Annotated in this window: 108 protein-coding genes and 4 tRNA genes (1 of these 112 running past the window's edge); 82 read left to right on the forward strand and 30 right to left on the reverse strand. The window is 67.4% G+C overall.

From position 1 onward, the window contains the following. The 3 genes from N4R40_RS00005 to N4R40_RS00015 all read right to left on the reverse strand — a co-directional run. On the reverse strand, window positions 1-695 hold a 695-nt coding region (locus tag N4R40_RS00005), incomplete at its 3' end, for a biotin/lipoyl-containing protein (protein ID WP_315902477.1). A gap of 64 nt (window positions 696-759) precedes the next feature. Beyond that, window positions 760-2130: a dihydrolipoyl dehydrogenase gene (lpdA, locus tag N4R40_RS00010; protein ID WP_261605316.1), complete on the reverse strand. Its 1371-nt coding sequence runs from the start codon at window positions 2128-2130 to the stop codon at window positions 760-762. Continuing rightward, window positions 2127-3629: a leucyl aminopeptidase gene (locus N4R40_RS00015; protein ID WP_261605317.1), complete on the reverse strand. Its 1503-nt coding sequence runs from the start codon at window positions 3627-3629 to the stop codon at window positions 2127-2129. The genes lpdA and N4R40_RS00015 overlap by 4 nt, the downstream gene beginning before the upstream one ends. A gap of 116 nt (window positions 3630-3745) precedes the next feature. Here N4R40_RS00015 and N4R40_RS00020 point away from each other — a divergent pair, with 116 nt between their 5' ends. The 3 genes from N4R40_RS00020 (at window position 3746) to N4R40_RS00030 (ending at window position 6970) form a co-directional block, all read left to right on the forward strand. Then, a complete protein-coding gene (locus N4R40_RS00020) occupies window positions 3746-4669 on the forward strand; it encodes a proteasome assembly chaperone family protein (RefSeq protein ID WP_261605318.1) in 924 nt (307 codons plus the stop codon). A 211-nt stretch (window positions 4670-4880) separates the two neighbouring features. Further along, on the forward strand, window positions 4881-6272 hold the full coding sequence (locus N4R40_RS00025) for an RNA polymerase sigma factor (RefSeq protein WP_261605319.1): 1392 nt from the start codon (window positions 4881-4883) through the stop codon (window positions 6270-6272). Then, window positions 6269-6970, forward strand: coding sequence for a coenzyme F420-0:L-glutamate ligase (locus N4R40_RS00030; protein ID WP_261605320.1), 702 nt, complete (start codon window positions 6269-6271; stop codon window positions 6968-6970). The genes N4R40_RS00025 and N4R40_RS00030 overlap by 4 nt, the downstream gene beginning before the upstream one ends. A 146-nt stretch (window positions 6971-7116) precedes the next feature. Here N4R40_RS00030 and N4R40_RS00035 read toward each other — a convergent pair whose 3' ends face one another. Together N4R40_RS00035 and N4R40_RS00040 are read right to left on the reverse strand one after the other, a co-directional pair. Beyond that, complete coding sequence (locus N4R40_RS00035; RefSeq protein WP_261605321.1) at window positions 7117-8142, reverse strand: sugar-transfer associated ATP-grasp domain-containing protein; 1026 nt, start codon at window positions 8140-8142, stop codon at window positions 7117-7119. A gap of 55 nt (window positions 8143-8197) precedes the next feature. Next, window positions 8198-8419 carry a DUF7455 domain-containing protein gene (locus N4R40_RS00040; RefSeq protein WP_261605322.1) on the reverse strand — a complete coding sequence of 74 codons (222 nt, stop codon included), beginning with the start codon at window positions 8417-8419 and terminating at the stop codon, window positions 8198-8200. Window positions 8420-8621: 202 nt separating this feature from the next. Between N4R40_RS00040 and N4R40_RS00045 the strand changes: the two genes are divergently transcribed. Next, window positions 8622-10709, forward strand: coding sequence for a DNA gyrase/topoisomerase IV subunit B (locus N4R40_RS00045; protein ID WP_407665795.1), 2088 nt, complete (start codon window positions 8622-8624; stop codon window positions 10707-10709). 288 nt (window positions 10710-10997) lie between these two features. On the opposite strand, the gene N4R40_RS00050 is transcribed toward N4R40_RS00045, so the two are convergent. Then, window positions 10998-12086 carry a sensor histidine kinase gene (locus N4R40_RS00050; RefSeq protein ID WP_261605323.1) on the reverse strand — a complete coding sequence of 363 codons (1089 nt, stop codon included), beginning with the start codon at window positions 12084-12086 and terminating at the stop codon, window positions 10998-11000. Between the two features lie 297 nt (window positions 12087-12383). Between N4R40_RS00050 and N4R40_RS00055 the strand changes: the two genes are divergently transcribed. Further along, on the forward strand, window positions 12384-13046 hold the full coding sequence (locus tag N4R40_RS00055) for a response regulator (RefSeq protein ID WP_261605324.1): 663 nt from the start codon (window positions 12384-12386) through the stop codon (window positions 13044-13046). 15 nt (window positions 13047-13061) lie between these two features. Here N4R40_RS00055 and N4R40_RS00060 read toward each other — a convergent pair whose 3' ends face one another. Then, on the reverse strand, window positions 13062-15518 hold the full coding sequence (locus N4R40_RS00060; RefSeq protein ID WP_261605325.1) for a DNA gyrase/topoisomerase IV subunit A: 2457 nt from the start codon (window positions 15516-15518) through the stop codon (window positions 13062-13064). 62 nt (window positions 15519-15580) lie between these two features. Between N4R40_RS00060 and N4R40_RS00065 the strand changes: the two genes are divergently transcribed. Continuing rightward, window positions 15581-16714 (forward strand): alkaline phosphatase family protein, encoded by a 1134-nt coding sequence (locus N4R40_RS00065; RefSeq protein WP_261605326.1) that lies wholly within the window; start codon window positions 15581-15583, stop codon window positions 16712-16714. 29 nt (window positions 16715-16743) lie between these two features. On the opposite strand, the gene sepH is transcribed toward N4R40_RS00065, so the two are convergent. Then, entirely contained in the window at window positions 16744-17769 is a 1026-nt protein-coding gene (gene sepH / locus N4R40_RS00070; RefSeq protein WP_261605327.1) for a septation protein SepH, read from the reverse strand. A gap of 252 nt (window positions 17770-18021) precedes the next feature. Here sepH and N4R40_RS00075 point away from each other — a divergent pair, with 252 nt between their 5' ends. Beyond that, entirely contained in the window at window positions 18022-18315 is a 294-nt protein-coding gene (locus N4R40_RS00075; RefSeq protein ID WP_261605328.1) for a DUF4193 domain-containing protein, read from the forward strand. Window positions 18316-18333: 18 nt separating this feature from the next. Here N4R40_RS00075 and N4R40_RS00080 read toward each other — a convergent pair whose 3' ends face one another. Next, entirely contained in the window at window positions 18334-18819 is a 486-nt protein-coding gene (locus N4R40_RS00080) for a DUF3093 domain-containing protein (RefSeq protein WP_261605329.1), read from the reverse strand. A 12-nt stretch (window positions 18820-18831) separates the two neighbouring features. Between N4R40_RS00080 and dut the strand changes: the two genes are divergently transcribed. The 8 genes from dut to pepN all read left to right on the forward strand — a co-directional run bounded on the left by dut (window position 18832) and on the right by pepN (window position 29546). After that, window positions 18832-19281, forward strand: coding sequence for a dUTP diphosphatase (dut, locus tag N4R40_RS00085; RefSeq protein ID WP_261605330.1), 450 nt, complete (start codon window positions 18832-18834; stop codon window positions 19279-19281). After that, window positions 19278-19862 (forward strand): DUF3710 domain-containing protein, encoded by a 585-nt coding sequence (locus tag N4R40_RS00090; RefSeq protein WP_261605331.1) that lies wholly within the window; start codon window positions 19278-19280, stop codon window positions 19860-19862. Before dut ends, N4R40_RS00090 begins: the two co-directional genes overlap by 4 nt. After that, window positions 19859-20584: a DUF3159 domain-containing protein gene (locus N4R40_RS00095; RefSeq protein WP_261605332.1), complete on the forward strand. Its 726-nt coding sequence runs from the start codon at window positions 19859-19861 to the stop codon at window positions 20582-20584. The genes N4R40_RS00090 and N4R40_RS00095 overlap by 4 nt, the downstream gene beginning before the upstream one ends. A 139-nt stretch (window positions 20585-20723) precedes the next feature. Then, complete coding sequence (locus tag N4R40_RS00100) at window positions 20724-23561, forward strand: aconitate hydratase (protein ID WP_261605333.1); 2838 nt, start codon at window positions 20724-20726, stop codon at window positions 23559-23561. 90 nt (window positions 23562-23651) lie between these two features. Further along, a complete protein-coding gene (locus N4R40_RS00105; RefSeq protein WP_261605334.1) occupies window positions 23652-24155 on the forward strand; it encodes a hypothetical protein in 504 nt (167 codons plus the stop codon). Window positions 24156-24426: 271 nt separating this feature from the next. Then, window positions 24427-24990 carry a hypothetical protein gene (locus N4R40_RS00110; protein WP_261605335.1) on the forward strand — a complete coding sequence of 188 codons (564 nt, stop codon included), beginning with the start codon at window positions 24427-24429 and terminating at the stop codon, window positions 24988-24990. Window positions 24991-25073: 83 nt separating this feature from the next. Continuing rightward, the gene (gene dxs / locus N4R40_RS00115) at window positions 25074-27020 is read left to right on the forward strand and encodes a 1-deoxy-D-xylulose-5-phosphate synthase (protein ID WP_261605336.1); all 1947 of its coding nucleotides are present in this window, start codon (window positions 25074-25076) and stop codon (window positions 27018-27020) included. Between the two features lie 27 nt (window positions 27021-27047). After that, window positions 27048-29546, forward strand: coding sequence for an aminopeptidase N (pepN, locus tag N4R40_RS00120; RefSeq protein ID WP_261605337.1), 2499 nt, complete (start codon window positions 27048-27050; stop codon window positions 29544-29546). 310 nt (window positions 29547-29856) lie between these two features. Here the strand turns inward: pepN and N4R40_RS00125 are convergent, their stop codons facing one another. The 5 genes from N4R40_RS00125 to N4R40_RS00145 all read right to left on the reverse strand — a co-directional run bounded on the left by N4R40_RS00125 (window position 29857) and on the right by N4R40_RS00145 (window position 35974). After that, window positions 29857-30567: an SPFH domain-containing protein gene (locus N4R40_RS00125; RefSeq protein ID WP_261605338.1), complete on the reverse strand. Its 711-nt coding sequence runs from the start codon at window positions 30565-30567 to the stop codon at window positions 29857-29859. 190 nt (window positions 30568-30757) lie between these two features. After that, window positions 30758-32896 (reverse strand): 3-hydroxyacyl-CoA dehydrogenase NAD-binding domain-containing protein, encoded by a 2139-nt coding sequence (locus N4R40_RS00130; protein WP_261605493.1) that lies wholly within the window; start codon window positions 32894-32896, stop codon window positions 30758-30760. 5 nt (window positions 32897-32901) lie between these two features. Continuing rightward, window positions 32902-34104, reverse strand: a complete 1203-nt coding sequence (locus tag N4R40_RS00135) for a thiolase family protein (protein WP_261605339.1) — start codon at window positions 34102-34104, stop codon at window positions 32902-32904. Window positions 34105-34176: 72 nt separating this feature from the next. Beyond that, window positions 34177-35373 carry a ribonuclease D gene (locus tag N4R40_RS00140; protein ID WP_261605340.1) on the reverse strand — a complete coding sequence of 399 codons (1197 nt, stop codon included), beginning with the start codon at window positions 35371-35373 and terminating at the stop codon, window positions 34177-34179. Further along, a complete protein-coding gene (locus tag N4R40_RS00145; protein ID WP_261605341.1) occupies window positions 35366-35974 on the reverse strand; it encodes a DUF3000 domain-containing protein in 609 nt (202 codons plus the stop codon). Before N4R40_RS00145 ends, N4R40_RS00140 begins: the two co-directional genes overlap by 8 nt. A gap of 25 nt (window positions 35975-35999) precedes the next feature. Here N4R40_RS00145 and N4R40_RS00150 point away from each other — a divergent pair, with 25 nt between their 5' ends. From N4R40_RS00150 to N4R40_RS00170, 5 genes are all read left to right on the forward strand, one after another. Next, complete coding sequence (locus tag N4R40_RS00150; protein WP_261605342.1) at window positions 36000-37229, forward strand: alpha/beta hydrolase family protein; 1230 nt, start codon at window positions 36000-36002, stop codon at window positions 37227-37229. Then, a complete protein-coding gene (gene zapE / locus N4R40_RS00155) occupies window positions 37226-38254 on the forward strand; it encodes a cell division protein ZapE (protein WP_261605343.1) in 1029 nt (342 codons plus the stop codon). Before N4R40_RS00150 ends, zapE begins: the two co-directional genes overlap by 4 nt. Before the next feature lie 195 nt (window positions 38255-38449). Continuing rightward, window positions 38450-39688, forward strand: coding sequence for an ammonium transporter (locus N4R40_RS00160; RefSeq protein ID WP_261605344.1), 1239 nt, complete (start codon window positions 38450-38452; stop codon window positions 39686-39688). Between the two features lie 75 nt (window positions 39689-39763). Continuing rightward, entirely contained in the window at window positions 39764-40315 is a 552-nt protein-coding gene (locus N4R40_RS00165; RefSeq protein ID WP_261605345.1) for a type II toxin-antitoxin system PemK/MazF family toxin, read from the forward strand. Then, window positions 40308-40544 (forward strand): hypothetical protein, encoded by a 237-nt coding sequence (locus N4R40_RS00170; RefSeq protein WP_261605346.1) that lies wholly within the window; start codon window positions 40308-40310, stop codon window positions 40542-40544. The genes N4R40_RS00165 and N4R40_RS00170 overlap by 8 nt, the downstream gene beginning before the upstream one ends. Before the next feature lie 13 nt (window positions 40545-40557). Here the strand turns inward: N4R40_RS00170 and N4R40_RS00175 are convergent, their stop codons facing one another. Continuing rightward, window positions 40558-40908, reverse strand: coding sequence for a YnfA family protein (locus N4R40_RS00175; protein WP_261605347.1), 351 nt, complete (start codon window positions 40906-40908; stop codon window positions 40558-40560). A 59-nt stretch (window positions 40909-40967) separates the two neighbouring features. Further along, window positions 40968-41040, reverse strand: a tRNA-Val gene (locus tag N4R40_RS00180). 147 nt (window positions 41041-41187) lie between these two features. Between N4R40_RS00180 and N4R40_RS00185 the strand changes: the two genes are divergently transcribed. The 5 genes from N4R40_RS00185 to N4R40_RS00205 all read left to right on the forward strand — a co-directional run bounded on the left by N4R40_RS00185 (window position 41188) and on the right by N4R40_RS00205 (window position 42767). Then, window positions 41188-41259: transfer RNA gene (locus tag N4R40_RS00185), tRNA-Gly, on the forward strand. Window positions 41260-41314: 55 nt separating this feature from the next. Continuing rightward, a tRNA-Cys gene (locus tag N4R40_RS00190) sits at window positions 41315-41388 on the forward strand. Between the two features lie 23 nt (window positions 41389-41411). Continuing rightward, window positions 41412-41483: transfer RNA gene (locus tag N4R40_RS00195), tRNA-Val, on the forward strand. A gap of 196 nt (window positions 41484-41679) precedes the next feature. Beyond that, window positions 41680-42591: an HIRAN domain-containing protein gene (locus N4R40_RS00200; RefSeq protein ID WP_261605348.1), complete on the forward strand. Its 912-nt coding sequence runs from the start codon at window positions 41680-41682 to the stop codon at window positions 42589-42591. A gap of 29 nt (window positions 42592-42620) precedes the next feature. Further along, on the forward strand, window positions 42621-42767 hold the full coding sequence (locus tag N4R40_RS00205; protein ID WP_261605349.1) for a hypothetical protein: 147 nt from the start codon (window positions 42621-42623) through the stop codon (window positions 42765-42767). Window positions 42768-42817: 50 nt separating this feature from the next. Here N4R40_RS00205 and N4R40_RS00210 read toward each other — a convergent pair whose 3' ends face one another. From N4R40_RS00210 to N4R40_RS00240, 7 genes are all read right to left on the reverse strand, one after another. After that, window positions 42818-43510 carry a hypothetical protein gene (locus tag N4R40_RS00210; protein WP_261605350.1) on the reverse strand — a complete coding sequence of 231 codons (693 nt, stop codon included), beginning with the start codon at window positions 43508-43510 and terminating at the stop codon, window positions 42818-42820. 92 nt (window positions 43511-43602) lie between these two features. Further along, window positions 43603-44118, reverse strand: a complete 516-nt coding sequence (locus N4R40_RS00215; protein WP_261605351.1) for a helix-turn-helix domain-containing protein — start codon at window positions 44116-44118, stop codon at window positions 43603-43605. After that, window positions 44115-44390, reverse strand: a complete 276-nt coding sequence (locus tag N4R40_RS00220) for a hypothetical protein (protein WP_261605352.1) — start codon at window positions 44388-44390, stop codon at window positions 44115-44117. Before N4R40_RS00220 ends, N4R40_RS00215 begins: the two co-directional genes overlap by 4 nt. Next, window positions 44387-44743: a hypothetical protein gene (locus N4R40_RS00225; protein ID WP_261605353.1), complete on the reverse strand. Its 357-nt coding sequence runs from the start codon at window positions 44741-44743 to the stop codon at window positions 44387-44389. The genes N4R40_RS00220 and N4R40_RS00225 overlap by 4 nt, the downstream gene beginning before the upstream one ends. A 482-nt stretch (window positions 44744-45225) precedes the next feature. After that, window positions 45226-45375 carry a hypothetical protein gene (locus N4R40_RS00230; protein WP_261605354.1) on the reverse strand — a complete coding sequence of 50 codons (150 nt, stop codon included), beginning with the start codon at window positions 45373-45375 and terminating at the stop codon, window positions 45226-45228. Between the two features lie 32 nt (window positions 45376-45407). Continuing rightward, window positions 45408-45596: a helix-turn-helix transcriptional regulator gene (locus N4R40_RS00235; protein WP_261605355.1), complete on the reverse strand. Its 189-nt coding sequence runs from the start codon at window positions 45594-45596 to the stop codon at window positions 45408-45410. A 228-nt stretch (window positions 45597-45824) separates the two neighbouring features. Then, the gene (locus tag N4R40_RS00240; protein WP_261605356.1) at window positions 45825-46988 is read right to left on the reverse strand and encodes a tyrosine-type recombinase/integrase; all 1164 of its coding nucleotides are present in this window, start codon (window positions 46986-46988) and stop codon (window positions 45825-45827) included. A 307-nt stretch (window positions 46989-47295) separates the two neighbouring features. Between N4R40_RS00240 and N4R40_RS00245 the strand changes: the two genes are divergently transcribed. From N4R40_RS00245 to N4R40_RS00265, 5 genes are all read left to right on the forward strand, one after another. Then, window positions 47296-47805 (forward strand): glycine cleavage system protein R, encoded by a 510-nt coding sequence (locus tag N4R40_RS00245; RefSeq protein ID WP_261605357.1) that lies wholly within the window; start codon window positions 47296-47298, stop codon window positions 47803-47805. Window positions 47806-47816: 11 nt separating this feature from the next. Beyond that, window positions 47817-48485 carry a DNA alkylation repair protein gene (locus N4R40_RS00250; protein ID WP_261605358.1) on the forward strand — a complete coding sequence of 223 codons (669 nt, stop codon included), beginning with the start codon at window positions 47817-47819 and terminating at the stop codon, window positions 48483-48485. A 175-nt stretch (window positions 48486-48660) separates the two neighbouring features. Continuing rightward, a complete protein-coding gene (gene thrS / locus N4R40_RS00255; protein ID WP_261605359.1) occupies window positions 48661-50679 on the forward strand; it encodes a threonine--tRNA ligase in 2019 nt (672 codons plus the stop codon). Between the two features lie 13 nt (window positions 50680-50692). Next, window positions 50693-51256: an HIT family protein gene (locus N4R40_RS00260; protein ID WP_261605360.1), complete on the forward strand. Its 564-nt coding sequence runs from the start codon at window positions 50693-50695 to the stop codon at window positions 51254-51256. Between the two features lie 82 nt (window positions 51257-51338). Then, the gene (locus N4R40_RS00265; protein ID WP_261605361.1) at window positions 51339-51908 is read left to right on the forward strand and encodes a hypothetical protein; all 570 of its coding nucleotides are present in this window, start codon (window positions 51339-51341) and stop codon (window positions 51906-51908) included. On the opposite strand, the gene pdxY is transcribed toward N4R40_RS00265, so the two are convergent. Next, complete coding sequence (gene pdxY / locus N4R40_RS00270) at window positions 51905-52756, reverse strand: pyridoxal kinase PdxY (RefSeq protein WP_261605494.1); 852 nt, start codon at window positions 52754-52756, stop codon at window positions 51905-51907. The two genes, N4R40_RS00265 and pdxY, sit on opposite strands and share 4 nt — an antisense overlap. A gap of 2 nt (window positions 52757-52758) precedes the next feature. Continuing rightward, window positions 52759-54108, reverse strand: a complete 1350-nt coding sequence (locus N4R40_RS00275) for an aminotransferase class I/II-fold pyridoxal phosphate-dependent enzyme (protein ID WP_261605362.1) — start codon at window positions 54106-54108, stop codon at window positions 52759-52761. A 91-nt stretch (window positions 54109-54199) separates the two neighbouring features. On the opposite strand from N4R40_RS00275, the gene pdxS reads away from it, so the two are divergent. The 10 genes from pdxS to N4R40_RS00325 all read left to right on the forward strand — a co-directional run bounded on the left by pdxS (window position 54200) and on the right by N4R40_RS00325 (window position 64537). Next, window positions 54200-55090 (forward strand): pyridoxal 5'-phosphate synthase lyase subunit PdxS, encoded by an 891-nt coding sequence (gene pdxS, locus N4R40_RS00280; RefSeq protein ID WP_261605363.1) that lies wholly within the window; start codon window positions 54200-54202, stop codon window positions 55088-55090. A 145-nt stretch (window positions 55091-55235) separates the two neighbouring features. Beyond that, on the forward strand, window positions 55236-55823 hold the full coding sequence (gene pdxT, locus N4R40_RS00285; protein ID WP_261605364.1) for a pyridoxal 5'-phosphate synthase glutaminase subunit PdxT: 588 nt from the start codon (window positions 55236-55238) through the stop codon (window positions 55821-55823). A gap of 46 nt (window positions 55824-55869) precedes the next feature. Further along, window positions 55870-56634, forward strand: coding sequence for a YebC/PmpR family DNA-binding transcriptional regulator (locus tag N4R40_RS00290; protein WP_261605365.1), 765 nt, complete (start codon window positions 55870-55872; stop codon window positions 56632-56634). Window positions 56635-56683: 49 nt separating this feature from the next. Continuing rightward, window positions 56684-57250: a crossover junction endodeoxyribonuclease RuvC gene (gene ruvC, locus N4R40_RS00295; RefSeq protein ID WP_261605366.1), complete on the forward strand. Its 567-nt coding sequence runs from the start codon at window positions 56684-56686 to the stop codon at window positions 57248-57250. 56 nt (window positions 57251-57306) lie between these two features. Further along, window positions 57307-57924 carry a Holliday junction branch migration protein RuvA gene (gene ruvA, locus N4R40_RS00300; protein WP_261605367.1) on the forward strand — a complete coding sequence of 206 codons (618 nt, stop codon included), beginning with the start codon at window positions 57307-57309 and terminating at the stop codon, window positions 57922-57924. Beyond that, entirely contained in the window at window positions 57917-58972 is a 1056-nt protein-coding gene (gene ruvB, locus N4R40_RS00305) for a Holliday junction branch migration DNA helicase RuvB (RefSeq protein WP_261605368.1), read from the forward strand. The genes ruvA and ruvB overlap by 8 nt, the downstream gene beginning before the upstream one ends. A 76-nt stretch (window positions 58973-59048) precedes the next feature. Further along, window positions 59049-59456, forward strand: coding sequence for a preprotein translocase subunit YajC (locus N4R40_RS00310; protein WP_261605369.1), 408 nt, complete (start codon window positions 59049-59051; stop codon window positions 59454-59456). Between the two features lie 49 nt (window positions 59457-59505). After that, entirely contained in the window at window positions 59506-61221 is a 1716-nt protein-coding gene (gene secD / locus N4R40_RS00315) for a protein translocase subunit SecD (RefSeq protein ID WP_261605370.1), read from the forward strand. Further along, complete coding sequence (gene secF / locus N4R40_RS00320; RefSeq protein ID WP_261605371.1) at window positions 61221-62210, forward strand: protein translocase subunit SecF; 990 nt, start codon at window positions 61221-61223, stop codon at window positions 62208-62210. The genes secD and secF overlap by 1 nt, the downstream gene beginning before the upstream one ends. A gap of 59 nt (window positions 62211-62269) precedes the next feature. Next, entirely contained in the window at window positions 62270-64537 is a 2268-nt protein-coding gene (locus N4R40_RS00325; RefSeq protein ID WP_261605372.1) for a RelA/SpoT family protein, read from the forward strand. On the opposite strand, the gene N4R40_RS00330 is transcribed toward N4R40_RS00325, so the two are convergent. From N4R40_RS00330 to N4R40_RS00340, 3 genes are all read right to left on the reverse strand, one after another. After that, the gene (locus N4R40_RS00330; protein WP_261605373.1) at window positions 64516-65088 is read right to left on the reverse strand and encodes an SAM-dependent methyltransferase; all 573 of its coding nucleotides are present in this window, start codon (window positions 65086-65088) and stop codon (window positions 64516-64518) included. The genes N4R40_RS00325 and N4R40_RS00330 overlap by 22 nt on opposite strands. Before the next feature lie 91 nt (window positions 65089-65179). Continuing rightward, window positions 65180-66781, reverse strand: coding sequence for a DUF349 domain-containing protein (locus N4R40_RS00335; protein WP_261605374.1), 1602 nt, complete (start codon window positions 66779-66781; stop codon window positions 65180-65182). 71 nt (window positions 66782-66852) lie between these two features. Beyond that, on the reverse strand, window positions 66853-67128 hold the full coding sequence (locus N4R40_RS00340) for a dioxygenase (RefSeq protein ID WP_261605375.1): 276 nt from the start codon (window positions 67126-67128) through the stop codon (window positions 66853-66855). Between the two features lie 168 nt (window positions 67129-67296). Between N4R40_RS00340 and N4R40_RS00345 the strand changes: the two genes are divergently transcribed. From N4R40_RS00345 to N4R40_RS00435, 19 genes are all read left to right on the forward strand, one after another. Beyond that, window positions 67297-68589 carry a replication-associated recombination protein A gene (locus tag N4R40_RS00345; protein WP_407665802.1) on the forward strand — a complete coding sequence of 431 codons (1293 nt, stop codon included), beginning with the start codon at window positions 67297-67299 and terminating at the stop codon, window positions 68587-68589. A 44-nt stretch (window positions 68590-68633) separates the two neighbouring features. Then, a complete protein-coding gene (locus N4R40_RS00350; RefSeq protein ID WP_261605377.1) occupies window positions 68634-69173 on the forward strand; it encodes a PadR family transcriptional regulator in 540 nt (179 codons plus the stop codon). After that, entirely contained in the window at window positions 69170-69469 is a 300-nt protein-coding gene (locus N4R40_RS00355) for a hypothetical protein (RefSeq protein WP_261605378.1), read from the forward strand. The genes N4R40_RS00350 and N4R40_RS00355 overlap by 4 nt, the downstream gene beginning before the upstream one ends. Beyond that, window positions 69460-69828: a hypothetical protein gene (locus tag N4R40_RS00360; protein WP_261605379.1), complete on the forward strand. Its 369-nt coding sequence runs from the start codon at window positions 69460-69462 to the stop codon at window positions 69826-69828. The genes N4R40_RS00355 and N4R40_RS00360 overlap by 10 nt, the downstream gene beginning before the upstream one ends. 295 nt (window positions 69829-70123) lie before the next feature. After that, window positions 70124-70753, forward strand: a complete 630-nt coding sequence (gene rpsD, locus N4R40_RS00365) for a 30S ribosomal protein S4 (protein ID WP_261605380.1) — start codon at window positions 70124-70126, stop codon at window positions 70751-70753. 76 nt (window positions 70754-70829) lie between these two features. Further along, a complete protein-coding gene (locus tag N4R40_RS00370; RefSeq protein WP_261605381.1) occupies window positions 70830-71147 on the forward strand; it encodes an ATPase in 318 nt (105 codons plus the stop codon). Between the two features lie 60 nt (window positions 71148-71207). After that, the gene (gene alaS, locus N4R40_RS00375; RefSeq protein WP_261605382.1) at window positions 71208-73874 is read left to right on the forward strand and encodes an alanine--tRNA ligase; all 2667 of its coding nucleotides are present in this window, start codon (window positions 71208-71210) and stop codon (window positions 73872-73874) included. Then, window positions 73871-74344, forward strand: coding sequence for a Holliday junction resolvase RuvX (gene ruvX / locus N4R40_RS00380; RefSeq protein WP_261605383.1), 474 nt, complete (start codon window positions 73871-73873; stop codon window positions 74342-74344). Before alaS ends, ruvX begins: the two co-directional genes overlap by 4 nt. Then, entirely contained in the window at window positions 74344-75756 is a 1413-nt protein-coding gene (mltG, locus tag N4R40_RS00385) for an endolytic transglycosylase MltG (RefSeq protein ID WP_261605384.1), read from the forward strand. The genes ruvX and mltG overlap by 1 nt, the downstream gene beginning before the upstream one ends. Further along, entirely contained in the window at window positions 75749-76603 is an 855-nt protein-coding gene (locus tag N4R40_RS00390) for a shikimate dehydrogenase family protein (RefSeq protein ID WP_261605385.1), read from the forward strand. Before mltG ends, N4R40_RS00390 begins: the two co-directional genes overlap by 8 nt. Window positions 76604-76607: 4 nt before the next feature. Continuing rightward, window positions 76608-77819 carry a chorismate synthase gene (gene aroC, locus N4R40_RS00395; protein ID WP_261605386.1) on the forward strand — a complete coding sequence of 404 codons (1212 nt, stop codon included), beginning with the start codon at window positions 76608-76610 and terminating at the stop codon, window positions 77817-77819. Next, on the forward strand, window positions 77816-78355 hold the full coding sequence (locus tag N4R40_RS00400) for a shikimate kinase (protein ID WP_261605387.1): 540 nt from the start codon (window positions 77816-77818) through the stop codon (window positions 78353-78355). Before aroC ends, N4R40_RS00400 begins: the two co-directional genes overlap by 4 nt. Next, entirely contained in the window at window positions 78352-79434 is a 1083-nt protein-coding gene (gene aroB, locus N4R40_RS00405) for a 3-dehydroquinate synthase (RefSeq protein WP_261605388.1), read from the forward strand. Before N4R40_RS00400 ends, aroB begins: the two co-directional genes overlap by 4 nt. Then, entirely contained in the window at window positions 79431-79970 is a 540-nt protein-coding gene (locus N4R40_RS00410; RefSeq protein ID WP_261605389.1) for a GNAT family N-acetyltransferase, read from the forward strand. The genes aroB and N4R40_RS00410 overlap by 4 nt, the downstream gene beginning before the upstream one ends. Window position 79971: 1 nt before the next feature. Further along, window positions 79972-80430, forward strand: a complete 459-nt coding sequence (locus N4R40_RS00415; protein ID WP_261605390.1) for a type II 3-dehydroquinate dehydratase — start codon at window positions 79972-79974, stop codon at window positions 80428-80430. Between the two features lie 114 nt (window positions 80431-80544). After that, window positions 80545-81105, forward strand: a complete 561-nt coding sequence (gene efp / locus N4R40_RS00420) for an elongation factor P (protein ID WP_261605391.1) — start codon at window positions 80545-80547, stop codon at window positions 81103-81105. Window position 81106: 1 nt separating this feature from the next. Next, on the forward strand, window positions 81107-81517 hold the full coding sequence (gene nusB / locus N4R40_RS00425) for a transcription antitermination factor NusB (protein WP_261605392.1): 411 nt from the start codon (window positions 81107-81109) through the stop codon (window positions 81515-81517). A gap of 37 nt (window positions 81518-81554) precedes the next feature. Further along, window positions 81555-84860, forward strand: coding sequence for a DEAD/DEAH box helicase (locus tag N4R40_RS00430; RefSeq protein ID WP_261605393.1), 3306 nt, complete (start codon window positions 81555-81557; stop codon window positions 84858-84860). 83 nt (window positions 84861-84943) lie between these two features. After that, window positions 84944-86506: a Rieske 2Fe-2S domain-containing protein gene (locus N4R40_RS00435; RefSeq protein WP_261605394.1), complete on the forward strand. Its 1563-nt coding sequence runs from the start codon at window positions 84944-84946 to the stop codon at window positions 86504-86506. A gap of 91 nt (window positions 86507-86597) precedes the next feature. On the opposite strand, the gene N4R40_RS00440 is transcribed toward N4R40_RS00435, so the two are convergent. Next, the gene (locus N4R40_RS00440) at window positions 86598-88016 is read right to left on the reverse strand and encodes an HNH endonuclease signature motif containing protein (RefSeq protein ID WP_261605395.1); all 1419 of its coding nucleotides are present in this window, start codon (window positions 88014-88016) and stop codon (window positions 86598-86600) included. Between the two features lie 151 nt (window positions 88017-88167). Here N4R40_RS00440 and N4R40_RS00445 point away from each other — a divergent pair, with 151 nt between their 5' ends. From N4R40_RS00445 to rpe, 20 genes are all read left to right on the forward strand, one after another. Beyond that, window positions 88168-90129, forward strand: coding sequence for a type I restriction-modification system subunit M (locus N4R40_RS00445; RefSeq protein WP_261605396.1), 1962 nt, complete (start codon window positions 88168-88170; stop codon window positions 90127-90129). Next, window positions 90126-91367 carry a restriction endonuclease subunit S gene (locus N4R40_RS00450; RefSeq protein ID WP_261605397.1) on the forward strand — a complete coding sequence of 414 codons (1242 nt, stop codon included), beginning with the start codon at window positions 90126-90128 and terminating at the stop codon, window positions 91365-91367. The genes N4R40_RS00445 and N4R40_RS00450 overlap by 4 nt, the downstream gene beginning before the upstream one ends. Before the next feature lie 44 nt (window positions 91368-91411). Beyond that, complete coding sequence (locus N4R40_RS00455) at window positions 91412-92089, forward strand: DUF433 domain-containing protein (RefSeq protein ID WP_261605398.1); 678 nt, start codon at window positions 91412-91414, stop codon at window positions 92087-92089. Between the two features lies 1 nt (window position 92090). Next, window positions 92091-92498 carry a PIN-like domain-containing protein gene (locus N4R40_RS00460; protein ID WP_261605399.1) on the forward strand — a complete coding sequence of 136 codons (408 nt, stop codon included), beginning with the start codon at window positions 92091-92093 and terminating at the stop codon, window positions 92496-92498. A 94-nt stretch (window positions 92499-92592) separates the two neighbouring features. Then, window positions 92593-95712, forward strand: a complete 3120-nt coding sequence (locus tag N4R40_RS00465) for a type I restriction endonuclease subunit R (RefSeq protein WP_261605400.1) — start codon at window positions 92593-92595, stop codon at window positions 95710-95712. Between the two features lie 8 nt (window positions 95713-95720). Then, the gene (locus N4R40_RS00470) at window positions 95721-96116 is read left to right on the forward strand and encodes a hypothetical protein (RefSeq protein ID WP_261605401.1); all 396 of its coding nucleotides are present in this window, start codon (window positions 95721-95723) and stop codon (window positions 96114-96116) included. 63 nt (window positions 96117-96179) lie between these two features. Then, window positions 96180-96722, forward strand: coding sequence for a bifunctional pyr operon transcriptional regulator/uracil phosphoribosyltransferase PyrR (gene pyrR / locus N4R40_RS00475; protein WP_261605402.1), 543 nt, complete (start codon window positions 96180-96182; stop codon window positions 96720-96722). Then, entirely contained in the window at window positions 96719-97690 is a 972-nt protein-coding gene (locus N4R40_RS00480) for an aspartate carbamoyltransferase catalytic subunit (RefSeq protein WP_261605403.1), read from the forward strand. The genes pyrR and N4R40_RS00480 overlap by 4 nt, the downstream gene beginning before the upstream one ends. Next, window positions 97687-98985: a dihydroorotase gene (locus N4R40_RS00485; RefSeq protein WP_261605404.1), complete on the forward strand. Its 1299-nt coding sequence runs from the start codon at window positions 97687-97689 to the stop codon at window positions 98983-98985. The genes N4R40_RS00480 and N4R40_RS00485 overlap by 4 nt, the downstream gene beginning before the upstream one ends. Further along, window positions 98982-99512 (forward strand): PH-like domain-containing protein, encoded by a 531-nt coding sequence (locus N4R40_RS00490; protein ID WP_261605405.1) that lies wholly within the window; start codon window positions 98982-98984, stop codon window positions 99510-99512. Before N4R40_RS00485 ends, N4R40_RS00490 begins: the two co-directional genes overlap by 4 nt. After that, complete coding sequence (carA, locus tag N4R40_RS00495; RefSeq protein ID WP_261605406.1) at window positions 99509-100669, forward strand: glutamine-hydrolyzing carbamoyl-phosphate synthase small subunit; 1161 nt, start codon at window positions 99509-99511, stop codon at window positions 100667-100669. The genes N4R40_RS00490 and carA overlap by 4 nt, the downstream gene beginning before the upstream one ends. Further along, the gene (gene carB, locus N4R40_RS00500) at window positions 100669-103956 is read left to right on the forward strand and encodes a carbamoyl-phosphate synthase large subunit (RefSeq protein ID WP_261605407.1); all 3288 of its coding nucleotides are present in this window, start codon (window positions 100669-100671) and stop codon (window positions 103954-103956) included. The genes carA and carB overlap by 1 nt, the downstream gene beginning before the upstream one ends. Next, the gene (gene pyrF / locus N4R40_RS00505; RefSeq protein WP_261605408.1) at window positions 103953-104792 is read left to right on the forward strand and encodes an orotidine-5'-phosphate decarboxylase; all 840 of its coding nucleotides are present in this window, start codon (window positions 103953-103955) and stop codon (window positions 104790-104792) included. Before carB ends, pyrF begins: the two co-directional genes overlap by 4 nt. Continuing rightward, complete coding sequence (gene gmk, locus N4R40_RS00510; protein WP_261605409.1) at window positions 104785-105681, forward strand: guanylate kinase; 897 nt, start codon at window positions 104785-104787, stop codon at window positions 105679-105681. The genes pyrF and gmk overlap by 8 nt, the downstream gene beginning before the upstream one ends. A 118-nt stretch (window positions 105682-105799) precedes the next feature. After that, window positions 105800-106054 (forward strand): DNA-directed RNA polymerase subunit omega, encoded by a 255-nt coding sequence (gene rpoZ, locus N4R40_RS00515; protein ID WP_261605410.1) that lies wholly within the window; start codon window positions 105800-105802, stop codon window positions 106052-106054. A 96-nt stretch (window positions 106055-106150) separates the two neighbouring features. Next, the gene (metK, locus tag N4R40_RS00520) at window positions 106151-107344 is read left to right on the forward strand and encodes a methionine adenosyltransferase (RefSeq protein WP_261605411.1); all 1194 of its coding nucleotides are present in this window, start codon (window positions 106151-106153) and stop codon (window positions 107342-107344) included. 6 nt (window positions 107345-107350) lie between these two features. Then, window positions 107351-109309 (forward strand): primosomal protein N' family DNA-binding protein, encoded by a 1959-nt coding sequence (locus N4R40_RS00525; RefSeq protein WP_261605412.1) that lies wholly within the window; start codon window positions 107351-107353, stop codon window positions 109307-109309. Window positions 109310-109317: 8 nt separating this feature from the next. Further along, window positions 109318-110253, forward strand: a complete 936-nt coding sequence (fmt, locus tag N4R40_RS00530; RefSeq protein ID WP_261605413.1) for a methionyl-tRNA formyltransferase — start codon at window positions 109318-109320, stop codon at window positions 110251-110253. Continuing rightward, window positions 110250-111611, forward strand: a complete 1362-nt coding sequence (locus N4R40_RS00535) for an RsmB/NOP family class I SAM-dependent RNA methyltransferase (protein ID WP_261605414.1) — start codon at window positions 110250-110252, stop codon at window positions 111609-111611. Before fmt ends, N4R40_RS00535 begins: the two co-directional genes overlap by 4 nt. A gap of 122 nt (window positions 111612-111733) precedes the next feature. Next, the gene (rpe, locus tag N4R40_RS00540; protein ID WP_261605415.1) at window positions 111734-112405 is read left to right on the forward strand and encodes a ribulose-phosphate 3-epimerase; all 672 of its coding nucleotides are present in this window, start codon (window positions 111734-111736) and stop codon (window positions 112403-112405) included. Between the two features lie 7 nt (window positions 112406-112412). Here the strand turns inward: rpe and glsA are convergent, their stop codons facing one another. Beyond that, complete coding sequence (glsA, locus tag N4R40_RS00545; RefSeq protein ID WP_261605416.1) at window positions 112413-113585, reverse strand: glutaminase A; 1173 nt, start codon at window positions 113583-113585, stop codon at window positions 112413-112415. Between the two features lie 52 nt (window positions 113586-113637). Between glsA and N4R40_RS00550 the strand changes: the two genes are divergently transcribed. The 3 genes in view from N4R40_RS00550 to hisF are tightly spaced (at most 43 nt apart) and all read left to right on the forward strand, a layout consistent with a single transcriptional unit that may run on beyond the window. Next, on the forward strand, window positions 113638-113901 hold the full coding sequence (locus tag N4R40_RS00550) for a phosphoribosyl-ATP diphosphatase (protein WP_261605417.1): 264 nt from the start codon (window positions 113638-113640) through the stop codon (window positions 113899-113901). 43 nt (window positions 113902-113944) lie between these two features. Then, window positions 113945-114787, forward strand: coding sequence for an ATP phosphoribosyltransferase (hisG, locus tag N4R40_RS00555; protein ID WP_261605418.1), 843 nt, complete (start codon window positions 113945-113947; stop codon window positions 114785-114787). Then, window positions 114787-115343 carry the 5' portion of an imidazole glycerol phosphate synthase subunit HisF gene (gene hisF, locus N4R40_RS00560; protein WP_261605419.1) on the forward strand. 208 nt of this gene lie beyond the right edge of the window, so the window shows 557 of its 765 coding nt (coding positions 1-557); its start codon is at window positions 114787-114789; the stop codon falls past the right edge of the window. Before hisG ends, hisF begins: the two co-directional genes overlap by 1 nt.

The raw sequence follows: 115343 nt of genomic DNA on the forward strand, positions 1-115343 counted from the left end.
GCGGGAGCGGGCGCGGCGGGGGCCTCGGCGGCGGGCGTCTCGGCGGGCGCGGGTGCCTCGGCGGCGGGCGCGCCCGAACCGATGCGAGCGAGCGTCGCACCGACGGCGACGGTCTCATCTTCGGAGACCAACACCTCCAGGAGCGTGCCGGCAACCGGGGAGGGAATCTCCGTGTCGACCTTGTCGGTTGAGATCTCCAGAAGCGGCTCATCGACCGCGACATCGTCGCCGACCTGCTTGAGCCAGCGCGTCACCGTGCCTTCGGTGACGCTCTCACCGAGTTCGGGGAGGAGGACATCCTTCGCGTCGCCACCGGCGGCGGGTGCGGCCGGCTGCTCGGCAGCGGGAGCCGCTGCGGCAGGCGCCTCAGCTGCGGGTGCGGGCTCAGCGGCGGGGGCCTCTGCCGCGGGCGTGGGTTGCTCAGCGGCGGCCGCGGCAGGCGCTTCGCCCGAACCGGATCCATCGCCGATCGTCGCGAGGACCGCGCCGACCTCAACGGTCTCATCTTCCTGGAAGAAGATCTCTTCGATCACACCGCTCACCGGGGAGGGGATTTCGGTATCCACCTTGTCGGTGGAGATCTCGAGCAGGCCCTCATCGGCCTCGATCGAGTCTCCGACCTTCTTGAGCCAGCGGGTGACCGTTCCCTCGGTAACGCTCTCGCCGAGCGCGGGGAGGACCACGGATGTGCTCATGACTGTGTCTCCTTCAGAAAGTCGATGTCGTGTCTAGCTTAGTGAACAGCGCGCCCACGGGATGTCAGAGCGCGTGCAAGGGCTTGCCCGCGAGAGCGAGGAACGCCTCGCCCAGGGCTTCGCTCTGCGTCGGATGCGCGTGGATCAGGGGCGCGAGGTCTTCCGGATGTGCCTCCCACGCGACAGCCAACTGGCCTTCCGTGATGAGTTCGCCGACGCGTTCGCCGACGAGGTGCACGCCGAGGACCGGGCCTTCGGTCGCGCGGACGATCTTGACGATGCCGGCCGTACCGATGATCTCGCTCTTCGCGTTTCCGGCCAGGTTGTACTCGTAGGTCTGCACGCGGTCACCGTGTTCGGCCCGGGCCTGCGCCTCGGTCAGTCCGACGGATGCGACCTCGGGCCGGCTGTACGTGACCCGGGGAATCGTGTGTTCGGGCACAGCGACCGGCGCGAGACCGGCGATCTGCTCGGCGACGTAGATACCCTGCTGGAATCCCCGGTGTGCCAATTGCAGACCGGGCACGATGTCACCGACCGCCCACACATGGGGGACGCTCGTGCGGAGCTGCTCATCGACCGTCACGAAGCCACGATCGAGCGTCACACCCGCATCCTCAAAACCGAGTTCGGCCGTCGCAGGTCCGCGCCCGACAGCGACGAGCACGTAGTCCGCCGTCAGAGTCGAGCCGTCCTCCAGTGTGAGCGTGACGTCGTCGTCTGTCTGGCTCACCGAGGCGAATCGGGTGCCGAGCCGGGTCGCGATCCCGCGCTTGCGGTAGGCCCGCTCGAGCGCCTTACTGAGCGTCACGTCCTCGTTCGGCACGAGGTGATCCAGGGCCTCGACGATCGTGACCTCGGCCCCGAAGGAGCGCCAGACGCTGGCGAACTCGACGCCGATGACACCGCCGCCGAGGATGATGACCCGTCCGGGCACCTCGTCGAGTGCGAGTGCCTCTTCGCTGCGAAGGACGCGTCCGCCGGCTTCGAGGCCGGGGAGGAGGCGACTGTACGAACCCGTGGCCAGGACGATGTCGGTCCCTCGGTACACATCGTCGCCGACCGTCACGGCGGGTCCGGACACCAGTCGCCCGTGGCCCGTGACGACCGTGATGCCCCGCGCGGCGACGAGTCCTTCCAGGCCCTTGTACTTCTTCGCCACGATGTTCTCGCGGTACGCGGTGACCCCCGCGACGTCGATGCCCTCCCACGTCGCCCTCACCCCCACGGCGGTGGACTCGCGCACGTGATCGGCGACTTCTGCCGAGTGCAGCAGCGCCTTGGTGGGGACGCATCCGCGATGCAGGCAGGTCCCGCCGATCTTGTCCTTCTCGATGATGATGACGGAGCGGCCGAGCTCCGCGGCGCGGAGGGCCGCCGCGTAGCCGCCGGATCCGCCGCCCAGGATGACCAGGTCTGCCGTGTGCTCGGTCATCGTCCGGCCTCCTCGAGGGCATCGATGTGGGTGAGGAAATCGATGAGGCTGCGCACCGTCGCTGCGGTCGGTCCCTTGTCGGTTGCCCCGAACGCGGTCTTGGCCGAGCCGGAGCCCGCGATGTCCAGGTGGACCCAGGGGATGCGCGGCGCATCGGGATCATCCGAGACGCGCCCGATGAACCGCTGCAGGAAAAGCCCTGCGAACAGTGCCCCGCCGGAGGGGTCGCCGATTTTCGCGTTCTGCAGGTCGGCGATGGGGGAGTCCAACTCGTCCTCCATGTGCGCCGGGAGGGGCATGTGCCATGCGGGCTCCGCCGAGCGGGTGGCCGCGGCGAGGTACGCCGCGACGGCGGCATCCTGACCCATCACGCCGGTGTGACGGTTGCCGAGGGCCACCGTGATCGCGCCGGTCAACGTCGCGATGTCGACGATGACGTCCGGCTGTTCGCGGCTCGCCGCGACGAGGCCGTCGGCCAGGACGAGGCGACCTTCGGCGTCGGTGTTCAGAACTTCGACCGTCGTGCCGTCGAGGATCCGCAGGACGTCTCCGGGGCGGATGGCGCGCCCGGACGGCATGTTGTCGGCGACGCACAGCCATCCGGAGACATGGATGGGGAGGGCCAGTGCAGCGGCGGCACGCACGACGGCGAGCACCGTGGCGGCGCCGGCCATGTCGTACTTCATGCCGACCATGCCGGTCGGCGGCTTCAACGACAGTCCGCCGGTGTCGAACGTGATGCCTTTGCCGACGAGGGCGACGTGGCGCTCGGCACCCTCCGGCGCGTAGTCCAGCCGGATCATGCGCGGCGGACGGTCGGACCCCCGTCCAACGCCCAAGATGCCGCCGAATCCTTCCGCGGCCAGACGCTCCTCGTCGTAGATCTCGACGTCGACGGGGAGGTCGATGACGGACTCCACGGCGCGCTCGGCGAAGTCCTGGGGGCCCAGCCATTCGGCGGGGACGTGGACGAGGTCCTTCACCAGAGCGGCGGCGGCCGCGGTGGCCTGCACGGTGGATTGCTCCGCGCCCGAGACGTCGCCGGTGGCGTACACCGTGACGCGCGTCGCGCGCTCCGGGCCAGGGGTGCTCTTATACCCGGCGAAGTGATATCCACCGAGCAAGGCGCCTTCCGCCGCGGCCTGCCATAGGTCGGCCGGCGCCAGTGGGGCGGCGACCGCCAGGTGTGCGAAACCGGTCGTCGTGCGCACGGCGACTCCGACCGCATCGCGAAGTGTGGCGGCATCCACGTCGTCACCGGTCCCCACGATGAACAGCGGCAGGGTCGTCGACTGCGGCACGTGGACGCGCAGGATCGAGCCCGCGGCGCCGGTGAAGCCCAGCGCGCCGAGGGTCTCGATCAGGCCGGGCCACGCCGCGACAAAGCCCTCGTCGTCCGACAGGGCAGACAGTGGGGGGAGGGCCACCACGATCGCGTCGACGTCGAGCGACGAGTCGGGAAAGGAGGCGGTGGACAGCGTCAGCTCCGGAAACGGCATGTCTCCCATCCTAGGTTTGCCCGCGCTGCCGAGGCGGGATCGCCCCTGTTCGACGTGTTCGCTGTCAGCGGGATGCCCGCGGCGCCGAGGTCCGGAGGTGCTCGTACAGTGGAACCATGCCACTGTCCGGACCCCTGTACGAGCGCGTCGCGTCGGCACCGCCCGTGCCCTCGGGCCTTCCTCTCGTGATCGCGTTGACCGGCTTCACGGATGCCGGCGGCGCCATCGGGCGCATGATCGAGCTGTTCCGGGACGATCTGGAACCGACCCCGATCGTGTCCTTCTCCGCCGACGTCCTGCTCGACTACCGTGCGCGGCGCCCCACGATCACGTTCGACGAGGACCACTTGGTCGACTATCGTCCCCCGCGCCTCGAGTTGTCGTTGGCCCACGATGCGGTCGGCCAACCGTTCGTTCTGCTGTCCGGCTTCGAGCCGGACTTCGCGTGGGATGCCTTCACGGAAACCGTCGTCGGACTCGCCGAAGGGCTCGAAGTCGCGCACGTGACCTGGGTCCATGCGATCCCGATGCCGGTGCCGCACACCCGACCCCTCGGCACCACGGTCAGTGGAACGCGCACCGACCTGACGCAGGCGCATTCGGTGTGGAAGCCGCACACCCAGGTTCCCGCGACCGTGGGCCACCTGCTTGAGCACCGCTTCGCCGTTGCCGGCGCCGCGGTGTCGGGCTTCGTTCTGCTCGTGCCGCATTACCTCGCCGAGACCGAGTATCCCGCTGCGGCCCTCGCGGGGCTCGACAGTCTATCGGTCGCGACGGGTCTGGTCTTCGATGCCGATGCTGTGCGCGAAGAGAACCGTGACTACCTCGCGAAGGTCGAGGACCAGGTGTCGGGGAGCGACGAACTCACCTCGATGCTGCACGCTCTCGAGGAACGCTACGACTCCTATATGGCGGGATCGAACCTCGGTCAGCCCATCATCCACGCCGGCGACCTTCCGAGTGCGGATGAATTGGCGGCGGAACTCGAGCGATTCCTGGCTGACCGGCGCAGCGACGACGACAAGCGCGGGCGTCGCTGACGGAATGCCGGATGTCGTCCCCGTGTTGTGTCTGGGGGCGGGGGTTGGGCGCTCAGCGACCCGCGTCACCCCCGCGATGATGTATGCGACAATAGACACTTGACCCGTTGTCACCAGTGGTGATGTTCCGCGTGCGGAACGTCCCGAGGACTTGACAAGGGTCTTACTAGTGTCCGAAAGCCCGGCGGTCCCCGTCGGTGAAAGGCGAGACGTGACCTCGAGCACGAAGACCCCCCGCACCCCCACGGCCGACGACACCGATGCAGCAGAGGCTCCGGTGAAGGTCGCCGCAAAGGCAAAGGCCCCGGCGAAGACGGCCGCGGCCAAGGCCGCCGCCACGAAGACCACCGCCGCGAAGACTGCGGCAACCAAGGCGCCGGCGAAGACCACTGCCGCCAAGGCCGCGCCGGCCAAGAGTCGCGCAAAGGCCAAGGCCGCCGATCAGGACCTCGATGACGAGGCCGACGGCGAGATCGTGGTCGCAGAGGACGACCTCGACGAGACCGCGACGGGTGCCGCGACCACGGTCGACCCGAAGAAGGCGGCCGCCGCAGACGACGACGAAGACGACGAGGACGAAGAAGAGTCGACCAAGCCGGCCTTCAGCGAGCCGCTGCCGACCGGCGCGATCGTCATCTCGTCCAGCGATGAAGACGACGCCCCCGTCTACTCGACCATGATCACAGGCGCCACGGCCGACCCGGTCAAGGACTACCTCAAGCAGATCGGTAAAGTCCCGCTGCTGAACGCGGCGGAAGAGGTCGAACTCGCGATGCGCATCGAGGCGGGCCTGTTCGCCGAAGAGAAGCTGTCGCACATGTCGACTGCGGAGAAGTCCAAGCAGCTCGGGCTCGATCTGCAGTGGGTCGCCCGCGACGGTCAGCGCGCGAAGAGCCACCTGCTCGGAGCCAACCTGCGTCTCGTGGTCTCGCTCGCCAAGCGCTACACCGGCCGCGGCATGCAGTTCCTCGACCTCATCCAGGAGGGGAACCTGGGCCTCATCCGTGCCGTCGAGAAGTTCGACTACACCAAGGGCTTCAAGTTCTCCACCTACGCGACGTGGTGGATCCGCCAGGCGATCACGCGCGCCATGGCCGACCAGGCGCGCACCATCCGCATCCCCGTGCACATGGTCGAGGTCATCAACAAGCTTGCTCGCGTCCAGCGGCAGATGCTGCAAGACCTCGGTCGCGAACCCACGCCCGAAGAGCTCAGCCGCGAACTCGACATGACCCCCGAGAAAGTCGTCGAAGTTCAGAAGTACGGTCGTGAGCCCATTTCCTTGCACACGCCGCTCGGTGAGGACGGCGACAGCGAGTTCGGTGACCTGATCGAAGACACCGAAGCGGTCGTCCCGGCCGACGCGGTGGGCTTCACGATGCTGCAGCGTCAGCTCGAGTCGCTCCTGGACTCCCTGTCCGAGCGTGAAGCCGGTGTGATCCGCATGCGCTTCGGTCTCGGCGACGGTCAGCCCAAGACGCTCGATCAGATCGGCGACACGTTCGGCGTCACGCGCGAGCGCATCCGCCAGATCGAGTCGAAGACGATGGCCAAGCTCCGGCATCCGTCCCGTTCGCAGTCGCTGCGGGACTACCTCGAATGAGCGCGGACGTTCCCAACGACGGCAAGGCGCTCACGGTCACGGTCGAAGGGACGGCGTTCGCGCGCATTCCGATCCGTACCCGCGTCGTCATGCCGGGCGATGACCTCGATGCGTTCATTACGGAGTACGCCGCAGACGTCGTTCGCGCCGGCGACCTCCTGTTCGTGACCGAGAAGATCGTCGCCATCACGCAGGGACGCTCGTTCACTCTCGACGAAATCACACCGCGTCCGCTCGCCCGGTTCCTCTCGAAGTACGTGACCCGTACCTCGTATGGGATCGGACTCGGCATGCCCGAGACCATGGAGATGGCGCTCCGCGAGTGCGGAACCCCGCGCATCCTCTTCGCCGCCGGCGTCAGCGCCATCACGAAACTCTTCGGCCGACGCGGTGACTTCTACCGCATCGCGGGCGACAAGGCCCGTGCGATCGACGGCCCCACCCCTGGGACGATCCCGCCGTACAACAAGGCCGTCGTCTTGGGACCCACTGACCCCGATGCCGTCGCCGCACACCTGAAGGCGCTCCTCGGCGACATCGCGGATGTTGCGGTCGTCGACATCAACGACATCGGCGGCAACATCCTCGGCTCGACGCTGGACAAGGCGGCGGAGCAGCGTCTCGTCCGCATCCTCGGTGACAACCCGCTGGGGCAGGGACACCAGTCCACGCCGCTCGGCATCATCCGTCCCGCCTGAGGCACACGCCTTGGACACCGATCCGCGGCGTGACAACGCGCAGCGCGTTCCGTATTCAGTCTCCCCGGAGAGCAATCGCGCCGATCCCCGATGATTCGGCGGTGTCCGCGCCGGCCAGACTGAATACGGACCCGTAGATCGCGCCGTCAGATTCCCATGGCGGCGCGGTAGCGGGGCAGGTGGCCGCGGCGGATGCCGGTGGCCGATGGCTTGTTCTCGAACACGCCGGCGCCCCAGTTCCCTTCGACGAGGACCGGGCCGGAGGCGGTCGCGACGATGTCCCATCCGACGTAGCGGACCTGCGGGACGACCAGGGCGACCTCGGTGATGAGAGCGCGGACCTCCTCCATCATCGGCAGGCGGAAGTCGGCGATGCGCGCGCCGGTGTCGGGGTGGGTCTCGTAAAGCTCGCCATGGATGTCGTAGCCCATGCCCATCGCGCGGCCGTCCTCGTGGAGAGCCGTGTAGAAACCGCCGAATGCGCCCTGATCGCTCACGTTGCCGCGACCGAACTTCTGCGCCATGTTGATGATCTCCACGGTGCCGTCGTCTTTCACGAACGTTGTGACGCGAGTGGTGTTGGCGGTTCCCGGAGCGATCGCCTCGAGTGCCTCATGCTGCGTGATGCGCTCCTCGACGAGAAGTTCGCCCTTCGCGACCAGCTCAGCGTGGAACGCAGGCCAGTCGGTGACCGTCGTGGTGTCGTAGCGGCTGACACCGAAGCCGGACTTGCTCACCGGCATCTTCCCGATCACGACAGGATGACGCTGCGCGAACTCGCGGAGTTCATCCGCACCCGCCTCCTCCAAGTCCAGCCACTCGCGACCGAGGAATCGGTCGAAGAGTCGATTGAACTCGATCTTGTGGTGGAAGTGGTGGACGAACGCAGGGTCGTCGAAGGTCTTCGACAGCTCGAGCGCGAGAGGGCTCGTCACCCAGGTCGCACGCTCCGCTCTGTTCAGAATCGCGAAGTCGAACTCGATGTAGTCGTTGAATCCGACGCGCTTCACACCGGCGGACCAGAGCATGTCGACCAGCACGACCGGGTACTTCTTCCCGTGGATGCGGGCGGTCTTTCGGGCGCGATCCGTCACGGATCTCACGTCGAAGCCGCGCGCACGCTCCCACAGGAAGCGCAGTCGGTCGATGGGCGCGAGGGCGCTCGAAGGCATGGGGCGTCCTCCCGGACTGGTGGAGACTGTGTCCCCCCAGTCTACGAGGGAGCGCTCAGCGAGCGTCGATCAGCCGAGCAGTCTCGTCGTGCCAGTTGGTCGCGATCGTGCGCAACTTCTCTTCATACTTCCGGCCGTGGTGGGCGCAGAACAGCAACTCGCTACCGTTGACTTCGGCGGAGATATAAGCCTGAGCGCCGCAGGAATCGCAACGGTCTCCTGTGGTCAAACGGTACTCGAGGACGGCGGTGGTCTCAGCGGTGTCAGTCATGCTCATTTCGGGGCCTCCTCGATCGGTGGGATGATGCATCCCCGTCGGTGCGGATGTCTCACATACAACCACGCGAATCCATGATTCATGCCGAGATCCGGTCACATTTCGCTGTACGCGTACGAGGCTGGCCCGAGATGCGGCCAGACCTCGCGTGCTGAGTGTGTCCTGCGGCCCGTGTCGTCGGGGCTGGATACGCTTGAGGATTGTGACCGCCGAGTATTCCGCCCACCACCTTCAGGTGCTCGAAGGGCTCGAGGCCGTCCGCAAGCGCCCGGGTATGTACATCGGGTCCACCGACTCACGCGGGCTCATGCATTGCGTGTGGGAGATCATCGACAACTCCGTCGATGAGGCCCTCGGCGGATTCGGCACGCGCATCGACATCCGTCTGCACCCCGACGGGAGCGTCGAGGTGTGCGACCGTGCCCGTGGCATCCCCGTGGACGTCGAGCCACGCACCGGCCTCACCGGGGTCGAGGTCGTGTTCACGAAGCTGCATGCCGGCGGCAAGTTCGGCGGTGGCTCGTACGCCGCCTCCGGCGGTCTGCACGGCGTGGGTGCCTCCGTCGTCAACGCCCTCTCCGAACGACTCGATGTGGAAGTCGACCGCAACGGCAAGACGTACGCGATGTCGTTCCACCGCGGTGAGCCGGGTCAATTCGCGGGGCCGTCCCCGGATTCACCCTTCACCCCGTTCGAGCGGTCGTCTGAGCTGCGCGTCGTCGGCAAGGTCGCCAAGGGCGTCACCGGCACCCGCATCCGCTATTGGGCGGACCGGCAGATCTTCACGAAGGATGCCGCCTTCCATCTCGATGAGCTCGAGCAGCGCGCACGCCAGACCGCGTTCCTGGTCCCGGGTCTCGAAATCGTCATCGACGACGAACGGCCGCAGGCTGTCTCGGGGACCGAGCCCAGCTCGACGAGCTATCGGTTCGACGGGGGCATCTCGGAATTCGCCGACTTCCTTGCCCCCGACACACCTATCACGGATACCTGGCGGCTGAGCGGCGAGGGCACTTTCACCGAGACGGTGCCCGTGCTGCAGGCCACGGGTGCGATGGTGCCGACCGAGGTCGAACGCACGTGTCAGGTCGACCTCGCGCTGCGGTGGGGGACCGGGTACGAGACGGTGGGACGGTCGTTCGTGAACATCATCGCGACGCCCAAGGGCGGCACCCACCAGGCCGGTTTCGAACAGGGCTTGATGAAAGTCGTCCGCGATCAGATCCAGCAGAATGCCCGGCGGCTGAAAGTCGGAACGGGCGAGAAGATCGAGAAGGACGACATCCTCGCCGGGCTCACTTCAGTGCTCACCGTGCGCCTGCCCGAGCCCCAGTTCGAAGGCCAGACGAAGGAAATCCTCGGTACGCCGGCCGTTCGCAACATCGTGACGAGTGTCGTGACGCGCGAGCTCGCCGCGCGGTTCGCCTCGACCAAACGCGACGACAAGGCCCAGACGTCGTTGCTCCTGGACAAAGTCGTCTCCGAGATGAAAGCGCGCATCTCCGCGCGCACGCACAAAGAGACCCAACGACGCAAGAACGCGCTGGAGAGCTCTTCACTCCCGGTGAAGCTCGCTGACTGTCGCACGAACGACATCGCGCAGTCGGAGCTGTTCATCGTCGAGGGTGATTCGGCCCTCGGCACAGCGAAGAACGCGCGCAACAGCGAGTATCAGGCACTCCTGCCGATTCGGGGAAAGATCCTCAACGTGCAGAAGGCGTCGATCAGCGACATGCTGTCCAACGCCGAGTGCGCCGCGATCATCCAGGTGATCGGCGCCGGGTCTGGGCGGTCCTTCGACCTCGACGCGGCGCGTTACGGCAAGGTGATCCTGATGAGCGACGCCGACGTCGACGGGGCACACATCCGCACCCTGCTGCTCACACTTTTCTTCCGATACATGCGTCCGCTCATCGAGGACGGGCGGGTCTATGCGGCCGTGCCACCACTGCACCGTGTCATCGTGCCGAATCCGGGCGCGAAGCCCAACGACATGATCTACACGTACTCGGAGAAGGAACTCCACACTCTCCTGGCAGGCCTCCAGAAGTCCGGAAAGCGCTGGCAGGAACCGGTGCAGCGGTACAAGGGGCTCGGCGAGATGGATGCCGATCAACTCGCCACGACGACGATGGATCGCGCCGGCCGCACCCTCCGCCGCGTGCGCGTGCAAGACGCCGAAGCGGCGTCGCGAGTCTTCGAGCTGCTGATGGGGAGCGATGTCGCGCCCCGTCGCGACTTCATCATCGGATCGAGTGATCGGCTGTCGCGCGAAGCGATCGACGCCTGATCGGCGTGAGAATGCCCGTCGACTCCGGGCACACGGAGGGCCCGGGATCGATCTGGGGGGTCGATCCCGGGCAGTGCCGTGCGTCTGGGCACCAGTTTCCGGCCGACGAAGGCGCATAGCGACTCTTCATCCCCGAATGACCGGGCTCACAGGTGCCGTTCGCAAGTGAAAAACCGCTGGGGGAGCGGTACTTCGGCTGAACCCAGATTACGGATGGCTCTCGGCGAGGGCCGTCGACCTTCGCCTAGTACGCCTACGACTTTCGTCTAGCTTCTGCCGCGCGGATTCTCACGCGGCAAGGGGGAGCGATGCGCTCACGACCCATCCCTGGCGACGTCGTGCGGCGTCGAACGTTCCGCCGAAGACCCGGAAACGCTCGCGCAGGCGCATGATCCCATAGCCCGAGGAGGGGAGACCGGCGGTGCTGGCGGCGGGGGAGTCGTCGGAGAACTCCAGGTGAACCCAGCCGTGCTGCACGGTGAGGGCGATGCGCACGTGCCGCGCACCCGTCGCGTGCTTGAGGACATTGGTGGAGCTTTCCCGGATCACGCGGATGAGGGCGAGCAGCGAGGCATTGGGGAGTCGGACCTCATCCGGCATCTCGACGCTGACCGCGATGCCGGCCATCTCGAGTTCCTTGACGACCGCTCCGATCGTCGCGTCGAGGGTGTCCGGTGAGGGTAGGCGTTCGGGAGTCAGGTTCTCTTCGCCGCGCACCATGCCGAGAACTCGACGGATATCCGTGAGCGCTTGGACGGCTGCTTCCCGGATCGCTGTCTGGGAAAGGTGGCGTGTGTCGGCGTCCTGCGTCCGTTCCAGTACCGCGGCATGCAGGGCGACGATCGTGATCTCATGGGCGACGATGTCGTGCAGTTCGTCCGCGATCAGGTCACGCTCGCGGCGCAATTGGTCGGCGAGCTCGCGTTCGTTCTCTTCGACCTGTTGGGACAGCTGGAGCCACCGGCTGTACTGCTGACGGATGGACAACCCGATGAAGAAGCTCACGAGCCCCAGGATCAGGATGATGAACACGCCGCCCGGTTCGATCACACGTGTCGGACGAACGGCTTCGGCGATCGCCCATGCGGTGACGGTCAAGGCGTACAGCGCCGTGAGAGGGGGACTGCACGTCGCCGAGACCAGCCCGACGACCAGAGCCATGCCGATCAGGTACTCCGTGGAGACACCGAACACGGCAGCGATGACCATGACGCCGATGAGAGCCGCCGCGGCAAGGGGGGGACGCCAAGCGAAGAGCGCGATCGTGATGATCAGCGCGGTTCCCACGATCGCGCCGATGAGGGTCGCCGGCAATGTACTCGTCGCCCGCACGAGCGAGTCGACGATCAGAACGACGGCGATGAGGACCAGCAACACCCGACGCGCTCCTGCGCGGAGGGGTTGAAAGGTCCAAAATGGAGCGCGTACGCGTGTCCATAATGTCGATCGGTGAGCGGTCACCCTCCGATTATCCCGTGTTGCGGGATCAGCGGAAAATGCCGATCATCTTGCCAAAAATGTAGAAGATACCCATGAGATTCACCTCCTGCAACGTCTCGAATCGATTCTTCAAACAGACGTCCTCGGGTGCGACCGACTAATAGCTAGATCGCTTACGACTTTCGTCGTAGTTCCGCGTCTCGGCGATGGTTCAGGGGTTCGTATGATGGCCACGTGACTGATGTGATTCGGGTGATCGTCGTGGACGATGAGTCCCTGGTGCGTGCTGCCCTGCGAGTGTTCCTCGAATCCGCCGACGGCTTCGAGGTCGCGGGTGAAGCGGCCAACGGTGCGGATGCGGTTGCCCTCGTGCGTGCCGTGCACCCGGACGTCGTGCTGATGGACGTGCAGATGCCGATAATGGACGGTATCGAAGCGACGCGCCGTCTGACGCGCGAGTTTCCCGGGATCAAGATCGTCGCGCTGACGACGTTCTCCACCGAACGCGTCGTAGTTCCGATGCTGAGCGCCGGCGCCTCGGGATTCCTCGTGAAGGACACGTCGCCGGAGCGGATTCTGGATGCCGCCCGCTTGGCGTTCGACGGCGGGTACGTGCTGTCACCGCGCGTCGCGGAAAACCTGGTGAACTCGATCCAGGCGAACGAACCGCCCGCGCCTCGTCAGCTCGGCCGGGACGAAGCCCTCACCGACCGTGAGCTCGAGGTCGTCGCACTCCTCGCCAAGGGCATGTCGAATGCCGAGATCGCTCAGGAACTGTTCGTGTCCGAAGCGACGGTGAAGTCACACCTCGGCCGCATCACGACCAAATGGGGAGTGCGCGACCGCATCCAGGTTCTCATCCGCGCGGCGCAGCTGCGGCTGGTCATGCTCACCTGAGCGAAGCGCGCGCCCTCAGGAGATCGCGGTACCGATCGCGCCGATCACGGCGTCGAACGGCGTTCCGGATGCGTCGCGCTTCGCGCCGGCATCCGGAAGCTGGCGCACGGCTCCGTCGGCGCCCACCGCGCGGGGCTCGCTCCCGACCCACGCGAGCGTCAGGGTGTCTTCGCCCTTCAGGAAGCGGTGGGCTCGTACGCCGCCGGTCGCGCGCCCCTTCGCGGGGAACTCATCGAACGTCGACACCTTCCCGCTGCCGGCGTCTGTGCCCGCCAGAGCGCCGGTGGCGCCCGCCACCGTCACGACGACGGCATCCGTGGGATCGGTGACGACACGGAACGAGACGACGCGCTCACCGGGTGTGAGGCGGATACCGGCCATTCCGCCGGCGGACTTGCCCTGGGGCCTGACCGCATCGGCACTGAAACGCAGGAGTTGCGCGTCGCTGGACACGAAGACCAACTCGGCATCGTCTCCGGCCGGTGCCGCGCCGACGACACGGTCTCCGGGCTTGAGAGCGATGATCTCGACCTCCGGCTTACCCGGGGCCAGCTCCGTGGTCGAAACTCGCTTGACGACGCCCTGGAGGGTTCCCAGGGCCACCGGCTCCGTCGCGTCGAGCGCCACGATCGTCACGACGTGCTCGGGGCCACTCAGCCCCAGGTACTGATCGGCTTTCGTTCCGGCTGCCACCTGGACGGAGTTCGCGGGCACGGAGGGGAGATCGACGGGGGAGAAGCGCACAAGACGCCCCGCGCTCGTCACCGCGCCGAGGGATCCCCTCGTGGTCGAATCGACCGCGGCGAGGATCGCATCGTGCTTGGACCGCCGTGTCGGCGGCACGAGGCCCCCGCCCAGGATGTCGACCGCCAGCTCGGCGCGCACCATCCGCCCCGTGGCGGACAGGAAGACACGGCAGGGCGCGTCGGCGATCTGGAGATCCGCGGGTGCCGCCGAGCGGGAGCGCGGCGCGACGGGGCCGCCGTTGAGGAGCAGCGTGCGGCGCGGCGTCCCGTACGCCTCGGCCGCGGCATCCAGTTCGCGCGCCACCTGCGACCGCAGCAGCGCATCGCTGCCGAGGAGCTCCTCCAACTGCGCGATTTCGGCGAGGAGGGTGGCCCGCTCACTTTCGAGCTCGATGCGCGAGAACTTCGTGAGGCGCCGCAGGCGGAGTTCGAGAATGTACTCGGCTTGGAGCTGGGTCAATTCGAAGACATCGATCAGCCGCGTCCGCGCTTGCTCCCCGTCATCCGAGCCGCGGATGACCTGAATGACCTCATCGATGTCGAGGATCGCGATCAGCAGACCCTCCACGAGGTGGAGCCGCTCTTGGCGCCGCGCCAGCCGATACCGACTGCGGCGCGTCACGACCTGCAGGCGATGATCGAGATAGACCCGGAGCATCTCTTTGAGGCCGAGCGTCTGGGGTTGACCGTCGACGAGGGCGACGTTGTTGATGCCGAAGGAGTCCTCGAGCGGCGTCAAGCGGTACAGCTGCTCGAGCACGGCGTTCGGATCGAAACCGGTCTTGATGCCGATCACGAGTCGAAGGCCGTGGTTGCGGTCCGTGAGATCGACGACGTCGGCGATGCCGGTCAGCTTCTTCGCGTTGACGGCATCCTTGATCTTCTCGATCACTCGCTCCGGCCCGACCATGTACGGCAGCTCGGTGACCACGAGGCCGGTTCGGCGGGGTCCCAGCGACTCGATCGAGACCTTCCCGCGCGTCCGGAACGTGCCGCGACCGGACGCGTAGGCGTCCTTGATCCCGTCGAGCCCGACGATGACTCCGCCGCCCGGAAGGTCCGGCCCCGGGACGAACTCCATGAGCTCGGGCAACGTCGCGTCCGGGTGTTCGAGCAGGTGGATGGCCGCCGCGACGACCTCGATGAGGTTGTGCGGCGCCATGTTCGTGGCCATACCCACCGCGATGCCGGTCGCGCCATTGACGAGGAGATTGGGGAACGCGGCCGGGAGGACGTCCGGCTGCTGGAACTGACCGTCGTAGTTCGGGACGAAGTTGACGACGTCCTCGTCGAGATTCTCGGTCAACGCCATCGCCGCCGGCGCGAGTCGCGCCTCGGTGTAGCGCGCCGCCGCAGGTCCGTCGTCGAGAGAGCCGAAGTTGCCGTGGCCGTCGACGAGCGGGACGCGCAGAGCGAAGTCCTGGGCGAGGCGCACGAGGGTGTCGTAGATGGCGGTGTCGCCGTGCGGATGGAGCTTTCCCATCACCTCACCGACGACGCGGGCGCTCTTGACGTGCCCCCGATCGGGTCGGAGTCCCATATCGGCCATCTGGTACAGGATCCGACGCTGGACCGGTTTGAGACCATCGCGCGCGTCGGGGAGTGCGCGCGAGTAGATGACCGAATACGCGTACTCGAGGAACGACTCCTCCATCTCGGCCGAGACGTCGACATCTTCGATGCGGCCGTGGTCTGCAGGGATCGATTCGGTGCGCGAAGCTGCCATGGATCTTCGGGTTCCTCCGGTGACGGGAAGGGGGCCGTCCGCCATATGCGAGACTGGCCCCGATGTCACTCAGCCTACCCGCGGACCCGCTGTCAGCCCGGAGCCTCACCGGTGTCCTGCCGCAGTTGCTGGGCTCGATGACCGGTACGCCGGGCTGGTTTCCCGAGGCGCGGTCGGCGATCGTGGTGATGGTCGACGGTCTCGGTCGGGCCAACCTGTCCGCGCGAGCCGGGCACGCCCGGTTCCTCACCACGCGGATGGCGAAGAAGGATGCCGCCCGCACTGTTTTCCCGTCGACCACGGCGTCGGCGCTCACCAGCCTCCTCACCGGTGAGAGCCCCGGTATCCATGGGATCGTCGGCTACAGCGTGCGGGTGCCGGGCGCCGGGCGCGCCGTCAACCAGCTGCAGGGGTGGGAGACCGATGGGCTCGACCCCGAGAGCTGGCAACGCAGCGAGCCGCTGTTGGCACGCGAAGCGGCCGCCGGTCGCCCCTGCTTCGTCGTGTCGAAGCCCTCGTACGCCGCGACCGGCTTCACCCGGGCGATTCAGCGGGGTGCCACCTTCGTCGGCGTCACGGCGCCGGCAGAGCGCCTTTCGGAAGCCGCGCGCATCGCCGCGCGACACCCGGGTGCGCTGATCTACGTCTATCTGTCCGAGATGGATGCCACCGGCCACACCTACGGGTGGGAGAGTGACCGCTGGCTGTCGAAGTTGGAGACGTTGGATGGGGACGTCCAGAGGTTCGACGAGGCGCTGCAGAACGGAGTGGGGGCTGTTCTCACGGCCGACCACGGCATGATCGATGTCCCGGCCCACCGTCAGGTGCTTCTCGGCGCTGACGATCCGTTGCTCACCGATGTCGCCGTGATCGCGGGGGAACCGCGCATGCTGCATCTGTACGCCGCCGAGGGAGGCGCCGACGGCGTCCTGGAGCGGTGGCGCGTGGCCGAGGGAGAACGCGCGTGGGTCATGTCACGCGATGAGGCCATCAGCGCGGGGTTGTTCGGCCCGGATGTGGCGCTAGACGTCGCACCTCGAATCGGCGACGTCCTCGTCGCGGCACGGTCCGGGGTCGCGTACTACGACGACCGTGTGGCGGACAAGAGGCCGCAACGGATGATCGGGCAACACGGCTCGCTCACCGATCAGGAGCGCATCGTGCCGTTGATCCGCTTGGGTGCCTTCGCGCGCTGAGACCGCTCAGGAATCGCCCGGCGTGGGGTTCAGGAACCGTCTTCGGTGCGCGCACCGAAGACGATCTCATCCCAAGAGGGCATCGACGTGCGACCCTTGCGGCGGGAGTTGTCGCTGATGACCGTGTCGTCGATGTCGGACACGTCATCGTTCTCACGTCGCGCGTCGTCGTACCCGGGCTCCAATGCGTCGAACAAGGCGACCGGGCTCTGCGTCGGACGTGCGTCCGGCTCGTCCCCGGGCATCGACTCGCGCTGACCGCGACGTCGGCGCAGCGCCTCGAGGAGGTCGGCGGTCTCGGCGGAGGTCACGGCGCCGTCGGGCGCTCGCTTGATGGCGGCTTCTTGAACGGCCGCGGTGACGGGCACGCGCACCTCGGGCGAGGCGATGTCGGCGTCGGGCTCGACGCGCCTCGGGCCGAATGCTCCGCTGTCGAAGCGCGATGCATCCTTCAACGGCGACGAGTCGAGAGCGCGCAGACGCGGAATCAATCCTTCGGGGAGAGAGCCCTGTCGGGACAGTTGGGTCGCATCGGCGTTCAGGGGAGCAAGCGCGCTGCGACGCGGATCGAAACTCCAGCGGGCATCATGGCCGACCTCGTTCGACGTGAACTCCAGCTTGACGATCCAACCGGTCTCTTCGCGCCAGCTGGTCCACCGCTCACCGACGGCGCCTGCCTCAGCGAGCTTCGCGCGCACGGCGGTGCCGAACGTGGGCTGCGCGTCGGGGTCGAGTTCGCCACCGATCAGCACGGGAACAGCCAGGGCCTGGCCGACGATGTGCTCACGCTCCGCCAAGACGGGACGTTCGTACCGCTGGACGTCATCCAGGCGCGCACCGAGAAGCTCGGCAACCTCTTCGGCCGACAGGCCGGAGCGGATGTGGGCTTGGATCTCGCGGGGATTCGCGCGGACGGCGCGCGGCTCTGCATCGCGCTGCAGGCGGCGCAAGTGCGCGCGCAACGTCTCGTCCGCGGGCAACGCGAACCGTTCACCCGACTCGGTCGCGAGAACGAGAACGCCCTCTTCGGTCCCGATGAGTTTGAGCTGCTCCATGCGAAACACACCTCCAGTTCCGTGCGTGTGGGCCCATGGTGTCACAGGGCTCAGCCGCATCCGGGAATATCGTGGGCGCGCCGCGAGTTCCTGCTTTCGCACCCGCCGGATGACGGCGGTCGCCTCCTGGCATTTGCGAAAAGCTGGGAGGTCGTGCAAACTATCGCCGCCCGACTGGGTCGAGAACTCTCATCGACTCTGGACCCAGTGGACCGGCAACAGGCACCTTCTGGAAGTTGAGACGTTTCGAGCATGGCTACCGATTACGACGCCCCCCGCAAGACCGACGACGACAGCGAGTCGATCGAGGCCCTCAAGGAGCGCGTGCCGGACAAGCTCTCCGGCACAGTCGGCGATGAAGACGCCGACAACCCCTCGGGCTTCGAGCTACCCGGTGCAGACCTGTCCGATCTGGAGCTGGATGTCGTCGTGCTCCCGCCCCAGGAAGACGAGTTCACCTGCAGCGAATGCTTCCTCGTGAAGCACCGCACCCAGATCGACCACGATTCGGCTCACGGCGCCGTCTGTCTCGAGTGCGCGGCCTGACACGCCGCTGAACGCGCGTCAGGCGCGCTGAGCGCGTCGGATCGCCGCGACGACCCGGTCCGGTGTGCGAGTGGAGAACACCCATTCGGACGCCGGATCACGGTCATCGCGGATCTCCGCCCGAACGATCCCGTCGACACCGGGCCGCAGAAGATGCCAGGCATCGCGGTGGAGTCCCGGCCCGCGCGCCTCTTTGGCCTCCTCGCCGGTCAGCGCAACCAGATCACCGAGGAGTGCCACGGGGATGTGCGCGCGTCCGACCCGGAGTTCACCGTCCCGGACCGCGACCACGGGGGACGACGCGACGAGCGTGACGATCAACACCGTGGCCACGCCGAGGCCCGCCAGAAGCGCCACGGTGGCATCGAGTGGCACGAATACGAGGCCGACCATCGGAGCGGCGACGGCGGCGCTGAGCAGTGCCCACAGAGATGGGCTGAGTCGCTCGCGGTAATCGCCGGACAGGGCGCGCGAACGGGCGGCGGTGGCAGTCGAGTTGTGCATTACCCTCGTGGAGTGATCGATTCCGTGGACGTACCCATTATCGCTTCGCACATCCCCGCTTACGCCCACCCCGGTGATGCGGGCGCCGATCTTGTGGCTGCGGAGGCTGTGCGTCTCGAGCCCGGGCAGCGCGCTCTCGTCGGTACGGGCGTGCGGCTGGCGCTTCCCGACGGCTATGTCGCCTTCGTCGTTCCGCGCAGCGGCCTGGCCGCCAAGCACGGCATCACGATCGTCAACGCGCCGGGGACGGTCGATTCCGGCTATCGAGGCGAAATCAAGGTCTCCCTGCTGAATACCGACAGCTCCGAGGCCTACGATGTCGCGGTGGGTGACCGAATCGCGCAGGTGATCATCATGCCCGTTCCGCGCACCCGCTTCGTCCCGGTGGACGAGCTGCCCGACAGTACGCGCGGCGACGCCGGGTTCGGATCCACGGGCTATCAGACAGGAGCGACGTCATGAGCGACGAGCTGCAGAACATCGCTGCGCGGGAAGACCGCGCCACGACCGGACCGTTCGACGAGTCCGAAGCCAACCCCGTTCGGCCCTACATCGACTTGGGCGGGATCAAGGTTCTGCCGCGGGAAGGTCTGAATCTTCGACTCGAGGTCGAAGAACAGACCAAGCGCATCGTCGCGGTCGGCTTGGACTTCGCCGATTCGACCCTCCAGGTGCAGCCGTTCGCGGCTCCGCGCACGACCGGGCTGTGGCAGGAGACGCGACAGCAGATCCGCGAGCAGATCCGCCAGCAGGGCGGTCGTGTCGAAGAGCGCGAAGGGCCGTTGGGTCCCGAGCTTCTCGCGGAGGTGCCGGTGGCCGGCGTCGACGGCGCAGCGGGGAAGCGTCTCGCACGTTTCATCGGCGTCGACGGACCCCGCTGGTTCCTGCGCGGAGTCGTCGGCGGTGCCGCGACGAGTGATGTGGATGCCGCGGCCGCCGTCGAGGACCTCTTCCGCTCGATCGTCGTCGTGCGAGGCGGGTCGCCTATGCCTCCGCGCGACCTCATCCCGTTGAAGATGCCTGCGGCACCCGGAACGGCATGACCTCTCCCGGCCTCACTCCGCCCGAACCGAACGACGCCACCCAGCCGACGGCATCCGAGCTGATCGGCCAAGCGTTGGGATCGGCTGCGCTCAAGGCCGGCCTCGACCCGGCGAAGGAAGCATCGACCGGGCACGTCGTGTGGCACGCGATGGGGGGTTGGCGTGGCGTCGCCGAGTCCGTCCTGCCGAGCCTCGCCTTCCTGCTGCTCTACACGACAACGTCGGAGCTTCCCCTCGCCCTCGCGGTCTCCGTCGGCATCGCCGCCGTCTTCACTGTCGTCCGCCTGGTGCAACGCTCTCCGGTGAGCGCGGCGCTCGGCGGCCTCATCGCGACCGGCCTCGCGGCAGCCCTCGCCCTATTCACGGGACGTGGCGAGGACAACTTCGTTCCGGGACTCATCACCAACGCCGTCTACGGGACGGGTCTCCTCGTCTCGGCACTCATCGGCTGGTCGCTGATCGGGCTCGCCGTCGGCTTCCTGATGAATGAGGGCACCGCATGGCGGGCGGATCCACGTAAGCGCCGCGTGTTCTTCTGGCTGGCGACCGCGTGGTCAGCGCTGTTCTTCGTCCGCCTGGCGGTGCAGTTGCCGCTCTACTTCGCGGGGGATGTCGCCACACTCGGCACGCTCAAGCTCGTGATGGGACTGCCGCTGTTCGCGCCGCTGCTCGCGGTGACGTGGCTCACCTCGCGCGCGCTCTACAAGCCGGCGGCAGAGTGATAGATTTATCTTGATATCAAGATAAATCTTCCTCGTTCATCGCGGTTAGGCACGCCTCACTAGCCCATCCCGACGAGGGCGGGGAAGATGGGAGAGCAGGGCCACGCGCTTCTGCATCCGCGGACGAAGGAGAACAGACGTGTCCACTGTTGACAGCTTCGGAGCCAAGAGCACCCTCACCGTCGGGGGAACCGACTACGAGATCTATCGAGTCGACACGGTCGCCGGCTACGAGAAGCTTCCGTTCAGCCTCAAGGTTCTGCTCGAGAACCTCCTGCGCACAGAAGACGGCGCCAACGTCACGAAGGCGCAGATCGAGGCGCTCGGTAGCTGGGATGCCGACGCAGAGCCCGACACCGAGATCCAGTTCACGCCCGCGCGCGTCGTGATGCAGGACTTCACCGGCGTTCCCTGCATCGTCGACCTCGCCACGATGCGCGAGGCCGTGACCGCCCTCGGCGGTGACCCGAACAAGATCAACCCCCTCTCGCCCGCCGAGATGGTGATCGACCACTCCGTCATCGCCGACCTGTTCGGCTCCGAGAACGCGCTCGAGCGCAACGTCGAGATCGAGTACGAGCGCAACGGCGAGCGCTACCAGTTCCTCCGCTGGGGTCAGACGGCATTCGACGACTTCAAGGTCGTCCCGCCCGGAACCGGCATCGTCCACCAGGTCAACATCGAGCACCTGGCGAAGGTTATCTACGACCGCACCGGCCGCGACGGCGTGCTGCGCGCCTACCCCGACACGTGCGTCGGCACCGACTCCCACACCACCATGGTCAACGGCCTCGGCGTGCTCGGCTGGGGCGTCGGCGGGATCGAGGCCGAAGCTGCGATGCTCGGTCAGCCCGTTTCGATGTTGATTCCCCGCGTCGTCGGCTTCAAGCTGACCGGCGAGATTCCCGCGGGTGTCACGGCGACCGACGTCGTCCTCACGATCACCGACCTGCTCCGCAAGCACGGCGTGGTGGGGAAGTTCGTCGAGTTCTACGGCGCCGGAGTCAGCTCCGTCCCGCTGGCAAACCGTGCCACGATCGGCAACATGAGCCCCGAATTCGGCTCGACGGCGGCGATGTTCCCGATCGACGACGTGACGATCGACTACCTGCGTCTGACTGGCCGCGACGAGCAGGCGATCGCGCTCGTCGAGGCCTATGCCAAGGAGCAGAAGCTCTGGCACGACCCGTCGCTCGAGCCGACGTTCAGCGAGTACATGGAGCTCGACCTCTCCACGGTCGTCCCCTCCATCGCGGGCCCCAAGCGCCCGCAGGACCGCATCCTGCTGTCGGAATCGAAGTCGCAGTTCGAGAAGGACATCCTCAACTACGCGAGCGCGACGGTGTCGAACGACATCGTCGACCTCGAGTCGAAGCACTCGTTCCCGGCTTCCGACCCCGGCTCGGCGCCGGGCGAAGAAGAGCCCGAGACGCGTGAGGTCCACATCTCCAGCGGGTCGCCGGCCTCGGCATCCAATCCGGTGAATGTGACGACTCCCGACGGCACCACCTACATCCTCGACAACGGCGCGGTCACGCTCGCGGCGATCACGTCATGCACGAACACGTCGAACCCATCGGTCATGCTGGCTGCGGGCCTGCTCGCGAAGAAGGCCGTCGACAAGGGGCTCAAGCAGAAGCCGTGGGTCAAGACCACGCTCGGCCCGGGGTCGAAGGTCGTCACCGACTACTACGAGAAGTCCGGCCTGGACAAGTCTCTCGAGGACCTCGGCTTCTTCACCGTCGGCTATGGCTGCACGATTTGCATCGGCAACTCCGGCCCCCTGATCGAAGAGGTCTCGGCGGCGATCAACGAGAACGACCTCGCCGTGACCGCGGTGCTCTCCGGAAACCGCAACTTCGAGGGTCGCATCAGCCCCGACGTGAAGATGAACTACCTGGCGTCGCCCCCGCTCGTCGTCGCCTACGCCCTCGCCGGGTCGATGCACTTCGACTTCGAGACCGACGCGCTGGGCAAGGACCACGACGGCAACGATGTGTTCCTCAAGGACATCTGGCCGACGCCCGATGAGGTGCAGGAGGTCATCGACTCGTCGATCTCCCGTGAGCAGTTCATCAAGCAGTACGCCACGGTCTTCGACGGTGACGAGCGCTGGACGAGCCTGCCGACGCCGACCGGCCCCATCTTCGAATGGGATGCCGACTCGACCTATGTGCGCAAGGCACCGTACTTCGAGGGCATGTCGATGGATCTGACTCCGGTCAGCGACATCTCCGGCGCCCGCGTCATGGCGACCCTGGGCGACTCGGTCACCACCGACCACATCTCGCCGGCCGGAAACATCAAGATCGGCACGCCGGCCGCGAAGTACCTCGAAGAGCACGGCGTTCGTCAGAAGGACTTCAACTCGTACGGCTCGCGTCGTGGCAACCACGAGATCATGATCCGCGGAACGTTCGCGAACATCCGCCTGAAGAACGAGCTGGTCGCAGCGGTCAACGACGGACAGGTCGTCGAGGGCGGCTACACCCGTGACTTCACCAAGCCCGAAGGCCCGCAGTCGTACATCTACGACGCCTGCGAGAACTACCAGGCAGCCGGCACTCCGCTCGTCGTCTTCGGCGGCAAGGAGTACGGTTCGGGATCGTCGCGTGACTGGGCGGCGAAGGGAACGTCCCTCCTCGGGGTGAAGGCTGTCATCACGGAGAGCTTCGAGCGCATCCACCGTTCCAACCTGATCGGAATGGGCGTCGTTCCGCTCCAGTTCCCGGATGGCCAGTCGTGGAAGTCGTTGGGCCTGGACGGCACCGAGATCGTCTCGATCGAAGGCCTCGAGCAGCTCAACGAGGGTGTCACCCCGAAGACCGTGAAGGTCACCGCGACGCCGAGCGAGTTCTCCGCCGAGGGCAAGCAGACCGTCGTCTTCGACGCGAAGGTCCGCATCGACACGCCGGGTGAAGCCGACTACTACCGCAACGGCGGCATCCTGCAGTACGTGCTGCGTTCGCTCGTATAAGTTCCGACGCGAAAGCGCCCCGTCCGGCATCTGCCAGGCGGGGCGCTTCGTCGTTGTCTTGGTGTCGCCGAGGCGAGATACGTTCGAAGTATGAACACCACTTCCAAGTTTCTGTTCACCCTCGGCGGCATCGCACTCGCGGCGGGTTTGGTCGGTTGCGCGGCGGCGGTCAGCTCCGATGCTCTCCCAGCACCGAACGCGACCTCGACCTCGACCTCGAGCGCACCGGATGCAACTACTCCTCCCGAGCGCATAGATGAGCGGGCTGTTCCAGCGTCCGCCGCGCCCGCGCAGCCGAAGTGCAGCAACCCCGGACGATTTTCCATTTCTCAGGTCGAAGGCGGACCTGTGACGTCAGCCCTTGAGGGCACGCCCCGAGACTACGGCCCGCGCGAGGCGGCTAACGGCACGGTCGAGACGGACGGGGCAGGCACACCCGTCGCCTACATTGTTGCTCCTGATGATGCGGCTTCGGCGATCGAGGCTCGGCTGTGCTTTGACCTGATCATCCTGCACAACGGCATCGACTACGCCGAGTTGCAGCCGGGGATGCGGCTGTCGCTCCTCGCCGAGGACTTTAAGGCAAAGAACTGACCGCGGGCCGCAACGGCGGCATCCTGCAGTACGTGCTGCGTTCACTCGTATAAGTTCCGACGCGAAAGCGCCCCGTCCGGCATCTGCCCGGCGGGGCGCTTCGTCGTGCGCGCTGGGCGTAGCGTCGGGCTATGACGCGCAGCCGGCGCGAGCCCCGCCGTGGGGCCGCGACCGACGAGGGGACCCTCCATGCGCACAACACCGAGACCTGGTGGCTGGCGGGCGGCCGTCGGCTGGCCTTCCGGCCGTCCAGCCAAGTAGCGTCGCAGGCATGAACCGCACCCAGAAGGTCACCGCGGGAGCCGTCGTCGCCGTCCTCGCGGGCCTCGTCGCGCTTGCCGTCCCTGCCTTCGCGGGTGGCTTCGCTGGCGCCGCCGACGCCGAGCCGGTCGCCACCGCCGGGGCCGTCCAACCTTCGTCCGCGCTCGTCACGGGAGACGACAAAGCGGTGTGGGATGCGATGCCGTACGGCCACTCCGACCACGCCGAGCTTGAGAAGGCGTGGACGCGGGCAATCGCCGCCTGGCCGCTCCCGGTGCCCGAGTCATACCCGTTCCCCGCCGCCATCCCGCTCCATGCGCTCAACGAGTACGACTACTACAGCGGCCGCCTCGCCGCCCAGTACGCGAACTTCTGGTGGATGTGTGGCGCGAGCCAGGCCGTGGTGGACGCCCGCACCGCTGGCGACGCCGCCGCCGAGCAGTACTGGGTGGACGCCCTCGACTGGTGGGGCAAGAGCGAGACCCGCGCGATCACGTTTGGCGACAGCGGCGGGGGAGTCTCCGGCCGCGCGGCCGAGACTGCCGCGTCCTCCGACTGCACCAGCATCGTCTGAGGCGCATAACGCCCCGGCACCGTCTCCCGCAAGGGGGCGCGGATGCCGGGGCGTTTCGCATGCGTGCCGCATACAATCGGAGAATGAGTGTGCTCGCATCGATCACCGGTCCCCGCGACCTCGACGCCCTCTCCGCCGAGCAGTTGATCGAGCTCGCCCAGGAGGTCCGGGACTTCCTCGTCGAGAATGTGTCGCGCACGGGCGGGCATCTCGGCCCGAACCTGGGCGTCGTCGAACTGACGATCGCGTTGCACCGCGTCTTCGACTCCCCGAATGATCCGATCGTGTTCGACACCGGTCACCAGTCGTACGTGCACAAGCTGCTCACGGGGCGGCAGGACTTCACCGATCTTCGCTCACGAGGCGGCCTCGCCGGTTACCCGCAGCGTTCCGAAAGCGGACACGACGTCGTCGAGTCCTCGCACGCCTCGAGCTCGTTGAGCTGGGCCGACGGCATCTCCCGCGCGTTCACCCGCACGGGGCGCACGGATCGCCATGTTGTGGCGGTCGTCGGAGACGGCGCCCTCACCGGGGGAATGACGTGGGAAGCACTCAACAACATCTCCGACGACAATGAGCGCAATCTCGTCATCGTCGTCAATGACAACGGCCGCTCCTACGCGCCGACGATCGGCGGTATGGCGCGCTACCTCAACCGTGTGCGGACGACCGACGGCTATGAGAATCTTCGACGCGGATCGGCCACCTTCTTCCGCCGACTCGGCCCTGCGGGGCGTGCCGTCTACCGCGGTCTGCGCGGCGGCACGCACGGATTCCTCTCCCGCTTCACGAACAACGAAGCTCTGTACTCCAATCTCGACATCAAGTACCTCGGCCCGATCGATGGCCATGACCTCAACGCGTTGCTGGAGACCCTCGCCCTGGCGAAGGCCCATGATGCGCCGGTCATCGTGCACGTCATCACCGAAAAGGGGCGCGGCTACGAGCCGGCGCGCAATGACGAGGCCGACCAGTTCCACGCGGTCGGCAAGATCGATCCGCTCACGGGTGAGCCGCTCGGATCGTCCTCCTCGATCGCGTGGACGGATGTCTTCGCTGACGCGCTCGTGGATGCCGGGGAGCGCCGCGACGATGTGATCGCGATCACGGCCGCGATGCTCCGCCCGACGGGCCTGCAGCGCTTCGCGCAGCATTTCCCGGACCGCGTCTACGACGTCGGGATCGCCGAGCAGCACGCGGCCGCATCCGCCGCCGGAATGGCTTTCGGCGGCTTGCACCCGGTCGTCGCGATCTATGCGACCTTCATGAACCGCGCGTTCGATCAGGTGATGATGGATGTAGCCCTGCACAAGGCGGGCGTCACGTTCGTCCTCGACCGGGCGGGGGTGACGGGTCCCGACGGGCCCAGCCACCATGGGATCTGGGATCTGGCGATGCTGCAGCTCGTCCCCGGCATCCGCATCGCCGTCCCGCGTGACGCGGCGCGACTGCGTGAAGAATTCGACGAAGCGATCGAGGTCGCGGACGGGCCCACGGTCGTGCGCTTCCCGAAGGGCACGGTGGGCGCGGAGCTGCCGGCGATCGAGCGCCGCGCCGACGGGACCGACGTCCTCTACCGCGACGGCGCCGAGGATGTGCTCCTGGTGGGGATCGGGCCGATGGCGCACCTGGCGATGGATGTCGCGGCTCGGCTGCGCGCGCAGGGTATCGGGTCGACGGTCGTCGATCCTCGGTGGGCAATTCCGGTGCAGCCGTCGATCGTGGAGCTGGCCGCATCCCATCGTCTGGTGATCACGATCGAAGACGGCATCCGAGTCGGTGGGGTCGGCACGCGAGTGCGGCAAGTGCTGCGCGAAGCGGGTGTCGATACGGCGGTCGACGAGCTCGGCTTGCCGGATGAGTTCATCGACCACGCCACACGTGAGCAGATCCTCGCGGATGCCGGACTGTCGGCCGCGAAGATCGCGCAGGATGTCGTCTCTCAGGTCCTGGGCACCCGCATCCCGGTTGCGCGCCCCTCTGCGGACACCGGCGCCATCTGGACGGTGAACGAGCCGCAGGATCGCTGAGCGGATTCTGCGTGACAGCATGGAGTGATGAGCTCTGCCAATCTGACCCGCGAACAGACCGCGGCGCGCGCCGCCGGCATCCGCCTCGACACCGTCGACGTCGACCTCGATCTGCGCGACGCGCCGAAGACGGATGCGGCGACTTTCGGGGCAGCATCCACGCTCGTCTTCGCGGCAACCGTTGCCGAGACGTGGGTTGATTTCATCGGCGCGTCCGTCGACGAAGTGATTCTCAATGGCGTGTCGCAGGCGGTCGAGTGGGACGGAGCGCGCATCCGTGTCTCCGGCTTGGTCGAGCAGAACACTGTCGTCGTCCGCGGCCAGGGTCGGTACAGCACGTCGGGTGAGGGGCTGCACCGTTTCCGGGATCCGGTGGATGACCAGGTTTATCTGTACACCCAGTACGAACCCGCGGACTGTCGGCGCGTCTATCCGTGCCTGGAGCAGCCGGACCTGAAGGCGCGATGGCGGTTCACGGTCACCGCACCGGTCGGCTGGGAGGTCCTGTCGAACGGCGCCGAGTCGGCGCGCACGCCGATCGACGGGGGAGTGCGCGTCGCCTTCGCCGAGACGCTGCCACTGTCGAGCTATATCACCGCGGTCGCCGCAGGCCCCTATCACCGCGTCGACGGGACATGGGCGAGTGACGGACAGTCGGTCGCGCTCGGCGTCCTGTGCCGCGCGTCGCTCGCACCCCACCTCGACGCCGACGAGATCCTGGACGTGACCCGGCGCGGCCTCGACTATTACGGCACCGCGTTCGCGTACGCGTATCCGTGGGGGAAGTACGACCAGATCTTCGTCCCCGAGTACAACCTCGGGGCCATGGAGAATCCGGGTCTCGTGACCTTCACCGAGAGTTACGTCTTCCGCGGCAAAGCGACCGCCGCGCAGCGTGAGGCCCGCGCGAACACGATCCTGCACGAGATGGCGCACATGTGGTTCGGCGATCTCGTCACGATGCGGTGGTGGGACGATCTCTGGCTCAAGGAGTCGTTCGCCGACTTCATGGGTGCGCACGCGAACGTCGCGACCGGCGCGTTCCCAGAGGCGTGGGTCAGCTTCGCGAGCCGACGCAAAAGCTGGGCGTACGAGCAGGATCAGCTGCCCACGACGCATCCGATCGTCGCGGACATCACCGACCTCGAAGCGGCGAAGCTGAACTTCGACGGCATCACGTATGCGAAGGGCGCGTCGGTGCTGAAGCAGCTCGTCGCCTTCGTCGGCGAGGAGGCGTTCTTCCGCGGCGCGCAGGGGTACTTCGCCGCGCACGCGTATGGCAACACGACGCTCGCCGACCTCCTCGCCGCACTGGAGGGGGCCTCGGGCCGCGACCTGACCGCATGGAGCGATGCCTGGTTGCAGACGACGGGTATGTCGGAGATCCGGGTCGAACGGGGGGACGCGCTGACGCTCGTCCAGACCGACCCGCGTCCGCACCGACTCACGGTCGGTCTCTACGCGTTCGAGGGCGACCGGCTGGTCCGCCGTGCACGGGTAGAGCTGGATATCGACTCCGCGCGCACGCCGCTGTCGGCGCCCGTGCTGCCGGATGCGGATCTGATCGTCCCGAACGACGATGACCGCACCTACGCCAAAGTGCGTCTTGACGAGCGCTCAACGGATGCCGTCACCCGCGCCCTGTCGTCGATCGATGATGCCGTCACCCGTGCCGTCATCTGGGCGGCCCTCTGGAATGCCGTTCGTGATGGCGAACTACCGGTGGCGCGCTATGTCGACATCGTCTGCCGACACGCACCCGGCGAACCGAACGTCGCGCTTCTCGCCGACGCGATCGCCCACACCGGCTTCGCGATCTCCCGCTACGCGCGCGAGGAGGACCGAGCGGCTCTGGCCGCCGCGTGGCTCGAGGCCACCTGGAACGCGCTACAGGCGGCCGCGCCCGGCAGTGATGCGCAGCTCGCATGGGCGCGCGGCGTCGGTGCGGTGGCGGCCGTCGCGGGCGATCGTGCTGCGGAGATCGGTGCGATCTTGCGGGGCGACACGGCGCCGCCCCTCGGCCTCGCCCTCGACCCCGATCTGCGCTGGAGCTGGCTGATCTCGCTGGCGGCAACAGGACATGCCGGCTCCGCCGAGGCCGATGCGGAACTGCTGCGCGACCCCAGCGCGAGCGGCCGGTCGCGCCACCGTACGGTCCTCGCGGCGCGCCCGGATGCCGGCATCCGCGCCGAGGCGTGGCACGCGGCGTGGACAGATGAGTCGCTCTCGAACGATCACCTCGATGCGACGATCGCCGGTGTGCGCGCGGGCGGTCGCCGCGACCTCATCGCCGCTCATGATGCCGACTACTTCGCGCGGATCCGACCGGTGTGGGCCGCGCGAAGCATCGAAATCGCGCGACGGCTCGTCGTCGGGCTGTTCCCGGCCTCCGATTCGCTCGCGGATGTGGACGCCTGGCTCGCGGCGAACGCCGACGCGCCCGCGTCGCTGCGTCGCTTGGTCATCGAGCAGCGCGACGGGCTCGCCCGCGCGCTCCATGTGCGGTCGGAGCAGCCGACCGGGTGATGGCCCGCGTGTCCGCTTTGCGCGCGGACGTTCGCGTCTTCGGCGACCGCGTCGGGATCGTGTGTGCGCGCGCCCGAGCCCGAGCACGCGGCGCGCTGTGATGCGCCCTCCCAGGGCGATCGACGGCGCCGAATGCCGCGAAGGCGGCGAGGTGCACGTCGATCCGCCGCTCATGGCGAAGCGCTCGACCCAGCCACAAGGCCGGCGCCAGAAGGACGACGAGTGCGGCGACGGATGCCGGCAGCCATCGGTTCCTCGGCCGTCCGCGATGAGGGCGCGGGCGAAGTCATGCTCCCACGCTGTCGCGGGGTCACGCGGTGCGTGTGAGGTGCGCCGACAGGACGGCGGCGGCGCGTGCAGCGGTGAGATCGTCAGCGGCGGGTGCGGCCGACAGGGCGGTCGAGAGGAGGTAGCCGTCGGTGAGGGCATCGCCCGTGATCACGACCGACAACAGCTCGATGCCGCAGGCGCGACGGACGTGGTGCGCACACGCATCCAGCACGGCGGCGGAGAGATCGGCGTTCATCGGCAGCTCGAGGCGTCCATCACTGCGGACGAGATCGCGCAACGCCGCACCGACGATGTTCCCGGTGCGCTCGGTGACATGGACGACTTCCAGCTCGAACACGCGCAGGTCCGTCCCCGTGACGACCGGGCGCCAGTCGAAGGATGCATGCACCAGGTGCTGGTGCCCTGCGCTCCCGGTGAGCTGTCGCGCCGGGAGGTCGGTCGACCGCACGCGCGTGTCGACGCGGCGGTACCAGGCGAGGATCGGGAAGACCGCATGAGATCCGGGCCGGAGCACGAGGACTTCGCCGGCCTCGTGGCCGGCGCGCGACCGCTTCCGGATGATCGGGCGACCGTTGCGGGTGCGGATGGCTGCCTCGCCCTCGTCGATCGTCACGATCAGGAGCTTGAACAGAGCCGGCACGACGAGCAGCACGGTCAGCACCGCGCCGCCCGTCTTGATCAGCGAGTTCATGCTGCCGGTACCGAACACGGAGGTGATGGTTTCGATCACAGAGCCAGGATGCCGCGCCCGCCGCCCCCATCGGTACACATCCGGCCCGGGGCACCGATCCTTCCCCGAGTCGTCATCGAGTGTTCGCCCCCGGGGAGCGGATTCGTCTCCCGCACGCAGAATCGGATGCCGGCGAGCCGCGGCATCCGATTCTGGTGTCCCGATCCGTTTCTGCGAACCGTTCTTCGGGCTAGTGGATGCCGCGGATCGGTGGCGTGTGGAACGTGGCGCCGAACGTGCGCTCGGAGGCGCCCTCCCGGTCGAGGTAGGGCGAGGCGCCACCGTCGATGAACGGCCAACCGGCGCCCAGGATCAGGCAGAGGTCGATGTCTTCGACCTCCGGGACGACCCCCTCGTCGAGCATGAGCTTGATCTCGTGTGCGAGACCGTCCTGCACGCGACGCAGAATCGTCTCGGCGGATGCCGGGGACGAGCCGACCCCGGCCAGAGCCTTCTGCGCAGCCTTCGTGAAGCCGGTGACCCGTCCGCCCTTGTCCTTCTCGACGACCTCGGGCAGTTCCGCGAGGACGTGGAAGTTCTCGTTCGCGTAGAAACGATCCGGGAACGCGCGCACCATAGTGTCCTGCACGTGCGCGGCGACCTTCCAGCCCACCAGGTCGATCAGCTGGAACGGCCCCATCGGCAGCCCGAGCGGGCCGAAAGCCTTCTCGACGTCGGCGACCGGCGTGCCCTCGTACACGGCACGGGCAGCCTCGCCCATGACCTTGGCCAGGAGACGGTTGACCACGAATCCGGGAGCGTCGGCAGTGAGCACCGCGTTCTTCCCGAGCCCGCGAGCGACCACGAACGCAGTCGACAGCGCGGCATCCGTCGTCTGCGGTGTCTTCACGATCTCGATCAACGGCATGACCGCCACCGGGTTGAAGAAGTGGAAGCCCACGAGTCGCTCCGGATGAGCGAGTTTCGCGCCGATCTCCTCGACCGACAGCGACGAGGTGTTGGTGGCGAGCACGGCGTCCTCGGCGACGATCTTCTCGATCTCGCCGAACACGGCCTGCTTCACGCCGACCTCTTCGAAGACGGCCTCGATGACGAAGTCGCAGTCGGCGAACAGGCTCTTGTCGGTCGTGCCGGTCACGAGCGCGCGCAGGCGGTTCGCGGCGTCGCCGTCGAGCCGGCCCTTGGCCTCGAGCTTCCCGATCTCGTCGTGGATGTAGGCGACACCCTTGTCGACGCGTGCCTGGTCGAGGTCGGTGATCAGGACGGGCACCTGGAGCTTCCGCACGAACAGCAGTGCGAACTGGCTCGCCATCAGGCCGGCGCCGATGATGCCGACCTTGGTGACCTTCTTGGCCAGGGCCTTGTCCGGTGCGCCGACGGGTCGCTTCGCGCGCCTCTGCACGAGGTCGAACGCGTACATGGATGCCGCGAACTGGTCACCCGTGACGAGATCCGCAAGCGCGTCGTCTTCGCGGGCGAAGCCTTCCGCTTTGGTGCCGCTCTTGGCCTTCTCGAGCAGGTCGAGGGCGACATAAGGCGAGCGGGGGACAGTTCCGATCTTGGATTCGAGCATGCCGCGCGCCATCTTGATCGCGACGGGCCACTTGACGGCGCGCTCGATCTTTCCGGGTTCGTTCTTCCGATCGACCTTGACCGTGCCGGTGAGGACGCGATCGGCCCACGCGAGGGAGCTCTCGAGATAGGTCGCGGCCGGGAAGATGGCGTCGAAGATGCCGTAGTCGAACGCCTGCTGAGGCTTCAGCATCCGGTTCTGCTTGAGCGGGTTGCTGATGACGACCTCGAGGGCATTCTCGATGCCGATGAGGTTCGGCAGCAGGTACGCGCCGCCCCAGCCGGGGATGATGCCGAGGAAGACTTCGGGGAGTGCGATCGCCGCGGCGGACGCATCCACCGTGCGATAGGTCGAGTTCAGTGCGATCTCGAGCCCGCCGCCGAGTGCGAGTCCGTTCACGAACGCGAACGAGGGGACGCCGAGCTCACCGAGTGTGCCGAGGACCTTGTGTCCGAGTTGGGCGATGAGCTTGGCGTTATCCCGCGACCCGATCTTCGAGATGTCGGAGAGGTCTGCACCGGCGGCCATGATGTACTGCTTGCCGGTGATTGCGACTGCCTGGATCTCGCCGCCGGCGGCGCGCGCCTGGAGCGTCGCGAGGGTCGCGCCGAGCTCGGTGAGGGTCGCCGGTCCCAGCGTGTTCGGACGCGTGTGATCCCGACCGTTGTCGAGAGTGATCAGGGCGAGAACCTTGCCGCTGGGCAAGGTGATGTCACGCACGGGCGAGTGCGTGATCACCTCGTCGTCGGTGAGCGCCTGGATGGGCGTGAAGTCGATGTCGTCGTAGGTCGTCATCGCGGTCACCGCTTCTTTCCGTTGTAGTGCGGGTTTTCCCAGATGACCGAGCCGCCCTGGCCGAGGCCGACGCACATCGCGGTGAGTCCGTAGCGGACGTCGGGCCGCTCGGCGAACTGAGCCGCGAGCTGGATCATGAGGCGGACACCACTGGCGGCGAGCGGGTGGCCGAGTGCGATCGCCCCACCCCACTGGTTGACGCGCGGGTCGTCATCGGCGATGCCGAAGTGATCGAGCAGGGAGATGACCTGCACCGCGAATGCTTCGTTGAGCTCGAACAGACCGATGTCGGAGATCGTGAGGCCGGCCTTGCGGAGAGCCTTCTCCGTCGACGGGATCGGGCCGATGCCCATGATCTCGGGCTGGACGCCGGCGAACGCGAACGAGACCATCCGCATCTTCGGCTTCAGGCCCAGCTCCTTCACGACACCACCGCTGGCCAGCAGCGACATCGTCGCGCCGTCGGTCAGAGGAGACGAGGTGCCGGCCGTGACCCGGCCGTGCGGACGGAAGGGGGTCTTCAGCGCCGCGAGGTCGTCCATCGTGGTCTGGGGACGACGCCCTTCGTCCTCGGTCGCCAGGCCCCACGCGCCGTCGGCGCTCTTGATCGCGACCGATACGAGGTCGGGTTGGAACTTGCCGGCGTCGTACGCAGCTTGAGCCTTGTGCTGGCTGAGCATTCCGAAGCGGTCGCTGCGCTCCTTGGTCAGGTGGGGATAGCGGTCGAAGATGCGCTCGGCCGTCACGCCCATGTTGAGCGCGCCCGGGTCGACCATCTTCTCCGAGACGAAGCGCGGGTTGGGATCGGCGTTGCCGCCGATCGGGTAGTGGCCCATGTGCTCGACACCACCGGCGAGGGCGACGTCGTACATGCCGGAGCCGATCGCACCGCCCATCATGGCGACGCTCGTCATCGCGCCGGCGCACATACGGTCGATCGCGAAGCCGGGCACCGTCTGCGGGAGCCCTGCAAGGATCGCGACGGATCGGCCGAGGGTCAGTCCCTGCTCACCGGTCTGGCTCGTCGCGGCAATCGCGACGTCGTCGACGCGGTCGGCGGGAAGACCGCCGTTGCGCTCCATGAGACCGATGGTCGCCTTCACGGCGAGGTCATCGGCGCGGGTGTTCCAGTACATGCCCTTTTCGCCGGCGCGCCCGAAGGGGGTACGCACTCCATCGACGAACCAGACGTCCGACATCTCGGCCACACTGCCTCCAAAGTTTGGGATTGAGTCCAGCTTATCGTGAGACTGAGTACCGCGTCGCCCGTTGGGTGGACTCTACGACGTGGCCGCCACGTCGTCGGTCGGAGCCTGCACGGATTCGACAAATGCCGCCGCGATCTCGGGGGCCGTGCGGGTGATCTGCCACGGACGGGCACCGTGCGCGGCCAGCGCATCGGCGATGGATGCCGCATCCACCGTCTCCGGCGGCGCCCACGCGACGCGGCGAAGCGTGTCGGGCGTCAGGAGGTTCTCGGTCGGCATCTGGAGATCTTCGGCGATCGCCTCGACGCGCGGGCGCGCCGCCTTCAAGCGGGCGTCGGCGGCAGGGTTGCGGTCGATCCAGGCGCGCGGGGGCGGCATCCCGTCGCCGGGAACGCGCTCTGCCGGCAAGACCGGATCGGCGCGGCCGGCCTCGATCGCGGCCCACCACCGGTCGAGTTGGGTACGGCTGGCGCGGCCGTTGAATTCCTTCAGCCGGGCGAGGTCCGCCTTCGTGGCGGGATCGGCCGCGATCGCCGCGACGAGCGCGCGGTCGGGCACGAGCCGCCCGGGGGAGACGTCTTGTTCGCGCGCGAACTCTTCTCGTGCGGTCCACAGGGCGCGCGCTACCGCCAGGGCGCGCCGGCCGCGTACGGTGTGCAGACCGCTCAGGCGTCGCCACGGGTCCTCGCGTGCGGGCTTGAGCGGGCGGGTCCGTACGGCCTCGAACTCTTCATCGGCGATCTCGAGCTTGTCCTGCTCGTCGAGTTCCTCCAGGAGAACTTCGTAGACGTCGACCAAGTGGATGACATCGAGCGCGGCGTATTCGAGCCACGACTGGGGGAGGGGGCGCGTCGACCAGTCGGCGGCGGAGTGGGCCTTGGCGAGTGTGATGCCCAGCGTGTCTTCGACGACGGCGCCGAGGCCGACGCGTTCGTGGCCCAGCAGACGGGCCGCCAACTCGGTGTCGAAGATCGACGGCGGGTCCAGATGCGCTTCGCGCAGGGACGGCAGGTCCTGACTCGCGGCATGCAGAATCCACTCGGTGCCGCCGATCGCGTCCTGCAACGGCTGCATGTCGCCGATCGCCGGTGGATCGAACAAGAAGGTCCCGGAGCCGCGGCGGAAGACCTGGATCAGATAGGCCCGTTGCGAATAGCGGAAGCCGGACGCGCGTTCGACGTCGACGGCGGCGGGACCCGTCCCGGTGGACAGCAGCGCGGCGGCTTCGGCCAGCCCCGCCTGTTCGGAGATGACGGTGTATTCAGCCACGTGTGTTCCTGTGCGCGCCGACGTTTTTGTTCGCGGCGAAGAGAGCGATGTCCTCGGACCCCGGCGGGAGTCCGGCCAGCATGCAGACGAGTTCGGCCCACGCGTCCACGTGTGCCGTCAGATCACCTGACGGGGACCATGACGCGCGGAGTTCGATCTGTGCGCCGTCGCCTTCGGCGGACAGCGTGCCGAACCCTTTCGACAACGTCTTGGTCGCTGTTCCGGATGCCGAGTCGAACGCGGCGCCGCGGGTGCGGAGCGCATCGACGAGCCATGACCACGCGACGTCGGCCAGCAGCGGGTCGGTGCCGATCTCGGGCTCCAACGGCGCCTGCGCGAAGCAGACGACCCGCCACGGACCGCCCCACGCATCCGGTTCGTCGGCGTCGTGGAGCAGGATGAACCGTCCCGTTCCGTACTCGGAATCCACGGCGTGTGCGCTCTGGCGAACATCTCCCGCGAGCGCGATGGCGTCGGGCGCCAGCGATGCCGGAGCGGGAATCTCGCGCACCGTGAAGTCCGACCGGAACGTCATGGCACGCAGAGCGTCGGCAACAGCCGGGAAGGCCGGGAAACCAACCGAGGGACGGGAATCATCCACGTCGACAGACTAGAGTGGGCCGACGATGATGGCATCCAGGCGCGCCGTGCCCGGCAGCGCAACGCTCCGGAGATTCGCGCTCCTCCGCACCCTCGTGGTCGCGCTGGCGTCGGCGTTGGCCGGAGTCCTCGCGATGCTCTCGTTCGTCTCGATCAGGATGGCGCGACGGGTCGTGACACCCGCCGGCCGCCGGCCGGACACGCGCATCCTCGATGTCGATGTCGCGGCGCAGACGATCACCCTGGGCCGCACACCCGACACGATGCTGCCCGGTCGGTACGGACTGTTCACCACCGGGACGGCGGACTACCTGAAGATCGGGTCGGTCCTGGCCGAGACCGACACGACGGTCAAACGGAAGCTGTTGACCCAGGTCGGCCTCCAGGCCGAGCTGGGAGCCGAAGCCGCCTTCAGCGGGTGGTACTACCAGCGCCCTGAAGAACTGCACCTCCCGTTCCGCGACGTGCAGGTTCCCTCGGCTCTCGGCCCGTGCCCCGCATGGGAGTTCCCGGCCGAGGGAGATGCAGACACCTGGGTGATCCAGATTCACGGGCGCGGAACAACGCGGGCCGAGTGCCTCCGCGCGGTTCCGCTCTTCCATGCCCGCGGGATCACCTCCCTCCTGGTGTCGTACCGCAACGACGGCGAGGCTCCGAGGTCGCGCACCGGGACCTATGCCCTCGGGGCGACGGAGTGGCGCGATATCGATGCTGCGATCGCCTGGGCGCGGCGCCGCGGCGCGACGCGCATCATCCTGATGGGCTGGTCGATGGGCGGCGCGATCGCTCTGCAGGCGGCGCTCGGTTCCGCTCACCGCGAGATGATCGCCGGTGTCGTGCTCGATTCCCCGGTCGTCGATTGGCGCATCGTCCTCTCGTACCAGGCGCGTCTCCTCGGTCTTCCGAGCCCCGTCGCCGACCTGACGATCGGCGCCCTTCGCGCCGACTGGGCGAGCGTCGCGACCGGTGGGGGCCCGGCGATCCCGTTCGACCGGCTAGACGTGGTGGCTCGCGCCGGCGAGCTGCGGCATCCCCTTCTCATCCTGCACAGCGACGACGACGGGTTCGTGCCGTCGGATGCATCGCACCACCTCGCCGATGCCCGCCCCGATCTCGTCGAGCTGCAGGTGTTCGACACCGCACGGCACACGAAGCTCTGGAATTACGACCAGGACCGCTGGACACTCGCGATCGAAGACTGGTTGGACCGGCACGATCTGTTCGGCGCGGCCACGCGGTCTAGGGTTGACGAGTGACCAGCACCGCATCCGGAATCGTGCACCTCAGCGACCGGAACCCCCAGGTGACCGGGGCGGAAATGGTGGCGGCTCTCGTCCCGCCCCCGCAGTTCGATGGCGCGACGTTCGAGACCTACCGCGTCGACCCGCAGTATCCCTCCCAGCAGGAGGCGAAGGATCTGCTCGTCACATTCGCGCGCGGCGGCGCACCCGCCGAGCGTGGCGGATTGTTCCGGCGCGCGAAGAAGGCTCCCGAACTGAAGCCCGGCGTCTACCTCGACGGTGGCTTCGGCGTCGGCAAGACGCACTTGCTCGCGTCGATCTACCACGCCATGCCCGCACGCCGGAAGTATTTCGGCTCGTTCATCGAGTACACCGCGCTCGTCGGGGCACTCGGCTATCAGAAGACCGTCGAGCTGTTCCGCGGGGCCGACCTGTTGTGCATCGATGAGTTCGAGCTGGACGATCCCGGCGACACGATGGTCATGACGCGGCTTCTGGGGGAGCTCGTTCCCACCGGCACCCGGCTGGCCGCCACGTCCAACACTCCACCGAACGCGCTCGGTGAGGGGCGCTTCGCCGCCCAGGACTTCCTCCGCGAGATCCACGCGATGTCGGCGAGCTTCCAGACGATCCGGATCGACGGCACCGACTACCGACAGCGTGCGCTCGACGGACACGCCGTCCGACTGGATGACGCCGCCTACGCCGCGGCGATCGCGGAGGCGTCGGGGCGGGGTGTGACCTCCGATGACGCGTTCGCCGACCTCATCCGACACCTCGCCGGAGTGCACCCGTCGCGCTATCTGCGAGTGATCGACGGGGTCACCACGATCGGGTTGCGGGACGTCACGACACTCGAAGACCAATCGGCCGCGTTGCGCTTCGTCGCCTTCGTCGACCGCGCCTACGACGCGCAGATCCCGCTGCGCGCGACCGGTACCCCGGTCGATCAGGTGTTCTCCGACGAAATGCTCGCCGGCGGGTACCGGAAGAAGTACCTGCGGGCCCTCTCTCGGCTCATGGCGCTGACGCACAGCTGAGATCCGTGGTCGATCCTCGGGATCGTGAAACGTGATGTTTACGCACAGGGCGCTCGCGTAACCATTCGGAAACACGACACGCATGCCCCAGGAAACGGCACGTGGACAGACTGGGCCCTGCCCGGAGAGCCGCATTCCCGAATGCTTGCGGACTGCGGGGTCTTGAGTAACACGACACACGAATGAGGAACACTCATGGATTCAGGCAATTTCGCTTGGTCGATCACCGCAACGGCCCTGGTGCTGTTCATGACGCCCGGTGTGGCTTTCTTCTACGGAGGACTCGTCAAGGCCAAGAGCGTCGTCAGCATGATGATGCTCAGCTTCGGGGCCATGGGCCTCGTCGCGGTCCTGTGGGTCCTCTACGGATTCAACATGTCCGGCATCTCCGAAACCGAAAGCTGGGGCTTCCAGTTCTCGGGAAACCCGTTCACCGAGAACTTCGCACTGGCCGGCTATGACAGCGCCACCCTCGTCGGCGCCACGTTCGGTGCGACGTTCGCCATCATCACTGTCGCCCTGATCTCGGGTGCGATTGCGGACCGCGCGAAGTTCGGCGCGTGGCTGCTGTTCGCCGGCATCTGGTCGACGCTGGTCTACTTCCCGGTCGCCGCATGGGTCTGGGGCGCAGGTGGCTGGATCTACAACCTGGGCGCTGCGTTCGGCTTCGACTACAGCACGATCGACTACGCCGGTGGTACCGCCGTTCACATCAACGCGGGTGCGGCAGCCCTCGCCCTCGCCCTGGTGCTCGGCAAGCGTGTCGGATTCCAGAAGGGCATCCAGAAGCCGCACAACGTGCCGCTCGTCATGCTCGGCGCGGCCATCCTCTGGTTCGGCTGGTTCGGCTTCAACACCGGCGCAGAGGGTACCTTCGGGCTCCTCGGCGAAGAGAACACGGGCGCCGGCCTCATCGTGGTCAACACGCTGGGAGCCACGGCTGCGGCCATCCTCGGTTGGATCCTCGTCGAGAAGCTGAAGGACGGTAAGGCCACGTCCGTCGGAGCCGCCTCCGGTGCCGTCGCGGGTCTCGTCGCCATCACCCCGGCCTGCGCCAACCTCGACCCGATCTGGGCTCTCGTCCTCGGCCTCGTCGCCGGTGCCGTCTGCGCCCTGGCGATCGAGCTCAAGTGGAAGCTCGGCTATGACGACTCGCTCGACGTGGTCGGCATCCACATGGTCGGTGGCTTCATCGGTTGCTGGTACCTCGGCTTCTTCGCCATCGACACCGGCCTGTTCACCGGCGGCAACGGCGGACAGCTGCTCCTCCAGGTCATCGCTTCCATCGCGGTCGCCGTCTACTCCTTCGTCATTGCCTGGGTCCTGGGCACGGTCATCGAGAAGACGATCGGCTTCCGCGTGAAGAACGAAGACGAAATCGCCGGCATCGACACCGTCGTTCACGGCGAAGAGGGCTACGCCCTGGTCGACTGATCTGCATCACACAGCACGCTCGAAGGGCGTCGGACTTCGGTCCGGCGCCCTTCGGCGTTTTGCTACGGTTTCGACATGACCGCCGCGCGCAAAGACAGCACCCTGGCCGCCTTCCTGAAGGCTGTCGTGTCGGCCTTCAGTGGCTCTCCGGCGCGTGATGTGCCGACCGTCGCCGTCGGGGCGGATGCCGGCGCCTCGCCGGGCCAGCGAGGCGACACGGCGACGCGGGAAGTGACGCCGCCGGCGGCGGAGGGTCTCCGCATCACGTACGCACCCGACCGCGACGGCGATCCGGATGCCGGTGAGGTCATCTGGACGTGGGTTCCCTATGACGAGAACGACGGCCGCGGCAAGGACCGACCGGTCCTCGTGATCGGGAGACAGAACGCCGAGCGCGTCTTCGCCGTGCGACTCACCAGCAAGTCCCACGACGGTGACCGTGACTTCCTCTCGATCGGTTCGGGTGAGTGGGATTCGCAGGGACGCGAGTCCTGGGTCGACATCGAGCAGGTCTACAGCATCCACACCCGAGGAATGAGGCGGGAAGCCGCCGTGCTCGACCTCACGCGATTCGCCCGCGTGGCTCAGGCGCTGCAGGCACGCTATGGCTGGAGCGCGGGTGCGTAAGGAACGGCGCTTCGCTGGTCACTGGCTCGTTGTCGCTGCTCTGGCCGCGGTCATCCCCGCGTGGCTCACCGTCATGACCGTCGGGGAATGTCAGGACTCCGTCGACCCCGCCCTGAGTGCCTGCACGAGCGGACCGCCGCTCGGTGACGCGGGCACGGTCGTCGTCTGGGGGCTCTGGGCGGTCTTCGCCGTCTGGTGCATCGGTCGCGCGTTCCGTCCCTTGCGGTGAGGCGACTGAGCCTTCACTCGGGCGCGGCGGCAGCGGATGCCGGCGCGAAAATGATGATCGCCGCACCGAGGAGCGCGACCGACGAGCCGACGTAGTCCCACACGGTGGGCTTGAAACCGTCGATCACGATGCCCCACGCGAGAGACCCCGCGACGAAGACACCTCCGTAGGCCGCGAGGACGCGGCCGAAGTTCGCATCCGGCTGAAGCGCGGCGACGAACCCGTAGGCGCCGAGAGCAACGACGCCGAGGAGCGCGAAGATCCAGCCCTTGTTCTCGCGGACGGCTTGCCAGATCAGCCACGCCCCACCGATCTCGGCGACGGCGGCGAGAACGAACAGGAGGATGATGCGCGCAGTCGTCATGAGACCAAGTCTTGCAGGGTCATGGACATGAACCCCGGAAAAGACCGGGTTCTTTACGGTGGGCGATGCGGGACTTGAACCCACGACCTCTTCCGTGTGAAGGAAGCGCGCTACCAACTGCGCCAATCGCCCAAAGTCCGTGAGGACCGAGTCATGATGTTACCGGATGCGCGGTGCTCGGACGAATCCGAAGCGGCGGACACGCGCGGGCGGCATCGGTTTTGCACTTCGCGAATCGTGGACTAAAGTCGATCAAGTGCCCGGGGCAACCAGGGACATGCGGATGTAGCGCAGTGGTAGCGCATAACCTTGCCAAGGTTAGGGTCGCGAGTTCGAATCTCGTCATCCGCTCGAGTGCTGGATCCCTCTTCGGAGGGATCTTGGCATGTGGGATCAAACCACACGTGGTGGCGTGGCCGAGCGGCTAGGCACCGGCCTGCAAAGCCGTTTACACGGGTTCGAATCCCGTCGCCACCTCCACTCAAACTGAATAGCCTGCGAAGGCGCGATTGGCGCAGCGGTAGCGCGCTTCCCTGACACGGAAGAGGTCACTGGTTCGATCCCAGTATCGCGCACAGACAAAACCCCCGGTAAATCGGGGGTTTTTTCGTTCTCGGATTCCCGCGTGGGAGATATGTGGGAGAGCGACCTGAGAACTCACCCGATCTCGGCCCGTGGGAGACGACCGCCCGAACGAGTGTCGGGAGCCGATCGTTAGACTCACGCGAGACGGGATGCCTGGGGTATCCCGCTGATCTTGAGAGGGCACCAATGGCCGGGTTCCTGTCCAAACTGTTCGGCGGCGACAAGGCGAAGGCCGAGCCCACGCCGGCACCCGCACCGCGCGCCGCTCCCGTCGCCTCCGCTCCAGGCCGAGAGGTCCCCGTCTCGTTCCGGGAGGATCTCGAAGTCTCCGGAGAGGCCTACTACCGCGACGGCATCGGCAAGATCTTCCGAGGGCTCGGGCGCACCGAGGGCGGTGTGACCATGCAGACCGCCTACCTCGTCCCCGAGCCGAACAACAAGTACGACCGGAACGCCGTCCGCGTCGTGGTCCTGGGCGAGCAGGTCGGGCACGTCCCGCAGGAGGTCAGCGCGGCGATCGCGCGAGTCTGTGCAGGAGTCGGGCGCGGCAACGTCGCCACGGTCCTTGCTCGCATCTGGGCCCGGAACGATGATGGCACCTGGCGATCCCGCGTGACCCTCATGTTCTCCGGGGACCGCGAGAGCGAGAAGGACTACGCCGCTGAGCAGCGCGAGGCCGACGCCTACTACGCCGAGCGGGAGGCCGAGCGCGAGCGCAAGGAGGCGGAGAAGGCGGCGCGCGAAGCCCACAAGGAGGCCCGCCGTACCGCGGGCGAGGTCGAGGGTCAGTACTGGCCACTCCTCAAGCCCTCGATCTCAGAACTCAAGCGGCAGAAGCGGTTCGAGGAGGCGCGCGACCTGCTGGAGCAATGCATCTACGCCGCAGAGCGCGAGAGCGTCGTGACCGGCGAGGTCCCCGATCCGTGGCCTTCCGAGCAGATCTCCGTGGTCCTCCGTCGTCTCCGGGAGTACCCGCGCGAACTGGCCTACCTCGAACGTTACGTCGCCGCGTGCGGAGATCGAGAGGTCCCGGAGAGCGTGACAATGCGCCTGAGCCGATCCAGGCTCGCGGTCGCGGGTGGCGACGAGGACGCATGATCCCCGGCCAGTGATGGGATGATCCCCTCATGCAAGCGCGAGCCCTCCCGAACGGCAACCTCCTCATCCCCGTCCCCCTCTACGGCGATGACGGACTGACCGGCGAGGGCATGGTCGAGGTCACGTCTGACGATCCCCGCTACGCCCACTGGATCGGGCACGCCCTCCCCGCATAGACGACAAAGCGCCCCGGCATCCGAAGACACCAGGGCGCTCGCTCGCGCGATCAGGCCGCGTCGGACTGAGGGGCGGCGAGATCTGCTCGCTCCTGCTCCCGATCCGAACGCACGATCCCCTCCCCGAGTCCGGAGATCTCCAAGCCCTGCGCCTCCCGGCACGCCTCGGCATCCGCCCGATAGAGCGCCGAATGCGCGCCCACCGTGACCGGCCCGGTCAGCGCCTCCGTCATCACTCGACTCCAGGCATTCGGCAGGGCGATCGTTTCCTCGGCGCGGAGCCGCTCGACAGCGGGCTCATGCCCGAGGGTCGCGAGCCGGTCGAAGACGTGTGCCTCGAACTCCGCGACGATCTCCGGACCCTCCGACGACGCGAGGACCTCGGGGAGGATCTCCAGGTCGTCAAGGATCGCGCCGAGCCGTTCCCTCGATGCCGTGGGGATGATCTGGTCGTAGCGACGACCGGCAGCCAGGAGAGCCTGGACCTTCTCACGCTCCCGAGCGGCGACGGCGAGGCTGTCAGCAGTGGTGGGACGGATGCCGGCGAGGATCGCCGCACGATCCGGGCCGCTCGGCTCGGAGATGGAGGGGATGCGGGCGGCGAGATCGGCGCGGGCTCGGGCGAGTCCTCCGCGTCGTGCCCGCTCGTTCGCCTCCGGGGTCTTGTCAGGATCGTTCTGGCTGAGCGCGACGTGAACGGCGGCGTAGAACTGGCGGAGGGCTGTGAGGTTGGTGTCGGTCATGATGATCTCCCGATCGAGTGAGGCCCTGCTGGGCTGGGGATGAATGTACGGATGTGGTCGAGTTCAAGGCATCTCGCCCTCGTAGGTATCTCTCAGACGCCTCCTTCGCTCGCCTGAGGCGAGTTCTCGCCGTCCGGGGGTCCCTGGAGGGTCTGGGGGTCCTGATCCGGCAGATCGCCGTCCAGGGCCTCGTCCTCGTTGCGGACCTTCCCGAGCCATGCGGCGAGAACCGCTGTGACCTCAGCGATGCCCGAGTCGGTTTGAGGCTCGTACAGGCCGAGCAACCTGGCTCGGTGATGCATGATCCGGAGCATCGAGTCGATCGCGCCGAGATGACCGCGCACGATCTTGTCGGCCAGGGAGCGCTGGGCGAGATCGAGCGCGTGGAGTTCCGTCTCTCGTAGGCGCTTCGCCGCCTCCAGTGGGATTCGGTCGAGTGCCCGCTGGATCGCCTTGCTCGCTGAACTCGCGTGCGCGTAGCCGAGTTCCGAGGCGATCCGGTCGAGCGGATGCCCGAGAGCGCGGAGATCCAGAGCCCGAGCCTCACGCTCCCGAGCAGAGGCGGCGATCTGCGTTCGGGTCTTGCCCTTGGCGTTGGGGTTGGTCATAGGTGAACCTCCGATGTGTCTTGCTCCATGGGTGTCTTGCTCCCGGGCTGGGAGCGGCTGATCTCCTCCAGGTGGAGACGATGCGTTTTGGCCTCGACGCGATAGGCGGCGGCTTCTGCCCTGAGCGCTGAGCAGTAGTCGCGGATCGCTTCTCGGACCCATGCCGGCGAGGCGTCCATCGCTCGCTTGAATGCGGGGGAGACTCGCTGCGCTTGGCGGCTGGCATCGCGGATGTGCTCGTAGGTGGTGTCGGTGCGGCGCTGATCGTTCACAGCCCGGACTCCTTCCGTGCGGTGTGGGCTCGGCCCGCTGGTGAGTCGAGCCAGGCGAGGAACTCCGGGGACGGCCCTTGAGCCTGGACCTGCTCCCAGGCGCGCTCGCGGAGCCAGGTGGCCGGATGCTTCACGAACTCCAGAGACTTGCCGTGCACCGAGCGGGCGAACTGCTTCGTCCTGGCGAGGAGATCGGCCGGATGATCCGCTCGGGTCTTCGCCCATTCCCTGCGGGCGGCGGGCTTGTTCTGATCCCGGGGGTAGACGGCGTACCAGGCCTCGAACTTTGAGGCGTCGGAGATCACCGGATCTGGGGCTCCGCCTTCGTCCTCAGCCTGGAGGGGCGGAGCCACGATGCTTGTTTCTACTTCGGTTTCTACTTCCCTCGTACTGAGTTGGAGTCTGGGACCGCCTCCAGTTGGAGTCTGAGCCTCGCCAGGGTGCCACTGGGTTTGACCCTGAGCATCGCCAGACTCTGCCTCAGTTCGGGTCTGGGATCGTCTCCTCGCCTCCGTCCTGGAGAGCGGGCGCGCTGGCATCGGCGGGAGGGCTGGATCTGAGATCATCCGATAGACCGCCGATCGGTGCTGGCGACCCTCGGAGATCCGCTCGATGAGGCAGAGGTCCATGAGGCGGCGCACGACCTTCGCCGCCCATGCCTCGGAGATCCCGGCCTCCCACGCGATGAGCGGATATGACGGGCTGGTGAGCCCTTTGGCGTTCGAGTGGCCCTCCAGTACGACGTAGACGGCGATGTCGGCGCTTGTGAGCCCGAGCGCGGGCCTCGCGTGGCGGTAGAGCCAGTCGGGGATCTGGGCGAAACCGTCTCGGCGGCTCATCGGTCGCCCTCATCGATGTCGCGAAGATCGAACAGCGGCGGGTTGGTCCTGCGCTCCTCATCGGCTCGGCGGACTTGTTCTCGGGCCTCGGCTACCTGTTGGCGGGCCTTCTCGAACCGCTTGTAGCGGTGTGGCTGCTCTGTCATGGTCGGCACCCCTGGTTGCTCGATCCGACGCCTCAGGCGACGGTCAGGGGTTCAGCGACGGCGAGGATGCTGTCGGCATCCACGCGTAGGAGACGAGGGCCGATGCGAACGGCCTTGAGCCGTCCGTCAGCGATCCAGCGGCGGACCGACTTCTCGGAGATCGAGAGCCGCTCGGCGGTGTCGCGGAGGGTGAGCCATTCGGGGGCGGGAGTCGTGCTCATGATGGTTGCTCCTAGATGCACGAAGACCGAGAAACGACGACCCAGGCTGGGTCTGTGTCGTTGCTCGATCCGCACCTGGCGCAATCGCGGCCCCGCTCCTGGCGGGCCTTCCGTACCCCGGGAGATCGCGGGGGAGCACCTGGCTCTACCTGCTTCGCGATTCCTCGGGTTCTAGCGAGATCTTCTGTTGTGGGCTCTAGATTACCGCAGTGTCAGGACACCGCCCTTTCAGACCCTCCGAGCCATGCGAGCCGCCAGTTCATCATCCCGATCGGTCGTGTGCTGATAGCGCATCGCCGCTCCTGCCGAGGAGTGCCCCAGCCGAGCCTGAATCTCCTTGAGGGTCGCCCCCGTCTGCGCGTAGGCGGTCCCGCCGTAGTGGCGGAGGGCGTGGAACGGCATATCGTCGCGGCCCGCCGCCCGCCGCGCCGGATACCAATGCTTCGTGAACGTGGACTGTGCGAGATGCGAGGAACCGTCAGCAGCAGGGAACAGCAGCGAGTCAGGGAAGCGGCCCGTGTGCTCCTCCAGGTGGCCGACGATCTCGCCGTGGACGTGAGGGGGGAGTGCGACGGTTCGGATGCCCGCCTCGGACTTCGGGGGACCGACCTGGAAACCGCCCGCCGTCGTGTGGGTCACGCCGCGCTCGACGCGAACGCGGATGAGGACGATCTCCCCGGCGTCGTTGCGGGTGATCGTGAGATCCCGCCGCCGCAGTTCGGTCGCCTCGCCGTAGCGGAGCCCGCCCCATGCGGCGAGGAGGACGAGAGCCCGGAACCGAGGCGTGATCGTCTCCAGGATCGTGTCGAGTTCGGCGTCAGCCGGGGGGAGCACCTTCCGGCCCGTGTGGGTGGACTGCCCGCCCTTGATCGTGCAGGGGTTCTCCGAGATCAGCCGATCGTCGGCGGCGGTGCTCATGATCGCGTTGAGGAGCCCGTAGGCGCGGGAGGCCTGAGTCATCTTGCCCGTGTCGAGGAGGCCGGTTCTCCAGGTTCGGACGGCGGCGGGGGAGATGCCGCTCAGATGCCGCGACGTGAGCGGGGCGAGAGGGCCGGCGAGGAGGCGGCGGTACTCATGGACGGTCGCGGGGCGGAGCCGCTCGCCTCGGGAGTTGGTCCGCTCGGTGATCCACTTCTCCGCGTAGGTGCCGAGGGTCTGCTGTCGCTCCGCTTCGGCGGCGGCGGCATCGACGGCGGAGAGCCATGCTCCCCGGGCGATCTGATCCTGGACGCGGGCGAGGTAGGCGCGGGCGTCCGTGAGGGTGGAGAACGTCGCGGGGGCGTTGTGGCGTTCTCCGTCTGGGCCGAGGTAGCGGGCGCGGATTCTGCCGCTGGGCAACTTCTCGACCTGGCCGAACGTCTCCCGACGCTTGCGCTTGCTCTGAGCCGCCATATCTGAACCCTCCGTGGGATATATGTGGGAGATCTACTGTCCATCTGAGAGATCTCGTGTCCACTTATGATCCTACCCGCGCGTGGCGACTCCCCAGTCGAGACACGGGATCGGGGCCGTTTCGCCGCGTGATTCCGGGGATCTGGAGGAGGGCGTTAGAACTGGTTCGATCCCAGTATCGCGCACAAGATAAAACCCCCGGTTCGCCGGGGGTTTTTTCGTATCGCGACCCCACCCGTCCGGAGGATCGCAGGATGACGCTGCCGACGAGCTGATGCGCGGGCGCGAGCGGGGCTAGGCTCGGCGCATGGCCCACCTCGTGCTCTCGGTCGTCGGTGACGATCGCGCCGGACTCGTCAGCGCCCTCGCCCACGAAGTCGCCGCACACGGCGGCAACTGGGAGCAGAGCGAACTCGCGGAGTTGGCTGGCGCGTTCGCAGGAATCGTCCTGGTCTCGGTGCCGGACGAGCGGGTCGCCGAACTGAGCGACGCCCTCACGGGTCTCGCCGGCCTGCTCCGGGTAACAGCGCACGCCGGCACATCGCTGGAGTCCGAACGGACCGGGCGGCCGCTGTCGTTCACCGTCCTCGGCAACGACCGACCCGGAATCGTCCGCGATGTCACGGCCGCGATCACCGCACACGCCCTCAGCATCGACAGTTTCCGCAGTCGCACGGTCGAGGCGCCGATGGCCGGCGGCACGCTGTTCGAAGCGACTGTGACCGTCAGCATCCCGCGTGAGGCGGATGCGGTGGCGATCATCTCCGCGCTGGAAGAACTCGCCGGAGAGATCCAGGTCGACCTGTCCGTCGCCTGAGGTGCGACCCGATGGATCGTGCCGACGAACTGGTCACCGGCATCCGGGAGGCTCTGCACGATGCAGCCGAGCCCGGTATCGCGCTCGGTCAGCAGGCCTACATGAAGTCGGTGATGCCGTTCGTCGGCGTGCGGGTGCCGGCGGTGCGGCGGCTCACCCGCGAGCAGGTCCGGGGCGAGCAGAACCCCGCCGTGCTCCTCGAAACCGCGAAACGACTGTGGGACGAGGCCGGTTTCCGAGAGGAGCGGTACGCAGCCCTCGCGGTGCTCGGGGTCCGTCCCCTGCGCGCAGACCGTGCACTGTTGCCCGTCATCGAGCACGTGGTGCGCACCGGGCAGTGGTGGGATTTCACGGATGAGGTCGTCCACCGCGTCACCGATCTCCTGACTGCGCACACGCCGGAGATGTCCTTCGTCATCCGCACCTGGAGCGCCGACGACGACCTCTGGATGCGGCGGCTCGCGATCATCGCGCAGCTCGGTCGCCGTGATGCGCTCGACCGTGGCCTCCTGGCGGAGGTGATCATCCCCAACCTGGGGGACCCCGAGTTCTTCATTCGGAAGGCGATCGGGTGGGCGCTGCGCGATGCCGCGCGCACAGATCCCGACTGGGTGCGGTCGTTCGTCGCGGCGTATCCGCTCAGCCCGCTGAGCGCGCGCGAAGCTCTGCGGCGGCTCTGACAGGGATTCACAAGGCCAGGGGCAGTACAGCGAGCCCGACGACGCGGTCGGCGATCGCGAGGGCTTCGCTCGCCGGCAGCGCGAGGATCACGGCATCCATCATGGCCCCTGCATCTCGGGTCACGCGCCACGGCGATAGACTCGGGGTTTCGAGCCACCTTCTGGAGACCTTCCCGTGACTGTCGCCTCACCCTCCTCGGACGTGTCCTTCCCGGCCGACGGATTCGCCCTCTTTCCCGACCGCTCCGTCATCGCGCTCCGCGTCAACGGCGAGCTGAAAGACCTCGCGGTCACCGTCGAGGCCGCCGACACCGTCGAGCCCGTCACGGCCGACAGCCCGGATGGACTGTCGATCCTGCGGCACTCGACGGCGCACATCCTCGCCCAGGCAGTGCAGCGCATCAAGCCGCAGGCGAACCTCGGCATCGGTCCGCCGATCACCGACGGTTTCTACTACGACTTCGCGGTGGACGAGCCGTTCACGCCGGAGGACCTCAAGGCGATCAAGAAGGAAATGGAGCGGATCGTCCGAGAGAACCAGCGCTTCGTGCGCAGAGTCGTCTCCGAGGACGAGGCGCGGTCCGAGATGGCGGACGAGCCGTTCAAGCTCGAGCTGATCGATCTGGCCGGTGGACCCGGATCGGGCGCGAACGCGGCCGAAGGCGCGTCGGCCGAAATCGGTGCCGGCGACCTCACCATTTACGACAACGTCGACCGCGACGGCGAGACGGTCTGGAAAGACCTCTGCCGCGGTCCGCACGTACCCGGCACCCGCATCGTCGGCAACGGCTGGGACCTCACCCGCATCGCGGGTGCGTATTGGCGCGGGAGCGAGAAGAACCCTCAGCTCCAGCGGATCTACGGCACCGCGTGGCCCAGCAAAGACGAACTGCGCGCGTACCAGCAGCGGCTCGAAGAAGCGGCGAAGCGCGATCACCGCAAGCTCGGCAAAGAACTCGACCTCTTCTCTTTCCCCGAGGAGATCGGCTCAGGCCTGTCGGTGTGGCACCCCAAGGGCGGTGTCATCCGCGGCGAGATGGAGCAGCACGCACGCCGTCGCCACGTCGAGGGCGGCTACACGTACGTGTACACACCCCACATCTCCAAGGAAGATCTCTTCCTCACCTCGAACCACCTCGTCACCTATCGCGAGGGCATGTTCCCGCCGATCGTGATGGACGAAGAGCGCGATGCCGAGGGGAACATCACCAAAAAGGGCCAGGACTACTACCTGAAGCCCATGAACTGCCCGATGCACATCCTCATCTACAAGGAGCGGGCGCGTAGCTATCGCGATCTGCCGATGCGGCTCGCCGAGAACGGCACCGTGTATCGCAACGAACTTTCCGGCGCTCTCCACGGGCTGACCCGCGTGCGGGGATTCACCCAGGACGACTCGCACCTCTTCGTCACTCCCGACCAGCTCGAGACCGAGACGGCACGGGTGTTGGAGTTCGTGATCTCGATGCTCCGCGACTTCGGTCTGGAGGACTTCGAACTCGAACTGTCGATGCGTGATGACGAGAAGTCGAAGTGGATCGGATCGGATGAGTTCTGGGACTACTCGACCAATGCCCTGCGCCAGGTCGCGATCGCGAGTGGACTGAAAGTCACCGAAGTCGCCGGTGAAGCCGCGTTCTACGGACCCAAGATCGATCTGAAGACCCGCGATGCGATCGGTCGCACCTGGCAATTGTCGACCGTGCAGGTCGACGTCAACCTGCCCGAACGATTCGACCTGGAGTACACCGGTCCGGATGGCGAGAAGCACCGTCCGATCATGATCCACCGCGCACTGTTCGGCTCGATCGAGCGATTCTTCGCGATCTTGCTCGAGCACTATGCGGGAGCGTTCCCGGTGTGGCTGGCACCGGTTCAGGTTGTCGCGATTCCCGTCGCGGAGCAGTTCGGCGACTATCTGGATGAGATCGTCGAGCGGCTGCGCGCGACGGGTGTCCGCGCCGAGGTCGACCACTCCGATGACCGCATGCAGAAGAAGATCCGCACGCACACGACGCAGAAGGTGCCGTTGCAGCTCATCGCCGGCGAGCAGGACCGCTCGGCGGGTACCGTGTCGTTCCGTTTCCGCGACGGATCGCAGACCAACGGCATCACCGTGGATGAGGCGGTCGCGAAGATCGCCGCGGCGATCGCCGATCGGACGCTCGTCAACACGGCGGCGGACCTCGCGTGACGGGCGCCGATCGGTGAGCGAGCGCGGCGAGAACCCCGAATCGGCGCTCATCGACGCCAGCACCTTCGCCGGCGTCCCCGACGGTTTTCAGCGGTTGTGGACGCCGCACCGGATGGCCTACATCACGGCGGGCGCCGATGTGAACCGGGGGAGCGGGTGCCCCTTCTGTGTCGCGCCCGAGCTCTCCGACCCGGACGGGCTCATCGTCCACCGTGGGCGCACGGCTTACGTTCTGCTGAACCTCTTTCCCTACAATTCCGGCCACCTGCTCGTATGCCCGTATCGGCATGTGGCGACCTACGATCAGGCGACACCTGGGGAAGTCGGCGAGATCGCGGAGCTGACGCAGACCGCGATGCGGGTGCTGCGTGAAGTCTCGCGGTGCGACGGTTTCAACATCGGCATGAATCAAGGCGCCGTGGCCGGGGCTGGCGTCGACGAGCACCTCCACCAGCACATCGTGCCGCGCTGGGCCACCGACGCGAACTTCTTCCCGATCATCGCTCGCACCAAGGCGTTGCCCCAGCTCCTCGGCGACGTACGCGAAGCCGTAGCCTCCGCCTGGCCGCGGGGCTGAGGAACCCGCGCCGGGTGTGGACAACCCTCCCGGGCAGACGCAGGTCGTCATTAGGTTGAGGTATTCCGGGAAAGGATGCCGCATGACCCGTCGCACATCGCTCACCCTCGCTGCAACGCTGGTCGCCTTTGCAGCGCTGACCGGGTGCACCGGCGCAGGAACGGCGTCGCCGACGGAGACGGCGGCATCCTCAGCGTCGCCCACGGCGACACCGACCGGCGCGATCGGCGATCCCGATCTGGAGGATGCGTTCGCCGAGCGCGAGCAGTTCTTCCGCGACCAGCAGTTCGCCTCCGGGAGCACGTCCCTGAGTGCGGTGACCCCCGCGCAGAAGGATTTCATCGCTGAGCAACGCGCCTACATCGAATCGCAGGGGGCGGTGTGGTCGCCCGAGTACGAAACCGTCTACCTCGCGCTGACCGCCGACGCGTGCGAGACATCGATTCTGAACGGACATGCGCTCGAGACGACCACGTTCACGACCCACCTGCAGACCTCGCCGCTCGTGGCGACCCTGCTCGACGGTGTCCCGGAAGACCAGCGCACGGCGGCGACGGGCAATCTCGCCTCCGTCATGGTTTTCGGCACCAGCTTTTTGTGCCCCGCGGACTCCCCGCAGTGGGAGGCCGCGTACACCGAGGTCTTCGGCTAACGGACCTGCGTGACGGCGAACTGCATCCGCGGGTGCGCGTAGGACTCCTGCGACTCGACGAGGAGGAGCTCCCGCGCGCCGGCGTCGTACGTGTTCTGCAGGAGGTCGAAAACGCTCGAGACGGTGCGGGCGAGGGCGCCGGCCGCGTCGCCGCTGGCCCTGTAGTGCGCTGTGAACAGTGCCGCCGTGACATCGCCGGAACCGTTGGCCTTCATCGGGATATGCGGCGTCTGCACGATCCACGCACCCTCGTCCGTCACGGCCAGCATCTCGATCGTGCCCTCGGGGCGGTCGGGTCGCTCCACCGAGGTCACGAGCACGGTCGCCGGGCCGAGTGCCCGGGCCGCGTCCGCCGACGCCAACGTCGATGCGAGATCGGTCGGCTCGGTGCCGGTGAGGAAGCCGAGCTCGAACTGGTTCGGCGTGATGATGTCCGCCGCCGGCACGACCCGCTCGCGCAGGAGGATCGGGATGGCGGGCGCGACGAAGCATCCGCTCTTCGCGTTGCCCATCACGGGGTCGCACGCGTAGACGGCCGCAGGGTTCGCCGACTTGACACGGTGCACGGCGTCGAGGATGACCTCGGCGATCCCTTCGCCGCCTTGGTAACCGGAAAGAACGACGTCGATGTCACCGAACACACCACGATCCTCGATGCCGGTGATGACGTCGCGGACGTCATCGGGCGAGATGAGTGGACCGCGCCACGCCCCGTAGCCGGTGTGGTTCGAGAAGTTCACCGTGTAGACGGGGAGGACCTCGACGCCGATGCGCTGCAGGGGGAAGACAGCGGCGGAGTTGCCGACGTGGCCGTACGCGACGGCGGACTGGATGGACAGGATCTTCACGATCATCCCGCTTTCTTGGATGCGGCCGCCTGAACGGCGGTGGAGAGGTCTGATGCCAGCCGGGCGGCGTCGGCATCGGAGAGGTCGTGGACGGTCAACCGCAGGTGGAACGCGGCCGCGTCGTCGGAGAGCACGAATTCGTCGCCCGGTCGCGCCAGCCACCCGCGGCGCATGAGCTGTTCGGCGACCGCGCGCGCGGGAGCCGCCACGCGCACCCACAGATTGAGGCCGTCTCCGGGGGCGGCGTCGATTCCGTGGTCCACGAGACGTTCCGCGAAGGCGGCGTTGCGCGCGGCGTAATGTGCGGCGGCGGTCTGGATGCCGGTGCGCGTCGCATCGTCGGTCACCAACGCGTGCGTCAAGCGCTGGAGCAGGTGACTGACCCAGATCGTGCCCGGGCTCAGTCGCATCGCCAACCGCTCGGCGGTGTCGGGATCGGATGCGGTGACGGCGAGACACATGTCGGGTCCGAGGAACTTCGATACCGACCGGACGAGCGCGTAACGCCGGTGCGTGGGACCGATCATCGAGTGGAACGGCCGTGAGGAGAGGAGGGAGAAGTGGTCGTCTTCGATCACGAGCACATACGGATGATCGGCGAGCACGGCGCGGAGGGCGGCGGCGCGCGTCGCGCTCAGGCTCGCGCCGGTGGGATTCTGCGCACGTGGGGTGCAGACGACGGCGCGCACCCCGGCGGCGAGCGCCGCTTCGAGACCGGCGACCGTCATCCCTTCACCGTCGACCGGCACGGGGACGGCGCGATACCCGCCGAGCCGCACGGTATTCATGCTCGAGAGGAAGCAGGGATCCTCCAACGCGACCGCATCATCGCGCGTCAGCGTCTGGGCCAACAGTCGTTCGATCGCGTCGGAGGCGCCGCTGGTGACCGTGAGGCGGAAGGGCACGCCGGCCGCGAGGTCCGCACGCATCCACTCGGTCGCCCATGCTTCGAGGTCGCGGTCGATCACCGGCTCCCCGTAGAGCACGGTCCGGCGGCCGAGTTCCGGCAGTACGGGGTGCAGGGGTGGGATGAGGGTGGCATCCGGATTTCCCGTCCCGATATCGCGCAGAATGCTGTCTGTCGCGTAGCCCTCTTGCGCGACGCGCTCGGGGCCTGCGACGAGTGTTCCGCCGCGACCTCTGCTGACGACGAGCCCGGCCTGCGCGAGCTGTCGGTACGCCGCCATCACGGTGTTGCGGTTGACGGCGAGCCGATCTGCCAGCGCGCGCACCGGGGGCAGCGCCGCGCCGACCTCGATCCCGCCCCGCTCGATGAGCGCACGAAGACTGTCGGCGATCTCGAGGGCGGAGCCGCCCCGGATGCCGTCGTCGATGGGATCGTCCGGACTCATGTCGCTGTCCATCCTATGGGCTTGGTACGTGCTAGTTTTTGGCCTAAGCCAATCACCCGATGCTCGGCGCCGCGCGCCCGAAGGAGCTGTCATGTCCACTCCCGCCACCGGATCATCCCGCGTCAAGCGCGGCCTCGCCGAAATGCTCAAGGGCGGCGTCATCATGGACGTCGTCACTGCCGATCAAGCCAAGATCGCCGAAGACGCCGGAGCCGTCGCCGTCATGGCGCTCGAGCGCGTGCCCGCCGACATCCGCGCACAGGGTGGCGTGTCGCGGATGAGCGACCCCGACATGATCGACTCGATCATCGACGCCGTCTCGATCCCCGTCATGGCCAAAGCCCGTATCGGACACTTCGTCGAAGCTCAGATTCTGCAGGAGCTCGGCGTCGACTACATCGACGAGTCCGAAGTGCTCTCACCGGCCGACTACGTCAACCACATCGACAAGTGGGGGTACACGGTGCCCTTCGTCTGCGGGGCGACGAACCTCGGCGAGGCCCTGCGCCGCATCACGGAGGGCGCCGCAATGATCCGTTCCAAGGGTGAAGCCGGTACCGGCGACATCTCCGAGGCGATGAAGCACATCCGCAAGATCCGCGGTGAGATCGCCGGTCTCGCGGCCCTCTCGAAGGACGAACTCTACGTCGCCGCGAAGGACTTGCAGGCGCCGTACGACCTCGTCGCGGAGATCGCCGAGACCGGCACCCTCCCCGTCGTCCTGTTCGTCGCCGGAGGGGTCGCGACTCCGGCCGATGCCGCGATGATGATGCAACTGGGCGCAGACGGCGTTTTCGTCGGCTCCGGAATCTTCAAGAGCGGCAACCCGGCCGAACGCGCGGCCGCGATCGTCAAGGCCACGACGTTCTTCGACGACCCGAAGGTCGTGGCGGAGGTCTCGCGCGGGCTCGGTGAAGCGATGGTCGGCATCAACGTGAGCGACCTTCCCGCGCCGCATCGCCTCGCCGAGCGCGGATGGTGACGACTCTTCGCGCGCAGCATCCATGTCCCACTTCTGGTCGTCCGGACGTGCCGAATCCGACCGCACGTGGGACATGGGCTACGCGGAGTGGGACATGCGCTGCCGAAAGTGGGACACGGCGAGGGTGGGATGGGGGAGGGAGGGGATGCCGGTGAAGGTCGGGGTCCTCGCGTTGCAGGGCGACGTGCGGGAGCACGCGCGCGTGCTCACCGCGCTCGGTGCCGAGGTCGTGCGGGTACGCCGGCCCGACGAGCTCGCTGAGGTCCAGGGGCTCGTGCTGCCCGGCGGGGAGTCGAGCGTGGTCGACAAGCTCTCGCGTGCGTTCGGGATGCAGCAACCGATCCGGGCGGCGATCGCGGCCGGCATGCCGATGTACGGCACGTGTGCGGGGCTCATCCTGCTCGCGGATCGTGTCGCCGACGGGATCGTCGGACAAGAGACATTCGGTGGGTTGGATATCACCGTGCGACGAAACGCGTTCGGGAGTCAGGCCGATTCGTTCGAGACCGACCTGGCCGTTCCCGTTCTGGGCGACCCATCGGTGCGCGCCGTGTTCATCCGCGCTCCATTGGTGATCGAGACCGGAGCCGACGTGGAGACGCTCGCGGCCCTGGACGACGGACGGATCGTCGCCGTGCGCCAAGGCCCGCTGGTGGGCACCGCGTTCCATCCGGAGGTGTCGGGCGAGACCCGCTTCCACGAGTTGTTCCTGAACGCCGTCCGCAGCGCCTGAGGACGGCATCACCGAGCCCGGACCGCATCGGAATACACTTGTCGTCATGTCCGGACACTCCAAATGGGCCACCACCAAGCACAAGAAGGCGATCATCGACTCGCGCCGTGCGAAGTCGTGGGCCAAGCTCATCAAGAACATCGAAGTCGCCGCGAAGCTCGGCGGAGCTGACATGGCGGGCAACCCGACGTTGTTCGACGCCGTTCTGAAGGCGAAGAAGATGTCGGTCCCCAAGGACAACATCGATCGCGCGGTCAAGCGCGGTGCCGGCATCGGCGGCGAAGCGGTCGAATACACCTCGATCATGTACGAGGGCTATGGCCCCAACGGGGTCGCCCTCATGATCGAGTGTCTGACCGACAACAAGAATCGTGCGGCCGCCGAGGTCCGGACGGCGCTCAGCCGCAACGGCGGCACTCTCGCCGACCCCGGTTCGGTGGCGTACAACTTCACCCGCAAGGGGGTCATCGTCGTCTCCGCTGAGGACACGACCGAAGACGACGTCATGCTCGCCGTGCTGGATGCCGGTGCCGAAGAGGTCGAGCCGCATGGCGAGGGCTTCGGCGTGATCACCGAGGCGACCGACCTCGTCACCGTGCGCACTGCCCTGCAGGAAGCCGGGATCGAGTACGAATCGGCCGACGTCGAGTTCGTCCCGAACCTCAAGGTCGAGATCGACGCCGACACCGCACGCAAGGTCTTCCGCCTGATCGATGCGCTCGAAGACAGCGAGGACGTGCAGAATGTCTTCAGCAATTTCGACCTCAGCGTCGAGGTGCAGGCCGAACTCGAGAACGACACCGACGAGTAAGCAGCGTTTCGCGGGCGGATGCCGCCTCTTCCGCGCGTAGCGTGGGGGAGTGGCATCCGCTCTTCGCGTTCTCGGGATCGACCCCGGCCTGACCCGGTGCGGTGTCGGTGTGGTCGACGTCGCCCGCGACCGCTTTGCCACCCTCGTGCACGTCGGAGTCGTCCGGTCGGATGCCGGGGCGCCGATCGAGCAACGACTGGCCACCATCGCCGCAGGCATCCGGGCTGTTCTCCTTCAACACCAACCGCACGTCGTGGCGGTCGAGCGTGTGTTCGCCCAGAACAATCGGAGCACCGTCATGGGAACGGCGCAGGCCAGTGGAATCGCCCTGCTCCTCGCGGCGGAGCACGGACTGCCGGCCGCGACCCATACGCCCTCGGAAGTCAAAGCTGCTGTCACGGGATACGGTGCCGCTGACAAGCTCCAGGTGCAGACGATGGTCGCCCGGGTGTTGCGGCTCGATGCTCTTCCGCAGCCCGCCGACGCTGCCGACGCGCTCGCTCTCGCCCTCTGTCACGCGTGGCGACGAGGTCCGGCGATCGCCGCGACCGGCGACAGCGGCCTCACCCCAGCCCAACGCGCGTGGGCGGACGCGGAACGCGCCGCGCGCCGGTGAGAAGCCGGCTGCGTGTCGCTCGAACAAAACTGCGAACCACTCTCTAGGCTCGCTTCATGATCTCTTCCCTCCGCGGCCGGGTCCTGCATCTGGACACCGACCTCCTCATCGTCGAGGTCGGCGGCGTCGGCTTTTCTGTCGCCGTGACCCCGGAGGTCGTGCGCGAGTTCCATCTCGGCGATGAGATCGTTCTGCACACGACGCTCATCGTCCGCGAAGACGCGCTGTCGCTGTTCGGATTCCGGGAGCGGGAGGAGCTCACGGTCTTCACGCAGCTGCTCAGCGTCTCGGGCGTCGGCCCGAAGTCGGCCCTCGGCGTGCTGGCTGCGCTCTCGGTGCCGCAGATCGCCGATGCCGTGAACGCAGAGGACGACGCACCGTTCCGCCGCGTGTCGGGGATCGGACCGAAGACAGCGAAGCTCATCGTCGTCCAGTTGGCGGGCAAGCTCACGACCGTGATCGCTCCCGCGGCCGGTGCCACCGCGTCGCCGTCGACGACTGCTCAGGTCGCTGCGGCGCTCGTCGCGCTCGGCTGGAACGAACGGACGAGTGTGCAGATCGCGGCCGATGTCGTGGCAGCTGCGACGCCGGCAGAACAAGGCTCGGTGCCGGCATTGCTGAGGTCGGCTCTCGCTCAACTCGGTCCCGCTCGAACGGAGCGCACGGGTGTCTGAACCGCTCCCCGAGTCTTTCGACCCCGCCCTCCCGCAAGACGAGGTCGAACTCGCGGTCGAAGGTGCGCTCCGTCCGGCGTCGCTGGCGGAGTTCGTCGGACAGCACAAGGTGCGCGGACAGCTTCAGCTGCTGCTCGACGCGGCGCGCATCCAGCAGCGTCCCGCGGACCACATCCTTCTTTCCGGCCCACCGGGTCTCGGCAAGACGACCCTGGCGATGATCGTCGCCCACGAGAGCGAACGGCCGCTGCGTCTGTCCAGTGGTCCGGCGATCCAACACGCCGGGGACCTCGCCGCCCTGCTCTCGAGCCTGGTCCCGGGCGAAGTGCTCTTCATCGACGAAATCCACCGCATGGCCCGCTCCGCCGAAGAGATGTTGTATCTCGCGATGGAGGACTTCCGCATCGACATCATGGTGGGCAAGGGTGCGGGGGCGACCAGTATTCCCCTGGACCTCGCCCCGTTCACGCTCGTGGGCGCGACGACACGGTCGGGGATGCTGCCCAATCCGCTCCGCGACCGCTTCGGCTTCACCGCACACCTGGAGTACTACGATCCGAGCGAGTTGGAAGAGGTCATCGCTCGCTCCGCTGTGGTCCTCGGCATCGGGTTGCCTCCGGTCGCGCGTGCCGAGATCGCCCGTCGGTCGCGCGGTACCCCCCGCATCGCGAACCGGCTGCTGCGTCGTGTCCGCGACTACGTCATCGTGCACGGAGGGGCGGGACCTGGGCGTGGGGGTCAAGCGACAGAGAGCGACGTGCATGCGGCGCTCGACCTGTACGACGTCGATGCGATCGGGCTCGACCGCCTCGATCGTGCTGTTCTGGATGCCGTCGTCCGACGGTTCCGTGGGGGACCGGTGGGGCTCAACACGCTGGCTGTGACGGTCGGTGAAGAATCCGAGACGATCGAATCGGTCGTGGAGCCGTACCTCGTGCGAATCGGATTCTTGGGGCGCACGCCGCGGGGTCGTATCGCGACGGCGGAGGCCTACGCCCATCTGCGCGTGCCGGAGCCGGGCGGGGCCCTCCGAATCGATGACCTATAATCGCTGAAGGCTTCACGGCCATTCTCGCGCTCACCGTCACCCCCATCGAGCGCACTCCCCGAAAGGTGTCATCCGCATGGATTGGATTCTGCTCGTCGCCATGGCGGCTCTGCTCGGCTTCATGTTCTGGAGCTCGCGCCGGCGCGCAGCACGCCTCAAGACGGAGCAGGAGACCAAGGCCCGACAGATGGTGCCCGGCGTGAAGGTGCTCCTTCAGGGTGGCCTGTACGGCACGCTCGTCGCCTACGACCCTGAGGATCTGTCGAAGTCGGCCGAGGTCGAACTCGCTCCCGGCGCGATCGTCGAGGTGCACAGCCAGGCGATCCTGCGCGTGGTCGAGCCCGAGGTCGAGGAGATCTCCGAGGAAGAGTTCGACGAAGCTGAGGAAGCTCAGGCCGAGTACGAGGCCGATGTCGCCGAAGGAATCATCACCCCGGTTGAAAGCCGTCCCGTCGCCGACGGCGACGACAAGCCCCAGGCCTGACACACGCATCGTCCGCGTTCGCGGATTTCTCTCAGAAAGCTGACCCTTCGTGGCCACACCCACCCCTGTTCGCCATGCCTGGCGTGCACTGACCGGCCTCCTGATCGTCACCGCCGTCCTGTTCGGCGTGAATGCTCTCGGCGTGTACGCCTTCGGGAAGAGCTCGTGGACTCCCGAGCTCGCTCTTGATCTGCAGGGCGGGACGCAGATCATCCTGCAGGCGAAGACGCCGGACGGCTCCGCGCCCACACCCGAGCAGATGGATCAGGCAGCGTCGATCATCCGGCAGCGTGTCGACGCATCCGGTGTCGGTGAGACGGACATCACGACGCAGTCCGGCAACCAGATCGTGGTCCAGATCCCGGGCCCGGCCGACGACGAGACGCGCGATCGCATTGCGTCGTCCGCGCAGATGCAACTACGCGCGGTGCTCTACACAGGAGCCGCGAGCAACCAGTTCATCGGCGAGGACGGTAATCCGACGCCGTATCCGACGCCCGACCCGGCGCTCGAGGCGACGCCCACCGCCGCGCCGACGGACGGCAGCGACATCAACTGGATCACTCCGGCGTTGCAGGCCGAGTTCCTCGCCTACGACTGCGCCGACCCGGCCAATGACCCCGCCAATGCTCCGGCTGATCAGCCCTTGATCACGTGTGAGGGGAACGCTGCCAAGTATCTCCTCGGTCCCGTCGAGCTCGACGGCTCATCGATTTCGGATGCCACCTTCGGCCTGAACACGCAGACCAACCAGTGGGCGGTCAACCTCGTCTTCGACAGCAACGGCACCGAGACCTTCGGTGAGATCAGCCAGCGTCTCTTCCTGCTGACGTCGCCGCAGAACCAGTTCGCCTTCGTCCTCGACGGCGAAGTGATCTCGGCCCCGTCGATGAACGGCGTGATCCTCGACGGCAAGCCGCAGATCACCGGAAGCTTCACGCAGGAGACCGCCAAGGTCCTTGCTGACCAGCTGAAGTACGGAGCTCTGCCGCTCAGCTTCGAGGTCCAGAGCACGAACGCGATCTCGGCGACGCTGGGATCGCAGCAGCTGCAGATCGGCCTCATCGCGGGCCTCATCGGCCTGGCACTCGTCGCACTGTATTCCCTGATCGTCTACCGCGCGCTCGGCTTCGTGATCATCGCGTCGCTGCTCGTGATGGGCGTGTTGACCTACATCACGCTCTGCATCCTGGCGTGGCGCATGGGCTTCCGACTGTCGCTCGCCGGTGTCGCCGGCTTGATCGTCACCATCGGCTTCACGGCAGACTCGTTCATCGTCTATTTCGAACGTATCCGCGATGAGCTGCGTGACGGCAAGTCGATCACCGGCGCCGTGGAAGACGGCTGGGGCCGCGCGAAGCGGACGATCTATATCTCGAAGTCGATCAACATCCTCGCCGCCGTCGTGCTCTACATCCTCGCCGATGCCACGGTGAAGGGCTTCGCGTTCACGCTCGGTCTCACCACCGTCATCGACATCCTGATCTTCATCCTGTTCACCCACCCGGTGCTGCAACTGCTCGCCCGGACGAAATTCTTCGGTGGCGGACATCCGCTGTCGGGCCTCGACCCCGAAGCGCTCGGAGCCGTCTACCGGGGGCGCGCGCAGTTCCGCACCCCGGTCGAGGCGACCGCCACGAAGGGCGCCGCGGCCCGCCGTGCTGGTCGATCGCGCGGCGAAGCGGAACGTCGCCAGACCATTGCCGAGCGCAAGCAAGCCGAGAGCGCGGCCAAGAGCCGCTCCACGACGGAGGGGGACGTCTGATGCGCTCCATGAATGACCTCGGCAACGACCTTTACAGCGGGAAGACCTCTTTCCCGTTCGTCGGCCGCCGCCGCCTGTGGTTCATCATCGCCGCCATCCTGGTCATCGGCGCGGCGCTGGTCCCGCTGTTTCGTCCGATCCAGTTCTCGATCGAGTTCACGGGTGGATCCCAGTTCACCGTCAACAATGTCAGCAGCCCCGACCAGGCGGCCGCCACGACGGCGGTGCAGTCGGTGGTGCCCGGCACCACGACGAAGGTCACCACGATCGGCTCGGACGCCGTCCGCGTGCAGACGGATCAGATGACGGAGGCCGAGACCCGCGACGTCACGGCTGCTCTCGCGGAAGAGTTCGGTGTCACGACTGACGAAGTCAGTTCCTCCTTCATCGGTCCGAGCTGGGGACAAGACGTCACCCGCCAATCACTGTGGGGTCTGGCGATCTTCCTCGCCCTGACTTTCGTGATCCTTGCGGTGTACTTCCGCACCTGGAAGATGTCGGTCGCCGCGATCATCGGTCTCGTCGACGTGCTCGTGATCACGGTCGGCGTGTACGCGCTCTTCGGGTTCGAGATCTCGCCTGCTGCCGTGATCGGATTCCTCACGATCCTGTCGTATTCGCTTTACGACACGACGGTCGTGTTCGACAAGGTCCGTGAGAACACCCACGAGGACGGCGAAGGATCTCCACGCACATTCGCCGAATCGGTCAACCTCGCTGTCAACCAGACGTTGATCCGATCGATCAACACGACGGTAGTCGCGGCGATTCCGACCGGCGCAATCCTCTTCATCGGCGCACTGTGGCTCGGTGCGCAAACGCTCACCGACATCTCGCTGTCGATCTTCGTCGGCACGATCGTGGCGGCCTACTCGACGCTGTTCGTCGCCGCGCCGCTGTACTCGCTGCTGCGCGAGAACGAGCCGGCGCTCAAGGCGCGCGACGCCCGCATCATCGCGGCGCGGGAGCTCGCGACGGCCACGGTCTGAACGACCGGGCTTCCGCGCGGGCATAGAATTACAAGGTTCCATGAGGCGGAGGTGATCGGGTGACCGAAACGTCGCCGGCGTCCGCCCAGAACCCGCCGCAGAGCTCGTCCCTGCGTCGCCTGGTGCCCCGGATCTTCTCCCGTGCACCCGCGCGGGACGGCGTCGAACAGCTCATCCGGACCGTCCGCACGCATCATCCCAAGGGCGATGTCTCGGTCATCGAACGGGCCTATCAGGTCGCCGCACGTGCGCACGCCTCGCAGAAGCGGCAAAGCGGTGAGCCCTACATCACTCATCCGCTCGCCGTGGCGCACATTCTGGCCGACCTCGGTCTCGGCCCACGAGCGATCGCCGCGGCGCTGCTGCACGACACGGTGGAGGACACCGACTACAGCCTCGACCAGCTCACAAGCGACTTCGGCGATGAAGTGTCCATGCTGGTGGACGGCGTCACGAAGCTCGACAAGGTCAAGTACGGAGACGCGGCTCAGGCCGAAACTGTCCGCAAGATGATCGTCGCGATGTCCAAGGACATCCGGGTGCTGCTGATCAAGCTCGCGGACCGCCTGCACAATGCCCGCACGTGGGGTTTCGTGCCGCCCGAGAAAGCCGCCAAGAAGGCGACCGAGACCCTCGAGATCTACGCGCCGCTGGCCAATCGCCTCGGCATCCAGGCGATCAAGAGCGAACTCGAGGACCTTTCGTTCGCTGTCCTGCATCCCAAGCTCTACGCCGAGATCGACAGCCTCGTCAAGCAACGCACCCCGCAGCGCGAGCAGTACGTGCAGAACGTGATCACGTCGGTTGAAGAGGATCTTCGCGACCTGCGCATCCGCGGACGCATCATGGGACGCCCGAAGCAGCTGTACTCCGTCTACCAGAAGATGGTGGTCCGGGGTCGTGAGTTCGACGACATCTACGACCTCATCGGCGTCCGTGTGCTGGTCGGAACGGTGCGGGACTGTTACGCCGTGCTCGGCTCGATCCATGCGCGATGGACGCCGCTGCCGGGTCGCTTCAAGGACTACATCGCCACACCGAAGTTCAACCTCTATCAGTCCCTCCACACGACGGTCATCGGTCCGGGCGGGCGGACGGTCGAGATCCAGATCCGCACGAACGAGATGCATCAGCAGGCGGAGTACGGTGTAGCGGCGCACTGGAAGTACAAAGAGCGGATGAACGGCGGCAAGGCCGAGGCTAAATCGCTCGACACCGACATGGCCTGGCTCGCGCACATCTCGGACTGGCAGGCTGAGACAGCCGATCCGGGAGAATTCCTCGATTCGCTGCGCTTCGAGATCGGTGCGAAAGAGGTGTACGTCTTCACACCGAAGGGACGCGTCATCGGCTTGCCCGCGGGCGCGACACCCGTCGATTTCGCGTACGCCGTGCACACCGAAGTCGGCCACCGCACGATGGGTGCGAAGGTGAACGGGCGACTCGTGCCGTTGGAGTCGGCGCTCAGCAGCGGTGACGTCGTCGAGGTCTTCACGTCGAAGAACCCGGATGCCGGTCCGAGCCAGGACTGGCTCGCCTTCGTCTCCAGCACGCGGGCGCGCAGCAAGATCCGCGGCTGGTTCACGAAGGAGCGGCGCGAAGAAGCCGTCGAGCAAGGCAAGGACGCGATCGCGCGGGCCATGCGTCGACAGAATCTCCCGCTCCAGCGGTTGATGAGCCAAGACTCGTTCACCGAGGTCGCCCACCAGCTGAAGTACGAGGACGTGACGGCGCTGTACGCCGCCGTCGGTGAGGGACACGTCTCGACGCAGTCCGTCATCGAGAAAGTCACTGCACAGGTCGGAACGCACGAAGACACGTCGACCGGCGCCATCGAGATCCCGCATGTGGGACGCTCGAAAGCGCCGCGCTCGGGAGATTCCGGCGTGCTCGTCCGGGGCGCGCCGGACATTCTCGTCAAGCTCGCGAAATGCTGCACGCCCGTCCCCGGCGACGAGATCGTCGGATTCGTCACGCGCGGCAGCGGCGTCTCCGTGCACCGCGGCGACTGCACGAACGTGAAGGCGTTGAAGGCGGACGCCGAGCGTTTGATCGAGGTCACCTGGGCTCCGACGACGAAGAGCATCTTCCTCGTGCAAATCCAGGTCGAGGCGTTGGATCGCTCGGGCTTGCTCAGCGATGTGACACGTGTGTTGAGCGAGCACCACGTCAATATCCTGTCGGCGTCGGTATCGACCACCAACGATCGCCTCGCGATCAGCCGCTTCGTGTTCGAGATGGGGGACATCGTCCACCTCGACCGTGTGCTGAACGCGGTCCGCCGGATCGATGCGGTCTATGACGTCTACCGGGTCACTTCTTCCTGAGCGGGCTCGCGTTCCGCCAGGAGCCGGAGGAAGACGAGCGCCGGCCGCTTGAAGTGCAGGGGCGGTGCGTGCTGGAGCCACTGCGCGGTCTCGCCGGCGAGATCCGGGTTCCACAGCGCCATGGCCTCGATGGCCGGTCGCGATCTCACTTCGCCCCGACAGAGATCCCGGACGAGATCGGCGAGAGTGCGCGCAGGAGTCGTCACGGAGACCCCGCCGATCACGGTCACATCGTCGATCGGGACGGCGCGATCACGATAGACGAGACGCGGGTCGCGCACGTGAGTGCGCACGCGGGAGAGCCGCTGCACCGTGTGACGCGACGGGGGAGCAGAGATCGCACCGTGTATCCACGCGGCGGACACGTGTGTCAGGGCCACCGCCGGCGGGATCAGTCGGCCCAGTGACGCCGCACGCAGGGCGCTCGTTTCGACAGCATCCGTCGGCATGAACGCTTCGCCGACGTCGATGAGGTCGCCGTCCAGCCGTGCGGCGGTCAACTCGGCGAGCGACAATCCCTCGTCGGAGAAGTACAGGAACGGCCAGCTCATGCTGGCAGTGTGCCCCACCCCCGTGCCGCGGACCGTCCGGTTCGCCGTGATTGTGGAGAACCCGCCGAGAACGTGACCGGGGGAGAGGGACTCAGCCGCCGAGCGCCTTGAGCCACGCCTTGCGTGCATCGAGGGCTTCGGCCGCCTTCGCGATGGCGGCCTTGTCCTTCTTGGCTTTCGCGGCGTCCAGATCGGCTTCGAGCCCCGCGATGGCATCGCGCAGTTTCTGCGTCATGTCGTTCTGACGCGCCTTCGTCTCGGGGTTGTTGCTCTTCCAGTCGGTCTCTTCGCGCTGCTTGATGCCCTGTTCGATCTTGCGCAGGTCATCGTCGAGGCCACGTTCGACCTCGCGCGGGAAGACGCGACCGATCTCATCCCAGCGGCGCTGGATGCCGGTGAGCAGCTGACGGGCCTTGGCCGTGTCCTTCTGCTTCGGGACGGCAGCCGCTTCGACGAGCAACGCCCGCTTGGCTTCGATCTTCTCCTTGGATGCCTCGACATCGGCCTCTTCGCGACCCGCGCGGGCGGCGTAGAGGGCATCGCCGGCGGCCTTGAAGCGCGCCCAGAGGGCGTCGTCCGCCTTCTTACCGGCGCGACCCGCATTCTTCCACTGGTCCAGGAGAGCCCGGTAGTCGCCGATGCCGTCCTCACCCTTGCTGATGAGGGCCTCCGCGCGCTCCGCGAGTTTCGCCTTGCTGTCGCGTGCGGACTTGTGCTGCTCGTCGAGGCCCGAGTAGAACTCACGACGAAGCTTGTCGAGCGTCGCGCGCGCGTCACGGAATCGCTTCCAGAGCTGCTGGCCGACGGTCTTGGGCAGACGAGGTCCGTCGGCTTGGTGCTTCTGCCACTGTTCGAACAGCTCAGTGACCTCGACGGAGGTCTGCTTCCACTGAATCGACTTCGGGTCGCGGGCAGCGATCGCCTCGATGCGCTCGACGAGAACCGTGCGCTCCGCGATCGCGGCATCGACGGCGACGCGCTGCGCCTTGCTCTGCTCGGCGGACGCCTTGTTCAGCGCGGACTCCAAGCGTGCCAGGCGGGTCTCGAGTGCGGCGAAATCGCCGACCGCGGAGGCTCCGGAGACCCGTTCGCGAATGGTCTGCAACGTGCCCCGCAGTTCGGATGCCGATGCGCCGTCGCGACGATTGCGCGCCTCGAGCAGTGTCACCTCACCGGCGAGATCAAGGAACTTGCGCACGAAGTAGGCCAGCGCCTCTTCGGGCGTGCCGTCCGGGTACTGACCGACTTCGCGCCAGCCATCGCCGTCGCGCACCGAGACGGTACCGTCGATCTCCACGCGACCGAAGGATGCCGCCGACAGGGCGTCGGCTGCGGACGCGGCCGACACGGTGGGTGTGGCAGGTGCAATGGGTCGGATCGCCGACTTCGGCTTGCCTGGTACGGCGCGGGGCTTCGGCGACGCTGCGGGTGCCGGCGCGGCCGGGGCTTCCTCAAGCAGGCTATCGACAGCCGAGTCGGGCGCGGCGATGGCATCCGGTTCTGCGGGGGTCTCGGCGTCGGCCGCGGCCGGCACCGCATCGGTTTCCGGCTCAGCGGCGTCCTCGGCGACGGCTTCGGCATCCGGCGCGGCGGACTCGGAGATCTCCTCGACGACGAGATCGGCGCTCTCGTCGGGCAGAGCCTCGACAACCGGCTCGGTCTCAGCGGATTCGGGAGTGGGGACGTTAGTCACGGGTAGCACCTCGGCGCGGCGCACGCCGCATGGGGGTTTGGTCGGGTCACAGCCTAGTACGGCGGCCGATTTCAGGGGGTGGGAGTGGCAGTGGGTGTCGTGAGGGGTGTTGCGGTGGGGCTCGGTGATGTGGTCGGTTCCGGCACAGGTGTGCCGGGGCCCACCGTGTAGTACGCGATCTGGCCGCCGATGACGGCGAGGATGATCGCTCCGCCCGCGACTCCGGCGATGAGGTTGTCTCGACGTCGTCGGCGCAGGAGTCCGTCATGGAACTCCTGACGCGCCTGATAGAGCCGCGTCCGCTCCTTCGCGACACGCGATTGGTTCTTTCCTGCACCCGTCGCCACGGGACCTCCCTCGTTCCCGGAGATCCGGGGCTGCACAACGCCTGACCGAAGCCTACGTGGCGGTGAGCACGCGCGACAAAACGCCTCGCTGTCGGTGGTCGCGACTAGCCTGGACGGGTGGCATCGACATCCGCTCTCTTTCAGGGCCAGACCCCCCTGGCGGTGCGGATGAGACCGGTCTCTCTCAGCGAAGTCGCGGGCCAAGCCCATTTGTTGCGATCCGGGTCGCCGTTGGTTGCCCTCGCGGATCCCGCGGGCGCCGCCCGCACGGCGGTTTCGGTCATTCTCTGGGGCCCGCCCGGTACCGGGAAGACGACCCTCGCGCAGGCGATCGCCCGGACCTCCGGGCGTCGCTTCGTGGAGTTGTCGGCGGTGACGGCGGGCGTCAAGGATGTCCGCGAAGTCATGCAGGACGCCATGACGCAGCGTGATCTCTACGGTGCGTCGACGATCCTGTTCCTCGACGAGATCCATCGGTTCACGAAGGCCCAGCAAGACGCGCTGCTTCCCGGAGTCGAGAACGGGTGGGTGATCCTGATCGCGGCCACGACCGAGAACCCGTCTTTCTCGATCATCTCGCCGTTGCTGTCCCGCTCTCTTCTTCTGACTCTCCAGCCCTTGACCGATGACGACTTGGGCATTCTGATCGACCGCGCCGTCACCGATGCGCGGGGGCTCGACGGACGCGTCGTCTTGTCGGCCGAGGCCCGCGCGGCTCTTGTCCAACTCGCCTCGGGTGACGCCCGTCGTGCGCTGACGTCGCTCGAGGCCGCGGCATCCATGGTTCTGCCCTCATCGCGCGAAGGGGAGGACGAGGACGGGCCCGCCCCGACGATCACGGCCGAGCACGTCGCGCAGGCGGTCGACCGTGCGCTCCTGCGGTACGACCGGCAAGGCGACGAGCACTATGACGTCATCAGCGCGTTCATCAAATCGATCCGCGGGTCCGATGTCGACGCCGCCATGCACTATCTCGCCCGCATGATCGAGGCGGGCGAAGATCCGCGCTTCATCGCCCGGCGCCTCGTGATCTCCGCCTCCGAAGACATCGGACTCGCCGACCCGCAGGCGCTGCAGATCGCTGTGGCTGCGGCTGACGCGGTCGCGTTCATCGGTATGCCCGAGGGGCGCATTCCACTGGCCGAGGCGACGGCGTACCTCGCGACGACGGCGAAGTCCAACGCGGCGTATTCCGCGATCAACGCCGCGATCGCCGACGTCCGCGCCGGTGGCTTCGGGCGGGTGCCCCCGCATCTGCGCGATGCGCACTACCCCGGCGCGAAACGGTTGGGACACGGCAAGGGCTACATCTATCCCCACGACCTGGACGTCGGTGTCGCGACCCAGCAGTATCTGCCTGACGAGCTCCGGGGCCGCCGGTACTACGAACCGACCGGACGCGGAGTCGAGCGGGACATCTCGGCGAGGGTGGAAAAGATCCGCAAGATCTTGGGGGAGTGACGGTGGGGTCGCGCTGATATCCCCCTGAGGGATATAGTCCGATTATGCATCCTGTCATCCTCGGACTCCTGCTGTCGGGGCCCCTGTCGCTCTACGACGTGCAGAAGCGTTTCAGCGCGGGCTTGTCGCACTTCTACAGCGCGAGTTCGGGAAGCATCGAAAGGGCTCTCCGGCGCATCGTCGAGGCGGGTGACGCGAGCATCCACGCGGAACCCGGTAGTGCGCGGGGACGGAAGCTCTACCGGATCACCGACGCGGGCCGGATCGCGTGGCGCGAATGGATGCATGCGCCGACGCCGAGCGGGTCGGACGCCGAGACCACAGCTCTCGCGAAGGTCTTCCTGCTCGGTCGACTCGAGAATTCCGACGAGCAGCGCGACGTGCTCACCAGGATTCGCGCCGAAGTGGAAGCGTCGCACGAGACCTTGCTGAGCGTCGCGCGCACCGTCGACATCCAGGCCGCGGATCTGGATGCGGCGGCGCGGCGGCTGTTCGAGCCGCAACGAGCGACACTCGACTACGGGCTGCGCGCACACGACACCTTGCGTGCCTGGCTGGTCGAACTCGAGGAGGCGTACTCATGACCGCGGACACGTCCGTGCCCCGCAGGCGCCGGCTCTGGTACCTCGTGGCCGCGCTCGGTGCAAGCGCCGTCGCGATCCTGTTCGCCACGGTCGGTGACGGCGTGGACGTTCCGGATGCCACCGGGTTGCGCCGCGTCGTCCTCGACACGGGTCATCAACTGGTGTGGGCGCTCCTGGGCGGCGCTTTCGCTGTCGCCGCCGCTCGCGGTCGATGGTCGGGGGTCTCTCAGGCGCTGGCGCTCGGCGGTGGCGTCGTCTACCTGGTCTTTCTCGTCGCGGTGTTCTTATGGAGCTGACCGCCCTGGCGGTTGCGCTGACGATCCTCGCGGCGCTCGCGTTCCTCCAGGTCGCCGTGGCGTGCGGTGCCCCGTTCGGAAAGCTCGTCTGGGGTGGGGCGCATCGGGTCTTGCCGGCGCGGCTGCGTGCGGCCAGCGCCGCATCAGTACTCCTGTACGCCGGTTTCGCGTGGGTGCTCATCGACCGTGCGGGCTCTGCGCCCGGTGGTCTCGCGAGGATTGTCTCGTGGGTGCTTTTCGGCTACTTCTGCCTGGGCATCGTGATGAATCTCGCCTCGCGTTCGCGCGCGGAACGCTGGACGATGGCGAGTGCGTGTGTCGTGCTGGCGATAGCAACCCTGGCGCTCGCGCTGAGCTGACCCCGGTTTCGCGCCCGTGCCGGTGAGAGGATCGCAGGATGAGTGAGGCCACCGATCCCTTCGATGTGTTCTGGGCCGACGCGGATGAACTGCCCGCGGCGATCCGCGGGGGAGACAGCGGGCGCTGACTGCGCTCTGATACGCTAGAACGGCTCGAAACCAAGTTTTCGGGCATCCCCCTCTTCTGACACAGACCTCTCGGCGTGCCCCGGCGTGCAGTTTCGAGTAGGGCGAGGAGCGGGAGATACGTCCGCAGGCCGTGACAGTCACGGCCGCGTGAAGGAAGGAATACTTCGTGGCTACGAAGTCCCAGGACCGCCGCAAGGTGCGTCTGTCGCGAGCCCTCGGCATCGCGCTGACACCCAAGGCAGCCAAGTACCTCGAGAAGCGCCCGTACGCTCCCGGTGAGCACGGCCGCTCGAAGCGCAAGCAGGATAGCGACTTCGCCGTCCGTCTGCGTGAGAAGCAGCGTCTTCGCGAGCAGTACGGCATCCGCGAGAAGCAGATGCGCAACACCTTCAACGAGGCACGTCGCAAGGACGGCCTGACCGGTGAGAACCTGGTCGAGCTGCTCGAAATGCGTCTGGACGCCCTCGTGCTGCGTGCTGGCTTCGCCCGCACGACCGCGCAGGCCCGCCAGCTCGTCGTGCACCGTCACATCCTCGTCGACGGCCAGCTCGTCGACCGCCCGTCGTTCCGCGTGAAGCCGGGTCAGCTCATCCACGTCAAGGCCAAGAGTGAAGGCACCGAGCCGTTCCAGGTCGCAGCCGCCGGCGGTCACGCCGAGGTCCTGCCCCCGGTTCCCTCGTACATCTCGGTCGAGCTCGACAAGCTGCAGGCACGCCTCGAGCGTCGCCCGAAGCGCGCCGAGGTCCCCGTGACCTGCGACGTGCAGCTCGTCGTGGAGTACTACGCAGCGCGCTGACGCTTTGTCATCGCACTGCCCGAAGGGCGCCGGTTCATCCCGGCGCCCTTCGGCGTTTCCGCATAGCATGGACACCATGCAGAAATTCGCGTGGTTCGTGCTGGGCATCGCCGGTGGCTTCGTCGCCGCCCATCTGGTCAATAAAGACCCTCGCGGCCACGAAGTACTCGCCGACGTCGACTCTCGCATCAGCGAGTTCACGGATCGCATCGGCGACGCGTATCGCGCACAGGAGGCCAAGATCGACGGCCTTGTCGCCGACGTGAAGGATGTCGCCGCCGGAGCGATCGACGCCGCCAAGAGCGCCACCGCGGACGCGAAGGATGCTGTCGTCGACGGCGTCGAGTCGGCCGCCGATGCCGTTCGCGACGCTGCAGCCAAACTCACCGACTGATCACGCTCACCTGGACCGCCCCACAGGGGGGACCGGTGCCGTACGACGCCCGAGGACCACATGAAGACCGCCGAAATCGCCCAGCGCTACCTCACCTACTTCGAGAAGAACGGGCATACGATCGTGCCGTCCGCCTCGCTCGTCACCGATGACCCCGCGCTGTTGTTCACGGTGGCCGGGATGGTCCCCTTCATCCCGTATCTGAGTGGTGACGTGCCCGCGCCGTATCGTCGCGCGGCCGACAACCAGAAGTGCATCCGCACGCTCGATATCGAAGAGGTCGGAAAGACCCCCCGCCACGGCACGTTCTTCCAGATGCTCGGGAACTGGTCCTTCGGTGACTACTTCAAGGAAGGCGCGATCGGATTCGCGTGGGAGTTCCTCACCGGCGCCGAAGACGCGGGTGGTCTCGGGTTCGACCCGAAGGATCTCTGGGTCACGGTCTACGAAGAAGACGATGAGGCGCACGACCTCTGGTTGCAGCTGACGGATCTTCCCGAAGAGCGCATCCAGCGACTCGGCAAAGACACGAACTACTGGTCGACCGGGTTGCCCGGACCCGCGGGCCCCTGCTCCGAGATCTTCTTCGACCGCGGTCCCGCGTACGGCATCGACGGGGGACCTGCGACCGACGACGACCGCTACGTCGAGATCTGGAACCTCGTGTTCATGCAGTACCAGATCACGAACGTCCGCTCGAAGTACGACTTCGACGTCGTCGGCGAGCTTCCCGCGAAGAACATCGACACCGGCATGGGCCTGGAGCGCATTGCGTTCATCAAGCAGGGCGTCGACAACATGTACGAGACCGATCAGGTGCGTCCCGTGCTGGATGCTGCCGTCGCTCTCTCCGGCAAGACCTATGGTGCCGTCCATGACGACGACGTGCGCTTCCGCGTGATCGCCGACCACATCCGCTCCTCCCTGATGTTGCTTTCCGACGGAGTGACCCCCTCCAACGAGGGACGTGGCTACATCCTCCGGCGCCTCATGCGCCGCGCGATCCGGGCGATGCGTCTGCTGGGCGTGGACGGCCCGACGTTCGGCGTGCTGTTCGCGGCATCGCGCGACGCGATGAAGGAGGCCTACCCGATCGTTGAGGCGGACTACCCGCGGTTCGAGCAATACGCGCTCGCGGAAGAAGCGACGTTCCTGCGGACACTCGCGGCCGGTTCGGAACTTCTCGACGAGTCACTGACCGAGACGAAGACGTCCGGCGGCGGTCAACTATCGGGATCCCAGGCCTTCCTCCTGCACGACACCTACGGGTTCCCGATCGATCTGACGCTCGAGATCGCCGAGGAGGCCGGACTTTCGGTCGACCGGGCCGCCTTCGACGCGCTCATGCACGAGCAGCGGACGCGCGCCAAGGCGGACGCACGCTCCCGCAAGCGCCAGTTGGCCGACACGAGTGTCTATCGCGCGTTCCGGGCTCCCGGCGAGACCGTCTTCACGGGATTCACCGAACTCGAGACCGCATCGACGATCCTCGGGCTGCTGGTAGACGGACAGCCCGTGCAGCGCGCTGTCCAGGGCCAGATCGCCGAAGTGATCCTCGCGGAGACGGCGCTCTACGCCGAATCCGGCGGCCAGGTCGCCGACCGCGGCGTCATCGTCGGCCCCGGGTTCGAACTCGACGTGCTCGATGTCCAGAAGCCCGTGGCCGGCCTCATCAGCCACACCGTCGAGGTGGTCTCGGGTGAAGTCGGCGTCGATCAGCCGGCGACGAGTGTCGTGGATGCCGTCAACCGACGCGCGGCGCAGCAGGCGCACTCCGCGACGCACCTCATCCACGCGGCCCTGCGCGACACGCTCGGCACGTCCGCCACGCAGGCCGGATCGCTCAACCGCGCCGGCTACCTGCGCTTCGATTTCTCGTGGGGTCAGGCGCTGTCCGACGCGACCAAGACCGAGATCGAAGAGATCGCCAACAACGCCGTGCGCGACAACCTCCAGGTCACCACGCGGGTTCTCTCGCTCGACGAGGCGAAGAACCTCGGCGCGATGGCTCTGTTCGGCGAGAAATACGGCGAGACCGTGCGCATGGTCGATATCGGCGGCCCGTGGTCGCGCGAACTCTGCGGCGGAACGCACGTGGCCTCCAGTGCAGAGATCAGTCTGATCAGCCTCGTGGGGGAGGCATCCGTCGGGGCATCGAACCGTCGCGTGGAGGCGCTCGTCGGACTCGACGCGTTCCGCGAGCTGGCTGCCGAGCGCGCCCTGGTCTCGCAGCTGACCAGCACGCTGAAGACTCCCAAAGACCAGTTGGCCACACGCATCGCCGAGCTGACCGCGAGCCTGAAAGCGGCGGAGAAGAAGATCGCGCAGTTCGAGGCGAAAGCGCTCGGCGATCGGCTTCCGCAGCTCGTCGAGGCAGCGCAGCCCGTCGGTGCGTTCCGTGTCATCGCGCAGTCGATCGGCGCCGCCGCTTCGGCGGATGACGTGCGGACGGTCGCTTTGCAGGCGCGGGACCGCCTCGGTGCCCAGGCGGGTGTCGTCGCGCTCGGCGCAATCGTCGGCGACCGTCCGGTCGTGATCGTCGCGACCAACGACGCCGCCCGCGCTGCGGGAGCGAAGGCCGGGGTGCTCGCGAAGACCGCGGCCTCCGTTCTCGGCGGTGGTGGGGGCGGCCGTGATGACGTCGCCCAGGGCGGTGGCGCGGATGCAGCGGCTCTGCCGGATGCCTTTGCCGCGATCGTCCGGAGCCTCGAGGCGTCGGCCGCGTGAGCGGATTCCGTCGCGGAGTGCGACTGGGCGTGGATGTCGGCAAGGCACGCGTCGGAGTCGCCCGGTGCGACCCGGACGGCATGCTGGCCGTTCCGGTCGAGACGGTTCCGCGGACGGATGCGGCGTCGGCGCGCATTGCCGCGCTCGCGAGCGAGTACGACGCACTCGAGATTCTCGTCGGATTGCCGATCGGGCTCTCGGGACACGAGACGGCATCGACGGCGGATGCGCGCGACTTCGGCCGCGAGATACAGCAGGTGGCCGGCCGGCCGGTGCGCCTGGTCGACGAACGACTGAGCACGGTGTCCGCGCACGCCGCTTTGCGATCTTCTGGGCGCTCCCAGCGTTCGTCTCGTAGCATTGTCGACCAGGTCGCCGCGGTCGTCCTGCTCCAGCAGGCGATCGACGTCGAGAAGAGCACCGGTACCCCGACCGGAGAGTTGCTCCCCGATACGCAGGAGTCCGCCTGATGCCCGAATCCCCGCCGAACGACGATCAGTTCGCGGATCTGTTCCGCAAACTCCCCGACCCGAACCAGCGGGGGGCCGACGCCACAGCCGCGCCTGTCAGTCGGCGCGAAGCCCGCGCCGCGGCGCACAGCGCGCCGGACGCACCGCAGTCGTTCACGGAAGACACGGACGACGCGGAGGGCACCTCGGGCACGGAGGCCGCAGCGAGCCCGCCCAGCGCAGCGGCCCCGTCGACCGTGGCAGCCGCTCGTGATGATGCTCCACTTGCGGCGCTTTTCGTCGACGACGAACACGAACGCGAGCGCGTTGCCCGGCAGCGCCGCGACCGGCGTAAGAGCCGCATCGCCGGGTGGGTGATCTTCGGCGTCATCCTCGCAATTCTGGGCGGCCTGACCGCCGGCGGATTCGCCGTCTGGAACACGTACGAAGACAAGATCCGCGCGTTCATGGGCTGGGAAGAACCGCAGGACTACGAAGCAGGGATCGCGGAAGGCGAAGTCGTCGTCACGATCATCGAGGGCGATAACGGCTCCTCGATCTCGCAGTCGCTCTACGAAGCGGGAGTCACCAAGACCCCGACCGCGTTCTACGACTACCTCATCGACACGGCGCAGAATCCGACATTCCTCCCGGGTGCCTACAGCATCCAGCAGAAGATGACGTCGGAAGCCGCGCTGGCCGCGCTGCTAGACCCCGCATCCAAGCTGGCGAATCAGGTTGTTGTCACCGAGGGAATGACCGCCGAGCGCGCCTACGAAGCCATCGCCGCGAGCACCGACGTGACGGTGGAAGAACTCGAAGCCGCCGCCGCCGACTACACGCGGTTTGGGGTGCCGGCCGAAGCGCCGAGTATCGAGGGGTACCTTTTTCCGGCGACGTACACGTTCGATCCTGGGGTGACGGCCGATCAGGTGCTGCAGCGACTCGTCGACGAGACCTTCGCCCGGCTCGATGCTCTCGGCGTCGCGGAAAGTGACCGCTTCTCGGTGCTCACTCTGGCCGGGCTCGTACAGAAAGAGTCGGGTCCGTCGGTCGAGGACATGCACAAGATCGCACGCGTGTTCCTCAATCGCGTCGACGACGGGATGCTGCTGCAGTCCGATGCGACGGTCGCCTACGGCGCCGGGATCGAAGGCACCGTGTGGACGACCGACGAAGAGCGCGCCGACGAATCGAACCTCTACAACACGTACGTGCACGAGGGGCTCCCCCCGGGACCGATCTCCAATCCGGGGGAGGACGCGATCGAAGCCGCGATCTCGCCGGCCGACGGCACGTGGCTGTACTTCGTCGCGGTGAACCTGCAGACGGGCGAGACGCTGTTCTCGGACACGTACGAGCAGCACCTCGCGGCGGTCGCCCAGATGCAGGAGTGGTGCCGCGTCGAAGCGAACAAGCCGTATTGTGCCTGACCGCCTCGCGATCCCCGCGCGCGCGTCGCTCGAGGTCTGGGGCGATCCGATCGACCACAGCTTGTCGCCGCGTGTGCACACCGCCGCCTACACCGCGCTCGGCTGGGCCTGGTCGTACGGGCGCCGCCGCGTGGATGAGGCGGGCTTTACGGCCGAGCTCACCGAGCATGCCTCGGGCCTGCGCGGGCTGTCACTGACGTTTCCGCTGAAGGCGGCGGCGTTCGCGGCGGCCACCACGAAGGACCGCACGGCCGAGGTGACCGGCGCGGTCAACACGCTGCTGCTGACCTCGTCGGGCCCGCGCGGATTCAACACCGATGTCGGCGGGCTCGTGGCCGACCTGCGCGCTCACGGGGTGGACGGCGTTGAGCATGCCCGCATCATCGGCGCCGGCGCGACCGCGACATCCGCGCTGGTCGCGCTCAGCGACCTCGGAGTGGAGCGGGTCGAGGTCGTGGCACGCCGGCCCGAGGCCGTCGCAGCCCTGAGCGCGGTGGGGGAGCGCGTCGGTGTGGCCGTGTCGATGTGGTCGGCGGATGGCGGGGCCCCGGCATCCGTGCCGGTGACGATCTCGACCCTGCCGGGCGGAGCCGCTCTGCCGGACGAGCACGCGCACGCTTTCGCCGCCTCGGGTGGACTGCTTTACGACGTCGTCTACGGCCACTGGCCGACCGCCCTCGCGGCGGCGTGGGAACGGGTGGGGCACACCGCGATCAACGGTCTCGGCATGTTGCTCCACCAGGCGGTGCTGCAGATTCGCATCTTCGCGACCGGCAACCCGGACGAGCCCCTCCCGGACGAACCGTCGGTTGTGGCCGTCATGCGCCGCGCGCTCATGGGAGACTAGACGGATGCTCCGCGTGCTCACGGCCGGCGAATCGCACGGCCCAGAACTCGTCGCCCTCATGGAGGGACTGCCGGCCGGCGTCCCGATTTCCCGTGCGGCGATCCAAGCCGACCTCGCCCGCCGCAAACTCGGCTACGGCCGGGGCTCCCGCATGAAGTTCGAAGAAGACGCCCTCACGATCTCCTCGGGCGTGCGCCACGGGCTCAGCATGGGCAGCCCGATCGCCCTGCGCATCGGCAACACCGAGTGGCCGAAGTGGGTCGAAGTGATGAGCGCCGAGCCCGTCGAGCTGACGGATCGTTCGCGGGGCCGTGGCGCTCCGCTGACCAGGCCGCGGCCCGGTCATGCCGACCTCGTGGGCATGCAGAAGTACGGCTTCGACGAAGCGCGACCGATTCTCGAGCGCGCGAGCGCGCGGGAGACGGCCGCCCGGGTCGCATTGGGCGCCGTCGCACGCGCATTCCTCGGCGAGCTCGGCATCGGGCTTGTCAGCCACACGCTGTCGATCGGTCCGGTTCAGGTGCCCGCCGGGACGGCGCTGCCGACACCCGCCGACGTCGACCTGCTCGACGCCGATCCGTTGCGCTGCTTCGACGCGGCCACGTCTGCCGCGATGGTCGAGGAAGTCGACGCGGCTCGCCGCGACGGCGACACACTCGGCGGAATCGTCGAGGTGCTCGCTTATGGCCTCCCGCCGGGCCTCGGTTCGCACGTGCAGTGGGACCGGAGGCTCGACAGCCGACTCGCGCAAGCGATCATGAGCATCCAGGCGATCAAGGGCGTCGAGATCGGTGACGGGTTCGAGACGACCCGCCGCCGCGGATCGGCCGCGCACGATGAACTGTTCGGCGCGGACGGCGGCATCACTCGTGCCTCCGACAAGGCCGGCGGCACGGAAGGTGGCATGTCCACCGGCACCGTGTTGCGGGTGCGAGCGGGCATGAAGCCGATCGCGACCGTGCCGCACGCGCTGCGCACGATCGATGTGGCCACGGGCGAAGCTGCCACGGCGCACCACCAGCGCTCCGACGTCTGCGCGGTGCCCGCGGCCGGCGTCGTCGCCGAAGCGATGGTCGCGGTCGTCTTGGCCGAAGCCGTGTTGGAGAAGTTCGGCGGCGATTCGGTTGCCGAGACCCGTCGCAACCTGCAGTCCTACCTCGCCGCGATTCCGGAGGGGCTCCAGAGCGCCGCCGACAGCGACGACTCGCTCGGATGACCGAGTCCGCGATCGTCTTGATCGGGCCGATGGGCGCGGGCAAGACGAGCATCGGGCGCCGCGTGGCCCGGGCGCTCGGGGTACCGTTCGCTGACTCCGACAAGATCGTCGTGCGCGATCACGGTTCGATCGCGGAGCTGTTCGCACACGGAGGCGAAGCGCACTTCCGTGAGCTCGAGCGAACCGCGGTACGCGAAGCACTCGCGGGCGGCGGGGTCGTCGCTCTCGGCGGTGGCGCCGTGCTCGATGAGCAGACTCGCGCCGACCTCGCCCGGCATCGCGTCGTGCAACTGACGGTGGAGCCCCGCGTCGTCGCGGCCCGGATCGCCGGTGATGCCCGCCCGCTCGTGGCCGGCAAAGACCCCATCGCCCGTTGGACGCGCATTCTCGAAGAACGCCAGCCGATCTATGACGCCGTCGCCGACGTCACATTCGACACGTCGAGCGGTCCGCTCGCCGACATCGTCGCGAAGATCGTCGCGTGGGCTGGCGGCGATGCCGCCGTGCCCCACCTGACTACGGAGGAAGACGCATGACAGACACCACCACGATCCACGTCGCCGGTGACAGCGAATACGACATCCTGATCGGTCGCGGCATCGTCGAGGGCGTCGCCGACGCCCTCGCACCCGGCGTTCGGAAAGTGCTCATCGTCCACCCGCCGACCTTGACCGACGCGGCCGGTCGGCTCCGCGAAAGCCTGCAGGCTTCCGGCGAACGACAAGTGCTGCTGGCCGAGGTTCCCGATGCCGAACAGGGCAAGCGGGTCGAAGTGGCCGCATTCTGCTGGCAAGTGCTCGGCCAAGCCGACTTCACCCGCACCGACGCCGTGATCGGCTTCGGTGGAGGCGCCGTGACAGACCTCGCCGGGTTCGTCGCGGCGACGTGGCTGCGCGGCGTCCAGCTCGTGCAGGTGCCGACCACGGTCCTCGGGATGGTCGATGCGGCTGTCGGCGGCAAGACGGGGATCAACACGGCCGAGGGAAAGAATCTCGTCGGCGCCTTCTGGCCCCCGCGCGCCGTGATCTGCGACCTCGATCTCCTGGACACGCTGAGCGACAACGAGCGTGTCGCGGGCTTCGCCGAGGTGGTCAAGGCCGGCTTCATCTGGTACCCCGAGATCCTGGATCTCATCGAGGCCGACCCGGTGGCGGCCGTCGATCCGCGGAGCGACGCGTTCCGTCGGTGCATCGAGTTGGCGATCGAGATGAAAGCCCGCGTCGTGGGCGAGGACCTGCGCGAAGCGGGATTGCGCGAAGTCCTCAACTACGGCCATACGCTCGGCCACGCGATCGAGCACGCCGAGCGCTACCGATGGCGCCACGGCGCAGCCGTCTCGGTCGGCATGCTGTTCGCGGCGGAGCTGTCGCGATTGGCCGGACGTCTGCCCGATGCCGCCGCCCAGCGTCACCGCGACATCCTCGAGCTCTTGGGGTTGCCGACCACGTATCGCGCCGGTGCTTTCCCGCAGCTGCTCGCCACGATGCAACGCGACAAGAAGACGCGTGGTGCCATGCTGCGCTTCATCGTGCTCGACGACATCGGCAAGCCGACCGTCCTGCAGGCGCCCGACGAGTCGTTGCTCTTCGCCGCTTATCAAGAGGTCGCCGGGTGACGGCTGACGTCCGTGTGCGGCGCGTCCGGCTCCACGAGTGGCGCGAGGTCCGAGACCTCCGGATCGAGGCGGTGAGCGATCCGGACGCGGCGATCGCCTTCCTCACGTCGCGCGCGGAGGAACTCGCCCGTGACGACGCATTCTGGCGTGAGCGCACGGCCGGGGCCGCGCTCAGTGATGAGGCCGCGCAGTTCGTCGCCGAGGTGGACGAGGAGTGGGTTGCGTCGGCCACCGTGCTCCTGCGCGACGCCGGCGCCCGCGATCACCTTGACCGGATCGTCGCCGACCGACGTATCGACGTCGTCGGCGTCTTCGTCGCTCCCCGCCATCGGGGCACCGGCATCCTGGCGAAACTGTTCGATGCGGCAGTCGGATGGGCGACGGCGCACGAGGCGAACGAACTGTTCCTCGACGTCCACGCGGACAATGCCCGCGCACAAGCCGCCTACCGGAAGAACGGTTTCCTCCCCACCGGCGTCACGTTCACAAGTGCGATCGGAGCGGAGATCGAGATGCGCCGCCCGATAGGGTTCTGACGTGTCCACACCGCGTCGCCTGCTCCTCGTCAACGGGCCGAACCTCAACCTTCTCGGCACGCGAGAGCCCGAAATCTATGGCACCGAGACCCTCGCTGATGTCGAACGGATCGTCGTGGATGCCGCTTCCGCTCTCGGCTTCGAGGTGCGTGCAGTCCAGTCCAACCACGAGGGCGTGCTGATCGACGCCGTCCATGCCGCCCGCGAGGACTGTGCCGGCATCGTGATCAATCCGAGCGGGCTCACCCACACATCCGTCATCCTCCGCGATGCGCTCACGGGCGTCTCGCTGCCCGTCGCCGAAGTCCACATCTCCGATGTCTACGCCCGCGAGGAGTTCCGGCACGTCTCCTATGTCCGCGATGTCGCCGCGGTGCACGTGATCGGTGAAGGCGTCGCCGGCTATGCGCGTGCCACACGCCTGCTGATCGACGTCATCACGGGCCGCGCTGACGGCTGAACCGGCAGCGGGATGCCGGTGCCGCCGCCGGAGATCCCTTAGAATCGACTGTCGGCCCGCCCGTGACCTCCGCAGGCGTCGCGCCCCCGCACACTTCAGAACGGAAACTCGCTCATGGCATCCACCGCAGACATCAAGAACGGCGTCGTCCTCTCGATCGACGGACAGCTGTGGAACGTGATCGAGTTCCAGCACGTCAAGCCCGGCAAGGGCGGTGCATTCGTGCGCACCAAGCTCAAGAACGTCATGAGTGGCAAGGTCGTCGACCGTACGTACAACGCCGGCGCGAAGATCGACATCGAGAACGTCGACCGCCGCGACTTCACCTACCTCTACAACGACGGCGACAGCTTCGTCTTCATGGACGTCGACAACTACGACCAGCTCACCGTGGGCGCCGCGACCGTCGGCGACGCGAAGAACTTCATGCTGGAGAACCAGCAGGTCCAGATCGCGCTGAACAACGACAACCCGCTCTACGTTGAGCTTCCGGCATCCGTCGTCCTGGAGATCACTTACACCGAGCCGGGCCTGCAGGGCGACCGCTCGTCGGCGGGCACGAAGCCCGCCACGGTTGAGACCGGGTACGAGATCCAGGTGCCGCTCTTCGTCGAGCAGGGCACGAAGGTCAAGGTCGACACCCGCACGGGTGACTACCTCGGCCGCGTCAACTGAGTTGAGCGCCCGCAGCAAGGCGCGTAAGCGCGCCCTCGACATCCTCTATCAGTCCGATGTCCGCGGCGACGATCTCGCCCTGACCCTCGCGGTCGAGGCGAAGCGCGCGGCCAGTGAGCCGGCGCGCGAAGCGTCGTGGCTCTATGCTCGCGAGATCGTCGACGGGGTGCTCGACAACCACGACGACATCGACGAACAGATCATCACGCACGCACGCGACTGGAAGATCGAACGGATGCCGGCCGTCGACCGCGCGATCCTCCGCATCGCAGTGTGGGAACTGCTCCACAACGACGAGGTTCCCGCCGCGGTCGCGATCGACGAAGCAGTGGAGCTCGCGAAGGAGTTCTCGACCGACGACTCCGGCTCGTTCATCCACGGTGTGCTCGCTCGCATCACGCGGGCCAACTGACCGTTCCTTCGCCGACATAGCGAGGAGGGGACGCATCGTGCCCGCGCCGCTCGTTTCCGACGCCGAGATCCGTCGTGTGGCGGGCCCCGGCCCGTACGAGCGCGGGCTCGATTACGCGCGGCGCGGGGCGGTCCGCCGGATCACCTGGGATGACGCGGACGCAACGCTTCGCGGGGTGATCGCGGGCAGCGGGTCTGCGCTCTACCGCTGCGCGATCCAGCTTGATGTGACCGGTGCGGCACCGCGGGTGATGAGCGCGCGGTGCTCGTGCCCGGTGGGTGAACGGTGCAAGCACGCCGTGGCGACTCTGTTGCGCAGCAATGCGGGCGCGGGGGCCGGTGTGCACACGGATGCCGGTGCCGTGCCCGCCATGCCTCCCCACTCATCGCGGACTCCCGACTGGCGGTCTCTGCTCGCGCGAGAAGTGCCCACGGGCCTCGTGCGGCCCCTGGCGCTCGGCGTCGAGGTGCGCCTGCGCGAATCGCGTGAATCGGCGCATTGGGGAACGCGTCGCGTGCAGACGGCGACGCCGCGCGCGCTGCAGGAGGCGCTCGCGCGCGGCCGCGCCGAGGACATCTCGGTGAGTCTTCGCCCGCTGGCCCGCAGCACCGGGACCGGCGCGTGGGTGCGGGCTGACGTCTCGTGGGACATCGTGCGCCGCAGCGCGCATCAGGCATCGAGCCACCCGTATCCTCGCGCTCAGGCGCGGTGGTTCGCGGAGCTCCACGGGATCGTGCACGATGCGCGCCTGCTCGGCGGGGCCGCCCGAGACGACTCGGCCTGGCTGACTCTCGATAGCGTCGAATCAGCGCTCTTCTGGCCGCATCTGCGCGGTGCGGAGGCTCTCGGCATCCCGATCGTCCCGGCCGCGAAGAGCCAGACCGTGGTGATCGCGGAGGCGGGCGAGGTCACCGTGGCCCTCGACCGAGGGCCTGCCGGCGGGTTGACGCTGTCGTCGGTGGTGACGATCGATGACGCCACCCCCGATCCGGGGATGGTGCGCCCGGTCGGACACATCGGCGTCTATTCGCTCGAGGCCGGCGAACCGGGCGTCCGCCTGACGCTCGCGCCGGTGCTTCTCGGTGACGCGCAGCATGCTCTCCTGATGGCGCGCGACCGGGTGGAGGTGCCGGCCGCCGACGCGGCGGAGTTCCTCCGCGAGGCGTACCCGCGCATCGCGCGAGAATCCGACGTGATCGCCGGCGCGGGCGTCAGCCTTCCCGCTCCCGAGCAGACGAGCGCGGTCATGACGGTGACCTTCGGTCCCTCCGCGACCGTGCGCTACGCGCTCGAGTGGCACCGTCCGGGGTTCGGCCGCGCGGCCTTCGACACGACCGACGGATCGGCGGGCGAATCGGAGCTGCGCGTCGCGATCGCCCGCGCGTGGACCGATCGTGGACTCGGCTTCGTCGCAGGCACGACGCTCGCCGACGTGGATGCCGCCGAGTTCACCGAGCACGTCCTGCCCGTGCTGGAGGCCATCGACGGCGTGCGTGTGGAGGTGCGCGGACGCAGGCGTGTCTTCCGGGAGCTCACGGGAGACCCGCGGATCACGGTGAAGACCCTCGAGAGTGACGACGCGGATTGGTTCGATCTCGGCGTGCTCGTGGAGATCGACGGTCATCGCATTCCGTTCCGCCCGCTGTTTTCCGCGCTCGCGACGGGGCGGAAGAAGCTGCTCCTCTCCGACGGCCACTACTTCTCGGTGGCGCACCCCGCGCTCGACCGCCTGCGCGACCTGATCGCCGAGGCGGCCGAGCTTCCCGAGTGGGAGTCGGGCCCGAAGATCAGCCGGTATCAGCTGCCGCTCTGGGACGACTTCGAGGACCTCGCCGACGAGGCTCTGCCCGCGGTCGGCTGGCGCGCGGCCGTCGACGCGTTCCGCAGCGCCGACGCGCACCCCGTTCCCGCGCCCGCGGGCCTCGACGCGCAGTTGCGTCCCTACCAACTGGAGGGCTTCCAGCGCTTGGCGCTCTGGTGGCGCCACCGTCTGGGCGGAGTCCTCGCCGACGACATGGGGCTCGGCAAGACGCTGCAGGTGCTCGCGCTCATGCTGCACGCGTGCGAGACCGGCGAGCGCCGGCCGTTCCTGGTCGTGGCCCCGACGTCCGTCCTGGCGACGTGGCGGGCGGAAGCCGCCCGGTTCGCCCCGGGATTGCGCGTGCACCTCGCCGAGTCGACGATGGCCAAGAGCGGGGTGGCGCCGGATGCCGCGGACGCGGACATCGTCGTCACGTCGTACACGCTCCTTCGCCTTGACGAGGATGCGTACGCGTCCGCCCGCTGGGCCGGGGTGATTCTCGACGAAGCGCAATTCGTGAAGAACCCGCGCACGCGTCTCTACCGCGCCGTGGAGCGATTGCAGTCCGACATGGTGCTCGTGGTGACCGGGACGCCGCTGGAGAACTCGCTCAGTGAACTCTGGGCACTGCTGGCGCTCGCGTGCCCGGGTCTGTTCCCCTCCGCGCGCCGGTTCCGCGAGGAGTACGTGCGCCCGATCGAACAGGGCAAGGTGCCCGAGAATCAGGAGGGCGGGCCCTACCGGGAGGATCGGCTGCGGCGGCTGCGTGCCCGGCTCCGCCCGTTCCTGTTGCGACGCACCAAGGATCTCGTCGCACCCGAACTGCCCGCGCGCCAAGAGCAGGAGCTGCACGTCGAGTTGAGTCCCGCCCACCGTGCGGTCTACGATCTCGCGCTGCAGCGCGAACGGCGAAAGGTGTTGGGGCTGCTCGCCGACCTCGATCGTCACCGGTTCACCGTTTTCCGTTCGCTGACGTTGCTGCGCCGGCTGGCGCTCGCGCCGGCACTCGTCGACGCGGGGGATGCGGGAATCCGCTCCAGCAAACTCGACGCGCTCAGGGAGCTCCTCGACGAGCTCCTCGCCGAGGGGCACCGGGCACTCGTGTTCAGCCAGTTCACGTCGTACCTCGATCTTGTCCGGGCGGACTTGGATGCCCACGGCATCCGGTACGAGTACCTCGACGGATCGACGCGTCGCCGCGCCGCCGTCGTCGATGCTTTCCGGGCGGGCGATGCACCGGTGTTCCTCATCAGTCTCAAGGCCGGTGGATTCGGGCTCACCCTCACAGAAGCCGACTACGTGTTTCTCCTCGACCCGTGGTGGAATCCGGCCGCCGAAGCGCAGGCCGTCGACCGGGCGCACCGAATCGGCCAGACCCGGCCGGTCAACGTCTATCGCCTGATTGCGAGCGGCACGATCGAGGAGAAGGTGCTGGCGCTGCAGCAACGCAAAGCGCGCCTGTTCCAGTCGGTCATGGGCGATGACGATCTGCTGGCGCGATCGCTCACGGCAGAGGACATCCGCGGTCTTTTCGACGCGTGACGTCCGGTCTTTGCACGGCCCGTCTGCCGGATGCCGTCGGCCTCGCCGCGTAGACTCGGTGTCGCTCGACCAGGAGGTTTTCCATGCGCATCACAGGACTCGGCCACGCCGGCATGTTCATCGAGACGACCGGCGGCAGCATCCTCTGCGACCCCGTCCTCGGCCCGAGCTTCTTCGGATCGTGGTTCCCGTTCCCCGACAACCGAGGGCTCGACTGGGAACGCTTCGGAGCCGCGGACTTCCTCTACATCTCGCACCGGCACCGCGATCACTTCGACCCGGCGCTGCTCCAGCGGTTCGTGCGCCGTGACATTCCGGTGCTCCTGCCGGACTATCCGACGGATGATCTCGAGAGCGATCTGCGCGCCCTCGGCTACGAGAACATCGCCTACACGCAGGCCGGTGTGCCGCTGCAGTACGGCGATCTGAAGATCATGATCACGCCGCTCCGAGCCCCGAGCGACGGACCGATCGGAGACTCGTCGCTGTCGGTCGGCGACGGCACCGCCAGCATCCTGAACCAGAACGATTCGCACCCTCTCGATCTCGACGCGCTCCTGAGCTTCGGGACCCCGGATGCCTACTTCACCCAGACGTCGGGCGCGATCTGGTGGCCGATGGCCTACGACTTGCCGCAGGACGCGAAGCAGAATTTCGCGCAGCTCAAGCGCGACGCGCAGAACAAGCGGGCGATGTACTACATCGAGAAGGTCGATGCGCCCCACGTCTTCCCGATGGCGGGCCCACCGATGTTCCTGCGCGAAGATCTCTTCCGCTACAACGGCTGGGGCGAGGAGAACGACTCGATCTTCACCGATCAGGCGCAGTTCCTCGCGCACATGGCTGAGCTTCGTCCCGCCCAGCAGGGTCACCTGTTCGTGCCGGGCACCCAGGTCGATCTCGCCGGCAGCACGGCCGAGATCAGCCAGACGCTGTACACGGATGCCGAGATCGAGCGCGTCTTCCACGACAAGTGGAACTATCTCGCGCAGCAGCGCGACGCCCGCCAGGGCGAGATCGCGGCAGAGGTCGCGTCACGCGCGCCGATCCTGCCGCCGGAGGAGATGCTCGCGGCGCTCAAGGAGTGGTGGGAGCCGCTCCTGCGCCGCGCTCGCACGATCCGCATGGGTGTGGGAGGCAATGTCCGCTTCCGCATCGGTGAGCTTGACATGGTCGTCGACTTCCCCAAGGCCAAGGTCCGCGAATATGCGGGGGAGGAGTGCATCTACTGGTACACGATTCCGGCGGACCTCGTCTCGACCAACATCGTCGACCACGAGATCGATTGGTCCAACTCGATCTTCCTCTCGATGCAGTTCGAGGTGGGGCGTTCGGGCAAGTTCAACGAGTTCCTGACGACGTTCCTCAAGTGCCTCTCCCGTGACCGCATCGAGTATGTCGAGAACTGGTATGCCGAGCAGTCCGACCAGACCGAGGATGCCGAGATCGGCGAGTGGACCGTGCAGCGACGGTGCCCGCACCTGCGCGCCGACCTCACCAAGACGGCGAAGATCGAAGACGGTGTGCTCACCTGCTCCCTGCACGACTGGAAGTGGGACCTCGAGACGGGCAAGTGCCTGTCGACGCAGGGACACCCGATCCGCGCATCGCGCATCATCGAGACGGCGTCTGCCCCGACGTCCTGATCTCTCGCTCGGCACACCGCGGCCCATCCCTGTCTCCGGTGATCGAGTGCCGCGGCGCAGCCGCGGTGTACCGAGATCACCCCGCGCCGACTCACGTGCGCTGCAGCCGCCGCTTCAGCCGGATCGGTGAGGTGGTGACGACGCGCCAGCGATGGTCGGTTCCGAGCCACGGGGGCGGTTTGACCTCGGGAACCCCGACGTTCATCCGGATCTGCCACCCGATCCGGTCGAGGAACCGATGGTGGAACCAGCACAAGAGAACCCCGTTGTCGGTGTGGGTTTTGCCGCCCTGCGCATACTCGGTGACGTGGTGGATTTCGCACCACGCGGCGGGCGTTCCGCATCCGGGGATGATGCATCCGCCGTCACGAAGAGCGATCGCGCGGCGCTGATGGCGGTTGAAGACGCGTTCCTCCGTTCCGATGTCGACGATCTTGCCGTTCTTCCGCGTCGTGATGCGCTGGATCCGGCCCGCGCAGGCAATGTGCCGGGCGACGGTGATCGAAATCGGCTCTGCGCATCCCTGCGCGTGCGCGTACCCGGTGTCTGCGGCGAGGTCTTCCGCTGTCACCGACACCACGAGCGTCGGCGCGTACCCGCCGAGGGTCGGCAACAGCCCGCTGGATGCCGCGACCCCGAGCGCGGCGGCGAATGCGTCGTGCTGCTTCTGGGCGCGCGTGCGATCGTCGGCCCCGGCGAGGGGGAGTAGTTCACCGTTCGCGTCTGCCGCGGCCGGGTCGTCGAAGCTCACTTTCGGCGACAGCTGTGCGTCGAAGATTGTCTGCAACTGCGCGGCGACTTCGGGTAGCAGCATCCCTCGGATCGGGACGCCCGTCGGCGTCGCGACGCCGAGCACCAGAGCCCGCTTCCGGATCGCTGCCCGCTCGCGCGGCTCTGCGCCATCTTGATCGAGCGCGATCGACCAGGTCTGCGCGTGGATCTTGAGCAATGCGGCGCAGGCGGGCGGAGCCCCATCGGGACCTTCGCCGCGCGCTTCGGCGACCACGACGTCGGCCGCCTGCCGGCGCGCGTCGTGCGTGACCCGCGGTGCGGTCTGCTGCAGGGGATCGGTGATCGACAGAATGCCGTCGACACCGATAACCCCGTCTACCATCGCGTCGCGCACCGACGGGAACGGCGCCTCGAGGAGTTCGCCGGAGATGTCGGAGATCGCCGGGCGCGTCGCCCGCGCCGCCCGCTGCAGGCGAGCCGCGGTCTGCGCGCTCACGCGGGTGATCTGCTCGACCAGGTCGGTGACGTCGCGGCAGCCGAGGTGCGACGTCATCCGCGCGTCGCGGTCACCGGTCTCAGACCTGCGCATGACCTCGCCCGTCGCGTCGATCAGCATCGCCTCGACGAGCCGGTGGACCGTCGCGATCGCCCCGAGCTGCGCCGCGAGCTCATGCTCCGTGGCCCGCTGCAAGGACCGCGCCGACGCGCACTCCGCCACCAGCGCCGCGACCTGCGACTGCAGGTCTGAGAGGGGCTGTGCGAGGAGGTCCATACCCATGATCATCCTCGGGGGGTCCGACATTGAGAGCCGGAAAAGCACAGATCAAGCATGGAAAAAGCCACCCAAGAATGAGAGTCTTCTCATCTGTGTCGGACCCTCTCACATAGAGTGAGATCAGTCTCTGCCGCGCTCTCTCCGAAGGCCCTCTGTGCTCAATCACGCCACGTTCATCTGGAATGCCGCCGACATCCTCCGCGGTACGTACAAGCAGCACCAGTACGGAGACGTGATCCTGCCGTTCACCGTGCTTGCTCGCCTCGATGCCGTGCTCGCGCCGACGAAGAAGGCGGTGCTCGCGGCATCCGAGGGGTACGGGCCCGACGATGAGCCGCCGCAGGCGATGCTGCGCGCGAAGGCGGCGCACTCGTACTCTTTCTGGAACCGCTCGCAGCACGATCTGAAGTCGCTGCAAGGCGACCCCGATAACCTCGAGAAGAATCTGCGCGACTATGTGCGGGCGTTCTCGCCGAACGTGCGCGACATCTTCGAGCGGTACAAGTTCGACGACGCGATCATCGACCTGGGTGCGAACGATCTGCTCCTGCAGGTGCTGCAGCACTTCGCGAAGGCGAACCTGCATCCCGATGTCGTGAGCAACGAGCAGATGGGTCACATCTTCGAAGAGCTCATCCGCAAGTTCGCCGAAGCGAGCAATGAGACTGCCGGTGAGCACTTCACCCCGCGCGAGGTGATCGAGCTCATGGTGTCGCTCCTCGTCGACAGCGACGAGAGCCTCATGACGCCGGGCATCGTGCGCGAGGTGTACGACCCAACCGCCGGCACAGGAGGGATGCTGTCGGTCGCGGCCGACCGCATCCACGCGCACAATGCCAAGGCGCAGGTGAATCTGCTGGGCCAGGAGATCAACCCGGCTTCGTACGCGATCTGCAAGGCCGACATGGTCGTGAAGGGCCAGCCGATCGAGAACATCGTGCTCGGCAACACCCTCACCGATCCGGCGTTTGAAGGGCGCACATTCCACTACGGCCTGTCGAACCCGCCGTTCGGGGTGGACTGGAAGCAGTTCCGCACACAGATCGACACCGAGCACACCGTCGCGGGGTTCGCGGGCCGGTTCGGCCCCGGACTCCCGCGCGTGAGCGACGGGTCGCTGCTCTTCCTCATGCACCTCGTCTCGAAGCTGCGCGAGCCGAAGCCGGGCGATGCGAATGCGGTCGCAGGCCGAGGGGCCATCGTGCTGAACGGCTCGCCGCTGTTCACCGGCGGTGCCGGCTCGGGCGAGTCGAACATCCGCAAGTGGATTCTCGAGTCGGACTACCTCGAGGCCATCGTGGGGCTACCGACCGACATGTTCTACAACACCGGCATCGCGACCTACGTGTGGGTGCTCAACAAGGACAAGCCCGCGCATCGGCGTGGCCTCGTGCAACTCATCGATGCGACCGGCATGTACGACAAGATGCGCAAGTCGATCGGTTCCAAACGACGGATGCTGTCGCCTGAGCACATCACCGAGATCACGCGTCTGTTCACCGGTTTCGAGGAGTCGAAGCACTCGAAGATCTTCCGCACGACCGACTTCTTCTACCGCACGATCACCGTCGAGCGCCCCCTGCGCCTGAACTACGCGCTAACCCCCGAGCGCGTCGAGAAGGCGCTCGCCTCGCGCGCGCTTGCGAAGTGGGACGCGTCCCTTCGCGACTCCCTTCACCGGTGGTCGAGTAGCTCGCGCAGCGAGCGTACCGAGACCACGCGAGCCGCCTTCACGAGCGCCCTCACCGAGCTCCTGACGGTAGCCGACATCACGCTCACCGCGACCCAGCTCAAGACCCTCATCTCCGAACTCGGCGAGCCCGACGACGAGGGTGAACTCGTGACGGTCGCGGGCAAGCCGGTATCGGATGCGTCCCGCCGCGACACCGAGAACGTGCCGTGGGACGAAGACATCCACGAGTACCTCGAGCGCGAGGTGAAGCCCTTCGTCCCGGATGCCTGGATCGACGAGTCGAAGACGAAGGAGGGCGCCGAGATCCCCTTCACGCGCCACTTCTACGAATACGTCCCACCGCGTCCGCTCGAGGAAATTGACCGCGATCTCGACGAGGTGCTCGGGCGCATCCGCGCGCGGCTGGAAGCGGTCAAGGCATGAGCAGCTTCTTGGAGATATCGCTCCCGCCAGGATGGCGATGGGCCCAGATGGGTCAAGTCGCTCGCATTTCGACCGGGTCGGCAGATGTTCAAGACTCAGACTCGGATGGCGAGTATCCCTTCTACGTCCGCTCTCCCGATGTCTTGCGACTAGGCATGCACACCCACGACACTGAGGCGATCCTCACGGCGGGCGACGGGAACGTGGGCAAGATCTTTCACCACGCTCGCGGACGATTCGCCGTTCACCAACGTGTCTACGTGATCGAGCCCACTGCTCTCGTCACTGCCCGATTCCTCTACTACGCGATGACCGCACTGTTCTTCGACTCACTTCGTGGTGAAACTGCGAAGTCCACAGTCGATTCGCTAAGGCGGCCCATGCTGACAGGATTTGATCTGCCGCTTGCCCCGCTCCCCGGCCAGCGGCAGATCGCGGACTACCTCGACCACGAGACCGCCGAGATCGACGCCTTCATCGCCGACCTTCTTCAGCTTCGAGACCTGAGCATTGAAGAGAACGAGTCAATTCGGTCGGCGATCCTCCTTGGTTCTGAATCAACTGAATCGTTCGCACCGCTCAAATACTTCGCGCGCGTCACTGTGGGTATCGTCGTCGAGCCGTCCCGCTACTACACCGACGAAGGCGTGCCGACGCTGCGTGGCCTGAATGTGTCGCCTGAACGCGTCTCCACCGCAGGTGTAGTGAAGATTTCGCAGTCTGGACATGCGGCAAACTCGAAGTCAGAGTTGACGACGGGCGATGTCGTCGTCGTACGCACGGGGCAGGCTGGAGCGGCGGCAGTTGTGCCCGTTGAATGCAATGGATGGAATGCGATTGACCTCCTCATAGTCAAACCCCGTGAGTCATTGCGCGGTGACTACCTCGCCGCCCTAATCAACTCGCGAGAAATCCAGTCAAAGATCAAACACGGGAGCGTCGGGGCGATTCAGGCGCATTTCAATGTGGAGTCGCTCGGCAATCTTCGCATTCCGCTCGTCTCGGTCTCAGAACAAGCTGCGCGCTTCTCTGCGTGGTCGAATAAGTCGACGGCAGTTCAGGCAGCGATCGCTGACATCGACGCCGCAATCACCCTGGCCAAGGAGCGTCGCGCAGCGCTCATCACCGCCGCCGTCACCGGCCAGATCGACGTGAGCGGTTTCGGTACGCGCGCTGCGCGCGCTACTCAACCACCGGGAAGTGTCAGCGTCCAGACCGCCATCGACGAATTCCGCTGACCACGTCCGCTCCGTAGGTCGCACGGGCGCGGTACCCTGTTTGCATGCAAACATCGCCTGCGGTCGACGTGGCCTACACCACGCCGATCTACTCGCAGACCGAGGCTGCGCGTATCGTTCAGGCTCCGGCGACCTCCTTCACCCGATGGGCTCAGGGCCACCGTTTCAAGCAAAGGACGAAAGGCGAATGGGGCTCGAGCCCCGCGTTGCTCACCGGTGTCCGACCGGGCCGGGGGGTCACTGTCCCTTTCACAGCCCTCGCCGAAGGGTTCATCATCGAGTCGTTCCGCCGCGCGGGACTTCCGATGGCCAGAATCCGGCCGGCCGTCGACGTGCTCCGTGAGGAGATCGGGCTGGAGAACGCGCTCCTCAGCGAACGTCTCATGACCGACGGCGCCGAGATCCTGTACCGCAACGGCGAAGGCGACCTCGTCGTGGTGCGCAATCACCAGGGCGTCTTCAACGAGGTCGTGAGCGAGTTCTTGAAGAGCATCACCTACCGCGACGGCTTCGTCAGCATCATCCACCTCCCGGCGTTCGAGACCGTCGATGTGGTCGTAGACCCGCACCGCAACTCGGGGCAGCCGACGGTCGATCGCATCGGCGTCGGCGTCGAAGACATCCTCAGTCGGGTGCGCGCGGGTGAGCCGCTGGCGGAGGTGGGCGAAGACTTCGGACTCGACGCGCGGGAACTTCGCTCGCTCATCATCCAGGCCGCGTGAGATGGCCGCGGCGCGGTTTCTGCTCGATCGATCACTCGGTCAGCGGAAGCTCGTCGCACGGCTCCGCGATGCCGGATGGGAAGCGACCACTCTCGCGGAAGTGTTCGGCGACGATCGTGCGCAGTGCATGAGCGACGAAGAATGGATCAGCGCGGGAACGAAGAGTGGATTCGTACTCATGGCCAAGGATCACCGCGTCGCCAGCCGACCGCTGGAAGCCCGCGCGATCTACATGAGTGACGCTCGGATCGTCGCCTTCGCTCGGGGCGATCTCACCGCTGATCAGATGGGCGATCTCTGCATGAAGTACTCCGCAGCGATTCACCGGCTGGCCGCGGTGCAACCGCCGTTCGTCTTCTCGCTTGCTCAGCACGGACTCCGACGCAAGCGGCTCAACTGGCCGATCTGAGTGGATCCGACGGAGGCTGCACGCGTCGTGCCGATAACGTGAGGGGAGGCCGAGACAGAATCGTCGCGGTCGTCCGTTGCACGCAAGGGGAGCCGTGAGCACGCAGTACGCCGAGACCGAGTTTCAGAAGCTCATCGTCGCGCACCTCGCGAGTAACGGGTGGGAGGTCGGCGCCAGCGCGAACTACGACCGTGAGCGCGCCCTCTATCCCGACGATGTGCTCGCGTGGCTCGCGCTCGACGACGAGAAGAACCTCCGCAAGATCGTCGCGTCTGATGCCGATGCGAAGGGACGCACCCGCGTGCTCGACCGGTTGGCGGCGTCGCTCGCCACCGACGAGCAGCACGGCGGCGGCACGCTCACTGTGCTCCGCAAGGGGTTCGATGTCGTCGGCGCCAAGCGCTTCCGCATGATCCAGCAGCCCCCTGCCGACGATCGCAACCCCGCGATGACAGCTCTGTACGAGCGCAACATCCTCCGGGTCGTTCCCGAGCTGCGCTACTCGATGAAGAAGGACGACCGTCTCGACCTCGCGTTCTTCGTCAACGGCATCCCGGTGGCGACGGTCGAGATGAAGACGAACTTCGCGCAGAGCCTCGGCGCGGCGATCGCGCAGTACAAGCACGACCGGCACCCGCAGGGCGAGCCACTGCTCACCCCGGGTCGCGGGGCGCTCGTGCACTTCGCGCTCACTCAGGACGAGATCGCGATGACGACGAAGCTGCAGGGCGACGCGACCCGGTTCCTGCCGTTCAACCGCGGTCACGACGGCGGTGCGGGCAACGCCCCGAACGCAGACAAGCCGCGCACGGCGTACTTCTGGGAAGACGTGCTCGATCGCGACGCGTGGCTGCAGATCGTCACGAAGTTCGTCTACACGAACCACGAGAAGCAGACCGACCCGCTCACCGGAAAAGTGACGACACGCTCGCAGATTCGCTTCCCCCGATTCCACCAGTGGCGGGCCGTGACGGCCCTCACAGCCGCCGCGCGCGCCGACGGCCCGGGCGAGAAGTACCTCATCCAACACTCCGCCGGTTCAGGCAAGACCGACTCGATCGCCTGGACCGCCCACCGGCTCGCCTCGCTCCACACACCCGCGGGCGACAAGGTCTTCGACTCGGTCATCGTGATCGCCGACCGGCAGGTGCTCGACCGGCAGCTCCAGGATGCCGTCGATCAACTCGTCACCGTCACGGGCACCTTCCAGGCCATCACGCGCGGATCGGAGGGGTCGAAGACAAAGCAGCTCGTCGAGGCGCTGGCCGGTGGAACGCCGATCATCGGCGTCACGCTGCAGACCTTCCCGCATGTGCTGAAGCAGATGAAGGAGGCGGGCAGCCCGCTCGCCGGCAAGAGGTTCGCCGTCATCGCCGACGAAGCGCACTCGTCGCAATCGGGCTCTGCCGCGGCCGCTGTGCGCGAGGTGCTCTATCTCGGCGAGCCGGTCGACCTCGACGACGAAGAACCGGGCGCCGATCAAGACGCCCTCGTCGCGATGGCGGCGCACGCCGATACCGATGCCCGTCTGAGCTTCTTCGCGTTCACGGCGACACCCAAGGCGAAGACGCTCGAGCTCTTCGGTACGCGCGGCTCCGACGGCGTTCCGCACCCCTTCGACCTGTACTCGATGAAGCAGGCCATCGACGAGGGCTTCATCCTCGACGTGCTGCGCAACTACACGACCTACGACATGGCGGCGCGCATCGCGAAGCGCGCGGCCGAGGGGTCGGACGAGATCGACCCTTCGGCAGGCTCAGGGACCGAGGAGATCGACGTACGGAAGGGCACGCGCGCCCTCATCGGCCTCGTCGAGCTGCATCCCACCAACATCGCCTCGAAGGTCTCGGAGATCCTCACGCACTTCCGCGAGGTCGTCCAGCCGCAGCTCGGCGGTCGGGCGAAGGCGATGATCGTCACGTCGTCGCGCGCCGCCGCGGTGACCTACGCGCGCGCGTTCGAAAAGCTCGCGGCCGAACGCGACATCCCGGTGCGTGCCCTCGTGGCATTCTCGGGGGAGGTGCCCGACCCGGAGGTTGCCGCGCTGCCGGGCGTCACCCAGCCCGTCGTCACCGAAGCATCCATGAACCCGACCCTCAAGGGACGCGACCTCGCCGATGTCTTCGCCCAGCCCGACCACCACGTGCTGATCGTCGCGAACAAGTACCAGACCGGTTTCGACCAGCCGCTTCTCGTGGCGATGTACGTCGACAAGCAGCTGTCGGGCATCGCCGCCGTGCAGACGCTCTCGCGGCTGAACCGCACGACTCCGGGAAAGACCGAGACGTACGTGCTCGACTTCGTCAACGAGCCGGCGATCATCCAGGCCGCATTCCAGGAGTACTACGAAGAGGCCCGCATCGAGACGGCATCCGACCCCGACCTGGTGCTGAACCTCGCCAACAAACTCGATGCGATCGGCATTTTCACCTGGGCCGAGGTCGACCAAGTGTGGACCGACTGGACGGCGCACAGGGGCACGCCCGGCGCGGCCCACAACGCGCTGTCCGCGCACCTCGACCCGGCGGTCGATCGGTACGACGCGCGGTGGCTCGCGGCCGAAGACGACGAGGAGCGCGAGCGGCTTCTCGACTTCCGCGCGACCCTTGCTCAGTACGCGACGCTGTACGCGTTCTTCTCGCAAGTGCTGCACTTCGGCGACCCGCGCTACGAGAAGCTCTCGGTTTTCGCTGACCTGCTCGCTCGCCGCCTGCGCGCGCTCGACGGTGGGGGAGGCGGCGAGATCGTCGACGTCTCCGATGTCGTGCTGACCCACTACAAGCTCGAGAAGCTCAAGGACGAAGACCTCGGCTTCGCGTCCGGCGATGCGGCGGGCCTGCGCGGCATCACGGAAGCCGGTATGGCGGCCCTGCGCGAGAAAGAGCGGGCGTCGACCACGGAGCTCATCGAGAAGGTGAACAAGTACCTCGGCAATCTCGACGCGGCCGACGAGCACAAAGTGGGAGCGATCGAAGGACTGCTGGTCGAAGCGGTGCGCGATGCGGGACTCGCCGAGCAAGCCCGCAACAACACGAAAGTCGACTTCGTCAACTCACCCGCCCTCCAGGTCGTGCTCGAAGACGCCGTCTGGACGCACGAGACCGCCAGCGCCGAGGTTCTCGCCGCGATCCGCACGCTCGATGGGCGTCAGCTCGTGCAGCTGGCAATGGACTTCGGGCTGTACGAACGCCTCCGCGACCGAGCCGCAGGGTGAAGCACGCCATGAAACTCGACCCCCTGCACCTCGTCGATGTGTTCGTCTACGTCGTCGTGCTGAACCTGGCGTTCCAGTTCGTGCCCGACATGATCGCGGAGACCTTCGCGATGTCTCTGCTGACCGCGGTGCTCCTCAAACTCGTGGTCGAGGCGGTGCTGAAGGTGAAGAAGTCCGTGCTCGCGCGGCGGGCCGCGGCATCCACCGGCTTCCAGCGGGTCACCTCCGTCGCCATGCTCGTGCTGATCCTGCCCGGCAGCAAGTTCGTCATCCTGTGGCTCGAGGACCTGGTGTTCGGCGACGCCGTCAGCCTCGGCGGCTTTTGGTCGGTCACGATTCTGGTCTTCGCCCTGACGTTCGCCCGCAAGGGAGTTCGTCTGATCCTTGCGCCCACCGTCCGGTAAGCTGGACAACGGAACCACAGCAACCTTTAACACCGTCCAGAGAGGCGGAGAAGGGAGCGGCGGATGAGCATCAGCGACAACACGCGCACCGTGCTTCAGCAAGCCGACATCACGCGGGCTTTGACTCGGATCTCACACGAGATCCTCGAGTCCAACAAAGGCCCCGACGGTCTGATCGTCCTCGGCATCCCGACCCGCGGCGTCACCCTCGCCGAGCGCATCGGCGCGCAACTGGCCGAAATCTCCGGGCATGCCGTCCCGGTCGGTGCTCTCGACGTCACGATGTACCGTGACGATCTGCACCGCAACCCGACGCGCACACCCCACCCGACCCAGATCCCCGCGGGCGGCATAGACGGGAAGACGGTCATCCTCACGGACGACGTGCTGTTTTCGGGCCGCTCGATACGCGCCGCGCTCGATGCCCTGAGCGACATCGGGCGTCCGGCGGCGGTGCGGCTCGCGATTCTGGTCGATCGCGGGCACCGCGAACTGCCCATCCGCCCCGACTTCGTGGGCAAGAACCTCCCCAGCGCCCGACAGGAACGCGTGCACGTGCGCCTGATCGAGGTCGACGGTGTCGACGAGGTGACGATCGCCTCATGAGACATCTCCTGGACACGCGAACCCTCACCCGCGCGGACGCCTTGCGCCTCCTGGATGTGGCCGAGGACATGCGCGACACACAGTCGCGGGAGGTCCGCAAACTCCCGACGCTGCGGGGCAAGACGGTCGTGAACCTCTTCTTCGAGGACTCGACCCGCACCCGCATCTCGTTCGAAGCGGCGGCGAAGCGCCTCTCGGCCGACGTCATCAACTTCTCTGCGAAGGGCTCATCGGTCTCGAAAGGCGAGTCGCTGCAGGACACCGCTCAGACCCTGCAGGCCATGGGAGCGGATGCCGTCGTCATCCGCCACGGTGCCTCCGGCGCGCCGCAGACCCTCGCCACGAGCGGGTGGATCTCCGCCGGCGTCGTCAACGCCGGCGACGGCACGCATGAGCATCCGACGCAGGCGCTGCTGGACGCCTTCACGATCCGGAAGCGGTTCTTCGCAGGCGACAGCCGTGGGCGCGACCTCGCGGGCCTGAGAGTCACGATCGTCGGTGACGTGCTGCATTCACGCGTCGCCCGCTCGAACGTATGGCTGCTGACGACCCTCGGCGCCGAGGTGACGCTGGTCGCGCCGCCGACGCTCGTGCCGCAAGACGTCTCAGCGTGGCCCGTGCGCATCGTCTACGACCTCGACGAGGCGATCGACGGCGCCCCCGACGCGATCATGATGCTCCGCATCCAACTCGAACGCATGAACGCGGCATATTTCCCCACTGAACGGGAGTATTCGCGCCGCTGGGGGTTGGATGCCGCACGCCTTCAGCGACTGCCGGAAGGTAGCATTGTCATGCACCCGGGGCCGATGAACCGGGGCCTGGAGATTTCCGCCGACGCCGCCGATTCACCGCGTTCGACCGTGCTGGAACAGGTCGCCAACGGAGTGTCGGTGCGCATGGCGGCGCTCTACCTGCTGCTGGCGGGGGAGCGCGAGACGACGCACGCAGAAGAGGATGCCCGATGACCACCACCACTGTGATCCGCGGGGCAGAACTGCACTCCGGTGAGACCGTCGACCTGATCGTCGAGGACGGCCGGATCGCCGAGATCGGGTCGGGTCTCAGCCGAGCCGGCGCCGACGTCGTCGACGCGGCGGGCCTGATCGCCCTGCCCGGCCTCGTCGACCTGCACACCCATCTGCGGGAGCCCGGCTACGAAGCGTCCGAGACGATCCTCAGCGGCTCCCGCGCGGCGGCCGCCGGCGGCTACACGACAGTGTTCGCGATGCCGAACACCTCGCCCGTGGCCGACACGGCCGGCGTCGTCGAGCAGGAACTCGCTCTCGGCGAAGCCGCCGGCTACGTCCACGTGCAGCCGATCGGCGCGGTCACCGTCGGTCAGAAGGGCGAGCGGCTCGCCGAACTCGGCGCCATGGCGTCGTCACGCGCGCAGGTGCGGGTCTTCAGCGACGACGGATTCTGCGTCTTCGATCCGCTGATCATGCGGCGCGCGCTCGAGTATGTGAAGGCGTTCGACGGCGTCATCGCCCAGCACGCTCAGGACCCCCGCTTGACCGAGGGTGCTCAAATGAACGAGGGCACCGTGTCGGCCGAGCTGGGTCTCGCCGGCTGGCCCGCCGTCGCGGAGGAGTCGATCATCGCTCGCGACGTCCTGTTGGCCGAGCACGTCGGATCGCGCCTGCACGTCTGCCATCTGTCGACGGCAGGATCGGTCGACATCATCCGCTGGGCCAAGAAGCGCGGCGTGAACGTGACGGCTGAAGTCACCCCGCATCACCTGCTGCTGACCGAGGAGCTCGTCCGCGGATACGACGCGCGGTACAAGGTCAACCCGCCGCTGCGGCGCGACGAGGACGTGCGTGCGGTTCGCGAGGGTCTCGCCGACGGCACGATCGACATCGTCGCCACCGACCACGCCCCGCACCCGGCCGAGAGCAAGTCGTGCGAGTGGCAGGCTGCCGCGAACGGCATGGTCGGGCTGGAGTCGGCCCTGCGCGTCGTGCAGCAAGCCATGGTCGACACCGGCCTGCTGTCGTGGGACGACGTGGCGCGCGTCATGTCGAGCGCCCCCGCACGGATCGGTCGCGTGCAGACCGGGTCTCTCGTCACGGGATCCACCGCCTCCCTCACGCTCTACGACCCCTCTCCGGTGCGCACGTTCTCCCGAGAAGACCTCCACGGGCGCAGCATCAACTCGCCCTACCTCGGCCGCGAGCTTCCCGGTGAGGTGCGCTGGACGTTCTTCCGGGGCGCGCCCACGGTTGCCGATGGCATTCTGCGCCCCGGAGCCTCCGCATGACCCGCGAGATGGTCATCGCGCTCATGATCGCTCTCGCGGTCGTGCTGATCGCGCTCGGCGTCTGGGCCTGGCTACGTCGGACGCGCCGCGATGGCGGCCTTGTCGCTCCGATCGCCGAAGCCCCGGCGGATGCCGTGGTCGTGGACCGGTTCGAGGGCTTCTACGTCGCCACGACCGCGCACGATGCTCCGCTCGAGCGCCTCGCGATCCGCGGCCTCGGCTTCCGGTCGCGCGCCGCGGTCACCGTGATGAATGCCGGTGTGGCCCTGGACCTCACCGGCCAGCCCCGGATGTTCGTGCCGGTCGCGGACATCGTGTCGGTTGACCGGGCCACCGTGGCGATCGACCGGGTCGTCGAGCCGGGCGGTCTCGTCCGTCTCTCCTGGCTCATCGGCGACGTGACCGTCGACACCTTCCTGCGAGCGCAGGATGCCGGTTCGCGTGCACTCGCAGATGCGATCGCCGGCATCCTTCCTCGTCCCCTCGAACCTTCCACTCCGACGATCCCGACGGGAACCGACGCATGACCCCCTCCGCCTTCTCCCTGACTCTCGACCCCGCCGTCCTCGTGCTCGAAGACGGCAGTCGCCACACCGGACGCGCGTACGGCGCGCGCGGCACGACCCTCGGTGAGGTCGTCTTCGCGACCGGCATGACCGGCTACCAGGAGACCCTGACCGATCCGTCGTATGCCGGGCAGATCGTTCTGCAAACCGCGCCGCACATCGGCAACACCGGCATGAACGCGGAAGACCCCGAGTCCCGCCGTATCTGGGTCGCCGGCTACATCGTCCGTGACCCCTCGCGAGTGGTGTCCAACTGGCGCGCCGACGAATCGCTCGACGACGCGCTCGTGCGCGACGGCATCGTCGGCATCTCCGGTGTCGACACGCGGGCCATCACGCGCGTCCTCCGCTCGGCCGGGTCGATGCGCGGGGGAGTGTTCTCCGGCGATGCCGCTGACCTCACTCCCGAAGAGCAGCTCCGGATCGTGCGGGAGGCGCCGGCAATGGCCGGCCAGAATCTCTCCGCGCAGGTCTCGGTCGCCGCGGTCGAAGTGACGCCCGCAACGGGGGAGAGGATCGGCAACCTCGCGGTCCTCGACCTGGGGGTCAAGCGAGCCACGATCGACAACCTCGCCGCGCGCGGCTTCGACGTGCATGTCCTGCCGCAGGACGTGTCGATCGAGGACATCCGTGCGATCGAGCCCGTCGGAGTGTTCTACTCCAACGGCCCCGGCGACCCGGCTGCTTCCGGCGACCACGTCACGCTCCTGCGTGACGTCCTTGACGACAAGCTGCCGTTCTTCGGCATCTGCTTCGGCAACCAGCTGCTCGGCCGCGCGCTGGGTTTCGACACGTACAAGTTGCCGTTCGGGCATCGTGGCATCAATCAGCCGGTGCTGGACAAGCAGACCGGCCGCGTGGAGATCACCGCGCACAACCACGGCTTCGCCGTCGACGCGCCGCTCGAGGGCGAGACCGACAGCCCGAACGGCTACGGCCGCGTCGAGGTCAGCCACATCGGTCTCAATGACAACGTCGTCGAGGGCCTGCGCGCCCTCGACATCCCGGCGTTCAGCGTGCAATACCACCCCGAGGCCGCCGCCGGTCCGCACGATGCCAACTATCTCTTCGACCGCTTCGCCGACCTCGTGCGCACCACCCTGGAGAACAAGAACTAATGCCCAAGCGCACCGACATCAACTCTGTCCTCGTCATCGGCTCCGGCCCGATCGTGATCGGTCAGGCGTGTGAGTTCGACTACTCCGGCACCCAGGCGTGCCGGGTGCTTCGCGAAGAGGGCGTACGCGTCATCCTCGTCAACTCCAACCCGGCGACGATCATGACCGACCCCGACTTCGCCGACGCGACCTACATCGAGCCGATCACGTGGCAGGTCATCGAGACGATCATCGCCAAGGAGAAGCCCGACGCCATCCTCCCGACGCTCGGCGGCCAGACGGCGCTGAATGCCGCGATCGACCTGCACAATCACGGCATCCTCGAGAAGTACGACGTCGAACTCATCGGTGCGAACTTCGAGGCCATCAACAAGGGTGAGGATCGGCAGATCTTCAAGCAGCTCGTCCTCGACTCGGGCGCGGACGTGGCTGACAGCCGCATCTGCCACACGATGGACGAAGTGCTCGCCGGAGCAGCCGAACTCGGCTATCCGCTCGTCGTGCGTCCGTCCTTCACCATGGGGGGCCTCGGCTCGGGCTTCGCGTACGACGAGAACGATCTCCGCCGTATCGCGGGCGCGGGGCTTCGTGACTCTCCCACGACCGAGGTTCTCCTGGAGGAGTCGATCCTCGGTTGGAAGGAGTACGAACTCGAGCTCATGCGCGACACGGCCGACAACACGGTCGTCGTCTGCTCGATCGAGAACGTCGATCCCGTCGGCGTTCACACGGGCGACTCGATCACGGTGGCGCCGGCGCTGACCCTCACCGACCGCGAGTACCAGAAGCTCCGTGACATCGGCATCGACATCATCCGGGCCGTCGGTGTCGACACCGGCGGCTGCAACATCCAGTTCGCTGTCGACCCCGCCACCGGGCGCATCATCGTCATCGAGATGAACCCGCGGGTCTCGCGCTCTTCGGCTCTGGCGTCCAAGGCCACGGGATTCCCGATCGCGAAGCTGGCCGCGAAGCTCGCGATCGGCTACCGGCTCGACGAAGTCCCCAATGACATCACGGGGGCGACGCCGGCAAGCTTCGAGCCGACGCTCGACTATGTCGTGGTCAAGGTGCCGCGCTTCAACTTCGAGAAGTTCCCGAACGCCGACACGACCCTCACGACCACCATGAAGTCGGTCGGCGAGGCGATGGCGATCGGCCGCAACTACGCGACGGCCCTGCAGAAGGCGCTGCGGTCGCTGGAGAAGCGTGGTTCGAGCTTCCATTGGGGACCGGAGGAACGGTCCGCCGACGAGTTGCTCGAGATCTCGAAGAAACCCACCGACGGCCGCATCGTGGTGCTGCAGCAGGCGATGCGCCGGGGCGCGACGACCGAGCAAGCGTTCGAGGCAACGAAGATCGACCCCTGGTTCCTCGACCAGATCGCCCTCATCAACGAGGTCGCCGAATTCCTCCAGGCAGCACCCGAGCTCAACGCGGCGACCCTTCGCATCGCCAAGGAGCACGGCTTCAGCGACGCGCAGCTCGCGCAGCTCCGTGGTGTCTCCGAAGCCGAGATCCGGGGTCTGCGCTGGACGCTCGGCGTACGCCCGGTCTACAAGACGGTCGACACGTGCGCGGGAGAATTCCCGGCGCTCACTCCGTACCACTACTCCAGCTATGACCAGGAGACCGAGGTGACTCCCTCCGAGCGCACCAAGGTGGTCATCATCGGCTCGGGTCCCAACCGCATCGGCCAGGGCGTCGAGTTCGACTACTCCTGCGTGCACGCCTCGTTCGCGCTATCGGATGCCGGGTTCGAAACCATCATGGTCAACTGCAACCCGGAGACGGTCTCGACCGACTACGACACGAGCGATCGCCTGTATTTCGAGCCGCTGACTCTCGAGGACGTGCTCGAGGTCCTCCATGCCGAAGCACAGTCCGGCACGATCCTCGGCGTCGTCTGCCAGCTGGGCGGGCAAACACCCCTGGGGCTCGCCAAGGGCATCGAGGATGCCGGATACACGATTCTCGGTACGTCGCCCGCCGCGATCGACATCGCCGAGGAGCGGGAGCTCTTCTCGCAGCTCTTGGACCGAGCCGGTCTGATCGCGCCCCGTCACGGCACCGCGGTCAACGAGGCGGAAGCCGTCGCGATCGCCGAGGAGATCGGCTATCCCGTGCTCGTTCGTCCGAGCTTCGTGCTCGGCGGCCGCGGCATGGAGATCGTCTACGACACCGAGAGCCTGCGCGACTACTTCGTGCGCACCGCGGGTGAGGTCGTCATCGAAGAGGGCAAGCCGCTCTTGGTCGACCGCTTCCTCGACGACGCGATCGAGCTCGATGTCGACGCACTCTACGACGGCCATGAGCTCTACATCGGCGGTGTCATGGAACACCTCGAAGAAGCAGGCATCCACTCGGGTGACTCGTCGTGCACCCTTCCGCCCATTTCTCTCGGTCGTACCGAAATCGACCGGGTGCGTACCGCAACCCTGGCGATCGCCGAGGGCGTCGGTGTGCGAGGGCTGCTCAACGTGCAGTTCGCCGTCTCGGCGGGTGTTCTCTACGTCATCGAGGCGAACCCGCGGGCGTCGCGCACGGTGCCGTTCGTCTCCAAGGCGCTCGGCATTCCGCTCGCGAAGGCGGCCGCACGCGTCATGGCCGGAGCGACGATCGCGGAGCTGAAGACCGAAGGGCTGCTCCCCGCGCAGGACGGCTCGCGCGTGCCACTCGATTCGCCGGTCGCCGTGAAGGAAGCCGTGCTGCCGTTCAAGCGGTTCCGCACGGCCGACGGCCACACGGTCGACTCCGTCCTCGGCCCCGAGATGCGTTCGACGGGTGAGGTCATGGGCATCGACCGGGACTTCCCGACCGCGTTCGCGAAGAGCCAGGCGGCCGCCTACGGCGGCATGCCGACCTCGGGCACCGTTTTCCTCTCGGTCGCCGACGACGACAAGCGCGCCGTCATCCTGCCGGCCCACCGCCTGCAGGAACTCGGCTTCCGCCTGACGGCGACGGAGGGCACCGCCGAGATCCTGGCGCGCAACGGTATTCGCGTCGAGATCGTGAACAAGTACTCCGAGACGCACGAGACCGGTGAGGTCAACATCGTCGACCTCATCAACGCGGGCGAGATCGACATCGTCGTGAACACCCCGTCGGGCGGTATCGCCCGTGCCGACGGCTACGAGATCCGTGCGGCTGCTGTCGCCGCCGACAAGGCGCTCTTCACCACGATGGCCGTCCTCGGCGCCGCCGTCAGTGCCCTTCCGGTGCTGCGCGAAGGGTTCGCAGTGAAGAGCCTGCAGGAGTACGCGATCGACCGGGAGGCTCGTCGGTGACGACATTCGGTTCGCGACTGCGCGCCGCACTGGCCGCACGGGGACCCCTCTGCGTGGGCATCGACCCGCACGAAGCTCTGCTGCGGGCATGGGGACTGCCGGTCGATGCGTCCGGGGTCCGTGAGTTCGGTCTCAGGGTCGTCGATGCGGCCGCCGGTCGGGTCGCGGTCGTGAAGCCGCAGGTGTCCTTCTTCGAGCGGTTCGGTGCGGCCGGATTCGCTGCCCTGGAGGAGGTCCTGGCGGCCGCGCGTGCAGCACAGCTTCTCGTGATCGCCGACGCGAAGCGCGGCGATATCGGCACGACGATGGATGCGTACGCGGCCGCGTGGCTTACGGCTGGCTCGCCGCTGGAAGCAGACGCGCTCACGGTGAACCCGTACCTCGGTGTCGGCGCCCTGGCAGGGACGTTCGAGCTGGCGCTCGCTCAGGGCAAGGGCGTGTTCGTTCTGGCTGCCACAAGCAATCCCGAAGGGACAACCGTGCAGTCGGCGCGGACGGATCACGGCACCGTTGCGCGGTCGATCGCCGCGGCCGTCGCGTCGTATGACGCCGCCGGATTCGAGGGCGGCTGGTCCTCGCTCGGCCTCGTGGTCGGTGCCACCGTCGATCTCGCGGCGCGGGGACTCGACGTCCCGTTCGATCGCACACTTCCTCTCCTCGCGCCCGGGTTCGGCGCGCAGGGCGCCGAGCCGGCGGACCTTCCGCGCATCTTCGGACCTCTCTCGCCCGCGGTGATCGCGAGCGAGAGCCGCAGCATCCTCTCCGCCGGCCCCGAAGCTCTGGCCGAGCGGATCGATGTGCGCTCAGCCCTGTACCGTGGAGATTTCCATGGCTGATTCCCGCACTCCTCCCGAAGTCGATCGCGCGGCCGCATCGCGCCGAGCCGTCGCCGCACGGCGCGAGCGCGCCGCGCTCAAGCGTGATGTGACCACTCGCGTCATCACGCCGCAAGAACTTCTGCGTCGCGCCCAAGCCGCACACGATTCACCCCCCGGCGCCATGCGCGTCACCGAGTTCCTGACGGCGATCCCGGCAATCGGTGCGGGCAAGCGCGACCGGATCCTCGCCTCGCTCGGGATCTCCCCGGTCAAGCGACTGGGTGGACTGGGGGCGCGTCAGCGCGTCGCGCTCGTCGCATTCCTGGATGACCGGTGGCCCGAGCCGCAGCCGCGAGAGGGGCGTAGCCGCCTCATCGTGTTGGCGGGGCCCACCGCCGTCGGCAAAGGCACGGTTGCCACGCACATCAAGGAGCACCATCCCGAGCTCCTCTTGTCGGTATCGGCGACGACGCGGAGCCCGCGGCCCGGCGAAGTCGACGGCGAGCACTACTTCTTCGTGGACGATGCCGAGTTCGACCGTCTGATCGCCGCGGGGGAGCTGCTCGAGCACGCGACCGTGCACAACCGCTTCCGCTACGGCACACCGAAGGCGCCGATCGAGCGGGCTCTTGCAGACGGGCGCACCGTGTTGTTGGAGATCGACCTGCAGGGCGCGCGGCAAGTGCGCGCGGCGGCCCCCGACGCGACGTTGGTCTTCCTGCTGCCGCCGAGCTGGGATGAACTGGTTCACCGGCTCATCGGTCGCGGCACGGAGGATGCGGAAGAGCGCGAACGACGGTTGAAGACCGCGAAGGTCGAACTGGCATCTCAGGGTGAGTTTGATTTCCACGTCGTCAACGACGACGTCGCCCGGGCCGCGGCCGAGGTGGTCTCGTTGACGCGTTAATCGCCCCGCCGCCGGAAGTCTGCGAGCCGGGGGCGCGATCCGAGGTAGAATGATCGGATGCCGCGGATTCACCACCGCGCGACAGTCTTCCCCGCCGCCCGATCCCAGGAGGTTCCCCGTGGCTGCACGTGACCAGGGCATCATCGACCCGCCCATCGACTCGCTCCTCGAGAAGGTCGATTCCAAGTACCAGCTCGTGATCTACGCATCCAAGCGTGCCCGTCAGATCAACGACTACTACTCCGACCTGCACGAGGGAAACCTCTTCGACAACGTCGGACCGCTCGTCGACTCGCACGTCGAGGACAAGCCGCTGACGATCGCGATGCACGAGATCCACGAGGACAAGCTCCGCCTCCGTCCCGCCGAGTGAGTTCATGACGCCGTATGGCGTCGCCATGCCCGCGTTCTCCGCTGTGTCGGAGCCCGCGGGCATGATGGTGTGTACCCCCGAGAACCTGGAGCATCGATGAGCGCCCTGCGTCTGTTCACATCCGAGTCCGTGACGGAAGGTCACCCGGACAAGATCTGCGACCAGATCTCGGACTCCATCCTCGACGCACTCATCGAGGTCGATCCCGGAAGTCGCGTCGCCGTCGAGACCCTGGTGACGACCGGCCTCGTCCACGTCGCCGGTGAAGTGCGCAGCGAGGGCTACGTCGACATTCCGGGGATCGTGCGCCGCGTCGTCAATCACATCGGATACACCTCGAGTGAGACCGGCTTCGACGGCGATTCGTGCGGCGTGACGGTATCGATCGGCGAGCAGTCCAGCGACATCGCCGCCGGCGTCGACAATGCGCTCGAGCACCGCGAGGGCGGGTCGATCGACCCGATCGACGCACTCGGCGCGGGCGATCAGGGCATCATGTTCGGCTATGCGACGAACGAGACACCGCAACTCATGCCGATGGCGATCTGGACGGCGCACCGCCTCGCGGAGCGTCTGACCGACGCTCGGCGCTCAGGTGCGCTCGGCTTCCTGCGCCCAGACGGCAAGACACAGGTCACGCTCGGCTATGACGGCGCCGTGCCGCGCTCGGTCGAGACGGTCGTGCTGTCGACACAACACAACCTCGACATCTCGATTCCGGCGCTGCGCGCCGCCGTGCAAGCCGAAGTGATCGATCCTGTCCTCGCGCAGACAGGTCTCGACCTCTCCCACGTGCAGTACGTCATCAACCCTGCCGGACCCTTCGTGACGGGTGGCCCGAAGGGCGATGCCGGACTCACCGGGCGCAAGATCATCATCGACACCTACGGCGGCGCCGCGCGCCACGGTGGTGGCGCGTTCAGCGGGAAGGACCCGTCCAAGGTTGATCGTTCCGCCGCCTATGCCATGCGGTGGGTTGCGAAGAACGCCGTCGCGGCGGGGCTCGCCGATCGGCTTGAGGTCCAGGTCGCGTATGCGATCGGTCGCGCGGCCCCCGTCGGCCTCTACGTCGAGACGTTCGGCTCCGGCCACGTTGCCGACGACGTCATCACGCGGGCAATCCGCGATGTTTTCGACCTGCGCCCGCAGGCCATCATCGATGACCTCGATCTGTTGCGTCCGATCTACGCGCAGACCGCTGCGTACGGCCACTTCGGCCGCGAGCTGCCCGAGTTCACGTGGGAGCAGACGACTCGCGTCGAGGAGCTGCGCGCGGCCGCTGGCCTCTGAGCGGCCGTGACCACCGTCGCGCGGGTTCTGATCGACTCACCGCTGCCCCAACTGGACCGGCTGTTCGACTACGCCATCCCTGCGGAGCTCGCTGCCGACGCGGTCCCGGGCGTTCGGGTGAAAGTGCCGTTGCGCACGGCCGGGCGCGTCGTCGAGGGGTATCTCGTCGAGCTCGGTGACGCGGAACCGTCCGTGCGCCCGCTGTCCGAGCTCGACAGCATCATCTCGCCCGTGCGTGTGCTGCCCCCCGCGCTCTACGCACTGGCTCGCCGCGCGGCCGACCGAGCCGCGGGAGGCGCCGGCGACATCCTGCGGCTCGTGATCCCCAAGCGCATGGTCCGAACCGAGAAGACCTGGCTCGCCGCGGCTCCCCTCGAGGCGCCGGTGGTCGGCGCGGATGCGGCCGAGTGGGCCACCGGCATCCTCGCGCCCTACCCGGGGCTTCTGGAGGCCGCGACGTCCGGCGCACGGGTGGCCCTCGATGCGCCGCCACGACCGAGCCGCGATCGCGTGCTGGGGGCGTGGGCGGAGCTCCTCGCCGCCCTCGCACTGCAGACGCTCGCCGCCGGCCGCAGCGCCCTGCTCGTCGTCCCCGATCAGCGCGATCAGGATCACGTGCTCGCTGCGCTGGCCGACCGCGCTCCCGCCGAATCGGTCATCCGCGATGATGCCCGCAGGTCCGGCCCGGAGCGGTACGCGAGTTACCTCCGCCTCCTGTCCCCGCATCCGGCGATCGTGGTCGGCAACCGATCGACCGTGTACGCCCCGGCCCACGATGTCGGATGCGTCGTCGTCTGGGATGACGGCGACCCGCTCCTCGCCGAGCCGCTGAGCCCCGGCGTCCACGCGCGCGATGCTGCGCTCGTGCGTCAGGAGCTCGAGGGCAGTGCGCTCGTCTTCGCTGGCCACACGCGCACGACGGATGTCGAGCGGCTCGTCCAGCTCGGATGGGTGCGTGATCTTCCGGCGGAGCGGCGGGAGAGTCCGACCGTCATCTTGTCGGCCACGCGCGAGGGCGAATCTCGCGGCGCCCGCGTTCCTTCTGCAGCTTTCGCGGCTGCCCGTGAGGCGCTCGTTCATGGCCCGGTGCTCGTCCAGGTGGCCCGCCCCGGCTATTCGCCGGTGCTGGTGTGCGCCGATTGCCGCACCCCGTCCCGCTGCGCGCACTGTACCGGGCCACTTCGCGCCAAGCGCCCGGGCGCGACGCCGGACTGCGGATGGTGCGGCCGATCGGCGCCGACGTGGACATGCGCGAACTGCACGTCGACGAAGCTGCGCATGGCCTCCTCAGGGAGCGAGCGAACGGCCGATGAGCTGGGCCGGGCATTCCCCGGCATCCGTATCGTCGTCGCCGACGGGGCCCACCCGATCACGGAAGTGGATGATCGCCCCGCGCTCGTGATCGCCACACGGGGCGCCGAACCGCAGGCCGCGGGTGGCTACCGCGCCATCATCTTGCTCGATGGTGACCGGATGCTGATGGCCGAGCAGCTGCGCATCGGCGAATCGTGCCTGCGCTGGTGGTCCGATGCTGCGGCGCTGGCGGCGCCCGGCGCGCCAGTTCACCTCGTCGGAGTGTCCGGGCCGGTCGCGCGTGCGCTCGCCACCTGGACCCAACCCGCGTACGCCCGCGCCGAACTTGCCGACCGCGGTCCGCTCGCGATGCCCCCGACGGTGCGGGTGGCCGCCGTCGAGGGTTCGTCGACGACGGTGACCGCGACGCTCGAGAGCCTCCGCGAGGCCGTGTTCGGTCTCGGTCCCACGGCTCTGCTCGGTCCCGTGCCGCTGGAGAGTGGGGGAGTGCGCGCGCTCGTCCGCTTCGATTATGCGCATGGGGCGGCCGTCGCCGAGCACCTTCGCGCGGCAGTCGTCGCCGACGCTCTGCGCGCCCGACGCGCCGCGAAGGATCGCGGCCCGCGAACTACACTCAAGGTGCGGCTCGACGTGCCCGAGCTCGATCTGTGAGGAGCCTCATGCGCATCGTCTTCGCGGGGACACCCCTGCCCGCCGTCCCTTCCCTCCGCGCTGTCGCGGCATCCGGACACGACCTGGTGGGCGTCGTGACCCGCACGGATGCGTCCCTCGGCCGGAAGCGCGTGCTGACCCCATCACCCGTCGCGTCCCTCGCCGCCGAACTCGGGGTCACGACGATCAAGGCCGATCGACTCGACGATGAGGCGACCCGCGCGGTCACGGACCTGGCTCCGGATCTCGGCGTCATCGTCGCCTACGGCGGTCTCGTGCGCGAGCCGCTGCTGTCGACCCCGACGTGCGGCTGGATCAACCTCCACTTCTCGCTGCTTCCACGGTGGCGGGGGGCGGCCCCCGTTCAGCACGCGTTGATCGCGGGCGATCAGGTCACCGGAGCAAGTGTGTTCCAGCTCGTCGCCGCGTTGGATGCCGGGGATGTCTTCGGGGAAGTCAGCTATCGCGTTCCGCGCGGCGCGACCGCGGGCGTCGTCCTCGATGCGCTCGCTGACCTCGGTGCCGCGCTTCTCGTCGATGTGGTCGATGCGATCGCGGCGGGCACCGCGACGGCGCAGCCCCAGTCCGGGCAGCCGACGCTCGCGCCGAAGCTCTCCCTCGCCGACGGCGCGTTGGATTTCACTGCTGCCGCCGACACCGTGATCGATCGGTTCCGTGGAACGACACCCGAGCCCGGAGCGCACACCTCGGTGGGCGGACAGCGGCTCAAGATCCTCGCCGCGCACCGCGGTCCCGACATGGCACTCGCTGCCGGTGCGCTCGCCCTCGTCGAACGCGATGTCGTCGTCGGTACCCCCTCGGGCACCGTCCTCCTGCAGACTGTTCAGCCCGCCGGGAAGGGAGCGATGGCCGCCGCCGACTGGTGGCGTGGCTTGAGGCTCGACGATCCCCGCGTCGACACCGCGACGGAGGTCCCCGCATGAGCTCGTCGTCACCGCGGTGGGTCGCGTACGACACACTTCGCGCCGTCAGCGAATCCGATGCGTACGCGAACCTGCTGTTGCCGCGTGAACTCCGACGGGCCGGTATGTCCGGGCCGGATGCCGCGTGGGCCACCGAGCTGACGTACGGCACACTTCGCCATCAAGGTACCTATGACGCGATCATCGCGGATGCCGCGGGCCGGCCGCCGGGCGAGATCGATCCGCCGGTGCTCGATGCGCTTCGCCTCGGCGTGCATCAGCTGCTGGCGATGCGCACGCCGACCCACGCCGCGGTGAACGAGACGGTCCGTCAGGTGCGTCACGTCGCCGGCGCTTCGGCATCAGGATTCGCGAACGCCGTCTTGCGACGGGTGTCCGAGCGCACGGTGGAGGAATGGGACGAGCGCCTCGAACGCGGCGCGCGCTCCGACGACGAACGGCTGGGGCTCCGCCACGCGCATCCGGTGTGGGTCATCCGCGCGTTCCGTCGGGCACTGGCCGCCGAGGGGCGCACGGATGAACTCGACGCACTTCTCGCCGCCGACAACGACGCGCCTGCGGTGACGATGGCGGCGCTTCCGGGACTCGCCGCCCGGCCCGAGGACGCCGCCGCCACCCCGTATTCACCGATCGGCTTCCGCCTCGGTGGGGGAGACCCCGGTCCCGTGATCGCCGCCGCAGACGGCCGCGTCCGCGTGCAGGACGAGGGCTCGCAGCTCGCCGCTCTCGCGCTGACGCGTGCCACTGCGGTGCGCCCGGGCGAGCGCTGGCTCGATCTCTGCGCTGCGCCCGGAGGCAAGACCGCGGTGCTCGCCGCCGAAGCTCTCGCTGCGGGTGCCGTCGTCGAAGCGAACGAACTGTCATCGACGCGCGCGAAGCTCGTGCGCGATTCCGTCGCGGGAGTTCCTCTGGAGGTCCCGGTGTCGGAGGAAGACGGCCGCACACGCGCCGCGCGCGGCCGGTACGACCGCATCCTCGTCGATGCCCCCTGCACCGGACTCGGCGCGCTCCGCCGCCGTCCCGAAGCGCGCTGGCGGAAGAGCCCCGTCGATGTCCCCGATCTCACCGAGCTGCAGGGTGGCCTCCTCACCGCGGCGATCGACGCGCTCGTGCCCGGCGGGATCGTGGCGTACGTCACGTGCTCGCCGCACCTGGCCGAGACGGCGGGGGTCATCGCCGAAGCGCGGCGGCGTTTCGGCGAGGGGATCGAAGAACTCGATGCGCGCGCGGTACTGGCATCCGTTTCGGACACCGAGATCGACCTTCCCGCGCAGCTCGACGGCTCGGGGCGCGCCCAGCTCTGGCCCCACCGCCACGGCACCGACGCGATGTCGATCTCGCTCTTGCGGCGGCGCTGAGAGCGAGCTTCTCGCGCTGTTGCGGGGTCAGTTGGTATCGCATCCGCCTGAGATTGCGACCACAGCTGCCCCCTCTGCGCGCCACCGGGCTCCGCAAGATCTCCGCAACTAGGGTGGATGCCGTGTCCGACACCGTTCGTATCAACCCCAGCATCCTGGCCGCCGATTTCGTGAACATGCAAGCCGATCTCGCGCGCATCACCACGGCCGACTTCGTCCACGTCGACGTCATGGACAACCACTTCGTGCCGAACCTGACCTTCGGGCCCCAGATGGTCGAACGGATCCAGGCGACGAGCCCCGTGCCTTTGGACGTGCACCTGATGATCAGCGATCCCGAGCAGTGGGCGCCGCAGTATGCGGAGATCGGTGCCGCGTCGGTGACTTTCCATCTGGAAGCGGCGACCGATCCGATCTCGCTCGCGCGACGATTGCGCGAGATCGGCGCGCGCGCCGGTGTTGCCGTGAAGCCGGCGACCCCGATCGATGGCCTGCTCGATGTGCTCGACGAGTTCGACCAGATCCTGGTGATGACCGTCGAGCCGGGATTCGGCGGCCAGAGTTTCCTGGCGGACCAGATGCCCAAGCTCGCCCACCTGCGCGCCGAGGCCCGGCGGCGAGGCTCGCAGGTGTGGTTGCAGGTCGACGGGGGAATCGGGGAGTCGACGATCGCTCAGGCCGCCGAAGCGGGAGCCGACACGTTCGTCGCCGGTTCAGCCGTGTTCGGAGCAGATGACCCGGGCCGCGCGATCGCAGCGCTTCGCAGTGAGGCGACGCGCCACCACCGGCATTGAGAACGGTTCAGCCATCGATGTGGATGCGGCCACCCACCGTGTCCATCTCCTCGCGGAGCACGGCGAGCGCAGCGGGGTGCAACCGCGTCAGCGCGCTGAGGTCGACGACGAGCTGCTCGTTCCCTGACCCCAGCTCGATGCTGCTCAAGGCAGCGAGCACGCGCTCCGCACCGCTGAAGGAGAGTTCGCCATCGAGCACGACCCGGACCGCGTCGTCGGCGCCGCGGGTGATCGCGAGTCCCGGGGCGGAAATCCCTTCGTGCTGCTCGAACATGTGCATGCCGAAAACATCGGAGAGGCGCTCCAGGAGGAGCTGACCGCGCGTGCTGTTCCCGTGTGCATCCAGCCGGGGGCTGAACACGCCCACGCCGAACTGCGAAGGCGCCAGTGCCAAGAGTCCGCCGGCCACACCGCTCTTGGCCGGGAGCCCGACGCGCAACAGCCACGATCCGGACGCGTCGTACATTCCGCAACTCGTCATGACGGAGATGACGTCCCGCGCCGTGCGCTCTGAGATGACCTGCTCCCCGGTCAGCGGGTTTCGGCCGCCGAAGGCGAGAGTCCCGGCCATCACGGCCACGTCGGAGACGGTCACCAACACCGAGCATTGGCGGAAGTACGCCTCCACGGTGTCGCTGACCTCGCCGAGAATCACTCCGTGCGAGCGCATCAAGTGCCCGAGAGCCCGATTGCGGTCGCCGGTGGCGGATTCGGATGCATAGACGCTCTCGTCGACCGTGAGCCGGCGCCCCGCGAAGCGGGAGAGGCCTTCGAGGATGCGGCCGCTCCGGGCATCGAGCCCGGGACCGGGGATGAGACCGGTCGTGGCGATCGCGCCGGCGTTGATCAGCGGATTGGCGGGACGCCCGGTGCCGTGCTCCAGGCTGATCGCATTGAACGGCTCACCGCTCGGTTCAACGCCGACGAAGCGGAGGACCTCGTCTCGCCCGAGCGCCTCGAGCGCGAGGGCGAACACGAACGGCTTCGACATCGACTGGATCGTGAACGCGCTGTCCGCGTCGCCCACTGCCGTCAATCGGCCGCGCGGGCCGATGACCGCCAACGCCAACCGATCGGGCTCCGCGGCGGCGAGTTCGGGGATGTAACCGGCGAGGTCGCCGGCGTCCCGATCTCGTACGTCATCGAGTACACCGGCGAGCATGGCGTGGATCGGGTCCATTGCTCGACCCTAGCGGCGGCGGGGCGGGTGCCATTGCCGGTAACCTGTGATGGTGAAGACCTTCGATGCCCTCTTTGCGGAGCTCACCGCGATCGCCGCGCAGCGTCCCGAAGGTTCCGGCACGGTTGCCCAACTCGATCGCGGCGTCCACGCGATCGGCAAGAAGATCGTCGAGGAAGCCGCCGAGGTCTGGATGGCGGCCGAGTATCAATCCGACGACGAGACTGCCGAGGAGATCTCGCAGCTCCTGTACCACTTGCAGGTGTTGATGATCTCGAAGGGCTTGACCCTCGAGGACGTCGGCCGACATCTCTGAGCGCGTCCCACGCCCGCCGCTCACGACCCCGAAAGCCCGCAACATGCTGCGAATCGCTGTGCCGAACAAGGGCTCGCTCGCCGAGACCGCCGCCGAAATGCTCGCCGAGGCCGGATACACCGGCCGACGCGACCCGAAAGACCTGCACGTCATCGACCCCGTCAACGAGGTCGAGTTCTTCTACCTGCGTCCGAAGGACATCGCGACCTACGTCGGGTCCGGCGCGCTGGATGTCGGCATCACCGGCCGTGACCTGCTGCTGGATGCTCGAATGCCGGGCGCGCGCGAGATCGAGGCGCTCGGCTTCGGCGCGTCGACCTTCCGCTTCGCCGGCCCTCCCGGGACCTTCACCGAGGTCGGTGACCTCGAGGGCCTGCGCGTCGCCACCGCGTATCCGGGGCTCGTCGACGGATTCCTGGACGAACAGGGCGTGGCCGTCGATCTCGTCCCGCTGGACGGCGCCGTCGAGTCCGCGGTCCAGCTCGGGGTCGCCGACGCGGTCGCCGACGTGGTCTCCACCGGGACGACGTTGAAGCAGGCCGGTCTGGAGATCTTCGGACCCGTGCTGCTGCAGTCCGAAGCCGTCCTCATCGGCGCGCCGGAGGAGGCTCCCGGAACAGAGACGCTCCTGCGGCGCCTGCGCGGCGTGCTCGTCGCGAAACGATTCGTCCTCATCGACTATGACCTCCCGGCCGATCTCGTCGACGCTGCCGTCGCCCTCGCGCCGGGTATCGAGTCCCCGACGATCTCGCCGCTACGCGATCCCGCGTGGGTCGCCGTGCGCGTCATGAGCCCGCGCTCGAGCGTCAACCAGGTGATGGACGCTCTCTACGCGATCGGAGCGCGGGCGATCCTGGTCACCCCCATCCACAACGCGAGACTCTGATGAGCCTCGCCTGCCGGGTCATCCCTTGCCTTGATGTGGCTGCCGGCCGGGTCGTCAAAGGCGTCAACTTCGAGAACCTGCGCGATATGGGCGATCCCGTCGAGCTTGCCGCGCTGTACTACGCGCAAGGGGCCGATGAGCTCACCTTCCTCGATGTGACGGCGACGGTCGATGACCGCTCGACGACCTACGACGTCGTTAGGCGGACCGCCGAAGAAGTCTTCATTCCGCTGACGGTCGGTGGGGGAGTGCGCTCCGCCGAGGACGTTGCGCGTCTGCTCGGGGTCGGCGCCGACAAAGTGGGCGTCAATTCCGCCGCGATCGCCCGACCCGCTCTCATCGGTGAGATCGCCGACCGCTTCGGCGCGCAGGTGCTCGTGCTGAGCCTCGACGTCAAGCGATCCGATGCGACGCGTTCGGGATTCGTCGTGACGACCCACGGCGGACGCACCGCCACGACGCTCGACGCCGTCGACTGGGCGAGCGAGGCGATCGAGCGTGGTGCGGGCGAACTCCTGGTCAACTCGATCGACGCCGACGGCACGCGTGACGGTTT

Origin of the sequence: Microbacterium memoriense (assembly GCF_025398275.1) — a bacterium.
Classification (GTDB): Bacteria; Actinomycetota; Actinomycetes; order Actinomycetales; family Microbacteriaceae; genus Microbacterium; species Microbacterium memoriense.

Coding starts and splice junctions, on each gene's coding strand:
- pdxT (WP_261605364.1), top strand. CDS start 55,236: ATGCCGGTGAAGGTCGGGGTCCTCGCGTTGCAGGGCGACGTGCGGGAG.
- carB (WP_261605407.1), top strand. CDS start 100,669: ATGCCCAAGCGCACCGACATCAACTCTGTCCTCGTCATCGGCTCCGGC.
- N4R40_RS00075 (WP_261605328.1), top strand. CDS start 18,022: ATGGCTACCGATTACGACGCCCCCCGCAAGACCGACGACGACAGCGAG.
- N4R40_RS00200 (WP_261605348.1), top strand. CDS start 41,680: ATGGCCGGGTTCCTGTCCAAACTGTTCGGCGGCGACAAGGCGAAGGCC.
- N4R40_RS00060 (WP_261605325.1), bottom strand. CDS start 15,518: ATGGCAGCTTCGCGCACCGAATCGATCCCTGCAGACCACGGCCGCATC.
- alaS (WP_261605382.1), top strand. CDS start 71,208: ATGAAGACCGCCGAAATCGCCCAGCGCTACCTCACCTACTTCGAGAAG.
- mltG (WP_261605384.1), top strand. CDS start 74,344: ATGCCCGAATCCCCGCCGAACGACGATCAGTTCGCGGATCTGTTCCGC.
- N4R40_RS00215 (WP_261605351.1), bottom strand. CDS start 44,118: ATGACCAACCCCAACGCCAAGGGCAAGACCCGAACGCAGATCGCCGCC.
- N4R40_RS00095 (WP_261605332.1), top strand. CDS start 19,859: ATGACCTCTCCCGGCCTCACTCCGCCCGAACCGAACGACGCCACCCAG.
- N4R40_RS00275 (WP_261605362.1), bottom strand. CDS start 54,108: ATGAGTCCGGACGATCCCATCGACGACGGCATCCGGGGCGGCTCCGCC.
- sepH (WP_261605327.1), bottom strand. CDS start 17,769: ATGGAGCAGCTCAAACTCATCGGGACCGAAGAGGGCGTTCTCGTTCTC.
- efp (WP_261605391.1), top strand. CDS start 80,545: ATGGCATCCACCGCAGACATCAAGAACGGCGTCGTCCTCTCGATCGAC.
- N4R40_RS00485 (WP_261605404.1), top strand. CDS start 97,687: ATGACCACCACCACTGTGATCCGCGGGGCAGAACTGCACTCCGGTGAG.
- pyrR (WP_261605402.1), top strand. CDS start 96,180: ATGAGCATCAGCGACAACACGCGCACCGTGCTTCAGCAAGCCGACATC.
- N4R40_RS00450 (WP_261605397.1), top strand. CDS start 90,126: ATGAGCAGCTTCTTGGAGATATCGCTCCCGCCAGGATGGCGATGGGCC.
- N4R40_RS00020 (WP_261605318.1), top strand. CDS start 3,746: ATGCCACTGTCCGGACCCCTGTACGAGCGCGTCGCGTCGGCACCGCCC.
- gmk (WP_261605409.1), top strand. CDS start 104,785: ATGGCTGATTCCCGCACTCCTCCCGAAGTCGATCGCGCGGCCGCATCG.
- N4R40_RS00250 (WP_261605358.1), top strand. CDS start 47,817: ATGGATCGTGCCGACGAACTGGTCACCGGCATCCGGGAGGCTCTGCAC.
- N4R40_RS00160 (WP_261605344.1), top strand. CDS start 38,450: ATGGATTCAGGCAATTTCGCTTGGTCGATCACCGCAACGGCCCTGGTG.
- aroC (WP_261605386.1), top strand. CDS start 76,608: ATGCTCCGCGTGCTCACGGCCGGCGAATCGCACGGCCCAGAACTCGTC.
- N4R40_RS00065 (WP_261605326.1), top strand. CDS start 15,581: ATGTCACTCAGCCTACCCGCGGACCCGCTGTCAGCCCGGAGCCTCACC.
- N4R40_RS00310 (WP_261605369.1), top strand. CDS start 59,049: ATGGATTGGATTCTGCTCGTCGCCATGGCGGCTCTGCTCGGCTTCATG.
- pdxS (WP_261605363.1), top strand. CDS start 54,200: ATGTCCACTCCCGCCACCGGATCATCCCGCGTCAAGCGCGGCCTCGCC.
- hisG (WP_261605418.1), top strand. CDS start 113,945: ATGCTGCGAATCGCTGTGCCGAACAAGGGCTCGCTCGCCGAGACCGCC.
- N4R40_RS00230 (WP_261605354.1), bottom strand. CDS start 45,375: ATGACAGAGCAGCCACACCGCTACAAGCGGTTCGAGAAGGCCCGCCAA.
- N4R40_RS00330 (WP_261605373.1), bottom strand. CDS start 65,088: ATGAGCTGGCCGTTCCTGTACTTCTCCGACGAGGGATTGTCGCTCGCC.
- N4R40_RS00470 (WP_261605401.1), top strand. CDS start 95,721: ATGAAACTCGACCCCCTGCACCTCGTCGATGTGTTCGTCTACGTCGTC.
- N4R40_RS00210 (WP_261605350.1), bottom strand. CDS start 43,510: ATGACCGACACCAACCTCACAGCCCTCCGCCAGTTCTACGCCGCCGTT.
- N4R40_RS00400 (WP_261605387.1), top strand. CDS start 77,816: ATGACCGAGTCCGCGATCGTCTTGATCGGGCCGATGGGCGCGGGCAAG.
- N4R40_RS00490 (WP_261605405.1), top strand. CDS start 98,982: ATGACCCGCGAGATGGTCATCGCGCTCATGATCGCTCTCGCGGTCGTG.
- N4R40_RS00355 (WP_261605378.1), top strand. CDS start 69,170: ATGACCGCGGACACGTCCGTGCCCCGCAGGCGCCGGCTCTGGTACCTC.
- N4R40_RS00030 (WP_261605320.1), top strand. CDS start 6,269: ATGAGCGCGGACGTTCCCAACGACGGCAAGGCGCTCACGGTCACGGTC.
- N4R40_RS00535 (WP_261605414.1), top strand. CDS start 110,250: ATGAGCTCGTCGTCACCGCGGTGGGTCGCGTACGACACACTTCGCGCC.
- N4R40_RS00480 (WP_261605403.1), top strand. CDS start 96,719: ATGAGACATCTCCTGGACACGCGAACCCTCACCCGCGCGGACGCCTTG.
- N4R40_RS00105 (WP_261605334.1), top strand. CDS start 23,652: ATGAACACCACTTCCAAGTTTCTGTTCACCCTCGGCGGCATCGCACTC.
- N4R40_RS00130 (WP_261605493.1), bottom strand. CDS start 32,896: ATGACGACCTACGACGACATCGACTTCACGCCCATCCAGGCGCTCACC.
- N4R40_RS00265 (WP_261605361.1), top strand. CDS start 51,339: ATGACCCGTCGCACATCGCTCACCCTCGCTGCAACGCTGGTCGCCTTT.
- ruvA (WP_261605367.1), top strand. CDS start 57,307: ATGATCTCTTCCCTCCGCGGCCGGGTCCTGCATCTGGACACCGACCTC.
- fmt (WP_261605413.1), top strand. CDS start 109,318: ATGCGCATCGTCTTCGCGGGGACACCCCTGCCCGCCGTCCCTTCCCTC.
- aroB (WP_261605388.1), top strand. CDS start 78,352: ATGACAGACACCACCACGATCCACGTCGCCGGTGACAGCGAATACGAC.
- N4R40_RS00110 (WP_261605335.1), top strand. CDS start 24,427: ATGAACCGCACCCAGAAGGTCACCGCGGGAGCCGTCGTCGCCGTCCTC.
- N4R40_RS00350 (WP_261605377.1), top strand. CDS start 68,634: ATGCATCCTGTCATCCTCGGACTCCTGCTGTCGGGGCCCCTGTCGCTC.
- dxs (WP_261605336.1), top strand. CDS start 25,074: ATGAGTGTGCTCGCATCGATCACCGGTCCCCGCGACCTCGACGCCCTC.
- secF (WP_261605371.1), top strand. CDS start 61,221: ATGCGCTCCATGAATGACCTCGGCAACGACCTTTACAGCGGGAAGACC.
- N4R40_RS00455 (WP_261605398.1), top strand. CDS start 91,412: ATGCAAACATCGCCTGCGGTCGACGTGGCCTACACCACGCCGATCTAC.
- N4R40_RS00205 (WP_261605349.1), top strand. CDS start 42,621: ATGCAAGCGCGAGCCCTCCCGAACGGCAACCTCCTCATCCCCGTCCCC.
- metK (WP_261605411.1), top strand. CDS start 106,151: ATGAGCGCCCTGCGTCTGTTCACATCCGAGTCCGTGACGGAAGGTCAC.
- N4R40_RS00370 (WP_261605381.1), top strand. CDS start 70,830: ATGCAGAAATTCGCGTGGTTCGTGCTGGGCATCGCCGGTGGCTTCGTC.
- N4R40_RS00360 (WP_261605379.1), top strand. CDS start 69,460: ATGGAGCTGACCGCCCTGGCGGTTGCGCTGACGATCCTCGCGGCGCTC.
- pepN (WP_261605337.1), top strand. CDS start 27,048: ATGAGCTCTGCCAATCTGACCCGCGAACAGACCGCGGCGCGCGCCGCC.
- N4R40_RS00165 (WP_261605345.1), top strand. CDS start 39,764: ATGACCGCCGCGCGCAAAGACAGCACCCTGGCCGCCTTCCTGAAGGCT.
- N4R40_RS00440 (WP_261605395.1), bottom strand. CDS start 88,016: ATGGGTATGGACCTCCTCGCACAGCCCCTCTCAGACCTGCAGTCGCAG.
- N4R40_RS00080 (WP_261605329.1), bottom strand. CDS start 18,819: ATGCACAACTCGACTGCCACCGCCGCCCGTTCGCGCGCCCTGTCCGGC.
- N4R40_RS00090 (WP_261605331.1), top strand. CDS start 19,278: ATGAGCGACGAGCTGCAGAACATCGCTGCGCGGGAAGACCGCGCCACG.
- N4R40_RS00150 (WP_261605342.1), top strand. CDS start 36,000: ATGATGGCATCCAGGCGCGCCGTGCCCGGCAGCGCAACGCTCCGGAGA.
- N4R40_RS00240 (WP_261605356.1), bottom strand. CDS start 46,988: ATGGCGGCTCAGAGCAAGCGCAAGCGTCGGGAGACGTTCGGCCAGGTC.
- N4R40_RS00245 (WP_261605357.1), top strand. CDS start 47,296: ATGGCCCACCTCGTGCTCTCGGTCGTCGGTGACGATCGCGCCGGACTC.
- N4R40_RS00235 (WP_261605355.1), bottom strand. CDS start 45,596: ATGAGCACGACTCCCGCCCCCGAATGGCTCACCCTCCGCGACACCGCC.
- N4R40_RS00435 (WP_261605394.1), top strand. CDS start 84,944: ATGCGCATCACAGGACTCGGCCACGCCGGCATGTTCATCGAGACGACC.
- lpdA (WP_261605316.1), bottom strand. CDS start 2,130: ATGACCGAGCACACGGCAGACCTGGTCATCCTGGGCGGCGGATCCGGC.
- N4R40_RS00290 (WP_261605365.1), top strand. CDS start 55,870: ATGTCCGGACACTCCAAATGGGCCACCACCAAGCACAAGAAGGCGATC.
- N4R40_RS00460 (WP_261605399.1), top strand. CDS start 92,091: ATGGCCGCGGCGCGGTTTCTGCTCGATCGATCACTCGGTCAGCGGAAG.
- N4R40_RS00015 (WP_261605317.1), bottom strand. CDS start 3,629: ATGCCGTTTCCGGAGCTGACGCTGTCCACCGCCTCCTTTCCCGACTCG.
- carA (WP_261605406.1), top strand. CDS start 99,509: ATGACCCCCTCCGCCTTCTCCCTGACTCTCGACCCCGCCGTCCTCGTG.
- glsA (WP_261605416.1), bottom strand. CDS start 113,585: ATGGACCCGATCCACGCCATGCTCGCCGGTGTACTCGATGACGTACGA.
- N4R40_RS00035 (WP_261605321.1), bottom strand. CDS start 8,142: ATGCCTTCGAGCGCCCTCGCGCCCATCGACCGACTGCGCTTCCTGTGG.
- N4R40_RS00345 (WP_407665802.1), top strand. CDS start 67,297: ATGAGACCGGTCTCTCTCAGCGAAGTCGCGGGCCAAGCCCATTTGTTG.
- N4R40_RS00175 (WP_261605347.1), bottom strand. CDS start 40,908: ATGACGACTGCGCGCATCATCCTCCTGTTCGTTCTCGCCGCCGTCGCC.
- N4R40_RS00040 (WP_261605322.1), bottom strand. CDS start 8,419: ATGAGCATGACTGACACCGCTGAGACCACCGCCGTCCTCGAGTACCGT.